This window comes from Streptomyces sp. NBC_00464 (assembly GCF_036013915.1).
Lineage (GTDB): Bacteria > Actinomycetota > Actinomycetes > Streptomycetales > Streptomycetaceae > Streptomyces.
In genome coordinates, this window is sequence record NZ_CP107899.1 from 3,258,659 (window position 1) to 3,367,372 (window position 108,714).

Annotated in this window: 114 protein-coding genes, 1 tRNA gene and 1 pseudogene; 49 read left to right on the plus strand and 67 right to left on the minus strand. The window is 71.1% G+C overall.

The genetic code is table 11. From position 1 onward, the window contains the following. Positions 1 to 103: 103 nt before the first annotated feature. Together OG912_RS14435 and OG912_RS14440 are read left to right on the plus strand one after the other, a co-directional pair. Positions 104 to 1,045: a 1-phosphofructokinase family hexose kinase gene (locus OG912_RS14435; protein WP_327709682.1), complete on the plus strand. Its 942-nt coding sequence runs from the start codon at positions 104 to 106 to the stop codon at positions 1,043 to 1,045. A 56-nt stretch (positions 1,046 to 1,101) separates the two neighbouring features. Continuing rightward, entirely contained in the window at positions 1,102 to 1,953 is an 852-nt protein-coding gene (locus OG912_RS14440; RefSeq protein ID WP_327709683.1) for a class II fructose-bisphosphate aldolase, read from the plus strand. Between the two features lie 74 nt (positions 1,954 to 2,027). On the opposite strand, the gene OG912_RS14445 is transcribed toward OG912_RS14440, so the two are convergent. Beyond that, positions 2,028 to 3,017 (minus strand): carbohydrate-binding protein, encoded by a 990-nt coding sequence (locus tag OG912_RS14445; RefSeq protein ID WP_327709685.1) that lies wholly within the window; start codon positions 3,015 to 3,017, stop codon positions 2,028 to 2,030. Between the two features lie 164 nt (positions 3,018 to 3,181). Further along, entirely contained in the window at positions 3,182 to 4,831 is a 1,650-nt protein-coding gene (cdgB, locus tag OG912_RS14450) for a diguanylate cyclase CdgB (RefSeq protein WP_327709686.1), read from the minus strand. Positions 4,832 to 5,201: 370 nt separating this feature from the next. Between cdgB and OG912_RS14455 the strand changes: the two genes are divergently transcribed. Continuing rightward, on the plus strand, positions 5,202 to 5,708 hold the full coding sequence (locus OG912_RS14455; protein WP_326737766.1) for a flavin reductase family protein: 507 nt from the start codon (positions 5,202 to 5,204) through the stop codon (positions 5,706 to 5,708). Positions 5,709 to 5,807: 99 nt separating this feature from the next. Here OG912_RS14455 and arfB read toward each other — a convergent pair whose 3' ends face one another. Continuing rightward, entirely contained in the window at positions 5,808 to 6,233 is a 426-nt protein-coding gene (gene arfB / locus OG912_RS14460; protein ID WP_326737765.1) for an alternative ribosome rescue aminoacyl-tRNA hydrolase ArfB, read from the minus strand. Positions 6,234 to 6,434: 201 nt separating this feature from the next. On the opposite strand from arfB, the gene OG912_RS14465 reads away from it, so the two are divergent. Both OG912_RS14465 and OG912_RS14470 read left to right on the plus strand, forming a co-directional pair. After that, positions 6,435 to 7,010, plus strand: a complete 576-nt coding sequence (locus OG912_RS14465; protein ID WP_207318258.1) for a TerD family protein — start codon at positions 6,435 to 6,437, stop codon at positions 7,008 to 7,010. A gap of 320 nt (positions 7,011 to 7,330) precedes the next feature. Beyond that, the gene (locus OG912_RS14470) at positions 7,331 to 8,914 is read left to right on the plus strand and encodes a M4 family metallopeptidase (RefSeq protein ID WP_327709687.1); all 1,584 of its coding nucleotides are present in this window, start codon (positions 7,331 to 7,333) and stop codon (positions 8,912 to 8,914) included. A gap of 113 nt (positions 8,915 to 9,027) precedes the next feature. Here the strand turns inward: OG912_RS14470 and OG912_RS14475 are convergent, their stop codons facing one another. The 4 genes from OG912_RS14475 to OG912_RS14490 all read right to left on the minus strand — a co-directional run bounded on the left by OG912_RS14475 (position 9,028) and on the right by OG912_RS14490 (position 12,934). Then, positions 9,028 to 10,401 carry a M1 family metallopeptidase gene (locus OG912_RS14475; RefSeq protein ID WP_327713436.1) on the minus strand — a complete coding sequence of 458 codons (1,374 nt, stop codon included), beginning with the start codon at positions 10,399 to 10,401 and terminating at the stop codon, positions 9,028 to 9,030. A gap of 174 nt (positions 10,402 to 10,575) precedes the next feature. Continuing rightward, entirely contained in the window at positions 10,576 to 11,706 is a 1,131-nt protein-coding gene (locus tag OG912_RS14480) for a YncE family protein (RefSeq protein ID WP_327709688.1), read from the minus strand. After that, a complete protein-coding gene (locus OG912_RS14485; protein WP_327709689.1) occupies positions 11,703 to 12,344 on the minus strand; it encodes an ankyrin repeat domain-containing protein in 642 nt (213 codons plus the stop codon). Before OG912_RS14485 ends, OG912_RS14480 begins: the two co-directional genes overlap by 4 nt. Positions 12,345 to 12,376: 32 nt before the next feature. Continuing rightward, positions 12,377 to 12,934, minus strand: coding sequence for a GlcG/HbpS family heme-binding protein (locus OG912_RS14490; protein WP_327709690.1), 558 nt, complete (start codon positions 12,932 to 12,934; stop codon positions 12,377 to 12,379). 201 nt (positions 12,935 to 13,135) lie between these two features. Here OG912_RS14490 and OG912_RS14495 point away from each other — a divergent pair, with 201 nt between their 5' ends. The 3 genes from OG912_RS14495 (at position 13,136) to OG912_RS14505 (ending at position 15,617) form a co-directional block, all read left to right on the plus strand. Beyond that, a complete protein-coding gene (locus tag OG912_RS14495) occupies positions 13,136 to 14,422 on the plus strand; it encodes a sensor histidine kinase (RefSeq protein WP_443061091.1) in 1,287 nt (428 codons plus the stop codon). Beyond that, a complete protein-coding gene (locus tag OG912_RS14500) occupies positions 14,419 to 15,057 on the plus strand; it encodes a response regulator transcription factor (RefSeq protein WP_327709693.1) in 639 nt (212 codons plus the stop codon). The genes OG912_RS14495 and OG912_RS14500 overlap by 4 nt, the downstream gene beginning before the upstream one ends. Before the next feature lie 62 nt (positions 15,058 to 15,119). Next, positions 15,120 to 15,617, plus strand: a complete 498-nt coding sequence (locus OG912_RS14505) for a hypothetical protein (protein ID WP_327709694.1) — start codon at positions 15,120 to 15,122, stop codon at positions 15,615 to 15,617. A gap of 27 nt (positions 15,618 to 15,644) precedes the next feature. Here the strand turns inward: OG912_RS14505 and OG912_RS14510 are convergent, their stop codons facing one another. Continuing rightward, entirely contained in the window at positions 15,645 to 16,346 is a 702-nt protein-coding gene (locus OG912_RS14510; RefSeq protein WP_327709695.1) for a pentapeptide repeat-containing protein, read from the minus strand. A gap of 139 nt (positions 16,347 to 16,485) precedes the next feature. Here OG912_RS14510 and OG912_RS14515 point away from each other — a divergent pair, with 139 nt between their 5' ends. Then, positions 16,486 to 17,487 (plus strand): zinc-binding dehydrogenase, encoded by a 1,002-nt coding sequence (locus tag OG912_RS14515; RefSeq protein WP_327709696.1) that lies wholly within the window; start codon positions 16,486 to 16,488, stop codon positions 17,485 to 17,487. A gap of 47 nt (positions 17,488 to 17,534) precedes the next feature. Here the strand turns inward: OG912_RS14515 and OG912_RS14520 are convergent, their stop codons facing one another. Both OG912_RS14520 and OG912_RS14525 read right to left on the minus strand, forming a co-directional pair. Further along, complete coding sequence (locus OG912_RS14520) at positions 17,535 to 18,008, minus strand: GNAT family N-acetyltransferase (protein ID WP_327709697.1); 474 nt, start codon at positions 18,006 to 18,008, stop codon at positions 17,535 to 17,537. 31 nt (positions 18,009 to 18,039) lie between these two features. Then, positions 18,040 to 18,960 (minus strand): aminoglycoside phosphotransferase family protein, encoded by a 921-nt coding sequence (locus tag OG912_RS14525; protein WP_327709698.1) that lies wholly within the window; start codon positions 18,958 to 18,960, stop codon positions 18,040 to 18,042. 33 nt (positions 18,961 to 18,993) lie between these two features. On the opposite strand from OG912_RS14525, the gene OG912_RS14530 reads away from it, so the two are divergent. From OG912_RS14530 to OG912_RS14540, 3 genes are all read left to right on the plus strand, one after another. Continuing rightward, entirely contained in the window at positions 18,994 to 19,668 is a 675-nt protein-coding gene (locus OG912_RS14530) for a rhomboid-like protein (RefSeq protein WP_327713437.1), read from the plus strand. 55 nt (positions 19,669 to 19,723) lie between these two features. Next, positions 19,724 to 21,124, plus strand: coding sequence for an NAD(P)/FAD-dependent oxidoreductase (locus OG912_RS14535; protein WP_327709699.1), 1,401 nt, complete (start codon positions 19,724 to 19,726; stop codon positions 21,122 to 21,124). Between the two features lie 257 nt (positions 21,125 to 21,381). Further along, positions 21,382 to 21,975: an isochorismatase family protein gene (locus OG912_RS14540; protein WP_327709700.1), complete on the plus strand. Its 594-nt coding sequence runs from the start codon at positions 21,382 to 21,384 to the stop codon at positions 21,973 to 21,975. A 6-nt stretch (positions 21,976 to 21,981) separates the two neighbouring features. Here OG912_RS14540 and OG912_RS14545 read toward each other — a convergent pair whose 3' ends face one another. From OG912_RS14545 to OG912_RS14555, 3 genes and pseudogenes are all read right to left on the minus strand, one after another. After that, the gene (locus tag OG912_RS14545) at positions 21,982 to 22,125 is read right to left on the minus strand and encodes a hypothetical protein (protein WP_327713657.1); all 144 of its coding nucleotides are present in this window, start codon (positions 22,123 to 22,125) and stop codon (positions 21,982 to 21,984) included. Positions 22,126 to 22,412: 287 nt separating this feature from the next. Beyond that, a pseudogene (locus OG912_RS14550) lies at positions 22,413 to 22,484 on the minus strand (helix-turn-helix domain-containing protein); the annotation flags it as partial. 140 nt (positions 22,485 to 22,624) lie between these two features. After that, positions 22,625 to 22,698, minus strand: a tRNA-Thr gene (locus tag OG912_RS14555). A gap of 161 nt (positions 22,699 to 22,859) precedes the next feature. On the opposite strand from OG912_RS14555, the gene OG912_RS14560 reads away from it, so the two are divergent. The 4 genes from OG912_RS14560 (at position 22,860) to OG912_RS14575 (ending at position 27,144) form a co-directional block, all read left to right on the plus strand. Then, positions 22,860 to 24,173 carry an RNA-guided endonuclease InsQ/TnpB family protein gene (locus OG912_RS14560; protein ID WP_327709701.1) on the plus strand — a complete coding sequence of 438 codons (1,314 nt, stop codon included), beginning with the start codon at positions 22,860 to 22,862 and terminating at the stop codon, positions 24,171 to 24,173. 468 nt (positions 24,174 to 24,641) lie between these two features. After that, positions 24,642 to 25,778, plus strand: a complete 1,137-nt coding sequence (locus tag OG912_RS14565) for an ABC transporter ATP-binding protein (protein WP_327709702.1) — start codon at positions 24,642 to 24,644, stop codon at positions 25,776 to 25,778. Between the two features lie 207 nt (positions 25,779 to 25,985). Next, positions 25,986 to 26,399 (plus strand): hypothetical protein, encoded by a 414-nt coding sequence (locus tag OG912_RS14570; RefSeq protein ID WP_326737749.1) that lies wholly within the window; start codon positions 25,986 to 25,988, stop codon positions 26,397 to 26,399. Positions 26,400 to 26,433: 34 nt separating this feature from the next. Then, the gene (locus tag OG912_RS14575) at positions 26,434 to 27,144 is read left to right on the plus strand and encodes a nucleotidyltransferase family protein (protein ID WP_327709703.1); all 711 of its coding nucleotides are present in this window, start codon (positions 26,434 to 26,436) and stop codon (positions 27,142 to 27,144) included. 102 nt (positions 27,145 to 27,246) lie between these two features. Here OG912_RS14575 and OG912_RS14580 read toward each other — a convergent pair whose 3' ends face one another. The 11 genes from OG912_RS14580 to OG912_RS14630 all read right to left on the minus strand — a co-directional run bounded on the left by OG912_RS14580 (position 27,247) and on the right by OG912_RS14630 (position 39,563). Continuing rightward, positions 27,247 to 28,932, minus strand: coding sequence for a DoxX family membrane protein (locus OG912_RS14580; protein ID WP_327709704.1), 1,686 nt, complete (start codon positions 28,930 to 28,932; stop codon positions 27,247 to 27,249). A 198-nt stretch (positions 28,933 to 29,130) separates the two neighbouring features. After that, positions 29,131 to 30,087, minus strand: coding sequence for a 23S rRNA (guanosine(2251)-2'-O)-methyltransferase RlmB (gene rlmB / locus OG912_RS14585; protein WP_326737746.1), 957 nt, complete (start codon positions 30,085 to 30,087; stop codon positions 29,131 to 29,133). A gap of 82 nt (positions 30,088 to 30,169) precedes the next feature. Beyond that, positions 30,170 to 31,573, minus strand: a complete 1,404-nt coding sequence (gene cysS, locus OG912_RS14590) for a cysteine--tRNA ligase (RefSeq protein ID WP_326737745.1) — start codon at positions 31,571 to 31,573, stop codon at positions 30,170 to 30,172. Between the two features lie 113 nt (positions 31,574 to 31,686). Beyond that, positions 31,687 to 32,091, minus strand: coding sequence for a PPOX class F420-dependent oxidoreductase (locus OG912_RS14595; RefSeq protein WP_327709705.1), 405 nt, complete (start codon positions 32,089 to 32,091; stop codon positions 31,687 to 31,689). Continuing rightward, positions 32,088 to 33,353 carry an MFS transporter gene (locus OG912_RS14600; protein WP_327709706.1) on the minus strand — a complete coding sequence of 422 codons (1,266 nt, stop codon included), beginning with the start codon at positions 33,351 to 33,353 and terminating at the stop codon, positions 32,088 to 32,090. The genes OG912_RS14595 and OG912_RS14600 overlap by 4 nt, the downstream gene beginning before the upstream one ends. Further along, positions 33,350 to 35,074 carry an ABC transporter permease subunit gene (locus OG912_RS14605; RefSeq protein WP_327709707.1) on the minus strand — a complete coding sequence of 575 codons (1,725 nt, stop codon included), beginning with the start codon at positions 35,072 to 35,074 and terminating at the stop codon, positions 33,350 to 33,352. The genes OG912_RS14600 and OG912_RS14605 overlap by 4 nt, the downstream gene beginning before the upstream one ends. Next, positions 35,071 to 36,591, minus strand: coding sequence for an ABC transporter substrate-binding protein (locus OG912_RS14610; RefSeq protein ID WP_327709708.1), 1,521 nt, complete (start codon positions 36,589 to 36,591; stop codon positions 35,071 to 35,073). The genes OG912_RS14605 and OG912_RS14610 overlap by 4 nt, the downstream gene beginning before the upstream one ends. A gap of 27 nt (positions 36,592 to 36,618) precedes the next feature. After that, on the minus strand, positions 36,619 to 37,212 hold the full coding sequence (locus tag OG912_RS14615; protein WP_327709709.1) for a GNAT family N-acetyltransferase: 594 nt from the start codon (positions 37,210 to 37,212) through the stop codon (positions 36,619 to 36,621). Positions 37,213 to 37,337: 125 nt separating this feature from the next. Then, positions 37,338 to 37,850, minus strand: a complete 513-nt coding sequence (gene ispF, locus OG912_RS14620; RefSeq protein ID WP_327709710.1) for a 2-C-methyl-D-erythritol 2,4-cyclodiphosphate synthase — start codon at positions 37,848 to 37,850, stop codon at positions 37,338 to 37,340. Further along, a complete protein-coding gene (gene ispD, locus OG912_RS14625; protein WP_327709711.1) occupies positions 37,840 to 38,586 on the minus strand; it encodes a 2-C-methyl-D-erythritol 4-phosphate cytidylyltransferase in 747 nt (248 codons plus the stop codon). Before ispD ends, ispF begins: the two co-directional genes overlap by 11 nt. Before the next feature lie 494 nt (positions 38,587 to 39,080). Then, a complete protein-coding gene (locus OG912_RS14630) occupies positions 39,081 to 39,563 on the minus strand; it encodes a CarD family transcriptional regulator (protein ID WP_006380568.1) in 483 nt (160 codons plus the stop codon). 622 nt (positions 39,564 to 40,185) lie between these two features. Between OG912_RS14630 and OG912_RS14635 the strand changes: the two genes are divergently transcribed. After that, the gene (locus OG912_RS14635) at positions 40,186 to 40,866 is read left to right on the plus strand and encodes a DUF461 domain-containing protein (protein WP_327709712.1); all 681 of its coding nucleotides are present in this window, start codon (positions 40,186 to 40,188) and stop codon (positions 40,864 to 40,866) included. Between the two features lie 109 nt (positions 40,867 to 40,975). Here OG912_RS14635 and OG912_RS14640 read toward each other — a convergent pair whose 3' ends face one another. Next, positions 40,976 to 41,656 carry a response regulator transcription factor gene (locus OG912_RS14640; RefSeq protein WP_327709713.1) on the minus strand — a complete coding sequence of 227 codons (681 nt, stop codon included), beginning with the start codon at positions 41,654 to 41,656 and terminating at the stop codon, positions 40,976 to 40,978. Continuing rightward, positions 41,653 to 42,927, minus strand: coding sequence for a sensor histidine kinase (locus OG912_RS14645; protein ID WP_326737735.1), 1,275 nt, complete (start codon positions 42,925 to 42,927; stop codon positions 41,653 to 41,655). The genes OG912_RS14640 and OG912_RS14645 overlap by 4 nt, the downstream gene beginning before the upstream one ends. Positions 42,928 to 43,124: 197 nt before the next feature. On the opposite strand from OG912_RS14645, the gene phoU reads away from it, so the two are divergent. After that, the gene (gene phoU, locus OG912_RS14650) at positions 43,125 to 43,802 is read left to right on the plus strand and encodes a phosphate signaling complex protein PhoU (protein WP_326737734.1); all 678 of its coding nucleotides are present in this window, start codon (positions 43,125 to 43,127) and stop codon (positions 43,800 to 43,802) included. Between the two features lie 447 nt (positions 43,803 to 44,249). On the opposite strand, the gene OG912_RS14655 is transcribed toward phoU, so the two are convergent. Continuing rightward, positions 44,250 to 45,563: an MDR family MFS transporter gene (locus OG912_RS14655; protein ID WP_327709714.1), complete on the minus strand. Its 1,314-nt coding sequence runs from the start codon at positions 45,561 to 45,563 to the stop codon at positions 44,250 to 44,252. Between the two features lie 207 nt (positions 45,564 to 45,770). On the opposite strand from OG912_RS14655, the gene OG912_RS14660 reads away from it, so the two are divergent. From OG912_RS14660 to OG912_RS14670, 3 genes are all read left to right on the plus strand, one after another. Next, positions 45,771 to 46,532 (plus strand): phosphoglyceromutase, encoded by a 762-nt coding sequence (locus OG912_RS14660; RefSeq protein ID WP_326737732.1) that lies wholly within the window; start codon positions 45,771 to 45,773, stop codon positions 46,530 to 46,532. Positions 46,533 to 46,673: 141 nt separating this feature from the next. After that, on the plus strand, positions 46,674 to 46,922 hold the full coding sequence (locus OG912_RS14665; protein WP_326737713.1) for a hypothetical protein: 249 nt from the start codon (positions 46,674 to 46,676) through the stop codon (positions 46,920 to 46,922). Then, positions 46,919 to 47,161, plus strand: coding sequence for a hypothetical protein (locus OG912_RS14670; protein ID WP_327709716.1), 243 nt, complete (start codon positions 46,919 to 46,921; stop codon positions 47,159 to 47,161). Before OG912_RS14665 ends, OG912_RS14670 begins: the two co-directional genes overlap by 4 nt. Before the next feature lie 7 nt (positions 47,162 to 47,168). Here OG912_RS14670 and OG912_RS14675 read toward each other — a convergent pair whose 3' ends face one another. Beyond that, positions 47,169 to 47,957 carry a hypothetical protein gene (locus tag OG912_RS14675; protein ID WP_327709717.1) on the minus strand — a complete coding sequence of 263 codons (789 nt, stop codon included), beginning with the start codon at positions 47,955 to 47,957 and terminating at the stop codon, positions 47,169 to 47,171. A gap of 244 nt (positions 47,958 to 48,201) precedes the next feature. On the opposite strand from OG912_RS14675, the gene OG912_RS14680 reads away from it, so the two are divergent. Together OG912_RS14680 and OG912_RS14685 are read left to right on the plus strand one after the other, a co-directional pair. Next, positions 48,202 to 49,212 carry a phosphotransferase family protein gene (locus OG912_RS14680; protein WP_327709718.1) on the plus strand — a complete coding sequence of 337 codons (1,011 nt, stop codon included), beginning with the start codon at positions 48,202 to 48,204 and terminating at the stop codon, positions 49,210 to 49,212. An 81-nt stretch (positions 49,213 to 49,293) separates the two neighbouring features. After that, positions 49,294 to 50,061 (plus strand): class I SAM-dependent methyltransferase, encoded by a 768-nt coding sequence (locus OG912_RS14685; RefSeq protein ID WP_327709719.1) that lies wholly within the window; start codon positions 49,294 to 49,296, stop codon positions 50,059 to 50,061. Positions 50,062 to 50,094: 33 nt separating this feature from the next. Here the strand turns inward: OG912_RS14685 and OG912_RS14690 are convergent, their stop codons facing one another. From OG912_RS14690 to mshA, 3 genes are all read right to left on the minus strand, one after another. Continuing rightward, the gene (locus OG912_RS14690; RefSeq protein ID WP_327709720.1) at positions 50,095 to 51,798 is read right to left on the minus strand and encodes a glycosyl hydrolase family 28-related protein; all 1,704 of its coding nucleotides are present in this window, start codon (positions 51,796 to 51,798) and stop codon (positions 50,095 to 50,097) included. A 153-nt stretch (positions 51,799 to 51,951) separates the two neighbouring features. Then, positions 51,952 to 52,479, minus strand: coding sequence for a YbjN domain-containing protein (locus tag OG912_RS14695; protein ID WP_327709721.1), 528 nt, complete (start codon positions 52,477 to 52,479; stop codon positions 51,952 to 51,954). Positions 52,480 to 52,524: 45 nt separating this feature from the next. After that, the gene (gene mshA, locus OG912_RS14700; RefSeq protein WP_326737706.1) at positions 52,525 to 53,889 is read right to left on the minus strand and encodes a D-inositol-3-phosphate glycosyltransferase; all 1,365 of its coding nucleotides are present in this window, start codon (positions 53,887 to 53,889) and stop codon (positions 52,525 to 52,527) included. Positions 53,890 to 54,086: 197 nt separating this feature from the next. On the opposite strand from mshA, the gene OG912_RS14705 reads away from it, so the two are divergent. The 3 genes from OG912_RS14705 (at position 54,087) to OG912_RS14715 (ending at position 57,900) form a co-directional block, all read left to right on the plus strand. After that, on the plus strand, positions 54,087 to 54,863 hold the full coding sequence (locus tag OG912_RS14705) for a class I SAM-dependent methyltransferase (protein ID WP_327709722.1): 777 nt from the start codon (positions 54,087 to 54,089) through the stop codon (positions 54,861 to 54,863). A 254-nt stretch (positions 54,864 to 55,117) separates the two neighbouring features. Next, positions 55,118 to 56,176 (plus strand): C40 family peptidase, encoded by a 1,059-nt coding sequence (locus tag OG912_RS14710; RefSeq protein WP_327709723.1) that lies wholly within the window; start codon positions 55,118 to 55,120, stop codon positions 56,174 to 56,176. A 356-nt stretch (positions 56,177 to 56,532) separates the two neighbouring features. Continuing rightward, positions 56,533 to 57,900, plus strand: a complete 1,368-nt coding sequence (locus OG912_RS14715; RefSeq protein WP_326737703.1) for a PP2C family protein-serine/threonine phosphatase — start codon at positions 56,533 to 56,535, stop codon at positions 57,898 to 57,900. Here OG912_RS14715 and OG912_RS14720 read toward each other — a convergent pair. The 3 genes from OG912_RS14720 to OG912_RS14730 all read right to left on the minus strand — a co-directional run bounded on the left by OG912_RS14720 (position 57,882) and on the right by OG912_RS14730 (position 59,475). After that, positions 57,882 to 58,223 (minus strand): DUF2516 family protein, encoded by a 342-nt coding sequence (locus tag OG912_RS14720; RefSeq protein ID WP_326737702.1) that lies wholly within the window; start codon positions 58,221 to 58,223, stop codon positions 57,882 to 57,884. The genes OG912_RS14715 and OG912_RS14720 overlap by 19 nt on opposite strands. 118 nt (positions 58,224 to 58,341) lie before the next feature. Then, complete coding sequence (locus tag OG912_RS14725) at positions 58,342 to 58,968, minus strand: hypothetical protein (protein ID WP_326737701.1); 627 nt, start codon at positions 58,966 to 58,968, stop codon at positions 58,342 to 58,344. Positions 58,969 to 58,995: 27 nt separating this feature from the next. Continuing rightward, entirely contained in the window at positions 58,996 to 59,475 is a 480-nt protein-coding gene (locus OG912_RS14730) for a helix-turn-helix domain-containing protein (protein WP_327709724.1), read from the minus strand. 242 nt (positions 59,476 to 59,717) lie between these two features. Between OG912_RS14730 and OG912_RS14735 the strand changes: the two genes are divergently transcribed. Together OG912_RS14735 and OG912_RS14740 are read left to right on the plus strand one after the other, a co-directional pair. Beyond that, positions 59,718 to 60,335: an ArsR/SmtB family transcription factor gene (locus tag OG912_RS14735; protein ID WP_327709726.1), complete on the plus strand. Its 618-nt coding sequence runs from the start codon at positions 59,718 to 59,720 to the stop codon at positions 60,333 to 60,335. Further along, the gene (locus tag OG912_RS14740) at positions 60,332 to 61,567 is read left to right on the plus strand and encodes an MFS transporter (protein ID WP_327709727.1); all 1,236 of its coding nucleotides are present in this window, start codon (positions 60,332 to 60,334) and stop codon (positions 61,565 to 61,567) included. Before OG912_RS14735 ends, OG912_RS14740 begins: the two co-directional genes overlap by 4 nt. Before the next feature lie 129 nt (positions 61,568 to 61,696). Here the strand turns inward: OG912_RS14740 and OG912_RS14745 are convergent, their stop codons facing one another. Further along, entirely contained in the window at positions 61,697 to 61,975 is a 279-nt protein-coding gene (locus OG912_RS14745; protein ID WP_327709728.1) for a hypothetical protein, read from the minus strand. A gap of 180 nt (positions 61,976 to 62,155) precedes the next feature. Between OG912_RS14745 and OG912_RS14750 the strand changes: the two genes are divergently transcribed. Further along, on the plus strand, positions 62,156 to 62,677 hold the full coding sequence (locus tag OG912_RS14750; protein WP_327709729.1) for a hypothetical protein: 522 nt from the start codon (positions 62,156 to 62,158) through the stop codon (positions 62,675 to 62,677). A gap of 344 nt (positions 62,678 to 63,021) precedes the next feature. On the opposite strand, the gene OG912_RS14755 is transcribed toward OG912_RS14750, so the two are convergent. Further along, positions 63,022 to 63,858 (minus strand): class I SAM-dependent methyltransferase, encoded by an 837-nt coding sequence (locus OG912_RS14755; RefSeq protein ID WP_327709730.1) that lies wholly within the window; start codon positions 63,856 to 63,858, stop codon positions 63,022 to 63,024. Between the two features lie 255 nt (positions 63,859 to 64,113). Next, a complete protein-coding gene (locus OG912_RS14760; RefSeq protein ID WP_327709731.1) occupies positions 64,114 to 64,605 on the minus strand; it encodes a GNAT family N-acetyltransferase in 492 nt (163 codons plus the stop codon). A gap of 196 nt (positions 64,606 to 64,801) precedes the next feature. On the opposite strand from OG912_RS14760, the gene OG912_RS14765 reads away from it, so the two are divergent. After that, positions 64,802 to 66,781, plus strand: a complete 1,980-nt coding sequence (locus OG912_RS14765; protein WP_327709732.1) for a HEAT repeat domain-containing protein — start codon at positions 64,802 to 64,804, stop codon at positions 66,779 to 66,781. A gap of 17 nt (positions 66,782 to 66,798) precedes the next feature. Here OG912_RS14765 and OG912_RS14770 read toward each other — a convergent pair whose 3' ends face one another. After that, the gene (locus tag OG912_RS14770; RefSeq protein WP_327709733.1) at positions 66,799 to 67,647 is read right to left on the minus strand and encodes a LysR family transcriptional regulator; all 849 of its coding nucleotides are present in this window, start codon (positions 67,645 to 67,647) and stop codon (positions 66,799 to 66,801) included. 95 nt (positions 67,648 to 67,742) lie between these two features. On the opposite strand from OG912_RS14770, the gene OG912_RS14775 reads away from it, so the two are divergent. Further along, a complete protein-coding gene (locus OG912_RS14775) occupies positions 67,743 to 68,474 on the plus strand; it encodes an SDR family oxidoreductase (protein WP_327709734.1) in 732 nt (243 codons plus the stop codon). A 19-nt stretch (positions 68,475 to 68,493) separates the two neighbouring features. Here OG912_RS14775 and OG912_RS14780 read toward each other — a convergent pair whose 3' ends face one another. Further along, complete coding sequence (locus OG912_RS14780; RefSeq protein ID WP_327709735.1) at positions 68,494 to 69,258, minus strand: hypothetical protein; 765 nt, start codon at positions 69,256 to 69,258, stop codon at positions 68,494 to 68,496. A 165-nt stretch (positions 69,259 to 69,423) separates the two neighbouring features. Here OG912_RS14780 and OG912_RS14785 point away from each other — a divergent pair, with 165 nt between their 5' ends. Beyond that, positions 69,424 to 69,777, plus strand: coding sequence for a DUF4333 domain-containing protein (locus tag OG912_RS14785; protein WP_327709736.1), 354 nt, complete (start codon positions 69,424 to 69,426; stop codon positions 69,775 to 69,777). Positions 69,778 to 69,781: 4 nt separating this feature from the next. Here the strand turns inward: OG912_RS14785 and OG912_RS14790 are convergent, their stop codons facing one another. Next, entirely contained in the window at positions 69,782 to 70,945 is a 1,164-nt protein-coding gene (locus OG912_RS14790; RefSeq protein ID WP_327709737.1) for a serine hydrolase domain-containing protein, read from the minus strand. 210 nt (positions 70,946 to 71,155) lie between these two features. On the opposite strand from OG912_RS14790, the gene OG912_RS14795 reads away from it, so the two are divergent. Beyond that, entirely contained in the window at positions 71,156 to 71,833 is a 678-nt protein-coding gene (locus OG912_RS14795; RefSeq protein ID WP_326737685.1) for a TetR/AcrR family transcriptional regulator, read from the plus strand. Between the two features lie 52 nt (positions 71,834 to 71,885). On the opposite strand, the gene OG912_RS14800 is transcribed toward OG912_RS14795, so the two are convergent. After that, on the minus strand, positions 71,886 to 72,833 hold the full coding sequence (locus tag OG912_RS14800) for a helix-turn-helix domain-containing protein (RefSeq protein WP_327709738.1): 948 nt from the start codon (positions 72,831 to 72,833) through the stop codon (positions 71,886 to 71,888). Between the two features lie 114 nt (positions 72,834 to 72,947). On the opposite strand from OG912_RS14800, the gene OG912_RS14805 reads away from it, so the two are divergent. Further along, positions 72,948 to 73,979, plus strand: coding sequence for a saccharopine dehydrogenase family protein (locus tag OG912_RS14805; RefSeq protein ID WP_327709739.1), 1,032 nt, complete (start codon positions 72,948 to 72,950; stop codon positions 73,977 to 73,979). 188 nt (positions 73,980 to 74,167) lie between these two features. Then, positions 74,168 to 74,992 carry a phosphotransferase family protein gene (locus OG912_RS14810; RefSeq protein ID WP_327709740.1) on the plus strand — a complete coding sequence of 275 codons (825 nt, stop codon included), beginning with the start codon at positions 74,168 to 74,170 and terminating at the stop codon, positions 74,990 to 74,992. Positions 74,993 to 75,020: 28 nt separating this feature from the next. Here the strand turns inward: OG912_RS14810 and OG912_RS14815 are convergent, their stop codons facing one another. Next, complete coding sequence (locus OG912_RS14815; protein ID WP_327709741.1) at positions 75,021 to 75,848, minus strand: alpha/beta fold hydrolase; 828 nt, start codon at positions 75,846 to 75,848, stop codon at positions 75,021 to 75,023. 77 nt (positions 75,849 to 75,925) lie between these two features. On the opposite strand from OG912_RS14815, the gene OG912_RS14820 reads away from it, so the two are divergent. Beyond that, positions 75,926 to 76,570: a sigma-70 family RNA polymerase sigma factor gene (locus tag OG912_RS14820; RefSeq protein WP_327709742.1), complete on the plus strand. Its 645-nt coding sequence runs from the start codon at positions 75,926 to 75,928 to the stop codon at positions 76,568 to 76,570. Between the two features lie 3 nt (positions 76,571 to 76,573). On the opposite strand, the gene OG912_RS14825 is transcribed toward OG912_RS14820, so the two are convergent. Further along, positions 76,574 to 77,971: an MFS transporter gene (locus OG912_RS14825; protein ID WP_327713438.1), complete on the minus strand. Its 1,398-nt coding sequence runs from the start codon at positions 77,969 to 77,971 to the stop codon at positions 76,574 to 76,576. 272 nt (positions 77,972 to 78,243) lie between these two features. Here OG912_RS14825 and OG912_RS14830 point away from each other — a divergent pair, with 272 nt between their 5' ends. The 4 genes from OG912_RS14830 (at position 78,244) to OG912_RS14845 (ending at position 81,532) form a co-directional block, all read left to right on the plus strand. Beyond that, positions 78,244 to 78,732 carry a MarR family winged helix-turn-helix transcriptional regulator gene (locus tag OG912_RS14830; protein ID WP_327709743.1) on the plus strand — a complete coding sequence of 163 codons (489 nt, stop codon included), beginning with the start codon at positions 78,244 to 78,246 and terminating at the stop codon, positions 78,730 to 78,732. Positions 78,733 to 78,894: 162 nt separating this feature from the next. Beyond that, positions 78,895 to 80,367, plus strand: a complete 1,473-nt coding sequence (locus OG912_RS14835) for a DHA2 family efflux MFS transporter permease subunit (RefSeq protein WP_327709744.1) — start codon at positions 78,895 to 78,897, stop codon at positions 80,365 to 80,367. A gap of 33 nt (positions 80,368 to 80,400) precedes the next feature. After that, positions 80,401 to 80,949: a pyridoxamine 5'-phosphate oxidase family protein gene (locus OG912_RS14840; RefSeq protein ID WP_327709745.1), complete on the plus strand. Its 549-nt coding sequence runs from the start codon at positions 80,401 to 80,403 to the stop codon at positions 80,947 to 80,949. 124 nt (positions 80,950 to 81,073) lie between these two features. Beyond that, a complete protein-coding gene (locus OG912_RS14845; protein WP_327713439.1) occupies positions 81,074 to 81,532 on the plus strand; it encodes a DUF2199 domain-containing protein in 459 nt (152 codons plus the stop codon). Between the two features lie 9 nt (positions 81,533 to 81,541). Here the strand turns inward: OG912_RS14845 and OG912_RS14850 are convergent, their stop codons facing one another. The 5 genes from OG912_RS14850 to OG912_RS14870 all read right to left on the minus strand — a co-directional run bounded on the left by OG912_RS14850 (position 81,542) and on the right by OG912_RS14870 (position 86,348). Further along, complete coding sequence (locus OG912_RS14850) at positions 81,542 to 82,240, minus strand: TetR family transcriptional regulator (protein WP_327709746.1); 699 nt, start codon at positions 82,238 to 82,240, stop codon at positions 81,542 to 81,544. A 35-nt stretch (positions 82,241 to 82,275) separates the two neighbouring features. Beyond that, the gene (locus OG912_RS14855) at positions 82,276 to 83,091 is read right to left on the minus strand and encodes a TetR/AcrR family transcriptional regulator (protein WP_327709747.1); all 816 of its coding nucleotides are present in this window, start codon (positions 83,089 to 83,091) and stop codon (positions 82,276 to 82,278) included. A gap of 153 nt (positions 83,092 to 83,244) precedes the next feature. Then, positions 83,245 to 84,372, minus strand: a complete 1,128-nt coding sequence (locus tag OG912_RS14860) for a phosphotransferase (protein WP_327709748.1) — start codon at positions 84,370 to 84,372, stop codon at positions 83,245 to 83,247. A gap of 144 nt (positions 84,373 to 84,516) precedes the next feature. Further along, positions 84,517 to 85,338, minus strand: coding sequence for an HAD family hydrolase (locus tag OG912_RS14865; protein ID WP_327709749.1), 822 nt, complete (start codon positions 85,336 to 85,338; stop codon positions 84,517 to 84,519). Between the two features lie 11 nt (positions 85,339 to 85,349). After that, positions 85,350 to 86,348, minus strand: a complete 999-nt coding sequence (locus OG912_RS14870) for a GntR family transcriptional regulator (protein ID WP_327709750.1) — start codon at positions 86,346 to 86,348, stop codon at positions 85,350 to 85,352. Between the two features lie 205 nt (positions 86,349 to 86,553). Here OG912_RS14870 and OG912_RS14875 point away from each other — a divergent pair, with 205 nt between their 5' ends. Beyond that, positions 86,554 to 86,721 (plus strand): hypothetical protein, encoded by a 168-nt coding sequence (locus OG912_RS14875; RefSeq protein WP_327709751.1) that lies wholly within the window; start codon positions 86,554 to 86,556, stop codon positions 86,719 to 86,721. A gap of 24 nt (positions 86,722 to 86,745) precedes the next feature. Here OG912_RS14875 and OG912_RS14880 read toward each other — a convergent pair whose 3' ends face one another. Continuing rightward, positions 86,746 to 87,618 (minus strand): winged helix-turn-helix domain-containing protein, encoded by an 873-nt coding sequence (locus tag OG912_RS14880; protein WP_327709752.1) that lies wholly within the window; start codon positions 87,616 to 87,618, stop codon positions 86,746 to 86,748. A 228-nt stretch (positions 87,619 to 87,846) separates the two neighbouring features. On the opposite strand from OG912_RS14880, the gene OG912_RS14885 reads away from it, so the two are divergent. Beyond that, entirely contained in the window at positions 87,847 to 88,017 is a 171-nt protein-coding gene (locus OG912_RS14885; protein WP_327709753.1) for a hypothetical protein, read from the plus strand. Between the two features lie 23 nt (positions 88,018 to 88,040). Here OG912_RS14885 and OG912_RS14890 read toward each other — a convergent pair whose 3' ends face one another. From OG912_RS14890 to OG912_RS14900, 3 genes are all read right to left on the minus strand, one after another. Beyond that, entirely contained in the window at positions 88,041 to 89,294 is a 1,254-nt protein-coding gene (locus tag OG912_RS14890) for a GNAT family N-acetyltransferase (protein ID WP_327709754.1), read from the minus strand. Positions 89,295 to 89,389: 95 nt separating this feature from the next. Then, a complete protein-coding gene (locus tag OG912_RS14895; protein ID WP_327709755.1) occupies positions 89,390 to 90,382 on the minus strand; it encodes an asparaginase in 993 nt (330 codons plus the stop codon). A 45-nt stretch (positions 90,383 to 90,427) separates the two neighbouring features. Continuing rightward, positions 90,428 to 91,054 (minus strand): RsiG family protein, encoded by a 627-nt coding sequence (locus OG912_RS14900; protein WP_326737669.1) that lies wholly within the window; start codon positions 91,052 to 91,054, stop codon positions 90,428 to 90,430. Between the two features lie 116 nt (positions 91,055 to 91,170). Between OG912_RS14900 and dtd the strand changes: the two genes are divergently transcribed. After that, positions 91,171 to 91,620 carry a D-aminoacyl-tRNA deacylase gene (dtd, locus tag OG912_RS14905; protein WP_327709756.1) on the plus strand — a complete coding sequence of 150 codons (450 nt, stop codon included), beginning with the start codon at positions 91,171 to 91,173 and terminating at the stop codon, positions 91,618 to 91,620. A 24-nt stretch (positions 91,621 to 91,644) separates the two neighbouring features. Here the strand turns inward: dtd and ygfZ are convergent, their stop codons facing one another. The 6 genes from ygfZ to OG912_RS14935 all read right to left on the minus strand — a co-directional run bounded on the left by ygfZ (position 91,645) and on the right by OG912_RS14935 (position 96,648). Further along, positions 91,645 to 92,610, minus strand: a complete 966-nt coding sequence (ygfZ, locus tag OG912_RS14910; protein WP_326737667.1) for a CAF17-like 4Fe-4S cluster assembly/insertion protein YgfZ — start codon at positions 92,608 to 92,610, stop codon at positions 91,645 to 91,647. Positions 92,611 to 92,637: 27 nt separating this feature from the next. Next, on the minus strand, positions 92,638 to 93,102 hold the full coding sequence (locus OG912_RS14915; RefSeq protein ID WP_327709757.1) for a Fur family transcriptional regulator: 465 nt from the start codon (positions 93,100 to 93,102) through the stop codon (positions 92,638 to 92,640). A 75-nt stretch (positions 93,103 to 93,177) separates the two neighbouring features. Next, positions 93,178 to 93,750: an FABP family protein gene (locus OG912_RS14920; protein WP_327709758.1), complete on the minus strand. Its 573-nt coding sequence runs from the start codon at positions 93,748 to 93,750 to the stop codon at positions 93,178 to 93,180. A 260-nt stretch (positions 93,751 to 94,010) separates the two neighbouring features. Further along, entirely contained in the window at positions 94,011 to 94,886 is an 876-nt protein-coding gene (locus tag OG912_RS14925; protein WP_327709759.1) for a hypothetical protein, read from the minus strand. Beyond that, positions 94,883 to 95,719: a hypothetical protein gene (locus OG912_RS14930; protein ID WP_327709760.1), complete on the minus strand. Its 837-nt coding sequence runs from the start codon at positions 95,717 to 95,719 to the stop codon at positions 94,883 to 94,885. Before OG912_RS14930 ends, OG912_RS14925 begins: the two co-directional genes overlap by 4 nt. Then, positions 95,716 to 96,648 carry a hypothetical protein gene (locus tag OG912_RS14935; RefSeq protein WP_327709761.1) on the minus strand — a complete coding sequence of 311 codons (933 nt, stop codon included), beginning with the start codon at positions 96,646 to 96,648 and terminating at the stop codon, positions 95,716 to 95,718. Before OG912_RS14935 ends, OG912_RS14930 begins: the two co-directional genes overlap by 4 nt. A gap of 106 nt (positions 96,649 to 96,754) precedes the next feature. Between OG912_RS14935 and OG912_RS14940 the strand changes: the two genes are divergently transcribed. After that, a complete protein-coding gene (locus OG912_RS14940; protein WP_326659397.1) occupies positions 96,755 to 97,117 on the plus strand; it encodes a DsrE family protein in 363 nt (120 codons plus the stop codon). Positions 97,118 to 97,145: 28 nt separating this feature from the next. On the opposite strand, the gene OG912_RS14945 is transcribed toward OG912_RS14940, so the two are convergent. The 8 genes from OG912_RS14945 to OG912_RS14975 all read right to left on the minus strand — a co-directional run bounded on the left by OG912_RS14945 (position 97,146) and on the right by OG912_RS14975 (position 102,770). Then, positions 97,146 to 97,508 (minus strand): DUF3099 domain-containing protein, encoded by a 363-nt coding sequence (locus OG912_RS14945; RefSeq protein ID WP_327709762.1) that lies wholly within the window; start codon positions 97,506 to 97,508, stop codon positions 97,146 to 97,148. 159 nt (positions 97,509 to 97,667) lie between these two features. Further along, entirely contained in the window at positions 97,668 to 97,955 is a 288-nt protein-coding gene (locus tag OG912_RS14950) for a DUF1416 domain-containing protein (RefSeq protein WP_018490348.1), read from the minus strand. A 49-nt stretch (positions 97,956 to 98,004) separates the two neighbouring features. Next, a complete protein-coding gene (locus OG912_RS14955) occupies positions 98,005 to 98,850 on the minus strand; it encodes a sulfurtransferase (protein ID WP_326737660.1) in 846 nt (281 codons plus the stop codon). Positions 98,851 to 99,006: 156 nt separating this feature from the next. Beyond that, positions 99,007 to 99,114 carry a putative leader peptide gene (locus tag OG912_RS40055; RefSeq protein ID WP_351392369.1) on the minus strand — a complete coding sequence of 36 codons (108 nt, stop codon included), beginning with the start codon at positions 99,112 to 99,114 and terminating at the stop codon, positions 99,007 to 99,009. 246 nt (positions 99,115 to 99,360) lie between these two features. Further along, positions 99,361 to 100,050, minus strand: coding sequence for an LmeA family phospholipid-binding protein (locus OG912_RS14960; protein ID WP_327709763.1), 690 nt, complete (start codon positions 100,048 to 100,050; stop codon positions 99,361 to 99,363). Positions 100,051 to 100,199: 149 nt separating this feature from the next. Further along, complete coding sequence (locus OG912_RS14965; protein ID WP_327709764.1) at positions 100,200 to 101,576, minus strand: hypothetical protein; 1,377 nt, start codon at positions 101,574 to 101,576, stop codon at positions 100,200 to 100,202. A 10-nt stretch (positions 101,577 to 101,586) separates the two neighbouring features. After that, positions 101,587 to 101,841, minus strand: a complete 255-nt coding sequence (locus OG912_RS14970; protein WP_219567644.1) for a MoaD/ThiS family protein — start codon at positions 101,839 to 101,841, stop codon at positions 101,587 to 101,589. A 53-nt stretch (positions 101,842 to 101,894) separates the two neighbouring features. Beyond that, positions 101,895 to 102,770, minus strand: coding sequence for an alpha/beta hydrolase (locus tag OG912_RS14975; protein ID WP_327709765.1), 876 nt, complete (start codon positions 102,768 to 102,770; stop codon positions 101,895 to 101,897). A gap of 301 nt (positions 102,771 to 103,071) precedes the next feature. Between OG912_RS14975 and OG912_RS14980 the strand changes: the two genes are divergently transcribed. Then, on the plus strand, positions 103,072 to 103,875 hold the full coding sequence (locus OG912_RS14980) for a response regulator transcription factor (protein WP_326737656.1): 804 nt from the start codon (positions 103,072 to 103,074) through the stop codon (positions 103,873 to 103,875). A gap of 24 nt (positions 103,876 to 103,899) precedes the next feature. Then, positions 103,900 to 104,946 carry a LacI family DNA-binding transcriptional regulator gene (locus OG912_RS14985; RefSeq protein WP_326737655.1) on the plus strand — a complete coding sequence of 349 codons (1,047 nt, stop codon included), beginning with the start codon at positions 103,900 to 103,902 and terminating at the stop codon, positions 104,944 to 104,946. A gap of 61 nt (positions 104,947 to 105,007) precedes the next feature. Here OG912_RS14985 and OG912_RS14990 read toward each other — a convergent pair whose 3' ends face one another. Beyond that, positions 105,008 to 106,084, minus strand: a complete 1,077-nt coding sequence (locus tag OG912_RS14990; RefSeq protein WP_327709766.1) for a GlxA family transcriptional regulator — start codon at positions 106,082 to 106,084, stop codon at positions 105,008 to 105,010. Positions 106,085 to 106,154: 70 nt separating this feature from the next. Here OG912_RS14990 and OG912_RS14995 point away from each other — a divergent pair, with 70 nt between their 5' ends. The 3 genes from OG912_RS14995 to OG912_RS15005 all read left to right on the plus strand — a co-directional run bounded on the left by OG912_RS14995 (position 106,155) and on the right by OG912_RS15005 (position 108,679). Beyond that, the gene (locus OG912_RS14995) at positions 106,155 to 107,180 is read left to right on the plus strand and encodes an NADP-dependent oxidoreductase (RefSeq protein ID WP_443060977.1); all 1,026 of its coding nucleotides are present in this window, start codon (positions 106,155 to 106,157) and stop codon (positions 107,178 to 107,180) included. A 136-nt stretch (positions 107,181 to 107,316) separates the two neighbouring features. Further along, positions 107,317 to 108,474 (plus strand): S1C family serine protease, encoded by a 1,158-nt coding sequence (locus OG912_RS15000; protein WP_327709767.1) that lies wholly within the window; start codon positions 107,317 to 107,319, stop codon positions 108,472 to 108,474. Between the two features lie 10 nt (positions 108,475 to 108,484). Next, the gene (locus OG912_RS15005; protein WP_327709768.1) at positions 108,485 to 108,679 is read left to right on the plus strand and encodes a hypothetical protein; all 195 of its coding nucleotides are present in this window, start codon (positions 108,485 to 108,487) and stop codon (positions 108,677 to 108,679) included. Positions 108,680 to 108,714: the final 35 nt, after the last annotated feature.

Here is a 108,714-nt window from a genome sequence, read left to right on the forward strand (position 1 = left end):
GGGCCGACCGCCCTTCTCTTTGACATGATCGCGTAGGAATCAGACAGGGAAAGCGCGTTCCGGCAGGGATCCGCGCTCCACACGGATCGAGGGGGCGGCCGAAGTGATCCTCACGGTCACGCTGAACACGGCACTCGACCTGACGTACGGCGTACCGGCACTCGTACCGCACTCCAGCCACCGCGTCACCGACCTCTCCGAGCGCCCCGGTGGCAAGGGACTCAACGTCGCCCGCGTGCTCGCCGCACTCGGCCACGAGAGCGTCGTCACCGGCTTCGCCGGAGGCACCACCGGAGCCGTGCTGCGCGAGCTGCTCGCCGCCCTTCCCACCGGCCCCGGCACCGTCACCGACGCACTGGTGCCCGTGGCCGGCAACACCCGCCGCACCCTGGCCGTCGCCGACCGCGCCACCGGGGACACCACCCAGTTCAACGAACCCGGACCGCACGTCACCGCCGACGAGTGGACCGCCTTCCTCGACTCGTACGGTGAACTGCTCGCCGCGGCCGACGCCGTCGCCCTGTGCGGCAGCCTGCCGCCCGGCATCCACGTCGGCGCCTACGCCGAACTGGTCCGCCTCGCCCGCACCGCCGGCGTCCCCGTCCTCCTGGACACCAGCGGCGAACCGCTGCGCCGCGGCATCGCCGCCCGCCCCGACCTGATCAAGCCGAACGCCGACGAGCTCGCCCAGCTCACCGGCGACCGCGAACCCCTGCGCGGCTCCCGCGACGCGCGCCGCCGGGGCGCGCACGGCGTGATCGCCTCGCTGGGACCCGACGGCATGCTGGCGGTCACCCCCGACGGCAACTGGCAGGCATCCCCGCCCGAGCCCGTGAAGGGCAATCCGACCGGGGCCGGCGACTCCGCGGTGGCCGGACTGCTGTCCGGACTCGTGGAGGGCCTGGACTGGCCGGACCGGCTGCGCCGGGCGGTGGCACTGTCGACGGCGACCGTGCTCTCCCCCACGGCCGGTGACTTCGACCGCGCGGCGTACGAGGAGCTGCTGCCGCGCGTCGGTATCGAGGAACACGCACCTGCGGCCTGAGCGCCGCGTCCCCACCGGGCCCCCGCGACGGGCCCGGGGAAACAACAGAGGTCAGCATGCCGCTCGTCAGCACCGGTGAACTCGTCTCCGCCGCCCAGGCACAGGGACGCGGAATCGCCGCCTTCAACGTCATCACCCTGGAGCACGCCGAGGCGATCGCCGCCGGTGCCGAGCGCGCCGGCGCCCCCGCCATCCTCCAGATCTCCGAGAACGCCGTGAAGTTCCACGGCGGCCGGCTCGCCCCCATCGCCGCCGCCGCAGCGGCCGTCGCCCGCACCTGCGGCGTACCGCTCGCCCTCCACCTCGACCACGTCGAGTCCGTGGAGCTGCTGCACCAGGCACACGAGACGGGCTTCGGCTCGGTGATGTTCGACGCCTCCAAGCTGAGCTACGAGGAGAACGTACGGGCCACCGCCGAAGCGGTCTCCTGGGGCCACGAGCGCGGCATCTGGATCGAGGCCGAACTCGGCAAGGTCGGCGGCAAGGAGGGCGAGGCACCGCTCGACGCCCACGCCCCCGGGGTGCGCACCGACCCGGCCGAGGCAGCCGCGTACGTCGCCGCCACCGGCGTCGACGCCCTGGCCGTCGCCGTCGGCTCCTCGCACGCCATGACCGAGCGCACCGCCGCCCTGGACCACGAGCTGATCGGCCGGCTGCGCGACGCCGTCCCCGTCCCGCTGGTGCTGCACGGCTCCAGCGGCGTCCCGGACGAGGAGATCCGCCAGGCCGTCGCCGCCTCCGGCATGGTCAAGATCAACGTGGGTACGGCGCTGAACACCGCGTTCACCGGAGCCGTACGCGCCCACCTCGCCGAGAACACCACGGGCGTCGACCCCCGCAAGTACATCGCCCCGGGCCGCGAGGCGATGACCGCGACGGTGGCCGGCTTCCTGGCCCTGATGGGCTGATCCCACTTCACGGGAAAACGGACCGGCCCCCTCGCACAGGGCGAGGGGGCCGGAACGCGTTCGGGCGGGACGGATCAGCGCGTCTGGTGACCGGCCTTCAGCGACAGCTGGTCCAGGTTGGCATCGCACTGGTCGCCCTCGTTGCAGGAGATCATCAGGGTGTTCGGGCCCTTGGTGAGGTTGACGTAGGCGTACGTCGTCGTCCACCCCTTCTCCAGATCGCCCTCGGGGGCGTGGGCGAAGTTCGTCATGTTGATGGAACGCGGGGCCTCGGCGTTCACCGTCAGGGACGTCTTGGCGTCCTTGCCCGGCACGCCGTACGTCACGAACAGCGTGTACTCGCCGGCCTCCGGCACCTCGACGGACCAGGTCGCGGAGCGGCCGACCGCGTTGAGGTTGATGTACTGCCCGTTGCTGCTCTTGGCACCCTTGACGGTGTTGTCGAGCCCCGCGTCGCCGCCGAGCTTCAGCGACGCCGCGTCCTGCTTCGGGAGCTCGACGGGCGGCTCGGAACTCTTGGACTGATCCGGAGTCGGCGACTGCTCGACCTCACCGGCCGGGCCGGAGGAGGTCGAGGCCTCGTCCTTCTTCTGGTCCTTGTCGTCGTCGTCCGTCATCAGCGCGACGCCGATACCGATGAGCACGACCGCGACCACCGCGAGCGCACCGATCAGCAGGCCCTTGGTGTTCGGACCGCCCCTGCCGGGGCCGCCGCCACTGCCGCGGCCGCCCTGGTGCGGCACCTGCGCGGTGGCGGCACCACCGGGGTACGTCTCCGGGGCCGCGTACTGCGCGTTCGGCTGGCCGTACTGCCCGTTCGGCTGGCCGTAGGGCGCCTGGGGCTGCCCGTACGCCTGCTGCGGCGGCACCTGCCCGTACTGGCGCTCGCCGACGGTCCGCACCTGGTTGTACGAGGTCCGGGGCACGCCCGGCTGCGCGGCGGGACCCGGGTAGCCGTAGCCGCCCTGTCCCGGCGGCTGCGCGCCGGCTGCCTGCCCGTCCTCGTAGAGGTAGCCGAACGGATCGTCGTCCTCGGGTGTGCTCGCGCCGTTGTTCCCGGCCATCCCTGGGTCACTCCTCACCATGTCGCCAGCCGTCGCCGAATATCGCCAGCCGTCGCCGACCGGCCGAGCCTACCCCGAACGGACCACACCAAGAATTGCCGGAGGTGCGGCGGGAACCGGGGTGGGGTACGCGACGCACCCGCGGAACCACGGGCCCGCGAACGTCATCCGGCTCGGCGGTGAACCTTCGAACGCGACCGCTTCTCGACGTACATCCGCTGGTCGGCGGAGCGCAGCACCTCTTCGGCCGTCATGCCGCACGCCGCCCAGCCGATACCGAAACTCGCCCCGACCCGCACCGCCCGGCCGTCGACCCGAATGGGCGGAATGATGGCGTTACGCAGGCGTACGGCCAGGTCCGCGGCGTCTGCGGCCCCCAGCCCGTCCGCGAGAACGACGAATTCGTCACCCCCGAGCCGGGCGACGGTGTCCCCGTCGCGGACACACGTGGTGAGCCGGCGGGCGACCTCGATGAGAACCGCGTCACCCGTGTGATGGCCGAAGCGGTCGTTGATCGACTTGAAGCCGTCCAGGTCGCAGAAGAGGACCGCGAGCCCCTTCGCCCCGTCGTCCTTCGCCGTGTCCGGTGCGACGGAATGCACATGGTGGTCGTACGGGCCGACCCCACGGCCGGTGTCGAACCCGTCGGCCGGGAAGCCGGACGCCCGCGCCTCGTCGACGTCGCCGTACGCCGCGTCCAGTGCCTCCACATCGGTGGTCACCACCGCGTGCGGACGCTCGCACAGCCGGGCGCTGAGCCGGGCCCGCAGCTCCGCACTGTTGGGCAGCCCGGTCAGGGCGTCGTGCGAGGCGCGGTGCGCGAGGTTCAGCTCATGGCGCTTGCGCTCCTCTATGTCCTCGACGTGTGTGAGGAGGAAGCGCGGCCCGTCCGCGGTGTCCGCGACGACGGAGTTGCGCAGCGAGACCCAGAGATAGGTGCCGTCCCGGCGGCCCAGCCGCAGTTCGGCGCGACCGCCCTCGGCGGAGGTACGGAGCAGGGTGCCGATGTCCTCGGGGTGGACCAGATCGGCGAAGGAGTAGCGGCGCAGCACCGATGCGGGACGGCCCAGGAGCCGGCACAGGGCGTCGTTGGTGCGCAGCAGCCTGCCGTGCTGGTCGCCGCCCATCTCCGCGATGGCCATGCCGCTGGGGGCGTACTCGAAGGCCTGGCGGAAGGATTCCTCGCTGGCCCGCAGCGCCTGCTGCTCACGTTCCAGGCGGACCAGGGCGCGCTGCATGTTTGCCCGGAGCCTGGCGTTACTGATCGCGATGGCCGACTGGGAGGCGTACATCTGGAGTGCCTCGCGGCCCCAGGCGCCGGGCCGGCGGCCGTTGCGGGGGCGGTCGACGGATATGACGCCGAGGAGGTCCAGACCACCGCCGGAGGCGTACATCGGGGCGTAGAGCCGGTCCTGCGGGTGCCACTCGTCCTCGAAGCGGGGCTCGGGGCCCTCGGTGTGCCACTGGGGGACGTCGTCGTCGAGGAGGACCCAGCCGTCGGTATGGGGTATGAAGCGGAGCTCGTCCCATGTCTCGCCCATGGCCAGCCGGCGCTCCCAGGAGATGCGGGAGCCGACGCGGCCGGTGATCAGGGCCTCGGCGGCGTTGTTGCCCGCGAAGGCGGCGACGACGAGATCACCGTCGGGGCGGACGAGGTTGACGCAGGCCAGCTCGTAGCCGAGACCGGCGACGATTCCGTCGGCGACGGTCTGCAGCGTGTCGGCCAGGCTCCGCGCCGTGTTGAGATCGGCCACGGCCTGGTGCAGCTGCCGCATCGTCGCAAGACGGACGTACGGCTCCGACTCGGCCTCCATCGCTCGCTCTCCCCGAGACCTCGACAGCACTCCAGATTTCATATCGACGCACTAGACGTACTTACTGCAGTGTCACGGCCACTGAATCACAGTGAGCTGTGCACCCGGTACACAGGGTCAACAAATATTGCTCTCTGTGACTCAAGTCACAACAGATGGTGAAGGGTCCCAAGTGTCGCCGATCAGTGGTCCGTCCTCTTGCTGTAAGCAAAACGCGCATCCCTCCACCGCGGCCCCGGGCGGCAGGTCCTAGGACCTGGCTGGTCCCCTGGCCCGATGCGGGGGCCCACCGTACGCGGCTAGCGTTCCCGGTGTGTTGCAGACGAAGCCTCCCGCCCCGCGTACCGAAGCCGTCCCCCATGCTGAGGGGGTGAGCAACGACGAGTTCCGCGGCGCCCTCGCCCGGCTGGCAGCCGGAGTGGTCCTGATCACCGCCCAGGAGCCCCCGCTCGACGAGCACGGGCGCGGCGAGGACGTGGGAATGACCGCGACCGCCTTCATGTCGGTGTCGCTCGACCCGCCCCTGGTCATGGTGAGCCTGCGCAACGACTCCCGGATGGACGACCTGCTGGCGGAACAGCCGCTGTGGGCCGTCTCCGTACTGGCGGAGAGCCAGCGGCACATCGCGGGACGGTTCGCCATGAAGGGCCGGATCAGCGACCGGCTGCTCTTCGAGGACATCCCCTATGTACGGGGAGAGGTCACGAGCGCACCTCTGGTCGGGGGCGCACTCGCGACTCTGGAGTGCCGCACCGAGCAGCGGATCACGGCAGGTGACCACACGCTGGTGATCGGCCGGGTGCTCGGGGCGCAGCTGCCGAGCGGGGACGGCAGCCCGCTGACGTACTTCCGCGGGCGCTACCGGCAGCTGGGCTGACGCCCCTCCGGGAGTCGGCGGGGGCGGCTGGGCTGCCGGGTTGCCGGCGGCCGGGTTGCCGGATTGCCGGGTTGCCGGGTTGCCGGGTTGCAGCCGTGCCTACCAGTCGCGGCCGGAGCGGCCCCGCTTGGTGTCGCCGCGCTGCTTCTTCTCGCGCAGCCGGCGTTCGTTGATCCCGCGCGGGATCTTGCGCTTCACGCGCGGCTTGGGCGGCGGCGCCGTGGCCTCGGCCAGCAGGGCCGTGAGCCGCACGGCGGCGGTCTCGCGGTTGCGCCACTGCGAGCGGTGCTCCGAGGAGCGGACCGACACGACGCCGTTGACCAGCCTGCTCGCCAGCCGTTCCAGCGCGCGCTCCTTCCAGACCTCGGGCAGCGACTCGGTCGCCGCGAGGTCGAAGCGCAGCTCCACCTGGGAGTCGCTGGTGTTGACGTGCTGCCCGCCTGGCCCGGAGGACCGCGAGAAACGCCACATGAGCTCGGCCTCCGGCAGGGAGACCGCACCGCGGATGACATAGGGCCCGGACATGACACCCATGTTCCCTGCCCCACGGGGGGTTCGTCACCTCTTTTTGACGGACGCCGTCCGCCGTCTGCCGCACCCCGTCATCAGTTCGGTAAAGAAAGTAAAGGCGGAAGGAACCTCACGGTCCCCTGCCTGCGTTATGAACTGTGACGGTAGCTTCGTGATGGCACGAAGCCCGCACATGACAGATGAAAGGGACTTCCCATGGCAGTAAGCCTGTCCAAGGGCGGCAACGTCTCCCTCACCAAGGAGGCCCCCGGCCTCACCGCCGTCACGGTCGGCCTCGGCTGGGACGTCCGTACCACCACCGGCACCGACTTCGACCTCGACGCCTCGGCGATCGCGGTCAACACCGCGGGGAAGGTCTTCTCCGACGGGCACTTCGTCTTCTTCAACAACAAGGCGACGCCGGACCAGACCATCGTGCACACCGGTGACAACGTCACGGGCGAGGGCGAGGGCGACGACGAGCAGATCAACGTCAACCTGGCGGGCCTGCCGGCCGACATCGACAAGATCGTCTTCCCGGTCTCGATCTACGACGCCGAGACCCGCAGCCAGAACTTCGGCCAGGTGCGGAACGCCTACATCCGCATCCTCAACCAGGCCGGCGGCGCCGAGATCGCGCGCTACGACCTGAGCGAGGACGCCGCCACCGAGACCGCCATGGTCTTCGGCGAGCTGTACCGCAACGGCGCCGAGTGGAAGTTCCGCGCCGTGGGCCAGGGCTACGCCTCGGGCCTGCGCGGCATCGCGCAGGACTTCGGCGTCACCCTCTGACGCTCCGTACATCCGCTTCACCGAAGCCCCCGGCCGAACGTCCTGCGGCCGGGGGCTTCGGCGTGCGACGGGGCAGGGACTTCGAGTGCGGCAGGGGGCTTCGGCGTGCGCGCATACCACTGATCGCGCCCAACAGGGCTAACGCCACGCAGTGTTGTCCAATCGAAGGAAGTCCGCCGGATAGCGGACACAGTCGCATCCCAGTCGGACAAGAACTGGTCAAAGAATTGTGAGGTAATTGTTGGTACACCGTCAAAGGCGGTCATTCGGTGGCACGCTCTCCGCTCGTAACCCCCCACGGAACGAGCAACGGAGAGCACATGACCCCCCACATGAACACCCGTCGCGCCGCAGCCCTGGCCGCCGTGGCCGCGATGGTCGTCGTCGGAGTGCAGACGGGTGCGGCGAACGCCAACCCGAACACCCCCGGTGACGGTCCCTCCGCTTCTCCCCGCACCACCTCGCCCGCCTTCAGCAGCGCCTCCGCGCGAACGTCCGCCATCAAGTCGGCCCAGACCGAAGCCTCTTCGGCCGCCTCCTCGCTGGGGCTCGGCAGCCAGGAGAAACTGATCGTCCGTGATGTGATCAAGGACGCCAACGGCACGGTCCACACCCGCTACGAGCGCACCTACGCCGGGCTGCCCGTCCTCGGCGGTGACCTCGTCACCCACACCGCCAGCAACGGCAAGCTCAAGAGCGTCACCAAGGCGACCAAGTCGAAGATATCCGTGCCGTCCACGACGGCGAAGATCAAGACCGCGGCGAGCGCCCGCAAGGTGATCTGGGCGGGCGGCTCCAAGCCCGTCCTCGCCCTTGAGTCCGTGAAGACCGGCGTGCAGAAGGACGGCACCCCGAGCCGCAAGCGCATCATCACCGACGCCACCACCGGCAAGGTCCTGCACAGCTACGAGGAGATCGAGACCGCCGGCGTCGGCAACAGCCAGTACAGCGGCAAGGTCGACCTGACCACCACCGCGTCCGGCTCCGGCTTCGAACTGACCGACGGCGACCGCGGCGGCCACAAGACGTACGACCTGAACCAGGGCGAGAGCGGCACCGGCGACCTGGTCACCGACGACGACGACACGTGGGGCGACGGCACCGGCAACGACCGCCAGACCGCCGCGGTCGACGCCCACTACGGCGCCGCGCAGACCTGGGACTTCTACAAGTCGGCGCTCGGCCGCGACGGCATCGCCGGTGACGGCAAGGCCGCCTACTCCCGGGTCCACTACGGCGACGCGTACGTCAACGCGTTCTGGGACGACAGCTGCTTCTGCATGACGTACGGCGACGGCGCCGACAACAAGAGCGCCCTCACCGGCCTCGACGTCGCCGGCCACGAGATGAGCCACGGCCTGACCGCCTCCACCGCCAACCTCGACTACGTCGGCGAGTCCGGCGGTCTCAACGAGGCCACCAGCGACATCTTCGGCACCTCGGTGGAGTTCTTCGCCGACAACGCCACGGACGTCGGCGACTACCTCATCGGCGAGAAGATCGACATCAACGGCGACGGCACCCCGCTGCGCTACATGGACGAGCCCAGCAAGGACGGCGGCTCGGCCGACTACTGGGACAGCAGCGTCGGTGACCTGGACGTGCACTACTCGTCCGGTGTCGCCAACCACTTCTTCTACCTGCTGTCCGAGGGCAGCGGCGCGAAGACCATCAACGGCGTCGACTACGACTCCCCGACCTCCGACGGCTCCACCGTCACCGGCATCGGCCGGGACAAGGCCGTCCAGATCTGGTACAAGGCCCTCTCCGAGTACATGACGTCCACCACCGACTACGCGGCCGCCCGCGAGGCGACCGAGAAGGCGGCGACCGACCTGTACGGGGCGGACAGCGCCGAGCTCGCCTCGGTCAGCGCCGCCTGGGCCGGCGTCAACGTGAGCTAGTTCCCGCCGCGTTGCTCCGGGAGCCGGTCAGCCGTCCGCGGCGGGCCGGCTCCTGTGCCCCGGGAGCCGGTCAGCCGTCCGCGGCGAGCCGGCTCCTGTGCCCCGGGAGCCGGTCAGCCGTCCGCGGCGGGCCGGCTCCTGCCGTACAGCCAGTCCTGCCACAGGTCCGACAGATCCTGCCCGGTCGCCTTCTCCACGTACGCGTTGAAGTCCTTCGTCGAGGCGTTGCCGTGCCGGTGCGCCTTCGTCCAGCCGGCGAGCAGCGCGAAGAACTCCTCGTCGTCGTCGACCGCCTCACGGATCTTGTGGATCACCATGGCCCCGCGCCCGTACACCGGCTGCTCCGAGATGTCCGCGGCACTCGGCGGATCGGCGGGCGGAAAAGCCCAGTTGGCATCGTCGTCATAGGCCTCGTCGAACGACTCCTGGGCCGGGGTGTCCTCCTTCTCCTCCTCCCACAGCCACTCCGCGTACGTCGCCAGGCCCTCGTTGAGCCACATGTCGCGCCAGGACTCGGGCGTGACGGAGTCACCGAACCACTGGTGCGCCATCTCGTGGACGAGCAGCCCGATGCTCGGCGGGCCGGGGAAGAACGGCCGGTTCTGCGTCTCCAGCGCGTAGCCGGAGTCCCCCTTGCGGTCGACGATCGCGCCCGTCGAGGAGAACGGGTACGGGCCGAAGTGCTCCGCCTCCCACGCCACCACCTCGGGGACCCGGGCCAGCGTCGCCGCACTCGCACCGGCCGACTCCGGGTCCACCGCGGTGAACACCGTGATGCCTCCCGGCATCGTCGACGTCTTCGTCGTGAAGCGGCCGACGGCCAGGGTCGCCAGGTAGCTCGCCATCGGTTCGGCGGTGCGCCAGCGGTACGTGGTGCGGTCGCCCTTCGTCGTCGGCGGACCGGCCGGCACCCCGTTGGAGACCGCCGTCAGCCCCTTGGGAACGGTGACCGTCAGGTCGTACGAGGCCTTGTCGCTCGGGTGGTGATTGCCCGGGAACCAGGCCATCGAGCCCGTCGGCTCCCCGAGGGCGAGCGCGCCGTCGTCGGTCGGCAGCCAGCCCTCCTCGGAGTCGTCCGCGTCGGTGATGGTCTGCGGGGAACCGGAGTAGTGGACGACGGCACGGAACGTCTCGCCCTTGTGGAGCCGGTCCTCGACCGTCGCGTCCGTACGCAGCGTCAGCTCGTTGCCCGCCCGGTTGACGGCGGCCGGACGCCCCTCCACCGTCGCCGAGTCCACGGTCAGACCGGCGAGGTCGAGGTTGAACGAGCTCAGGTCCTGGGTGGCCCGCGCGGTGATCTCGGCGGTCCCGCGCAGCGTCTGCCCGTCCGGGTCGACGTCGAGCGTGAGGTCGTAGTGCGTGACGTCGTAGCCGCCGTTGCCGAGCTTGGGGAAGTACGGGTCGCGCAGACCGGAGGCGCCGGGCTTGCCCTCCACCCCGCCCGTACCGGCTGAGCAGGCCGAGGCGAGGACGGCGAGGGTGAGCAGCAGGGCGGCTGCCCCGGCCGCCCTGCGGGGTGTGCGCGCCGTGCCGCTTGCCGTGCTGTGTGCCGTGCCGCTTGCCCGGGGTCGGTGATCCACACCGGTGATCCTATGTGCGGAATGTCAGGGTACGGGGGCTGCCCGGCCCGCCCCGGCCCGCTCCCGTACCCCTCGCAGCCGTCAGAGCACCGCGATGCCCAGGGGCCGCTCACCCGCCGCCAGCCGGACCGGGGCCGTTCCCCCGGCAAGGTCCACGACCGTGATGCCGTTCCAGTAACCGTCCCGGGTGAAGCCGCCGGTGACGTACGCCGTGCGGCCGTCCCCGGACACCGCCACATCCTCGTGCGGGCCGTCCAGTTCCACCACGCGCTCGGTGCCGTCCGGCTTGCGGACGGTCAGCGACGCGTCCTCGTCGTCGGAGGCGATCGGGCCGGTGCCGACGACGAGCAGGGTGCCGTCGGGGGTCATCGCCGCGCCGTGCTGGTGGGTGTCGGCCGTCATCCGCTCAACGGCCACCTTGCCGGTACGCGGATCGAGCACCGCCAGCCGCTCGCCCTCGAACGGCAGCAGCAGCTTTCCGTCCCCGGGCCGGACGACCGCGTAATGCGGCTTCAGCCAGGAGCCGAGACCGCCCTCGGTGCCGTACGGAGCCACCTCCATGCGCCGGGTGCGGAGCGTGTCCGTACGGACGGACGTCACGTCGAAGGAGTCATGGCCGGTGGCGTACACCTCGTCACCTCCGGGCGAGACGTCCACGTCGAAGGGGCGGCGGCCGACCGGAGCGGTGCCGGTGACCTCGCGGGTCCCGGTGTCGATCACCTCCAGGACCCCTTCGGCATCCGGGACGTTGACGCCGACATAGACGTGCCGGCCGTCGGGGGCCAGCGCGATCCCCATGCCGCCGCCGCGGTACTCGCCGGTGATGACGGGGCCGGTCTCCGTCTCGTACGGAATACGGGCCTGCCGGGTGCGGGACTTCGTGTCGACGACCGCGACGCCCTCGGCGGTGGCCACCCAGGCCCGGCCGTCGGCTCCGACGACCAGACCGTAGGGGGCGGTGCCGACCTCGACCCGGTCGAACGCACCGCGCTCCGGATCGACGAACGTCACCGTGTCACCGCCGAAGTCCGCGACGAGCAGCGTGCCGTCGGGGGTGTTCCCGGCCGGGGCCGACGCCGAAGGGGTGCCCTGCACGGCCGGGGTCTTCGCGGCCGGGGTGCCCGTGGCGTCCGTGGACTCCGTGGCATCCGTGGCACAGCCGGCAAGCGCGGCTGCGGCGACCAGCAGAAGCACCGCCCGCCGGGCGTTCACCGGGTGTCCCCGGTGGCCCCGGCGTCCCTGGTGTCCCTGGTGTCCCCGGTGGCCCGCAACAGCCCCGCGATCTCCGCGAAGCCGCGGCGTTCCGCGTGCGCCAAGGCCGTCACACCGTCGCCGTCCGGCAGACCGGGCGTCGCCCCGGCGGCCAGCAGCAGTTCGACGATCTCCTGGTGCGCCCGGCCGCCGTCGCCGAGGATCACCGCCTCCAGCAGGGCCGTCCAGCCCAGCCGGTTGACGTGGTCGACGTCGATGTCGGTGACCCGGAGCAGTTCCCGTACGTACGCGACGTGGCCCCGCTCGCTCGCCGGGATCAGCGCGATGCCGCCGAAACGGTTGCGGAGCTTCAGGTCCGGCCCGGCGGGCAGCAGGACGTGGAGCATCTCGACGCTGCCCGTGACACCCGTGGCCAGCCAGGGGCTCTCCTCGCGGCTGTCCTGCGCGTCCGGGTCGGCGCCCGCCTCGACGAGCAGCCGCGCGACCTCCGCATGGCCGCCGTGGACGGCCAGGAGCAGCGGGGTGCGCAGCTCCTGGTCACGGGCGTCCACCCGGGCGCCGCCCGCGACCGCGGACCGCACGGAATCGGTGTCGCCGGTGCGTGCGGCGTCGAGCAGCTGCTGATCGAGGGCGTTCATGTCCGTCTCCCGTGGGTGGTTACGACTGTCGGCTACTTCGCGAGGGCGGCGACGCCGGCCTGGGCGAACTTCTCGTCGAGGTCGCCGCTGGGCGCGCCGGCCACGCCGATACCCGCCACCGGAGCGCCCTTGACCTGTACCGGGGCGCCGCCCGCGAGGAACAGGGTGCCAGGGATGTCCTTCAGGTTCGGGGCCTGGGCGAGGCGCTTGGCCAGCTCGGAGGTGGGGGCGTTCCAGGACACGGCGGTGTACGCCTTCTTCTCGGCCGACTCGTACGCCTGGGGGCCCGCACCGTCGCCGCGCAGGGTCACGATGGTGTTGCCGTTGCGGTCGACGACGGAGACGGCGACGCGCTGGTTCTCCTTCTCGGCCGCGTCGAGGGCGGCCTGCGCGGCCTTCGACGCGGCGTCCACGGTCAGGTGCGTGGACTGCTGGAGGTTCCGGTTCGCGGTGTCGGCCTTGACGGTGGTGGCGGGCGCGGCGGCCGGGGTGGAGGCGTTCGCGGACATGGCGCCGAAGGTGCCGGCCCCGAGAGCGGCGGCGGCGACGGCACCGGTCAGGACACGGGTGCGCAGCGAGATCTTCTTCATGGTGGGCTCCTCAGCGGGGTGGTGCGTGGCTTCTTCGTTCTGTCTTCCATCCTTGGGCCGGTTCCGGGGCCGAACGGTCGTCGTACCGGCTCGACGCCGCGCGCGGAACGGCTGACGGCTCCATCGGCCGATCGGTTGATGCGGGGACGCCCGTTCGGGGTGACGATGAAGGTCCGCGCAGGTCAGGAGCAGGGGTACGAGGTGGAGCAGGGGTACGAGGTGAAGCGGCGGGGCTCGTCGCCGCGCGGCACCGGGCAGGTCGGCGACCCCGGCACCCGCGCGCTGGCGCTGCTCATGCACGCCGCGTTCTTCCTGCTGCTCGGCGCCTCGCTGACCCGGTTCCTGCTGCGGCACCCGGGCGAGACGCGCACCCCGTGGATCATCGGCCTGTCCGTCGCCCTGGCCGTCCTCTACGTGCTCGGCCCGGTCCTCGGCTCCCGGCCGACACCGCGCAGCCTGCTCTGGCTCGGGGCGCTGGTCGCCGTGTGGATGGTGCTCGTCGTCCTCGCGCCGAGCTTCGCCTGGTGCGCGGTGCCGCTCTTCTACACCGGGCTACGCATCCTGCCGCCGCGTGCCGCGCTCGCACTGGTCGCGCTGCTGACGCTGTTCGTCGTCGCCGCGCAACTGCGGCTGGCCGACGGCTTCGACCCGAACCTGGTCCTCGCCCCGCCCGCCGTCGCCGCCGTCGCCACCGCCGTCTTCGTCCACATGCAGCGCCAGGCCGCCACGCAGGCGGAGCTCATCGACGACCTGCTCCGCACCCGCCGCGAGCTGGCCGCCACCGAACGGCGCGAAGGCACCCTCGCCGAACGCCAGCGGCTCTCCATGGAGATCCACGACACCCTGGCCCAGGGCCTGTCCAGCCAGCAGATGCTGCTCCAGGCCGCCGACCGCACCTGGGACGCCGACCCGGCGACGGCCCGCCGCCATGTCCGTACCGCCACCGGCATCGCGGAACGCAACCTCGCCGAGGCCCGCCGCTTCGTCCACGACCTGGCCCCCGCCGACCTCGCCGAGGGCGGCGGTCTGGAGGCGGCGCTGCACGCCCTCGCCACCCGCGAGACCGCACAGGCCGAGGGCCGGCTCACCGTCCGCTGCCATGTCGAGGGCACACCGCACACCGCCCTGCCCGACCGGGTGCAGTCCGCGCTGCTGCGGATCGCCCAGGGCGCCCTCGCCAACGTCACCGAGCACGCGGGCGCCACCGAGGCCGCCCTCACCCTCACCCACCTCGACGACCGGACCGTCCTCGACATCGCCGACAACGGCCACGGCTTCACCCCCGCCACCGGCACCGGACCGCCGGACGGGGTCCGCGGACACGGACTGCCCGCGATGCGCGCCCGGCTCCGGCAGCTCGGCGGGACCCTGACCATCGAGTCCGCACCCGGCGAGGGCACCGTGGTGACCGCCGCCGTGCCCCTCACCGACCCGGCCGGCCACCCCGGCACACCCCCCGGCCCCCTCACCCCACAGGACCCCGCATGACCGCCGCGCACCCGACCGTCCGCATCCTGCTCTGCGACGACCACGCGGTCGTACGCGCCGGACTCCTCGCCCTCCTCGGCAGCGAACCCGACATCGAGGTCGTCGGCGAGGCAGGCAGCGGCGAGGAAGCCGTCGCCCTCGCCGCCAGGCTCACCCCCGACGTCGTCCTGATGGACCTCCAGCTGGGCGCGGGCATCGACGGCGTGGAGGCGACCCGCCGCATCGTGGCCGGCACCGACGGCGCCCACGTCCTCGTCCTCACCACGTACGACACCGACGCCGACATCACCCGCGCCATCGAAGCGGGCGCCACCGGCTACCTGCTGAAGGCCGAACGCCCCGAGGAACTCTTCACCGCGATCCGCTCCGCCGCCGAGGGCCGCACCACCCTGTCCCCGCCCGTCGCCAGCCGCGTCATGGCCCGCATGCGCACCCCGCAGCCCACCCTCACCGACCGCGAACGCGACATCCTGGGCCAGCTCTCCCAGGGCCTGGGCAACCGCGACATCGCCCGCGCCCTGTTCATCAGCGAAGCCACCGTCAAGACCCACCTGGGCCGCATCTACGACAAACTCGGCGTCGACACCCGCGCCGGCGCGGTCGCCGTGGCCAAGGAACAGCGGCTGCTGCCCTGAGCGGTCCCGCCCCCGCCTCCACTGATGCGGGACCGACACGCCGGGCATGACACCATCGAAGCGTGCTCGACATCGGCTACTCCCTCTCCCGACGCTTCCCCGATCCCCCGCAGACCGACTACCGCCGAGCGGACGTCCACGCCCTGCGCCACGATCTGTTCTCCGGGGACGTCTACCTCGCGGACACCAAGGAGGACCGCGAAGTATCCACAGCCTGGGGATGGGTACCGGTACTCGACTTCGCCTGGGCGCTCTGCGACATCGTCGAACAGATCGACCAGGACCCCCGCGGCAACCGCTCGCACCGCCGCCAGTTCGCCGAACTCGACTTCACCGAGTCCTCCGACCGCATGCTCTTCGAGCGCCGCTTCGGCTGGGTCGACGTCGAGGCCGACTGGATGCCCGCCGAGGAAGCACCGCTCACCTTCAGCCACTCCCTGCTGCGCCGCGAGGCCCGCGACTTCCTGCACGACCTGATCGCCGACCTCGCCGACATGCACGAAGGCCTCGCCGACAACCCCACGATCTGGGACCTCCAGGCCCGCTTCCCCCGCCTCTGACCCGGAGCCTTCGGCCCAGCCGCCCCGTCACGCCTCGACCCGCACCCCGATCTGCGCCGCGAACGCCGGAGCCAGCTCCATCAGCTGCGACGGGCTGATCACCGCACCGGCCAGCCGCTCCACGCCCCGCGCGATGTCCAGCTCCGCGACCGTCCGCAGATCCACCGACTCCATCCGCACCGCACTGAAATCGGCCCGCTTCAGCACACAGTCCCGGAACTCCACCCGGGTCAGCTGCGCACCCCCGAAATCCGGCTCCGACAGCACGCACCCCTCGAACACCACGTCCTTCAGCCGGGCCTTCCGCAGATTCAGGTAATCGATCTTCCCGCCCTTGATCAGGACCCGCTCCAGCACCGCCCCGTGCATCTGCACCCCGCCCAGACGCGCGTCCACGATCTCCACATCCCGCAGCGACACCCCCGCGAGATCGGTGCCCACGCCCCGCACCCCCGTCAGCACCGAATCGATGAACCGGGCCCTCACCAGCTCCGTACGGTCCAGGGCGCAGCCGTCGAGAGCGCAGTCCATGAACCGCGCACCCGGACCGGACTCGTCCGCCAGGTCCACCGAGTCGAATCGCACACTGTCGTAATCCCCGTCCGGCTCCAGCCCGCCGCCCTCGTACGCCACCAGCGACGGCAGCCGCACCTGAGGCCGCCGCGCCCCGGCGACACCGCCTTTGCCGGCCCTGCCCGTACCGCCACCACTACCGCTGCTGCGCACCATGCCCCCATCGTGACGCACCCCACTGACAACGCCCCGCCGCCAGGCACCCCGGCCCGTCCACCACCACCCCCCTTGACCTCAAGCGCACTTGAGGAAGAAGAGTGACGGGGTCACCGAGACCCACCCCGGGGAGCCCGCCATGCACGCCGTCCGCCTCCATACCTTCGGCCCCGCCGAGAACCTCACCTACGAACACACCGACGACCCCGTACCCGGCCCCGGCCAGGTCCGCATCGCCGTACGCGCCGCCGGCGTCCACCTCCTGGACACCGCCCTGCGCGAAGGCATGACCGGTCCGTACCCCGCCCCCACCCCGCTGCCGACCATCCCCGGCCGCGAGATCGCCGGCACCGTCGAATCACTCGGCGAGGGCACCGACCCCACCTGGCTCGGCCGCCACGTCGTCGCCCACATCGGCTACGCCCCCGGCGGCTACGCCGAACTCACCGTCACCGAGGCCGACAAGCTCCACCCCGTACCCGAAGGACTCGACGACGCCGAAGCCGTCGCCATGATCGGCACCGGCCGCACCACCCTCGGCATCCTCGGATTCACCCCGCTCGGCCCGGACTCCGTCGTCCTCGTCACCGCGGCCGCCGGCGGCATCGGCACGCTGCTCGTGCAGTACGCCAAGAACGCCGGAGCCACCGTCATCGGCCTCGCCGGCGGCCCCGCCAAAGTCGCCCTCGTCCGGGCCAACGGCGCCGACCTCGCCGTCGACTACACCCTCCCCGACTGGCCGCGCCACGTCCGCATCCACCTCGACAGCATCGGCCGACGCGCCACCGTCGTCTACGACTCCGTCGGCTCCACCACCGCCCGCGCCGCCGTCGACCTCCTCGGCAAGGGCGGGCAGCACGTCGTCTACGGCTGGTCCGGCAGCGGACTCCACGACGGCGGCCCGCTCACCTTCACCGCCGACGAACTCGCCGCACGCGCCATCACGTCCGAAAGCGTCCTCGGCCCTGCCATGATCCAGCGGGGCGGCAGCCTGCGCGCCCTCGAAACCCGCGCCCTCGCCGAGGCCGCGGCCGGACGACTGCGCCCCGCCGTCCAGCGCTACCCGCTCGCCGAAGCGGCCGCCGCCCACCGCGCCCTGGAAACCCGCGGCACCACCGGCAAGGTGGTCCTCATCCCCTGACCACCGAAGGTCCCCCTGACCACCGAAGGCCCCCTGACCGCCGAGGATCAGCCCCCGAGCTCCGCCAACGCCCCGTCCGTCAGCCGGTACACCGTCCACTCCTCCTGCGGCCGCGCACCCAGCGCCTCGTAGAACGCGATGGACGGGGCGTTCCAGTTCAGCACCGACCACTCCAGGCGCTCGTAACCCCGCTCCACACAGATCCGAGCCAGCTCCGTCAGCAGCGCCTTCCCGTGCCCGCCGCCGCGCCGCTCGGGACGCACGTACAGATCCTCCAGATAGATGCCGTGCACCCCGCGCCACGTAGAGAAGTTCAGGAACCACAAAGCGAAACCGACCACCTCACCGTCCTCGTCCGACACGGCGATGTGCGCGTACGCGGCAGGACGCTCACCGAACAGCGCCTCGTGCAACTGCTCCTCGGTGGCCCGCGCCTCGTGCAGCGCCTTCTCGTAATCGGCCAGCTCACGGACCATCGCGTGGATAGCGGGAACGTCGGCAGCGGTAGCGGTACGAATCATGAGGGCAGCGTAAACAGCACCCGCCCGCCCCCTACCCCCGCCCCAGCAACCGCCGCGCGACCTCGGCCTGCTCCGGCACCAGCCGCCGCTCACCGCTCTCCGCACCCCAGCACGCGTTCTGCAACACCCGCCCCAGCGTCCACGCCCGCGCACGCGCCCGGTCCAGCCCCAGCACCTCCGTCAACAGATCGAACCGCCAGCCCACCTCCGCCGCATCGAACCGGTCGACCAGCGCCGGAAACAGCTCGAACCCCGCATCACCCACCAACGGCTTCGGATCGATCGCCACCCAACGGCCGCTCCGCCCACCGCCCCCGCCCAGCCCCGCCAGCACGTTCCCGAAATGCAGATCCCAGTGCAGCAACCGGTCCCCCGGCTCCCCCGCGACCTCCCGCACCGCCGCCGCACAGTCCCCCACCAGCCGCCGCTCCCCCTCGTCCACCAGCAGCCCCGCCACCGCCGGCGCCGCCCCCACCAACCGCGCCGCCACGTCCCCCAGCCCCCGCAGCCCCGCGCCCGCCGGAACCCGCACCGCCGTCAGCCCCGCCAGCAGCTCCGCGACCACCCGCACCGCCTCCCGCGCATCCGCCACCCCCGACAGCGCACGAGCCCCGTCCAACCGCTCCAGCAACATCGTCCCCGTCGCCGCATCGTGCTCCAGCAGCCCCACCGCACCCGCCGACGCCTCACCCCACAACCGCAGCGCGACCGGCTCCCCCACCGTCTCCTCGTCCACCGGCTGCAACTTCAACGCCGCCCGGCGCCCGTCCGCCACCCGCACCACCGGAAGGACCAGCGCGCACACCCCGTACAACGAACCACCGTCCGGCCGCAGCCCCCACCGCTCCAGGAAATCCGCCGCCATCCCCGGCAGCGCGGCGACGAACGCCCGCCCCGCCTCACCGTTGTACGTGGACTGTGTGGCGATCAGCGCATCCGGAATGTCAATCACGCCGCCGATCCTAGGAGCGTGCGTCAATCGGCTATGACCCCGAGCCACCCCGCCCCGCCCACACGGCCCCGCCGCGCACCCGCCCTGTGGATCCGCGGCGCAGGCTCATGGATCCGCAGCGCCCCCGGCACCTACATCTGGCTGACCGCCCTCTTCGCCACCACGGTCATCGTCCACCAGATGTCACCCGCCTTCGAGGAGGACTTCCTCCGCCAGCGATCCACCAACATCCACGAACTCTCCCAGAACCCCGTCCGCGTCCTCATCAGCAGCGCCTTCTGGATCGACAGCGGCCGATGGCTCCCCTACGCCGTCCTCTACACCGTCTTCCACGCCCCCGCCGAACGCCGCCTCGGCACCCTGCGCTGGCTCACCGTCGCCGCCACCGCGCACGTCCTCGCCACCCTCGTCAGCGAAGGCGTCCTCGCCTGGGCCATCCGGCACGGGCACGCCCCCGAGTCCGCCGTCAACACCCTCGACGTCGGCGTCAGTTACGCACTCGCCGGAGTCGTCGCCGTCCTCACGTACTACGTCGTGCGCCCCTGGCGGTACGTCTACCTCTTCGCCGTCCTCGTCATCTACGGCGTCCCCCTCCTCACCGGCGCCACCTTCACCGACGTCGGCCACTTCACCGCCGCCCTCATCGGCCTCGCCTGCTACCCGCTGACCCGCACCCGCCACGAGACGAAACCCACCCCCGCCCAGTAACGTCCCGCCACAACAGCCACACCGTCACACCGTCACCCGGACAAGCAGGGACCACATGAACACCGTCAACGGCGGCATATCCTTCTGGTACGCGGACCAGGGCACCCCCACCCCCCGCGAACCCCTGCCCGGCGACAGCACCGCCGACGTCTGCATCGTCGGCGGCGGCTACACCGGCCTCTGGACGGCGTACTACCTCAAGAAGGCCGTCCCCTTCCTCAACATCACCGTCCTGGAAGCCAAGTTCTGCGGCTACGGCGCCTCCGGACGCAACGGCGGCTGGCTCTACAACGGCATCGCCGGCCGCGACCGCTACGCGAAACTGCACGGCCACGACGCCGCGGTCCGCCTCCAGCAGGCCATGAACGACACCGTCACCGAAGTGATCAACGTCGCCGCCGAAGAGAAGATCGACGCCGACATCCACCGCGGCGGAGTCCTCGAAGTCGCGTACACCCCCGCCCAGCTCGCCCGCCTCAAGGACTTCCACTCCGTCGAGATCGCCTTCGGCGAGAGGGACCGCACCCTGCACGGCGCCCGCGAAACCGCCGAACGCGTCCGCGTCACCGGCGCCGTCGGCTCCACCTGGACCCCCCACGGCGCCCGCCTCCACCCCGCCAAACTCGTCAAGGGCCTCGCCGACACCGTCGAAGCGCTCGGCGTCACGATCCACGAGTCGACGCCCGTCACCGAGATCAAGCCCAAACACGCCATCACCCCGTACGGCACCGTCCGCGCCCCCTACGTCCTGCGCTGCACCGAGGGCTTCACCGCCGGCCTCAAGGGCCAGAAGCGCACCTGGCTCCCGATGAACTCCTCGATGATCGTCACCGATCCCCTCCCCGCCTCCGTCTGGGACACCATCGGCTGGAACGGCCGCGAAACCCTCGGCGACATGGCCCACGCCTACCTGTACGCGCAGCGCACCGCCGACGACCGCATCGCCCTCGGCGGCAGAGGCGTCCCCTACCGCTACGGCTCAGCCGCCGCCAACGTCAACGGAACAGCCCGCACCCAGCCCGCCACCATCGAGGCCCTGCGCGAACTCCTGATCCGCCTCTTCCCCACCACCGCCGGCACCCGCATCGCCCAGGCCTGGTCCGGCGTCCTCGGCGTCCCCCGCGACTGGTGCGCCACCGTCACCCTCGACCGCTCCACCGGCCTCGGCTGGGCCGGCGGCTACGTCGGCTCCGGCGTCGCCACCACCAACCTCGCCGCCCGCACCCTGCGCGACCTCATCCAGCAGGACTCCGGCCAGTCCGGCCCCACCGAACTCACCGCCCTCCCCTGGGTCAACCACCGCGTCCGCCGCTGGGAACCCGAACCCTTCCGCTGGCTCGGCGTCCACGGCATGTACGCCGCCTACCGCGCAGCCGACCGCCGCGAACTCACCTCGCCACGCCCCGGCACGGACCCGATCGCGAAGTTCGCGGACCGGTTGTCGGGGCGGCACTGACCGCCCGCCACCGGGCCGCGCGAATGAATGTCGAGGTCCGTGCGGGTGAGTGAGCACTGCCGGGCACCCGGCAGGGACAGGACGGCCGGTACAACGCGGGGGTGATCAAGACGCGCCGGCGGGACCTGCGAGGACGGCATCGCCTCCCGCACCCCGCCCGGCAGTCGATCCCCGTCCCGGAGTGCCGGCGCCCGACGGCCCGGCACTCCGGAACGGACGCCGTTCCTGTCCGTCCGTACCGCTGAAGGGTGTTCGTGATGAGCCGAGGTCTGATCGTCGTGGATGTGCAGAACGACTTCTGTGAGGGAGGCAGCGTCCCCGTCGCGGGCGGCGCACAGATCGCCACCGCGATCGCGGATCTGGTGGAGCGGACCGCGGGTGGCGACTACCAGCACATCGTCGCGACCCGGGACCACCACGTCGACCCCGGAAGCCACTTCTCCGAGAACCCCGACTTCAAGAACAGCTTCCCCGTCCACTGCGTGGCAGGAAACGAGGGCGGCGAGTTCCACCCGCACTTCGCCCCCACCGCCACCGGCGGCAAGGTGGACGCCGTCTTCTTCAAGGGCGCCCACAGCGCCTCCAAGAGCGGCTTCGAGGGCGCCGACGACCAGGGCACACCCCTGGCGGACTGGCTGCGCGCCCGCGGGGTGGAGGACGTCGACGTGGTGGGCATCGCCACGGACCACTGCGTGCGCGCGACCGCGCTGGACGCCGTCAAGGCCGGGTTCCGCGCCCGTGTACTCCTGGACTACTCGGTCGGCGTCGCCCCTGACACCACGGCGTCGACCCTGAACGACTTCCAGGAGGCAGGCGTCGCCGTGTCCGGCGAGGTACCCGTACTGCGATAACGGCGCTCACCGCCGCCAGAGGGCGCCCGAGGGCGGTCCGCTCACAAGGTGCGCGTCACGGAGGTCGTCGCCCGCCTGTACGGCGATCTGTCGGCCGTAGGTGAGCGCCGCGTAGGCGAGGTCCCGGGAGCCCCAGACGTTCGCGGCCATCGCGGCGGTCTGGAAGACCTCGGCCAGAACACCGGCGGCTCGGTGTACCTACCCGCGCAGTAGGCGGCGTCGGCATCTCGGAGAACGGCCCGCAGCTCGTCGCCCGTCCCCGGTTCGGCCTCGGCCGGGATACCGAGGGCGGCGTCGTGGGTGGCTCCGGGCAGGAACCGCAGGGCCACTCGCTCGTCGCGGTCCATGGAGCGGCAAGGCGCCTGCTGTCCGAAGAGCACAGCGATGTCGGTGCCGAGGGCGGAAGCGATAGAGAGCAGTGAAGGAAGAGAGGTGGTGCCGCCGCGTTCCAGCTTCCTTACGACGCCGACCGACACCTCGGCGGCCTCAGCCAACTGCTCCTGCGTCATGCCGTTGCGGAGCGCCTTGAGTCTCTCGGCGGCGGTGTACTCCGACCATTGCCGAAGTTCGCGAACCGGCTGTCGGGGCGGGGGTGAGCGGGTTCGGGCACAAAAAATCCCAGGCCAGCAGGGAGCTGACCTGGGGTTTGAGCCGCCTGTCGGATTCGAACCGACGACCTATTGATTACAAATCAATTGCTCTAGCCAACTGAGCTAAGGCGGCATCGCGCGCCATTGAAGCAAGCACGCGCGCGAGTCCTCACTCTACACAGCGCCCCACCCGCCGATCCAGGAAGTTCCACCCAGCCCGTAACTGTCCGAGCACTCGTGCGTTAAAAACACCGACGTGCTGATCCGGATATCGGACAGTGTGGGGAGAGGGTCATGACACACGCCGCAGACCAGCCAACACGGGTGAGCGGCGACGAGGTCAAGCGCATCAAGCGCGAGGCTCTGGACATCGCCGACCGCAAGAAGCACCACGGTCGGGCGGCGACCGCCATGAAGAGCCGGACCAAGGAGCTCGGTACGCAGCAGCGGGTGTACCAGTACCGCGTCTATCCGACTCCGTCGCAGGCCGAGCAGTTGGAAAAGACCTTCGGGGCCTGCCGCTGGGTCTACAACGAGGGGCTGGCGCTCCGAGTGGGTGCCTGGGAGCGGCATCGGGTCTCGGTGGGGTTCGCTGAAACCTGCCGGGCGTTGACGGGGTGGCGGCAGGCTTCGGAGACGTCGTGGCTGCGCGAGGTGTCCTCGACGGTGTTGCAGCAGTCGTTGCGGCATCTGGACAGTGCGTTCACGCGGTTCTTCAAGCAGTCGGCGAAGTACCCGCAGCGGAAGAGGAAGCACCAGTCGCGGGATTCGGCGACGTACGTACGGACCGGTTTCCGTTGGGCGGAGGATCCGGATCGGCCCGGTACGGGGCTGGTGACCCTGGCGAAGCAGACAGTGCCGTTGGACGTCCGGTGGTCCCGGCCGTTGCCGGCCGGGGTGACGCCGGTGAAATTGTCGGTGACGCGGGACCGGGCGGGCCGGTATTTCGTGGCCTTGCTGGTCGAGGAGCGGATCAATCCCCTGCCCGCGGCCTTCGTGCCGGGCGGGCGCGCACCGAAAGCCGTGGGGATCGATCTGGGGCTGGCTGCGCTGGTGACTCTCGATGACGGCACGAAGGTGGATCACCCGCGACTGCTGAAGAAGTACGAAGGGGAGCCGGCTCGGCGGCAGCGGGGGCTGCATCGCAAGACGAAGGGATCCAAAAACAGGGAGAAGGCCCGAGCGCGCATCGCCCGGCTGTACGCGCTGATCAGCGACGTGCGCAGAGACATGCTGGACCAGCTGACCACCCGCCTCGTGCGCGAGAACCAAGTGCTCGTGGTGGAAGACCTGGCCATCATGAATCTGCTGCGTCCGGCGGTCGGAAAGGGGCGTCGGAGCAAGGCCCGGCTGAGCCGCTCGATCATCGATGCGGCCTGGGGCGAGCTGCTCCGGCAGCTGCGCTACAAGTGCGCCTGGTACGGGCGGACGCTGGTCATCGTGGACCGCTTCTTCCCGTCGACGCGTCGTTGTTCCGGCTGCCACGCCAAGGGGCCGTCGCTCGATGTGTCCGTACGGGAGTGGACATGCGCGGAGTGCGGTGCGGTGCACGACCGGGATGTGAACGCGGCACGGAACCTCCGGGATGAAGGCATGCGGCTGTACTGACTGGTGGCCTCCGCGCTCCCGCCGGGGCGGACACCGCCGTCAGTGATCAAGGCATCGGAGCCGGCGGACGTACTGCTGGCTGCATGAAGAAGTGAAGGACTGCGGTACGGACCGACGGGCCGTCGGCCGTCATGCCTGTGGAGCCCCTGTAAGACCGGTCGAGGATGCCCTTCAGGGGCCGTGTTCAGCCGGCAGGGGTGTTGAAGCAGGAAGTGCTGAAGGTAGCCACGACACCAAGAACTCGGTGCTCTGCCACCACACGCACGGGGTCAAAAGTGCGTCGCTCTGCCCCAGAGCCCAAGCGCTGTCCACGCTCCCGCCCAGCTGGGAGATATTCCTCCCCAGAGAACTACTGACAGATCCCAAATCGCCAGGTAGCGTCGCTGGAAGTTCACCCAGGTGGACCAGACCACTCCCTTTACAACGGATCGTCCGGCACGTTCCTGCCGGTTGAGGAGAAGATTCAGCATGGCCAGTGTCACGTTCGACAAGGCGTCCCGCGTCTACCCCGGCTCCACCAAGCCGGCCGTGGACCAGCTCGAGATCGACATCGCGGACGGTGAGTTCCTCGTCCTCGTCGGTCCCTCCGGTTGTGGCAAGTCGACCTCCCTGCGCATGCTCGCGGGTCTCGAGGACGTCAACGGCGGCGCCATCCGCATCGGTGACCGCGACGTCACGCACCTGCCGCCGAAGGACCGGGACATCGCCATGGTGTTCCAGAACTACGCGCTCTACCCGCACATGTCCGTCGCGGACAACATGGGCTTCGCGCTGAAGATCGCCGGTATCAACAAGACCGAGATCCGCGCGAAGGTCGAAGAGGCCGCCAAGATGCTGGACCTCACCGACTACCTGGACCGCAAGCCCAAGGCGCTCTCCGGTGGTCAGCGTCAGCGTGTGGCGATGGGCCGCGCGATCGTGCGTGAGCCGCAGGTCTTCCTCATGGACGAGCCGCTGTCGAACCTCGACGCCAAGCTCCGTGTCTCCACCCGTACGCAGATCGCCTCCCTCCAGCGCCGTCTGGGCATCACGACCGTGTACGTCACGCACGACCAGGTCGAGGCCCTCACCATGGGTGACCGTGTCGCGGTCCTCAAGGACGGTCTGCTTCAGCAGGTCGACTCGCCGCGCAACATGTACGACCGCCCGGCGAACCTCTTCGTGGCCGGCTTCATCGGCTCCCCGGCGATGAACCTGATCGAGGTCCCGATCACCGACGGTGGCGTGAAGTTCGGCAACAGCGTCGTCCCGGTCTCCCGCGAGGCGCTCACCGCCGCCGCGGACCGCGGTGACCGCACCGTCACGGTCGGCATCCGCCCCGAGCACTTCGACATCGTCGAGCACGGCGGCGCCGCGGCGACCGGCCTGTCCAAGGCGTCCTCCGACGCCCCGGCCGGCCTGGCCGTCTCGGTCAACGTCGTCGAGGAGCTCGGCGCCGACGGCTTCGTCTACGGCGCTGCCGAGGTCGGTGGCGAGCACAAGGACCTGGTCGTCCGCGTCGGCGGCCGTGCCGTCCCGGAGAAGGGCACCAAGCTCCACGTCGTGCCGCGCCCGGACGAGCTGCACGTCTTCGCGACGTCGACGGGTGAGCGTCTCACCGACTGATCCCGCACCCGCTGTACGGTGGCCCCGCACGTTCTCCGTGCGGGGCCACCGCGCGTTGGGGGGTTTGGGCCGGCCAGGTCAAATTCCCCGGCACAACGGTCATTTCACTCCGGGGCGTCAACACGGGATTCGAAAAGCACAGTCGAACCGTCCCCCGCGAGGGTGACGCAATGTCGTCAAATCAGCACTGACCGCTACGCTCGCTGCGTGACCCACTCCGCGCGCCGTATCGGCCGAACTCTCGCTTTCGTACTGCCTGTCGTCTTGGTCCTGTCCGGGACCCTCGCGGTCACCGCCGTGCCGTGGGCAGCCAGCAACTCCGACTCGACGATGCTCACCGCGTCGGCCCAGACCGTCTCCAAGCGCGCCAAGGCGCGTGCGCCGCAGGACATCCTGCGCGACAAGCTTCTGCTGGAGCTCCAGGAGAAGGACCCCGGTGTCGCGTTGACGGATCTCCAGCGTGCCGTGGAGGGGCGTCCCTCGCTCGCGCGGCACTGCATGTCGATCGCGAAGGCGCTGGGCAAGGCCGCGGTCGCGCAGTACGGTCCGACGCGCGCGCACCGCTTCTCGCGTCCGGTCTGTGACACGTCGTTCGCCTCGGGTGTCGCGCAGTTCAGCTGACCGCTCCCGGCGGGCACGGCATATCGTGCCTGGCATGCATACGTTTCCGACGCAGGCCGTGATCCTGGCGGGTGGCCAGGGGTCGCGGCTGCGCCCGTACACCGATGACCGCCCCAAGCCGATGGTCGAGATCCCGGGTACCGGGACGCCGATCATCGGCCATCAGCTTTCCTGGCTGGCCGCCGAGGGCGTGACCGATGCCGTGGTGTCGTGCGGGCATCTCGCCGAGGTGCTGCAGGAGTGGCTGGACGCGGCGGTGCTGCCGCTGCGGGTGACGACGGTGGTGGAGTCCGAGCCGCTGGGCCGCGGTGGCGGGCTGAAGCACGCGGCGGCCCGGCTGCCCGATCCGGAGCAGCCCTGGTACGCGACCAACGGCGATATCTGGACCCGTTTCTCGTTGCGTGAGATGGCGGCGTTCCATGCGGAGCGTGATGCGACCGCGACGCTGGCGCTGGCGCGGCCGCGCATTCCGTGGGGTGCGGTGGAGACGGACGCGTTCGGGCACATCACGGACTTCATCGAGTCTCCGCCGTCCCCGTATCTGATCAATGCGGGGGTGTACGTGTTCTCTCCCGCGTTCACGGGGATGCTGCCGGACCGGGGCGACCATGAGCGGACGACGTTCCCGAGGCTGGCGCGCGAGCGCAGTCTGGCCGGGTATCCGTTGCCGCACGGGGCGTACTGGCGGGCCATCGACACGGCGAAGGATCTGACGGAGGCGGCGAAGGAGCTGGACGGGCAGTAGGTTTCCTCCTCGCTCGTCGGCGTCACCACGCCACGCGGAAGGGGCGGGCATCGGATTCGTTTCCGGTGCCCGCCCCTTCCGCATGCCGTGGTGCGGTGGGTGTCAGCCGAGGAGGCCGCCGATGGGGTTGCGACCGCCGCCGCCGTCGCCGCCGTTGCCTCCGCCGGTGGTGGAGGTGCCGCCCGTGGATCCGGTGCCGGGGTCCGTGCCGCCGGTGGTGGAGCCGCCGGTGGGGCCGGAGGAGCTGGGGCCGGAGGAGCTGGAGGGGGGCGGTTGGGGGGTGGTCTGCTGCGGGGTGGTCCGGCCGGTGCCCTGGGTCTGGCTGGGCTGTCCGGCGCCTGCCGCCTGGCCGGACTCGCGGACGCTGTCCGCGGTGGGGGTGGAAGCCCGGTCGGAGGGGGTGCTGGGTGCGGTGCTGCGGGAGGGGGTGGGGCTCTGTCCGGTGGGCGTGTGGGAGGCCTTGCCGCTGCGGGACTTGTCGGGGAGCGGGGAGCCGGGGAGCTGGTTGGTCGGGACGCCGTTCGGGCCGGGGACGGTGACGACGCCGGAGGAGCGGACGGCGCCACCGAGCATGGAGCCGATGAGGAGGGTGAGGCCGACGACGACGGTGGCGACGGCGGCGCCGCGGCGCAGGACGCGGCGGCGGAGGTCCCAGATCTCGGAGCGGGGGCCGAGCTTGCGCCAGGCTTCGCCGGCGAGGCGTCCGTCGATGGAGTAGACGGGGGCGCCCGCGATGACGAGGGGGCTCCAGGCGGCGAGGTAGATGATGTCGGGCGCGTCGTAGGCGGCGACGGTGCGCCAGCTGACGGTGACCAGGAGGGCGGCGGACAGGAGGGCGCCGATGGAGGCGGCGACGCGCTGCCAGAGGCCGAGGACGGTGAGGACGCCGACGACGACCTGGAGGAAGGCGATGGTGAGTCCGGCGCCGACGGGGTGGGAGAGCGCGAAGTCGCGCAGCGGTTCGGCGAGTGCCCAGGGGTGGAGCGAGGTCAGCCACTTGACCATGGAGCCGCGGTCGCCGCCGTCGAAGTAGACGGGGTCGCAGAGTTTGCCCATGCCGGCGTAGATGGAGATGAAGCCGAGGAAGACGCGCATGGGGAGCAGGACGACGCCGAGGTTCATGCGGCGGCCGGGGTAGTACGCGTGCCGGACGTTGTCGGCGGCGGTGCGTCGGTCGCGGGTGTCCGTGACGTCGTCGGCGCCGTCGTCGTAGGCGTCCCGGTGGTATCCGTCCCGGTCGTGTCCGTCCCGGTCGTGTCCGTCCGTGTCGTACGGGCCGGGCTCGACGGGGTCGTAGGCGCCGACGGCCTGGCGCATGGGGGGCAGCAGCGGGCCGCCGGGGCGGCGGGGCCGGTGCGGCGCGGTGATGACGGGGTTGGGCTGGGTCTCTTCGAGGCGCGGGATGACCTGGGTGCCGGAGCCGCCGCGTCCGCTGTCGAACTCGTAGGCGGGGTACGGCTCGTAGGGGTCGTAGGCGGTGTCGGGCCGGCCCGCGGTGGAGTTCCGTACGGCCTGGAGGAGTCCGCTGGCACCGGGGTCGCCGGGGGCGGACCTGCCGCTCCACACGACGGGGGCGCGTCGGCCGCGTCCGGCTCCGGTGCCGCTCATGGCGGGGATCCTGGGCGCTCCGGCGGGGGCCACGCCGCGGAGCCGTGCGCGCTGGCCGGGGGCGAGCTGCACGCGGAAGCTGGCGTGGTTGACGATGACCTGCGCAGGGTCGCAGTCCACCTTGGTCATGCTCAGGGCGGGTTGTTCGTCGAACCGAGGCGTTCTGGTGTCCACACTCATCTAACCGAGTGATGTGTGTTTAGGACACTGCCTTGACGGTGTCGAAGTGTCCGAGGCCCGTCAACAGGTGGTGGCGGGGTGCGCCGGGGCGCGCGCGTGTGCGGATGCGCCCCCGGTGTCACCTCTGCGGCCCCGGTCGGCCGCCGCCCGTGCGGGTGGTCCTGCGGGACGGGCCGGGTGGCCCGTCCCGGCGGTGGATCAGGCGCGGCGGCGGGCGACCTCGTACATCACGATGCCGGCGGCGACGCCGGCGTTGAGGGATTCGGCGCCGCCCGGCATGGAGATGCGGACGCGGTAGTCGCAGGTCTCGCCGACGAGGCGGCCGAGGCCCTTGCCCTCGCTGCCGATGACGATGACGACGGGGCCGCCGAGGGCCTGGAGGTCCTCGACGGTGTGCTCGCCGTCGGCGGCCAGGCCGACGATGGCCAGGCCTTCCTTCTTGTACGCCTCCAGGGCCCGGGTCAGGTTGGTGACGCGGGAGACGGGGGTGCGGGCGGCGGTGCCGGCGGAGGACTTCCAGGCTCCGGCGGTCATGCCGGCGGCGCGGCGCTCGGGCACGACGACGCCGTGGCCGCCGAAGGCGGAGACGGAGCGGACGATGGCGCCGAGGTTGCGGGGGTCGGTGACGCCGTCGAGGGCGACGATGAGGGGGTCCTCGCCGTTGTCGTAGGCGGCGGCGGTGAGGTCCTGCGGGTCCGCGTACTGGTACGGCGGGACCTGGAGGACGAGGCCCTGGTGGTTCAGGCCATTCGTCATCCGGTCGAGCTCGGGGCGCGGGGCTTCCATCAGGTTGATGTTGCCGCGTGCGCCGGCGAGCTGGAGGGCCTCGCGGACGCGCTCGTCGTTGTCGATGTACTGCTGGACGTACAGCGTGGTGGCGGGCACGCCGTCGCGGAGGGCCTCGAAGACCGGGTTGCGGCCGACGACCATCTCGGAGGTGCCCTTGACGCCGCCGCGCCGGGGGGCGGGGCGGCGGTTGGCGGCCTGCTTGGCCTTGGCGGTCGCGATGCGGTTCTTCTTGTGCTTCTTGCGGTCCTCGGCGGGCGGCGTCGGTCCCCTGCCTTCGAGAGCACGGCGTCGGTTACCGCCGCTGCCGACCTGCATGCCCTTCTTGTTGGACGTGCGGCGGTTCCTGCGCTGGCTGTTCCCGGCCATGACCTACCTGTTTCGTTGCTTCAGACGTGCATGCGTATAAGTGAAAGTGTGCCGCCCGGCGGGCCGGGCGGCACATGGAGGACTACTGGCGCGGGCCGAGTGTCCACCGTGGTCCGGTCGGGCTGTCCTCGATGACGAGGCCGGACTGGTTGAGCTGGTCGCGGATGGCGTCGGCCGAGGCCCAGTCCTTGCGCTCGCGTGCCGACTGGCGCTGGTCGAGGACGAGGCGTACGAGGGTGTCGACGACGCCGTGGAGGTCGTCGCCGCGGTCGCTCTCGCCGGCCCAGTGGTCGTCGAGCGGGTCGAGTCCGAGGACACCGAGCATGGCACGGACCTCGGCGAGGCGTGCGACGGCGGCTTCCTTGTCGTCGGCGGCGAGGGCGGAGTTGCCCTGGCGGACCGTGGTGTGGACGATCGCGAGGGCCTGCGGGACGCCCAGGTCGTCGTCCATCGCCTCGGCGAAGGCGGGCGGCACCTCGGCGGCGGGGGCGACGGTCTCGCCGGCCTTCTCGGTGACGCGCTGGACGAAGCCTTCGATGCGGGCGAACGCGGACTCGGCTTCGCGCAGGGCCTCCTCGCTGTACTCGATCATCGACCGGTAGTGCGGGGTGCCGAGGTAGTAGCGCAGCACGATGGGGCGCCAGGCCTTGACCATCTCGCTGACGAGGACGGAGTTGCCGAGCGACTTCGACATCTTCTCGCCGGACATGGTGACCCAGCCGTTGTGCACCCAGTACTTCGCGAACTCGTCGCCGAAGGCCTTGGCCTGGGCGATCTCGTTCTCGTGGTGCGGGAAGATCAGGTCGATGCCGCCGCCGTGGATGTCGAAGGCGGTGCCGAGGTACTTGTGGGCCATGGCGGAGCATTCGAGGTGCCAGCCGGGGCGGCCGCGGCCCCAGGGGGTCTCCCAGCTGGGCTCGCCGGGCTTGGACGCCTTCCACATGGCGAAGTCGCGCTTGTCCCGCTTGCCGGTCTCGTTGTCGCCGGAGGGCTGGCGCAGGTCGTCGAGGTCCTGGTTGGAGAGCTCCAGGTAGCCGGGGAACGAGCGGACGTCGAAGTAGACGTTGCCGTCGGCCGCGTAGGCGTGGCCGCGCTCGATGAGGCCGCGCATCATCTCGATCATCTCGGTGATGTGGCCGGTGGCGCGGGGTTCGTAGGTGGGCGGCAGGCAGCCGAGCGCGGCGTAGCCGTCGTTGAACGCGCGCTCGTTCTCGTAGCCGATGGCCCACCACGGGCGGCCCTGTTCGGCCGACTTGTTGATGATCTTGTCGTCGATGTCGGTGACGTTCCGGACGAACGTCACGTCGTAGCCGCGGTAGGCGAACCAGCGGCGCATGATGTCGAAGTTCAGTCCGGACCTGATGTGCCCGATGTGCGGGGCGGCCTGGACAGTAGCGCCACAGAGGTAGATCGAGACGCAGCCCGCTGTGAGCGGGACGAAGTCACGGATCTGCCGGGCGCTGGTGTCGTACAGGCGAATAGTCACGCCTCAAGGGTAGTGGGCGCGCACCAGTGCCCAGCGACCCCTTGGGCGATTGCGTGGACAGTTGTTACGGCTCCGGGCGGGCCGGAGCCGTAACGGGTGATCGTCCGGGGCGTTCAGACGCCTCCGACGACCTTCCGGGGCGTGATCCGGACGACGACACGGGGGTCGTCGTCGGCGGATGCGGGGTTGAAGTCGGCGTACTTCTTGCCGGTGTACTTCTGTGACAGCTCGTCGATGAGTTCCTGTCCGCCTTCGGTGGTGAGGCTGGCGGTGCCGCGGATCTCGGCGTAGGTGTACGGGGCGTCGAAGGGCTGGACGACGACGGAGACGCGGGGGTCGCGGGCGAGGTTCTGTTCCTTGCGGCGGCCGGTGGTGGTGGAGATGAGGACGTCGTCGCCGTCCCGCTTCACCCAGACCGGGGACACCTGGGGGCTGCCGTCGGGCTGGACGGTGGCCACGGTGACAAAGACCGGGGTGTCGAGCAGTGCCTTGAGTTCGGGGGAGAGTGCGGCGGTCATGGCGTACGTCCTCCTGAGCGGGTCGGTGATGCCTTCAGGCCTACCCCAACCTCTCGCCCTCCGCCCCGCTTCCCGTCGACGCCCCTCGGAAGGGTCAGTGCCAGGGCGGCGCCCGTGAGGGGAATGGCGGCGAGGACGGCCCAGCGGGCGGGTGCGGGGGCGTCGAGGAGGGCGCCGGTGGCGGCGCTGCCTCCGAGGACGGCGAGGCCGGAGACGGAGGAGAGCGCTCCGGTGGCCAGGCCCAGGTGCCGGTCGTCGACGAGGTCGGGTACGAGGCCGCGGGCGGCGGGCACGAGGAGCATCTGGCCGAGGGTGAGGAGGACGACGAGGGCGGCCGGGGGCAGCAGTCCGGCGGGGCCGGCCGGGGTCAGGGGTACGGCGGCGAATCCGGCGGCGACGGTGGCGAGGCCGGCGACGAGGGCGGTGCGCGGGGCGAGCCGTTGGGCGGACCAGTGGGTCAGGGGCAGCTGGGCGAGGACGACGAGGAGGGAGGAGAGGGCGAAGAACCAGCCGAGGGCGGCCTGCGATCCGGTGGTGCGCTGCACCTCGGCGGGCAGCGAGAGGTAGAGCTGGTTGTACGCGACGAGGTAGCTGCTGTACGCGAGGCAGAGCAGCAGGAACGGGCGGCGGGCGAAGACGTGGCGCAGCGCGCCGCGGTGTGCGGCCGTCCGGGTGACGGGGGCGCGGTGCGGCATGTGCCGGGCGTGTCCGGCGAGGACGGCGACGAAGACGAGGACGCCGGCGAGGCAGGCGGCCCGGAAGCCGGCGTCGAGCAGGACCAGGAGGGAGCCGAGGAGGGGGCCGAGGAAGGCGCCGGCCTGTCCGGCGGCGGAGAACCGGGCGAGTACGTGGGCGCGAGGGGTGCCGGTGCGCTGTTCGTGCCGGACGGCTTCGCGGGCGGTTTCGGATTCGACGGCGGGTGAGAAGAGTGCGGCGGCGAATCCGGTGAGCAGGACGGCGCCGATGACGGTGGCGGTGGAGTCGGCGAAGGCCAGCCAGCCGAAGCCCGCGATGCGCAGGGCGCAGCCGGTGAGGACGACGGGGCGGGGGCCGTAGCGGTCGGTGAGGGCGCCGCCGATGACGAAGAGGCCCTGCTGGCTGAAGGTGCGGAGGCCGAGGACGAGGCCGATGAGCCAGCCGGCCATGCCGAGGCCGGTTCCGAGGTGGGTGGCGAGGTAGGGCAGGACGGCGTAGAAGCCGGTGTTGAACGCGAACTGGGTGGTGGTGAGGAGGCGGAGGTAGGGGGTGGTGGTGGAGCTCATGCGGGGCGTTTCCGGGTTCCACGGCCTCGTACCGCTGCTGCGGTGAGGGCGGCCAGGGCGCCGAGGACGGCGAGTGCGGCGGCGGGGGCGAGGACGGACCAGGGGGCGCGTTCGGCGTAGGGGAGGTTTTCGGAGAGCATGCGCCCCCATTCGGGTGAGGGGGGTGCGGTGCCGAGGCCGAGGAAGCCGAGGGAGGCGAGGGCCAGGGCGATGGCGGGGATGCGCAGGACGGCGTGGCGGGCGACGGGGGGCAGGACGCCGGGCAGGAGGTGGCGGCGCAGCAGGTGGAGTCGTCCGGCGCCGAGTGCGCGGGCGGCGGTGAGGTGGGGGGCGGCGCGTTCCTGGGCGTACAGGGCGGCGGTGTGGGCGGCGAGGGGTGCCCAGGCGACGGCGGTGACGGCGGCTGCGGCGCTCCAGGGGCCGGGGCCCGCGATGCCGGCGACGACGAGTCCGGTGAGGATCGCGGGCAGGGCGTTGGCGGTCTCGGTGAGGGCTCCGGCGCGTACGGCTCCGAGGGCGAGGCCGATGAGCAGGGTGGCGGCGGAGACGGCGACGGCGGTCAGGACGGTGCGGGCGGCGCCGTGGCCGAGGCGGGCGAGGACGTCGCGGCCGAGGGAGTCCGTGCCGAGGGGGTGGGCGGCGGAGGGGCCGGCGAGGCGGGCGGCGGCGTCGATGTGGAGCGGGTCGCGCAGGAGTCCGGCGAGGGTGACGGCGGCGAAGAGTGCGGCGAGGAGGAGTGCGCCGGTGATCAGGGACCGGCGTGCGCGGGCGGCGGGCGGGACGAGTGCGGGCAGGGCGCCGGCGGTCAGGGCGGGGCCGAGCAGGGCGCGGGAGGTGAGGCGGGCGGCCAGTCCGGCGGCCGTGCCGAGGAGCAGGAGGAGCAGGACGCAGGCCTGGAGGACGGGGAGGTCCTGGGCGAGGGCGGCGGACAGTGCGGTGGAGCCGAGCCCGGGAATGGCGTAGAGGGTTTCGACGGCGACGGCTCCGCCGGTGAGGCCGACGACGACCATGCCGAGCTGGGGCAGCAGTCCGGGCAGGGTGCGACGCAGGGCGTGGCGGGCGGTGCGGTGTCCGGGCAGGCCGGCCGCGGTGGCGGCGCGGGCCCAGGGTTCGGCGAACGCGGCGGGCAGTGCGTCGTCCAGGAGCCGGCCGAGGAGGGCGCCGGCGGGGATGCCCATGGCGAGGGCGGGCAGCACGGTCTGTGCGGGGGTGCCCCAGCCGAGTGCGGGGAGCCAGTCCAGCCGGACGGCGACGACTGCGGCGAGGACGGCGGCGATGAGGAATTCGGGGAGTGCGGCGAGGACGGCGGCGCCGGTGCCCGCTCCGGCGGTGACGATGCGGTGCTGCGTTCCGCGGCGCAGGGTGCGGGCGGCGAGGGCGGCGGCCGTCAGGAGGGCGACGGCGAGGGAGACGCCCATGAGGGTCAGGGAGACCCCGAGGGCGGATATCGCGTCGGGGGCGACGGGCTGTCCGGAGACCCAGGAGGTGCCGAGGTCGCCGTGGAGGAGTCCGGCCAGCCAGTTGCCGAGGACGTGGAGGGGCCCGCCGTCGAGGCCGGTCTCGGCGCGGATGGCGTCGAGGGTCTCGGCGGTGGGCGGCCGGTCGGCGTACCGGGCGTGCAGGATCGTCAGGGCGGGGTCGGTGCGGGTGAGCCGGGGCAGCAGTCCGATGACGGCGACGACCGCGAGGAGTGCGGTGAGCCGGCCGGCGAGGCGCTTCACCCGACGTGGGTGTCTGCGGTGATGAGGGTGCGTTCCATGGGGTCGAGGGAGACGCCCCGAACGCGGCTGTCGTCGTAGCCCTGGACGAAGCGTTCGTGGAGCAGCGGTACGAGGGCGTCGGTGCCGAGGACGTCGGCCTCGGCTGCCGCGGCGGCGGTGTGGCGGGCGTCGGTGCCAGCGGTGCCCGCGGCCTTGTTCACGTCGGTGTCGACGCGCTTGTCGCAGAGCTGGGAGATGTTGAAGCTGCCGTCGCAGGTGAAGTCGGAGGCGAGGTAGGAGACCGGGTCGGCGGTGTCCAGGAGGGTGTTGCGGGCCTGGATGAAGGCGTCGTACTTCCCGGCGAGGGCGTCGGCCTCCAGCTGGGCGTAGTCGCGGACGACCTGCTTGACGGTGAAGCCGCGCTTGCTGAGCTGCTGCTGGACGACGGTGGCGACCTCGGGGAGTTCGGGCCGGTTGGTGTAGGTGGCGAGGACGATCTCCTTCGTCTTCGCGACCTGCGCCTTGTCCGCGGCCTTCGCCCGGTCGACGGGGGCGGTGCGGGCGTCGGCGGCCCAGGGGATGCCGGGGCCGAGGAGGCCCTGCGCGGTGTCGGCGCGGCCCTCGTAGACGGCCTTGACGAGGGCCTTGGAGTCGATGGCCTCGCGGGCGGCGGCGCGCATTGCGGGGTCGGCGAAGACGCCGTGCTCGGTGTTGAGGGAGAGGCCGTTGGTGCGGGCGGAGGGGAACTCGTGGACGAGCCCGTCGCCGAGGAGGGAGGCCTGGGAGATGGGTACGTACTCGGCGACGTCGACGGCTTCGGTGCGCAGGGCGTTGGCGCGGGCGGTGCCGTCGGCGACGAAGGTGACGTCGACGCCGGGGGCCTTGGCCTTGCCGCCCCAGTAGGCGTCGTTGCGTTCCAGGGTGGCGCTGACGGCGCCCTTGACGGCGGCGAGGGTGAAGGGGCCGGTGGCGTGTCCGGCCGGGTTCACCTTGCCGTCGGCGTAGGCGGCGGCGGACAGGATCGTGAGCGAGGGGTTGGCGAGGCGCTGGGGCAGCAGCGGGTCGGCCTCGTCGGTGACGATCCGTACGGTTCCGGCGCCCGGGGCGCTCGCGGTGAGGCCGGTGTCGGACAGGACGCGGGGCTTCGGCGATGCCTTCTCTGCGGCGTTCAGCGACCGTACGACGGCGGCCGCGTCGACCTTCGTGCCGTCCTGGAAGGTCGCCTTGCGCAGGGTGAAGGTCCATTCCTTCGCGCTGTCGCGCTTCCAGGAGGCGGCGAGTGCGGGCTTGGCCGCGCCGTCGCGGTCGAGGGTGGTGAGGCCCTCGATGACCGCGAGGCGGCTGAGGGTGACGGCGTCGTCGCCGTAGAGGGACATCGCCTGGGCGGGCGGGAAGGCCATGACGACCCGGAGGCGTTGCCCGCCGTCCGCGGCGTCGTCGGACGCGGCGCCTGAGCAGGCGGTGGCGAGCGGGACGAGGAGGGCGGTCGCGGACAGGGTCAGCGGCAGCACGGAGCGACGGCGTCGGGGCGTGGGCATGGCAATAACCTTATATGAAAATGATTGTCATGTGGAACGGAGGGGCTGCGGCGCTTTCGGGGGCAGCGGCAGTTCGAAGTGGACGATGCCCTGGCCGCCGCCCGGCAGCGCGCGCTCGTCGCACACCTCGCGCGCCAGCGACCGCCAGAACGGTTCGGCGCCCGGCACCGCGGGGTCGGTGTGCAGATAGACCGCTTCGTAGCCGCCGGCCCGCGTCACGAAGTCGCAGAGCTCGCGCACCATCCGGCGAGCGAGCCCGTGCCTGCGGTGCTCGGGGGTGACGTAGATGCGGCAGAGCTGGGCGGTGGTGCCGGACGGGAAGCGGTCCGCGACCCACTGCGGATTGGGCGGCGCCTGGGGGCCCCGGTCCCGCACGGCGCCCGTCGCGACGATCTCGCCGTCCCGCTCGGCCACCAGCAGGGTGCAGCGCGCGGGCCGCAGATAGGCGGCCTCGGGGTCGATGATGTCGGCGTGCCAGCGCGGCACGTAACCGGAGCGCAGGTCGCGGTAGACGGTGTCGAGCATGACGGCGCGCGCGCCGCCGATGTCCGCGGGCCCGGCGGTGCGCAGGAGGTACCCGTCGGCATCGGCCCGTACCGGAGCGATCGTCGTCGTGCTCATCCCGGAGCTTCACCGTCCCTTGCGCGCCACGTCATTGCCGTACCAGCGTACGTGCAAGCGATGTGCAACAAGGTCGCGGGCTCCGGGGACCACCAGGTCAGGCCCCCGGAGCGGCGTCGGGCGACTCAGCCGGTGCGGTAGACCAAGGCCGTCGCAATGCCGGCGATGCCCTCGCCCCGGCCGGTGAAGCCGAGCCCGTCGGAGGTGGCGGCGGAGAGCGAGACGGGTGCGCCCACGGCCGCGGAGAGGACCTTCTGCGCCTCGTCGCGCCGCTTGCCGATCTTCGGTCGTACGCCGACGACCTGGACGGCCACGTTGCCGATCTCGAAGCCCTCGGACCGGACGATCCTGGCCGCCTCGGTCAGCAGCGTGACGCCCGCGGCGCCGGACCACTCGGGGCGTCCGGTGCCGAAGTGCTGCCCGAGGTCGCCGAGACCGGCGGCCGAGAAGAGCGCGTTGCACGCGGCGTGGGCCACGACGTCGGCGTCGGAGTGGCCGGCCAGGCCGGGGCCCTCGCCCTCCCAGAGCAGGCCCGCGCACCACAGCTCGCGGCCCTCCTCGAAGGCGTGGATGTCGGTGCCGATCCCGACGAGCGGGATCACGGGTGCGCTGCGCCCGTCGGATACCTCAGAAGCCATCGTTCGCCCTCCTGCGTGCGAGAACCGCCTCGGCCAGGACCAGGTCCAGCGGCCGGGTCACCTTGAACGCCTCTTCGTGCCCGGGTACGACCACGACGGGCGCCCCGAGCTGCTCGACCATGCCCGCGTCGTCGGTCGCGCCCTCGCCACTGACGGCGACCTCCTCATGGGCGCGCACCAGGGTGTCGCGGTCGAAGCCCTGCGGGGTCTGCACCGCGCGCAGCCGGGCCCGCACCGGAGTGGAGAGAACCGGTTCGGGCTCCCCCGGCGCACCCGGCTCGACCTCCTTGACGGTGTCGGCGAGCGGCAGCGCGGGGACGACGGCGGGCGCCCCGTCCCGTACGGCCTCGATCACCGCGTCCACCGTGTCGACGGGCACGAGCGGGCGGGCCGCGTCGTGGACGAGGACGGCGCGGACATCGGCGGGCAGCGCGTCGAGTCCGAGCTTCACCGACTGCTGCCGGGTCCCGCCGCCGGGCACGACGACGAATTCGGTGCGCTCGGGCAGGGCGTGCTCGTCGAGCAGGTTCCGCACCTCGGGCGCGCCGTCCGGCGGTGCGACGACCACGACCAGGGACACATGGCGGGAGGCCGCCATCGCCCGTACGGCGTGGATGAGCATGGGCGTCCCGCCCAGCGCGCGGAGCGCCTTGGGGGCGCCAGGGCCGAGCCGTACGCCGCGGCCGGCCGCTGGAATCACGGCGGCGGTGCGGTAAGGACGCGATTGATCAGACATCGGTTGCACTCCGAAGCATCGGCATGTTTGTCTCCCCGGCCGACGTGGGTATGGCCAGAATCGAGCCGGGCGCTACGCCATGACTCGACCGGGACCCTTTCCGTGACCCCGGGCGAGACAGGTACCACCCCGGCCGCTCGGGATCGGCCTTCACACGTCGACTTCACAAGATCGCGAGCAAAGTACCGGGGGATCGTCGATGAGGCCAACGCATCGACGCATCGGGGAGAACATCCGGGTCCGGCGGGCCGCACCGCCCACAGGCGTCCGCAGACCGGGCCCCCTGTCCGGATTTCGCCGCCCGGATTCCGCGTACCGACGCACCTCGGTCGGGCACGCACCAGGGGGACGTGTCACACCGGACGTGTCACTACCGGACGCGCCGCAGTCACGACGTAGGGCAGCCGGACATGCCGCAGCGCCCGACGACACACCGTTCAAACGGCTGGTCAGCGGGCACCGCGGCACATTATTTAGGACCGGTGCGATCCGGTTCAGGACGCGAGGACCTCGTCGAGGAGAGCCTCGGCCTTGTCCTCGTTCGTGTTCTCCGCGAGGGCGAGCTCGCTCACCAGGATCTGGCGCGCCTTGGCGAGCATGCGCTTCTCACCTGCGGAGAGTCCGCGCTCGCGCTCACGACGCCACAGGTCACGAACTACTTCCGCGACCTTGATGACATCACCGGATGCGAGCTTCTCGAGATTTGCCTTGTAGCGTCGGGACCAGTTCGTCGGCTCCTCGGCATACGGTGCGCGCAGCACCTCGAAGACCCGGTCCAGCCCTTCCTGCCCGACCACGTCGCGCACACCCACGAACTCCGCATTGTCCGCTGGTACACGCACCGTCAAGTCGCCCTGAGCGACCTTGAGCACCAAGTAGGTCTTGTCCACGCCTTTGATCTGGCGAGTTTCGATAGCCTCGATCAGCGCGGCCCCGTGATGGGGATAGACCACGGTGTCGCCAACCTTGAACGTCATGTGACAGGTACCCCTTCCGTGGCTATCAAGAGTAACACGAGAACTGCTTCTCCTGAATGGCGTTTTCGCAGGTCAGGGCATATCTCGGGGCTTGACAACTGCAACAGGGACGTGCTGCGGAAGGCTTGCGGAGGACGGTATTCGCAGGTCGGAGCGGCTGCGCGGGCGAGCAGAAACGCGGACGTTACACCTGCCGGAACCCGCTCGGAAGTGACGAGACGTCCCGGTTTGCCGGGTTCCGGATGATGAACATTCCGTACTCCGTTCAGAGATCGATCACTCGTACGGCGGTAAGTACTGGTGGCCAATGAAATTGATCAACGCCGGGCACCGTGAGGATTATGTGCATTGAATGCGCCACGGCCGCTTGAACAGCGGCGCGAAGCACGAGGGGAACGCGGGGCGAACGCGCGGCGGAATTGATCAAGCGTGTTATGTGAACGGGGCACGAATGATCTCGCGTACGACGGTCCGCGATCCCCGGGGCCGTCAGGGGCGGGTCGGGTGCAGGGCGGGGACGGCGGCTCGGTAACCTGGCCGCTGACACACCCTTAGGGCGGCTTTACACCGCGTCGCCCGACCCCTGTCCGTAAGTCCGCTCGTTCAAGGAGTTGCCGCCGCCGTGAGCCGCAGCCTTCGACACGGCGCCCTCGCCGCCACTGCCATCGTGTTCTCGATCGCCGCGCTCTCCGCATGCGGAGCCGGCAAGAACGCGCAGACGCTCGAAGTCAGGCCTGACAACGCCGCCACGTCGTCCGGCGACATCAAGATCCAGAACGTGAACGTCGTCACCCAGCCGGTGCGCGGTGCCAACGGCCCGGCCGTGGTCACCGCCACGCTGTTCAACAACGGCTCCACGGCGGAGACCCTCGACGCCATCACCCTGACGGGCAGCAGCGGCTCCGTGGAGCTGCACGCCGCCAAGGGCACGGGGCCGGTCGTCGTACCGGCCGGCGGCCGGGTCGTCCTCGGCGGCGCGGACAACGCGTCCGCCGTGATCGAGAACGGCAACGAGGCCACGCAGAACGGCAACGTGCAGCCGCTGGTCTTCAAGTTCAGCCGGACCGGTGCCATCTCGCTGGGCGCGTCCGTCGTGCCCTCCGACAGCTACTTCAGGGGCTTCGGCCCCAGCTCGCTGCCGAAGCTGCCGAAGCTCCCCGAGCAGCAGGAGTCGCCCGAGGCGACGCCGACCGGTTCCGCGTCCGAGACCCCGGGCGCGTCCGGCAGCCCCTCCGCCCCGGCCTCGGAGAGCGACACCACCACCCCGAGCGACGCGGCGTCCGACTCGCAGCAGCCGGGCTGACCACACCCCGCACAACGACAGCAGGTGTGGCTGAGGCGCCTCCCGGGTCCGGGAGGCGCCTCAGCCACACCTGCTGTCGTATCGCCCCGGTCCAGGGCGGTGGGCCGGTTTACGGCTCGAACTTGTACCCGAGACCCCGCACCGTCACGAGGAACCGCGGGGCGCCCGGGTCCGGCTCGATCTTGGCGCGCAGACGCTTCACGTGGACGTCGAGCGTCTTGGTGTCGCCCACGTAGTCCGCGCCCCAGACCCGGTCGATCAGCTGCATCCGGGTCAGCACCCGGCCGGCGTTGCGCAGCAGCATCTCCAGCAGGTCGAACTCCTTCAGCGGCAGGTCGACCTTGGCACCGGAGACGGTGACGACGTGACGGTCCACGTCCATCCGCACCGGGCCCGCCTCCAGAGCGGCCGGGCTGACCTCCTCCGGCTCCCCGCGGCGGCGCAGCACCGCACGGATGCGGGCGACGAGCTCGCGCGAGGAGAACGGCTTGGTCACATAGTCGTCGGCCCCTATTTCCAGGCCGACGACCTTGTCGATCTCGCTGTCCTTGGCGGTGACCATGATCACGGGGACGTTGGACTTGCTGCGCAGCTGCCGGCAGACCTCCGTGCCGGGCAGGCCGGGCAGCATCAGGTCGAGGAGCACGAGGTCGGCGCCGTTGCGCTCGAACTCGTCGAGGCCGTCGGGTCCGGTGGCCGCGATGGCCACCTCGAAGCCTTCCTTGCGGAGCATGTAGGACAGGACGTCGCTGAAGGATTCCTCATCCTCGACGACAAGCACTCGGGTCACGGAAGAGCCTCCGGGGCAGGGAATGAATCAAAAGTGTCGGGTGCGGCGTCCGGGCAGGACGCCTCGTCGCCGTTGACGATGAGCGGGCCGCCCGATGTGCGGTCCCGGTCCCGTACGGAGCCCGCTTCGGGCAGCCGCAGGGTGAAGGTGGAGCCCTGGCCCTCCGAGCTCCACACGGTGACCTCCCCGCCGTGCGAGGCGGCCACGTGCTTGACGATGGCGAGGCCGAGGCCGGTGCCACCGGTGGCGCGCGAGCGGGCCGGGTCGACGCGGTAGAAGCGTTCGAAGACCCGTTCCCGGTCCTTCTCCGAGATGCCGAAGCCCTGGTCGGTCACGGCGATCTCGATCTCGTCCCCGCCGGGTACGACCACCCGGCGGACGGCGATGCCGACGCGGGTGCGGGCGGGGCTGTAGTTGACGGCGTTCTCGACGAGGTTGCCGAGTGCGGCGGCGAGCTGGCCGCGGTTGCCCCATATGCGGAGCTCGGCGGTGCCGCCCGCGGCCATGGTGATCTGCTTGGAGCCGGCCTGCTGCCGGCAGCGGTCGATGGCCTCGGCGACGAGCTCGTCGACCCGGACCGGCTCGGCGTCCTCCAGCGGGTCGTCGTTCTGCACCCGGGAGAGGTCGATGAGCTCCTGTACGAGGTTGGTGAGCCGGGTCGCTTCTATCTGCATCCGGCCCGCGAACCGTTCCACCGCCTCCGGGTCGTCGGAGGCGTCCATGACGGCCTCCGAGAGCAGGGACAGCGCACCGGTCGGGGTCTTGAGCTCATGGCTGACGTTGGCGACGAAGTCGCGCCGGACCGCCTCGATGCGGCGGGCCTCCGTGAGGTCCTCGACCAGCAGCAGCACCAGCCGGGAGCCCAGCGGGGCGACCCGGGCGGAGACCGCGAGGGCCTCGCCCCGGCCGGTACCGCGCCGCGGGAGATCCAGCTCGACCTGTCGTATCTCGCCGTCGCGACGGGTGTCCCTGGCCATGTTCAGCATCGGCTCGACGGCGAGGCGCCCTCCCCTGACCAGTCCCAGCGCATACGCGGCGGAGCTGGCCTTGACGACGCTGTCGCTCTCGTCGAGCACGACCGCGGAGGAGCTGAGCACGGACAGGACCGTGTCGACCCCGGGGGGCAGTGGGGCACCGCTGTCGGGCCGCAGGGACGTACGCGTGGGTTTCTTCTGGTCGCGTTCGCTCCAGCGGAACGCCAGCATGGCGATCACACCGGTACACACCCCGGCGATCGCTGCAGCTGCGGCGACCGCCGCGTTCACGTCCATGCCTCCAGGTTATGCGGCCCGACGGACACTCTCCCAGCCGTACGAGTGCCTGTCCGAACACTCGTCGCCCAGAGTTCACCGAGGGGCAAGCGTTGGTTCACTTGGCAGGTCGGAACCCGACGCGTACGCCCGTCACGGTGGCAGCGTGGGGTTCAGAGACGGCCCCGGACTCGGTTCAGGACTGGAGAGGGACATCCATGCGTGACGCGTACCACGAGGAACTCGACTCGATCGGCGAGGGACTGGTCGAGATGGCCCGGCTCGTCGGATCGGCGATCGGCCGGGCGACGACATCCATGCTCGACGCCGATCTCAAGCTCGCGGAGACCGTGATCGCCGCGGACCAGAAGGTCGACGACCTCCAGCACGACCTGGAGGCCAGGGCCATCGCGCTGCTGGCACGCCAGCAGCCGGTGGCGACCGATCTGCGGATCGTGGTCACCTCGCTGCGGATGAGCGCGGACCTGGAGCGCTCGGGCGACCTCGCCCAGCACGTGGCCAAGCTGACCCGGCTGCGCTTCCCGCAGTCGGCGGTCCCGCACGACCTGCACGCCACCATCCTGGAGATGGGGCAGCTCGCCCAGCGCCTGATGGCCAAGGCGGCCGAGGTGATCATCACCAAGGACGTCGATCTGGCGCTCCAGCTGGAGCAGGACGACGACGAGATGGACCTGCTGCACCGCACGCTGTTCCAGCACCTGATGGACGACCGCTGGAAGCACGGCATCGAGACGGCCGTCGACGTGACGCTGCTCGGCCGCTACTACGAGCGGTTCGCGGACCACGCCGTCTCGGTGGCCAAGCGCGTCGTCTACCTGGTGACGGGCGAGCACGCGGACGAGCTCCAGCAGCAGACACCGGTGGACGGCGCGTAGCCCTCCGTACGGGACGCCGGGATACGCACACGTGTTCCTGCGCGTGTGCGCCGTTGATGCGCCCGCCCGGCTGGGCATGCAATGGGGTGGGGCGGCACGACTTGTCCGTACGCCCCGGCCGTGGGCCCCGTGCGGGCATGCGGCCCTGTCGTACACCTTGAGGAGGAACCATGGCCGATTCCCCCACGACCGAACCCCAGCAGGAGACACCCGCCGATGTGGCGCACCGAGGCGTCTTCGGTGCCTGCGGATGTGGATCGGGCTGCGGGTGCGGCTGCCAGTCCGGAGCCCCGTGCCAGTGCGGCGGCTGCTCCGGCTGACGGGCGCGCGCAACGGCAACGGGCGCCCCGCGCGGAACGGTCCGCGCGGGGCGCCCCCGGGCCCCGGCCGGCCCGCCCGCTCCACGACGGGCCCGGGTCAGCCCGCCCGCTCCACGACCGGCTCGGGTCAGCCCGCCCGCTCCACGACCGGCTCGGGGCCCTCCACGACGCGGGCCGGTCCGCTCTCCGCCACGGCGGCGGGGGCCTCTGCCGCACCGTCCTGCGGCAGGCTCCGCATCAGCAGCCAGTACCCGAACGCCGCCGCGGTGCCCAGGACCGCGCAGGTCCCCCACAGCCAGCCGGCCCCGAAGCGGTCGATCACCACACCGGACATCAGCGGGGCGACGAGCGCCGCCGCCGACCAGGACAGGGTGTACATGCCCTGGTAGCGGCCCCGGCCGTGGGCCGGTGCGAGCTGGACGACCAGGCCGTTCTGCACGGGCGCGTTGACGATCTCGGCGATGGTCCAGACGCAGATGGTCAGCGCGTACACCGCGACCGATCCGGCGAAGGCCGTCAGCCCGAAGCCGTACCCGGCGAGCAGCGACGACACGACGAGCAGCCGGCGCGGGTCGCGGCTCTGGATGAACCGGGTGACCGGGATCTGCAGCACCACGATGAGGACGCCGTTGACGGCGACCGCCGTACCGAAGTCGGAGCTGCTGAACCCGTCCGCCCCCATGGCCACCGGCAGCCCCACGTACCCCTGCTGGAAGATCAGGGCGATCACGAACGACAGGCCGACGACACCCATGAACCGCCCGTCGCGCAGCACCGTGCCGAGACGCACGTCGTCGGAGGAGACGGCTGCTGCGGCGTCGTTCGGAACCGCGGACACGGCCTTCTCCGGCCGGGACTCCGGCACCTTCATGAAGACGACGACCGCGCAGACGAGCGTCATCACCGCCTCGCCGACGAAGCCCGCGAGATAGCTGTACTCGGCGATGAACCCGGCCCCGGCGGACGAGACCGCGAACCCCAGGTTGATCGCCCAGTAGTTGAGCGAGAAGGCCCGCACCCGGTCCTTGGCGGGGACGATGTCGGCGATCATCGCCTGGACCGCGGGCCGTGAGGCGTTGCTGGCCATGCCGACGACGAAGGCCACGGCGGCGATCGCCACCGGATGGACCATGAAGCCGAGCACCGCCACCGACACCGCGGTCGAGAGCTGCGCGATCAGCATCGTGGGCCGCCGGCCGAACCGGTCCGTCATCACCCCGGCCCCGAGCGAGGAGACGACCCCGCCGAGCCCGTGCAGCGCGGCGACCAGACCGGCGTACGAGGCGGAGTAGCCCCGGTCCAGCGTCAGGTACAGGGCCATGAAGGTGGCGACGAACGCCCCGAGGCGGTTGACCAGGGTGCTGGTCCACAGCCACCAGAACTCCCTGGGGAGCCCGGAGACCGTTTCACGGGTGGCCCGTCTGAGACCGGCGACAGACATACGGGTTCCCCCCGGGACGTACGGAATCGAATACGGGCGGTAAGAGGTCCGCCAGCGGTCCGAACATTACAAATCCGGGATTCGGCCCTGCCACTCAATTGACGGCAGCCGTCAATCGGAACCGCCCCGCCCTTGGCGCGCCCACCGCCCTGTCCGCCCTGTGACCGGGCGCGCGCGGCCCGTACGGGTTCGATTACGCTCGGACCCATGGCCGACGCACCGTACAAGTTGATCCTCCTCCGCCACGGCGAGAGCGAATGGAACGCGAAGAACCTGTTCACCGGATGGGTGGACGTCAACCTCACCGAGAAGGGCGAGAAGGAGGCGGTCCGCGGCGGTGAGCTGCTCAAGGACGCCGGCCTGCTCCCCGATGTACTGCACACCTCGCTCCAGAAGCGCGCCATCCGCACCGCCCAGCTCGCGCTGGAGTCCGCGGACCGCCACTGGATCCCCGTCCACCGCTCCTGGCGGCTGAACGAGCGCCATTACGGCGCCCTGCAGGGCAAGGACAAGGCGCAGACGCTCGCCGAGTTCGGCGAGGAGCAGTTCATGCTCTGGCGCCGCTCGTACGACACCCCGCCGCCCGCCCTGGAGGACGGTACCGAGTTCTCCCAGAGCGACGACGCGCGCTACGCGACGATCCCGCCGGAGCTGCGCCCGCGCACGGAGTGCCTCAAGGACGTCGTCGACCGCATGCTGCCGTACTGGTACGACGGCATCGTCCCGGACCTGCTCGACGGCAAGACGGTCCTGGTCGCCGCGCACGGCAACAGCCTCCGGGCCCTGGTCAAGCACCTCGACGGTGTCTCGGACGCCGACATCGCGGGCCTGAACATCCCGACGGGCATCCCGCTCGCGTACGAACTGGACGAGAACTTCCGCCCGTTGAAGCCGGGCGGCACCTACCTCGACCCGGACGCGGCGAAGGCGGCCATCGAGGCCGTGAAGAACCAGGGCAAGAAGAAGTAGCCCCAGCGATCAAGCCCCTGACCCGCGCCTACGGTGCGGGTCAGGGGCTTTTTCCGTTCTGGCCCCGGCGCGGCCGGAAGTGACGTGCCTCACGGCGCGTCGTACCCTGTGGCGCATGCGGGGAGAGCGGGGAGAACAACCATGAGTGAGCCCCTGAAGACCTTTGTCGGTGGCGCCGAGGTCGAGGTGCCCAACAGCATCCCGACCATCCGCGACGCCCTGCCCGAGGCGAGACGCGAGGAGTTCGACCGCGCCATCAACGAGGCCGGGGTGCACGAGATCCAGGCCGTGATGCGGCACTGGATGCTGGAGGCCGTACCCGATCCGGAGGCCGAGCGGATCCTGGACCGGCTGGCGCGGGACGAGGCCGAGAGGCGGAGCGTCGCTTGAGCTTCCGGATCTCCTACGCGCCGCCCGCCGACGACACCCTGGCCAAGATGCGGGACGGCGACACCTTCCGGGACGAGATGGCGCGCACGCTGGGGCGTGAGCCCTACGGGCACGGCTCGTCCGCCGTCAAGGGCGAGCACGATCGCCGCGAGGCGACCGTTGCCGGGGCGATCGTGCTCTACTACGTCTCCGGATCGGTCCTGACCGTCACCGTGGTGCGGCTCGTCCCGCTTCCCTGACCGGCCCTCAGGCGAGCTTGGCGGCCTGGGCGTCGATCACGGCGGTCGGCATGTCGAAGTCGCCGCCCGCACCGGAGGCGCCCAGGTTGAGCGAGCTCAGCGAGGCGAGCGTGGTGCCCTTGCGGATCTGAATGAGCTTCATCGCGGTCTTCTCGCCGTCCGCCTCGACCGTCACCGTCCACGCGACGGCTTCCTCGCCGCCCTTGACCGGCACCTCGGCGATCTTGGAGATCTTCTGCTTCGAGCCGGCCGCGGTGAGGGTGAAGCCGGAGGCGCAGTCGGTCGCGGCGGTCCGCAGACCTGCCAGCGTCTCCTCGGCGCCCTTGCCGTCGTACGAGGCGAGCGTGGCGAGCGTCGTCGTGATGTCGAAGGCCGCCTTGAACGCCTCCGCCGGGTCGTCGCTCTCCTTGTCGCCGCCCGTCTGCGGCTCGCTGATGACCTTGCGCTGCGTGGACGCGGCCGGCTGGCCGGCCTTGGCGCCCATCAGGGCGTCGCCGAACACGTCACAGGCGGCCTTGTCGGCGGTGACGTCGGCGGCGGCGACGGCGTCCGCCGGACCGGCCTTGGTGATCTTGTGACCCTTGACGTCACCCTGGGCCAGCGAGGCCTTCTCCAGCTCGGCCGCGGTCTGCGCCTTGGCACCGGAGGTGTCCGCGGGCTTGGCGGAGGCGGAGCCCGCCTTGCCGTCGTCCTTGCCCGCGGCGTCGTCGGCGTCCGACCCGCAGGCCGCGGTGAGCAGGGCCAGGGACATCACGGTGGCAGCAACGGCGGTACGGCGTATGGCAGTGGGTCGCATGGCCCGTCCTTCTGTCTCAAGGTGTTTCGCCCGCACGAGAGCGGCCGGCACCGGGTTCGGCGCGGCGGTGAGGAATCGTGGGGGTTTGCCAACTCTATGAGCAGGCTGTGGTTTGGCAATCCGGCATAGCGGGAATCGCACGTGATCGTGACGACGTCGTGATCACCCCACGAGAGCTCTGAACTGGGCATTTGGCACAGACAGCAGCAACACGTCCCGGGTGACCGCTCGAAGGGGCTCGCTGATGCCGATGGATTCCGTGCTGTCCGCCGCGCTCGGTTCCGCAGGGGTGGCCCCGGAACTGGTCGCCTCCTGCGTCCCACTGGCCGGGGGCACGTACAACGCCGTCACCCGCGTCGGTCTCACCGACGGCCGCCGGTGGGTGGTGAAGACGCCGCCGCCGGCCCTCGCGAGCTGTCTCGCGTACGAGCGCGATCTGCTGGTCAACGAGGTCGCGTTCTACACCGCGGCGGCCGGACTCGCCGGGGAGACCGCCGTCCCCGCCGTCGTCCACAGCGGACTCGACCCGGCCACCCCCGGGGGCGCATACGTGATCATGACGGAGCGCCCGGGGCAGCCCTGGCACGAGGTCGCCGAGGCCCTGGCCGACGGTGAGGCGCAGCGGCTGCGCACGGAGCTCGGGCGGATCGTCGGCCGGCTGCACACCGTGCCGGGGCCGGGCGGTTTCGGCTACCCGTCCGCGGCGCTCGGCCCGTTGGCCCCCACGTGGCGGGGTGCGTTCACGGCGATGACCGGTGCGGTGCTGGACGACGCGGAGACGTACGGGGCAAGGCTGCCGCGTACGGCCGCGGACATCCGCCGCCGGCTCGACGCCGCTTCGTACGTACTGGACGACGTGACGCGCCCCGCCCTGGTCCACTTCGACCTGTGGCAGGGCAACATCCTGGTCGCCGGGGAGCCGGGGGCGCGGCGGATCGGGGGGATCATCGACGGGGAGCGGATGTTCTGGGGCGACCCGGCCGCCGACTTCGTGTCGCTCGCCCTGTTCGGGGACATGGAGGAGGACAAGGACTTCCTCGCCGGTTACGGGGAGTCGGCGCCGGGTGGGCCCGTGGAGTTCGACGCCTCGTTGCGGCTGCGGCTGGCGCTGTACCGCGCGTATCTCTACCTGATCATGCTGGTGGAGACGGTGCCCAGGGAGGCGGACGCGGAGCAGCTCGCGTGGACGTGGAACGAGGTGGCGCCGCGGCTCGAAGTGGCCCTCGACGAAGTGGAGTCGGCGCTGCGGGGCTGATGGGCACTGCCGTCGGGGGCGCTCGCGCCGATCACGGGATGAGCGGTGCCTCCGGGGGATCAGGCACGCTAGCCTCGGGCGATGCCCGAGACATCAGTGGCGCACTTCTATGACGAACTGGCCGACGACTACCACCTGATCTACTCCGACTGGGATGCGAGCATCCGTCGGCAGGGCGGCGCCCTGGACGCCCTGATCGGCCAGGATCGCGCGGCGGTGCTCGACTGTTCCTGCGGTATCGGCACGCAGGCCATCGGCCTGGCGCTGCACGGGCACCGGGTCACCGGGACCGACCTCAGCCCCCGCGCCGCCGCCCGCGCCGCCCGAGAGGCCGCCGGCAGAAGGCTGAGCCTGCGCACGGCCGCCGCCGACATGCGACGTCTCCCGTTTCCCGATGCCCGGTTCGACACGGTCGTCTGCGCCGACAACTCGCTGCCTCACCTGCTGACCGAGCAGGATGTGCTCGCCGCCCTGGCCGAGATGCGCCGCGTGCTGCGTCCCGACGGCCTGCTGCTGGTCAGCACGCGCCCCTACGACGACCTGCTGCGCGACTGCCCGGCTTCGACTTCTCCACAGGTTCACCGGACCACCGACGACGGGGAACGAACCGTCACCTTCCAGCTCTGGCACTGGCACGACGACGGCGAGCACTACGACCTGGAGCACTTCCAACTCCTTCCGACAGAAGGCGAATGGCGCGTCCAGGTCCGCCGTACTGCTTACTGGGCGATCGGTCAGGACCGGCTGGCCGGCCTCGCAGCCGAGGCCGGGTTCGCCGGCCCCGAGTGGCGGATGCCGCAGGAGACGGGCTTCTTCCAGCCGCTGCTCATGGCCCGCGCCGGCCGGTAGCCGACTCCGCCTTTCGGCCTGGGAGGCAAGGGGTCAGCGCCCCAGCGCCCGTTGGGCGTCGTGCAGGTTGGCCGGGCGGACGGCCTCCGGGGTGCCGTAGGCCTCCAGGCGGGTGTGCAGGTCGCCGGTGAAGTCGGGGACGTCGATCTGGTCGAACTCCGTCACCTCGCTCACCCCGACGGTCGCGCTGTACGGGGCGAGGCCGTCGATCCGCATGAGGCCGGCCCGGCCGTTGGTGACGCGGATGTTCCAGTGCGTGAAGCGGGCGCCGAACAGCGGTCCGGCGCTTGCGTCGCCGCCGTGGCGCCCGTTGTTGTTGACGGTGATGTCGGTGCGGACGTTGGCGAACGGCATCCCGCGGTGCGAGTCGAAGGTGCCCATCTCCATCACGCCGCGCGACCACACGTTGTAGCTCGACAGGCCCTCGACGTTGATGCCGTGCAGCTGCGTCCCGGCCGGCGCGGGGACGGTGCGCTGCTCGATGGTGAAGTCCTCGATCAGGTTGTCGTGGCTGCCCTCGCGGCAGTAGTACGGGTGGTGCGCGCCCCGGCCCGCGACCTTGGTGCGGCGCAGGGTGCAGGCGGAGGCACCGATGAGGCCGAAGCCGTTGTCGACGTGGCGGACGGTGATGTCGTCGGCCCAGCAGTCGTACGCGCACTGGAACGCGACGCCGTTGTAGCCCTTGTCGAGCAGGTGCGGCGACTGCGGGGTCTCCACCGCTTCGAGGGTGAGCCCCTCGACGCCGGAGCCGGTGAGCGGAGTGGCGAGGGTGGTGAGGCGGGGGTCCCACTCGGGGCGGACGTCGAGCGGGAGGGGGCGCTCCAGGGTGACCTTGCGGCCGTGCACGGCGGTGATGCGGACCGGCCACTCGTAGGGGACGTACGAGGTCAGCTTCGTCTTGTCGTCCCAGTAGTACGCCTCGGGACCCGCGCCGCCGCCCGCCATGTGCTCCAGGAGGGTGTGCGCGGAGTCGTCGGCCAGGCGGAGGAGGACGAGTGCGCCGCGCTTCAGCTTGCGGGCGTCGTCGACGGTGATCGTACGGTCGCCGAGGCGGGCGGGGGCGACGGTGGTCAGGGTCTCCCACTCGTCGCGCTTGTTGCCGGTCCAGCCCTCGAAGGGCCAGGCCTTCGCCTTGATGGCGTCGGTGAGCGAGGTCCAACGGGCCTCGGGGCAGAGCCAGACGATGCCGCCCGCCCAGGACCAGCTGGACTTGTCGCCGCCGTAGCGGCTGCCGTACACGCCGATGAGCTCGGTGAGGTTCTTCGTCGCGTGCAGCGTGGTGCGGCCACTGCCCGCGCCGCGCAGCACGACGTCGCTGTGGCCGATGCGGATGATGTCGTCGATGCGGTACGTGCCCTCGGGGACGATCACCGTGCCGCCGCCGTGCTCTCCGGCGGCGGCGATGGCGCGGTTGATCGCGGGGGCGGAGTCGGCGGAGCCGTCCGGCTGCGCGCCGTGGTCCAGGACGTTGACGGTGAAGCCGTGGCCGGTGCGGTGACGCGGCAGGTCGGAGCCGCTGCGGTAGCCGGCCCGGCCGATGAACGGAATCTGCGGGTGCGTGAAGGGCGCTGCGGTGAACTCCCGCCAGAGCGGGGTGGGCCGCGGCCGGCGGCCGGTCGCGGGGGTGGCCGCGGCGAGGGCTGTCCCGCCGCCGAGCGTTCCGGTGGCCGCGGCCGCGGCGACGGCCACCGCACTGCCGAGAAGTCCCCGCCTGCTGATGTTCCCGTTGATCGCCATGAGCCCGATCCGCCTCTCGTATATTCACGGATGTGAACGACGTTCATATCTGCGTCGGCGGTGAGCATGCCACGAGCCCCGGGCATGGCGAAAGGCTCGTGCACAGGGGAATACTCAGGGCGGGACGGCCAGGGAACCGTCAGGCAGCAGGCGTCAGTTGGCGGGGCGCTCGGTCAGGTGAGTGAACGCTTCCAGGTTCCTCGTGGACTCGCCGCGCGACACCCGCCACGCGTACTCCTTGCGGATCGCGCTCGCGAAACCGAGTTCGAGCAGCGGGTTGAAGGCGCCGTCGGCGGCCTCCAGGACCGCGCCGAACAGCCGGTCCAACTCCCCCGGCGTCACCACGGAGAGCGGCAGCTTGCCGACGAGGTAGATGTCCCCGAGCGAGTCGATCGCGTAACTCACCCCGAAGAGGCGGAGGTTGTGCTCCAGCAGCCAGCGGTGCACCGCCGCGTCGTTCTCGTCGGGGTGCCGGATGACGAAGGCGTTGAGGGACAGCGCGTGCGTGCCGACGATGAGCGAGCAGGTGGTGGCGAGCTTGCGGGTGCCGGGCAGCTGCACGACGTAGTTGCCGGGCGCGGGGCTCTCCCAGTCGAGTCCGGCATCCTTCAGGGTCGCCTCGATGACCTGTGCGACCTGCGTGACCTGCGGCGTCGCCGCTTCCTCGGGTACGTCAGCCATGAAGCGAGCGTACGCCCGTCCGGCAGCGGGCTTCGTACCGCGGCCTCACCCGTGGTGCGCGCGCACCCGGCGGCGGTGGTCCTGCATGGCCTCGGTGTACACGTCCGCGGTCGCCGCCGCCGCCGTGTCCCAGCCGAAGCGCTGCGCGTGCGCGGCCGCCGCGCCGCCCATCCGCTCGACCAGCTCCGGCGCGAGGGCGAAGCGGTGGAGCGCCTGGGCGTACGCCTCCGGGTCGTGCCCGGGGATCAGGAAGCCGCTGACCTCGTCCCGTACCGCCACCGGCAGACCGCCCACGGCCGCCGCGACGACCGGGGTGCCGGCCGCCTGGGCCTCTATGGCGACCAGGCCGAAGGACTCGCTGTACGAGGGCATGACCAGCACGGACGCGGCCCGGAACCAGTCGGCGAGCTGGTCCTGCCCGACCGGCGGGTGGAACCGTACGACGTCCGCGATGCCGAGCCGGGCGGCGAGCTTCTGCAGTCCCTCCGGCTTGGCGAGCCCGCTGCCGCTGGGTCCGCCGACGACCGGCACGACGATGCGGGAGCGCAGCGAGGGGTCCCGGTCCAGCAGGGCGGCGACGGCGCGCAGCAGCACGTCCGGGGCCTTCAGCGGCTGGATGCGGCCCGCGAAGAGCGGGATCAGGGCGTCCTGCGGCAGCCCGAGGCGCGCGCGGGCCGCGGCGCGTCCGTCGGCGGGGCGGAAGCGGTCCAGGTTGACGCCGGGATGGACGACGGCGACGGCGCCCGGATCGGCGTCGTAGAAGCGGACGAGCTCGTCCGCCTCCTCGGCGGTGTTGGCGATCAGCCGGTCGGAGGCGTGCACGATCTGGGTCTCGCCGATGACACGGGCGGCGGGCTCCGGGGTGTCGCCCGCGGCGAGCGCCGCGTTCTTGACCTTCGCCATGGTGTGCATGGCGTGGACGAGCGGGACGCCCCAGCGCTGTGCGGCCAGCCAGCCGACCTGGCCGGAGAGCCAGTAGTGGGAGTGGACCAGGTCGTAGTAGCCGGGGCGCTGGCCGGCCCACGCCTGCATCACGCCGTGCGTGAAGGCGCAGAGCTGGGCGGGCAGCTCCTCCTTGGCCAGACCCTCGTACGGCCCCGCGTCGACATGCCGGACCAGAACGCCGGGCGACATCTCGACGGCCGGCGGCAGCGCGCCGGTGGTGGCGCGGGTGAAGATCTCGACTTCGATGTTGATCGCGGCCAGCCGCTTGGCGAGCTCCACGATGTATACGTTCATGCCGCCCGCGTCGCCCGTCCCCGGCTGGTGCAGCGGGGAGGTGTGCACGGAGAGCATCGCGATCCGGCGCGGCTTGCGATGGCCGCCGGGGAAGGAGCCGGTGAAGCCTGCGGGGAACCTGAGACGTGGTGCGACACGGCTACTGCCGAGCCGGGAGACGTACTGGCTCACGTCGTCCGGTCCTCCTCACTCAGGGCACTGGTACCGACCCGCTCACGGGCATGGCACCGAAGGGGCACAGGGTCCCTTCGAAGGGCTGGAACAGTGGAACCCCTCCTTTCATTTCCGCTTTGCCAAATCATTACGGTGTGGATCCGGCGCGCCGCCGGGACCGCGCGCACACGGGTGAGGTCGTTACGCTCTGTGTCATGCGTCCGATCGGCACCGCGACCCGCGGGACCACCAACCCGAACCGGCTGCGCCGCATGGACCGCTGGATCGCCGCCGCACACGGCCCCGCCCTGCGCCGCGCCGACGCCCCCGTGGCGGTCGACCTCGGGTACGGCGCCGCCCCCTGGACCGCCGTCGAGCTGCTGCAGCGCCTGCGCACCGCCGAACCGCGCACCAGCGTGGTCGGTATCGAGATCTCCCCGGAGCGCGTCGAGGCGGCGCTTCCGTACGAGCGCGAGGGGCTCACCTTCCGGCACGGCGGCTTCGAGATCCCGCTGCCCGTGCGGCCCGCGCTGATCCGGGCGGCGAACGTGCTGCGCCAGTACGACGAGGGCGAGGTGGCCGCCGTCTGGCAGCGGCTGTGTGGCCGGCTCGCCCCGGGCGGGCTGCTGGTGGAGGGCACCTGCGACGAGATCGGGCGCCGCCATGTGTGGGTGGCGCTGGGCCCGGAGGGGCCGCGCACGGTGACCTTCGCGACCCGGCTCGGCTCCCTGGACCGGCCGTCCGACCTCGCGGAGCGGCTGCCCAAGGCGTTGATCCACCGCAATGTGCCGGGCGAGCCCGTCCATGCGTTCCTGCGCGACTTCGACCGGGCCTGGGCGGCGGCAGCGCCGTACGCCTCACTGGGCGCCCGGCAGCGCTGGATCACGGCCGTGCGCGCCCTGTCGGGCGACTGGCCGCTGACGGACGGCGTACGGCGGTGGCGCCAGGGCGAAGTGACGGTGAAATGGTCGGCGCTGCGACCCGAGCGGTAGCCCAACACGCGGCAAACAAGGTGAATTCCCCCGGCGCCGGGAACGTCGGCGCGGCATCGTTCGTCCCAGAAGAGGGGGCGAAGAAGGGGGCCGGATCGACGAAGCCGATCCGGAAGTGAGACGGGGACCCCACGAGCCTGCACAGATGTGTCTGCCTCTGTTGCTTTTCGGTAGGGCATGGCACGATCTCGACGGCACCATAAGTTACTGACGGTAAATCAGATCCGTGGGGATCCGCTCGGAGGGGGAGCTTCGTGTACCGACGCCACTGTGCCGCTGCCGCGATCACTCTGGTCTGCGCGATGGCCGTACTGGCCTCGCCTGTTCAGGCCTTCGCGGCGCCCGCACCCCCTTCACCCGCCCCGGCCCCGTCGGGGAAGAAGACTCTCGAAGAGGTGCGCCAGGAGATCGACGGCCTCTACCGGGCCGCCGGGTCGGCCACGGACGCGTACAACCTCGCCGAGGAGAAGGCCAAGAAGCAGTCGGGCGAGATCGTCAAGCTGGCCCAGGCCATAGTCGAGGGCCAGGCGAAGATCGCCGAGCTCAAGGACAGGGCGGGCGCCCAGGCGCGCGACGAGTACCGCAACGCCGGACTGCCGCCGGGCGCCCGGCTCATGCTCAGCGGCGACCCGCAGCTCTTCCTGGACGGGATCAGCCGGACCCGCCAGGGTCAGAAGGCCACCAAGGGCCTCCTGGGGGAAATGAACAGGACCCAGGAGGACTTGGAGACGTACACGCAGGACGCGAGCACCAACTGGACGAAGCTCGAAGCCAATCGCGTCAAGCAGGCCAAGGCCAAGAAGAAGATCAACGCGCAGATCGCGGCGGCGAAGAAGCTGGAGTCCCAGCTGGAGAAGAAGGAGCGCGCCCGGCTCCTCCAGCTTGAGCAGGAGGCGGAGTACAAGTCACAGACCGCCTGGCTGAGCTCCGGCGCGCTGAAGGAGATCAACCGCGAGGCGAGCGCGCGCGGCAAGAAGGCCGTGGCCTTCGCGACCGCCAAGATCGGCCTGCCGTACGTGTGGGGGGCCGAGGGCCCCAAGTCGTACGACTGCTCCGGGCTGACCTCGCAGGCCTGGGCGGCGGCCGGACGGCCCATCCCGCGCACCTCGCAGGAGCAGTGGCGGCAGCTGCCGCACATCGCGATCAAGGACATGCGGCCCGGGGACCTGATCATCTACCACAGCGACGCCAGCCATGTCGGGATGTACATCGGCGACGGCGCGATCGTGCACGCCCCGCGCCCCGGCCGCAACGTCACGCTCGCCGGGGCGGGCTCGATGGAGATCCTCGGAGTGGTCCGCCCGGACAAGTAACGGAACGAGTGACGGGCCGAGCAACCGGACGACCAATCGGACCGGCGACACGGCCCCTCCCCCGCCCGGCGATCCCGCGACGCGCACCCCGGACACTCCCCGCGGGCACCGGCGTGAGCGGCGCCACTTCGCCCAGGACTGCGGGCGTGACCTTTGTCATGCCGCCCCAGGGGCCTCGGGGCGGGCGCATCGCGCCTGATCCGTGACCTGACGCGGCATATGGCGGTGCATATGCCGGAGGCCGGGTGCAGTGCGGCATTCCGTTCCCGTAGCCCGTACCGCTATGGTCCCCGTCTGGCGGGTCGTCGATCGTCGTCCCGCCGCGCCCTCGGGGGGAGGGAAGGAAACCCGAACCGATGCCCGTACCCGTACCGCAGCAACGTGCCGTTCCCGCTGCGGAGGCCAGCAGTGGCACCGACCTCACCCTTCTGGTGATCGAGGACGACCCGGCGGGCACCTTCAGCGTCCCGGAGCTCTCCGCCGCCGCCGGCGCCCGGGTCCGTATCCGCTCCGCCCGCAATCTGACCGAGGCGGGCCGGCTCCTCACCGACGACGTGGACTGCATCCTGCTGGACCTGGCGCTGCCGTCCGGCACCGAGACGCGCGGCGACCGGGACGCGGAGGCCGACGGGCTCGCCACGCTCAAGCATGTCCTGCAGATCGCGCCCCGGCACGCCGTGCTCGCCCTCACGGCGGAGGACGACGCCGAGCTGGCCGCCGAGGCGGTACGGGTGGGGGCGCAGGACTACCTCTTCCGCGGCGAGCTGGACGGCCGGCTGCTCAGCCGCGCCATCCGCTACGCCGTCGAGCGCAAACGCGCCGACGTCACCCAGCACAAGCTCACCGAGTCCCGGCTGCGCGCCCAGGAGAACGCCCGCCTGGAACGCGGCCTGCTGCCCACCCCGCTGCTCGACGGATCCGATCTGCACTTCGCGGCCCGCTACCGCCCCGGCCGCAGCCGTGCGCTGCTCGGCGGCGACTTCTACGACACGGTCCGCACGCCCGACGGCACGGTGCACGTGATGATCGGCGACGTCTGCGGCCACGGACCGGACGAGGCGGCCCTCGGCGTCGAACTTCGCATCGCCTGGCGGGCATTGACACTGGCCGGACTCTGCGGCGACGAACTGCTCTCCACCCTCCAGCAGGTCCTGGAGCACGAACGGGAGAGCGAGGAGATCTTCGCGACGCTCTGCACCGTCGACATCGCCCCCGACGGCCGCCGCGCGGGCCTGTGCCTGGCAGGCCATCCCGCGCCGCTGATCGCCCGCCAGGGCCGGGCCGCGCATCTGCTTCCGTACGAGGACGGCGGCCCGGCGCTCGGCCTGCTGCCACGCGCCCGCTGGCCGCGCCGGCAGGTGGAACTGGGCGGCTCCTGGAGCCTGATGATGTACACGGACGGGCTGATCGAGGGCCGCGTCGGCAACGGCACACAGCGCCTCGGCCAGGACGGCATGGTCGCGATGATCAACCGCCAGCTGTCCGAGGGCCTGACCGGCGAGGACCTCCTGGAGGCGGCGGTCGCGCACGTCCGCGAACTGAACGGCGGCGAACTCACCGACGACGTCGCGGTCCTGCTGCTCGACCGCGACCAGGACACGGCGCGCGACACAGCCCGCGACGCCACACGCCACCGCGCGCAGAACGGCGACCGGGGCCGGAGCATCCCGCGCCCCCGCCCCGGACAGATCTCACCCGCAGGCGCTCAACGCCCGCCGTTGTAGGGCCCGTACGGCCCGTCGCTGCTGGAGCCACCGCGACGGCCACGGCCGCCACCGCCCGAGACGGCCTTGAGCGCGGGCCGTACGTCCACGAAGAACACGATGGACGCGACCAGCCCGGCAAGCTGCACGAACAGCATGGGAACCCAGAGGTTCACCACCACCGCAATGCCGAGGATGATCACCCAGAAGGACTTCTTCTGCTTGTCCGCGGCACGGTAGGCGTCCTCGCGGGCGATCGCGGCCATGATCAGGGCGACCACGGCGAGGACGAGCATGGCCGTGTAGATCAGCCCGAGGAGTGAGTTGAAGCCTTCGAGCAACATGATGTGCACCGCCTAATGAGTGAGTGAGCGCCTCGCGGCCAAGGTACCGGGACAACGACCGGGGCACCTCGAAAGGTGCCCACCCGCCACCCCGGCACACCGGCCGGGCATCGCGCCGCTACTTGGCGGTGGGCGGCGTGGTCTTCTTCGCGGCGGGCTTGCGCGCGGGCGCCTTCTTGGCGGGCGCGGGCGACGGCTTGGCCTCCGCCCTGACGGTCTTGGGCGCGGGCTTGGCCGGCGCCGGCTTGGCGGCAGGCTTCGGGGCCGCCGCCGTCTCCGGCTTCGACTCCTTGCGCGGCTCGACGACGACGGCGATCTCGACGATCTCCTCGGCGGTCTCGCCCCGCCACGTCCGCACGGTCTGCTCGCCGCGCTCGGCGACCTTCTCGTACGTCTCCCGGGCCCTGACCGCGTACTCCGCGGCCACGCCGACACTGCGCAGCGCCAGGTCCTGCGCGCTCTCGCCGAGCTTCTTCAGGTCGGTGTCGAACGCCCCGATCACCTCGGTGACCTTGGCGGAGATGGTGGCCTGCGCCTCCTTGGCCTGCCCGGCCACCTTCTCCTGCACGGCCTTGGGGTCGGTGTTGCGCACTGCCTCGATGCGCTCCGGCGCCTCGGCGCGCAGCTGCTCGATCAGGGCCGGAACCTTCCGGGCCTGCTGCACGGCGAGATCGGCCGTGCCGGCGGCGAAGTAGAGGGGGGTCGGGTCGGTGAGGGTCTTACGCAGGTCATCGGTGATGGCCATGACTGTGGTCCTCCCGGATCATCAGACTCAGTGTGAGGGTTTTGAAGGCTTTGAACCTGTATCGGCAGCACTGCCACCGGCACTGAAGGGCGCATCCGCACCGGACGCACGCCCCTCGTCGTCCGCGGAGTCGTCCGCGGGGTCACCCACGGGCTCGTCCTCGAACCCGTTCTCCTTGCGGAAGGAGGCGTAGATCTGCAGCAGCACGCTCTTCTGCCGCTCGTTGATCGACGGATCGGCCAGAATCACCGCGCGCGTCTCCAGCTCCTCCCGCTCCCGCTCATCCAGGATCCCGGCCCGTACGTACAGGGTCTCGGCGGAGATCCGCAGCGCCTTGGCGACCTGCTGGAGGACCTCGGCACTGGGCTTGCGCAGCCCGCGCTCGATCTGGCTGAGATAGGGATTGGACACCCCGGCGGCATCGGCGAGCTGCCGCAGCGACAGCTGCGCGGTACGGCGCTGCTCGCGCAGGTACTCGCCGAGATTGCCGACGTTGAGTGAGGCCATGTACCGATACTGGACCCGCGTTGCTAACTTTTGCAAGCAGACGCTTGCAAAAGTGTTCCGTACCACTCGGACGGGGCACTGTGACTCGTCACGCGGACTGTCGTGTCGGCACGCCAACTGTCACCCATCGCCCCACCCCGCCACGAAGGCGTCGCGGAGGCACCCCCGGGCGACTGCCATCGGCAGACGTAGTTCACAACATCTCTTTTGAAACAACTGTTGTAGGTCTAGTCTCTGCGCCTATGACCTCTTCGTCCGCGCCACCCGACGAGCCCGCCACGGAACGGGACATCCAGCTCGACACAGCCAGGTTGCGCGTGCTCGCCCACCCGTTGCGCCTGAACGTGCTGGCCCTGCTGCGCCGGCGTGGTCCGTCCACGGCGACTCGGATCGCCGATGAGCTCGGTATCAACCCTGGTTCGGCGAGCTACCACCTGCGTCGCCTCGCGGCGGGCGGGCTCATCGTGGAAGTGCCGGACCGCGGCACGGGACGCGACAGATGGTGGAAGTCCGCACACCGCCAATCGATCCACGATCCGGCCGCCGAGCCCATGGAACAACGCGAAGCCGGACGCGCCTACGCGCATGCCGTCGTCCTCGCATCCATCGATCGTCTGCAGAAGGCCGCCCACGAGGTGCCGCTGCTTCCGGCAGAGTGGTACGAGGCCAGTGTGTACGGCGACTTCGCCCTGTGGCTGACTCCGGAGGACGTCGACCGGATGCGGGCCGAGATCTTCGACGTGATCTCCCGCTATCGGCACAGTGAGGCCGAAGCGCCGCAAGGGGCCTCCCCGGTATCGCTGCAGGTACAGGCGTTTCCGGTGCCCGGCACCGTGGATCTTGACGCGGGTGGCGTATGACCTCGTACGACATAGCGGCGCCCGGACTGCCCGCGTACCGGGATATCAACGTCCTACGCTGGCTTGCCGCCTACACCGCCTCCGTCACCGGCGACGTGGTGTACTTCCTCGCCCTCTCCTGGTCCGCCACTCGTGCTGCGGGGCCGTCGCAGGTTGGTCTGGTGATCGCAGCCGGGGCGTTACCCCGGGCGGTGCTCATGATCGGCGGAGGCGTAGTGGCAGATCGGTTCGGGCCGCGCCGGGTTGCCGTCGCCAGCGACGCGACCCGCTGCGTCGTGATTCTCGCCGCCGCAGCGGCCGTGCTGCTGGTCTCGCCCCACCTATGGCTACTCATTCCGGTGGCCTTGGTGTTCGGTGTGGTCGACGCGGTGTTCATGCCGGCAGTGGGCGCACTTCCACCGCGCATCACAGCCCCGGAACAACTCACCCGCGTCCAGGGGATGCGCGGCCTTTCGATCCGGCTGAGCAATGCCGCGGGCCCTCTCCTGGCAGGAGTGGTGCTCGCGGTGGGAGGCGCCGCAGGCGCGTTCGCAGCCGCCGGTGCGCTGTTCGCCATCTCGCTGGCCCTCCTGCTCACCGTGCGAGTGTCGCCTTTGCCGTCGGCACGCCAACGCACCTCTGCTCGAAGCGAGTTGAGCGATGGGCTGCGCTACATCCGCCGACATCAGATGCTCGCACCGCTGGTCACGGTGATCGGTCTGAGCGAGATGTGCTTCAGCGGCCCGGTGGCCGCCGGCCTGGTGCTCCTGGCAGACGAACGCGGATGGGGTGCCGCGGGCATGGGGTGGATCGCGAGCGCATTCAGCATCGGAGCCGCAGCCGCCGCGCTGCTGCTCACGGTGTGGGCTCGCATCCCGCGCGCTGGGCCGGCGATGTCCGGCGCGTTGTTCATCACGGCCGTGGGAGCCGTCGCCTTGGGGCACGCACGATCTCTGCCTCTCGCCGTCGCCTTCGGTGCGTTGATCGGGCTGACCAACGGGGTCACCGCGACGGTGACCGGTGCCCTGATCCAGACGGAGACCGACCCCCGGTATCTGGGCCGGGTCACTGCGGTCACCACTCTGTGTGCGCTGGGCCTCGCCCCGGTGCTCTTCCCCCTCGTCGGCGTCACGGTGGCCGTATGGGGCGCCGCCATGTTCTTCACCGTGTGCGGTGGAATCTGCTTGATCGCCGCTGTGTTCGGTATCTCTGTCCCAGTGTTGCGCCGTGCCGAGCTGAGCTCCCTGAAGTGACACCCGGGCTCTGCGACCAGGGGCGTCAGCGGCGATCGATGCTGCGGCCTGCGGCCGAGCCGTCAACCGTTGTCGGCGTTGGTCGTCGTGGTGCGCCCTCGCGCGGCCCAGGGGCGACCCGCTGGGGGACTACAGGCCGCGCAGCGCCTCATGCAGGTCGCCGTAGATGCTCCAGCAGATGACGCTGCCGTCATCGTTCAGGCTGCCCATGTACCAGTAGTCGTCATCGGAGACCTTCACGATGCAGAGAACGCCGAATCCAAGGATGAGCGTGGGGTGAAGAGCCTCGTCGTCGGCGTCGTAGTACACGACGGCTCGATCCGGGCTGAGCACCTCGGCTCGGGCATCCCCGGAGACGTCACGAATCTGTTGGAGCGTCCATCCGTCCGGCGGCTGGTGGTCTTCCATGAGGCGGCCAGCGTAGTGCCCGCGCCGCGCGCGGCAAACGGTCAAGGTTCAGTGGCACCGGACAGTCGGCAGCGAGACTTGACGGCTGATGCCGAAGCCTCGCCCTGTCCACGATCGCGATGATGGACGGAGCCCGTAACTCCCCAGGTCCTGGCTGTGTGAGCCACTAGGTTGGTGCGTGTGGAGACACGGGGGCAGAGGTATCGGTATGTGGGTCCGGCTGAGCTGAGGAAGCTCGTCCGGGCGAGTGGTGGGGGTCGGAGCATCCGCTCTGCGGCGGACCTCCGCGAGTGGCTCTCGGCGCTGACCCCGGATGAGTTGGCGGAGCCGTTCACGTTCGTCGTCGATGGCGGCGGGGTGCTGCGACTGGCTCCGCGCCGCAGTGAGCACGTGGTGTGCGCCGGCGGCGGAGAGGTGCTGAGCGCCGGCGAGATGAGCTTCCGCGAGGAATCCGGGCGATGGGTGGTCGAGGAGATCAGCAACCAGTCGACCGGCTACTGCCCGGACATCAGATCATGGCCGGCCGTGGCCGAGGCTCTGGATGGGATCGGGATCCGTCGACCGTCCGGATTCACGCATGAGGTGGTCTTTCGCCGATGCCGCTCCTGCCGGGAACTCAATATCGTGCGGGAGAAGGACTTCGTATGCGTTTTCTGCGGCGAGGATCTGCCGCAGGAGTGGAACGTCGGGGAGCCCTGGTGACTGGTCGATCCGCGAAGATCGCAGCGCCTTGCGAGTGCGGCAGCATGGCGGTGCGGCAGGTGAACCAGTTCATCCTTCACGACGAGCTGTGGTGGGATTCGGAGTTCTCCTGCGGGTCCTGTGGCACCTACCTGTGCGAGCACGCTGGTCCGGGACCAGCACCTGATGATGTTCGCTTGGGCTGTGGCGTTCGGCCCTGGGCCGGCGGGCCTTCGACCCGGCCGACGTCAGCGTGGTCTTCCTGCCGGAGGACGAGGAGATCCCTGCCGAGGACGAGGGGTACCAGGCTCTCGCGGCCACCGGTACAGGGCGCAGGCGCGGGCGGTGCACCACGCCGCGGAAGGCTACGCAGTGCCCGCTCGGGGTGACCTCGCCCGGAGCGAGTAGAGGATCGGGAGGTAGGTGTCACCGAACGGGAACCGCCAGGCGCCGTCGGGTCCTTGAGGCAGGATGCGACGTCCCGGGATTTCGGCCTCGGTGTGCTCGACGAGCCGGTCGACGATCAGTCCCGATCCGGCGGCCGCTGTCACGATCTCGCCCACCGAGTGCGGGTACTGGACCACCTCCTGTGCGGTCATCGGCAGATCCGGGTCCGCATATGTGTCCTTTACGACCTCGCGTTGGGGCTCTCCTCCGCCGTAGGGCCAGTCCGCCACGAGCGGCTCGTAGGTCGCCAGGGTCTGGTAGGCGGGATGCAGGTCGACCAGCACCAGCCTTCCACCCGGCCGCAGTGCCATCGCCGCACCACGCATCCACGCGTCGAGGTCCCCGATCCAGCACAGCACCCCGTAGGTGGCGATCACCAGATCGAACCTGCCCGCCAGGCCGGACGGCAGGTTCTGCGTGTCCGCCTCGACGAAATCGGCGCTCAGCCCGGCGAGCTCGGCCAGCTCGCGTGCCCGTGCGATCGCCGTCGGCGAGAAGTCGACACCGGTGACCCTGGCACCCAGACGAGCCCAGTTGAGTGTGTCCATGCCGAAGTGGCACTGCAGATGCAGCACATCCTGTCCGGTCACCTCACCGGCCAGTTCCAGCTCGATCCCATAGAGCGTCTGCCGGCCCGCCAGGAACGAATCGACGTCGTAGAGCTTGTCGTTGGGTGTCGTGCCATGCGTCCGGGCACGGGCGTCCCAAAGGGCCCGGTTCATGCGGAGCCCGTCGTCGGGAGAGTTTCCGTTCATGCCCGCAGTGTGGCAGGCCGATTCGAGCGAGCGCCGACACCTGGTGGGTGTTGAGCGGGCACCCGGCTCTACCGGCTCACCGGCTCGGGCCCGGGGCCGGGTCGGTGGGCGCCGCGGAAGCTCACCAAGGCCCCGGCCTTACTCGCCCAACGGCTGTACGACGAGCGGGAGAAGACCGTCCAGCAGATCGGCGACATATTCGGGTTCTGGCTCAACTTCTGTGAAAAGTGCACGGTGAGTGATGAATGAAAGGGGTCAGCCGAGGCGTCCCTCGGGAAACCTGAACTCCATGAGGAGGTCCTCGGCCTCGCTTGACACCTGCTGGAAGCCGGCCTTCTCCCAGGCGCGTACGGCCCGCTGGTTCCCTCTCACGGGATCGACTGTCACACGCCGCCACCCGAGGTTCCCGCCCAAGTGCCCAAGGAGCACGCGCGCGGCATCCGGCCCCAAGCCCCGTCCCCTTGCTTCCGGTCCCAACACCATGTCGATGCCGCCTTCAGCCGCTCCGGCCCGCCAGTACTGTGCGTAGCCCACCGGCGTGCTCCTTGCCAGTACGAGGAAGGACTCCACACGCGGCCGGCGCCTCCCCACGTACTTCTCAGCCACCTCGGCACGCGAAATCGGTACGCCGCCCCAGTGCTCGACGAAGTCGGGGGAGGCGAACCACTGGGCCAGCAGGTCCAGATCACCCTCGGTCGTCGGGACAAGACGGGTCAGCTCTCCGTCGAGAACGACTCCACCGGCCATCAGTCACTCTCCCGTTCGGCTTGGAAGCGCACGCATGGCGGAAAGTTACGGCATCACAGAAGTTGTGCCAGAGCCCAAATTCGGAAATGACTGCGCGCGACATCGACACTGCACAGAGCTGGTCGGCATGCCGCAGCCACGGACGTACATGCTTTTCGGACTCGCCCGACGACCCGGCGCCGGTAGGGTCGCGCGCATGTGGGTGGGAATGGACGCGGTCGACTGGGCCGGGCTACAACACAACTACGGCTCCGCGGAGGGCATACCCGGCCTGCTCCGCCGATGCGGAGGGCTGGATCCGGAGGATGCGGAGGACGCCTCGTCCGAGCTGCTCAACCTGCTCTTCCACCAAGGTGGCTGGATCTGCTCCGCCGCCTCGGCCGCGCTGCCGTTCATCATGCGCCTGGCCGCGGCACCGCAGGTGCCGAGCCGCTGCGCGCTGCTGGAGCTGGTCGCGGTGCTGGCGTCGGAAGCCGGTCGCGTCGAAGCCCGGTTCCTGGATTCCGGCTGGGTACCCGCGTGGGAACAGGCCCTGCCCGAGTTGCTGGGCCTGCTGGATGACCCCGAGCCGGAGATCCGGCGGGCCGCAGCCGATGTGCTCGGTGGGTGCGACAGCCCCGGTGAGGCGGTTCTGCCTGCGGTGCTGCGGTGCTGGGAGGCGGAGGAGGATCTGGCCACCCGCCTTGAGCTCGTCCTCTGCCTGGGCCAGGCGGCCCTGCGCGCACCGGTCGGCGGGCACGGCGCCGCGGCCCTCGATGTGCTCCATGGCCTGCTCGACGCTCCACACGCGCAGATACGTCTCGCAGCGGTGCACGCACTCACTCCGAACGACCCGGGCCTGCCTGCCCGACGGCTGGACCTGATACTCGAAGCGGTCCGGGACCCCACCGTCGAGCTGTGGCGGCACACCAGCTCCCTACAGACCGGGGTACTGGGTGTCCACTACTGGACCGCGGGGCTGTTCACCGGGCCCGCCCCCACGTTCACGCTCGGTCTGCTGGCAGACCATCACGACGACGAACAGCGGATCGGCGCTCTGGCCCAGGCGGGCACGCTGCTGTCCCAGTGGCACTCACCGACCGACGCCCTCCTGCCACGTCTCGTCGCGCGGCTGGACGACCCCCACACCGAAGTCCGCTTCCGGGCGGCCGAGCTGCTGGCCTGTCTCGGCCCGGCGGCCACCGCCCACGCCGACGAGGTCGCCGCACTCCTCTCCGACACCGCTGCCCGCACGAGACACACACGGCAAACCGTCGGCGAGGCTGCTCTGTGGGCCCTGGCCCGGATGAACGATCCGCGCTGCCTGCCGGGGCTGATCGAGCTGATCGCCGGTGCACGCTCCGGCTTCGCATCGGCTTCCGCCCATTACCCCGCCACAGACCTGCACCATGTCACCCTCCCCGCGCTCCACGAGGTGCTGGGCCACCTCCCGGACCACGCCGAGCCGCTCCTCCCGTCGATCTGCGGCCGGCTCGACACCGCCACGGATGACCGCCTGCTCAACCGGCTCTGCGACGTACTCGCCGACTGGGGGCCCGTGGCAGAGGCAGCGGTTCCGCAGCTGACCGGCCTGCTGGAGGACGACCGGACCTGGATGGCGGGGGCAACGGCTCTGGCGGGCATCGGCTCGGCGGGGAACGAGGCACGGGAGTTGCTCCTGTCCCGGTCCCGTGACGCCGGACCGCACGCGGAACTCGCGGCTTGGGCGTACTGGAGAGTCGGCGGCGAACCCGGCCCGGCCCTGGAAGCACTCGGACACAGCATCGAGGAACGAAGCTTCTTCCGTCCCGCCCTGCGCAAGCTCGCCGGCCTGGGCCCGCATGCCGCCCCCTACGCGGACCGGCTCAGGGCGCTGACAGCCGACACCGACCCCTGGACCCGCGTCGAGGCGGCCCACGCCCTGTGGGCCGCAACCGGCGACACCGAGACCGCTGCCCCGGCGCTGACGACGGCCGTGACGGATCTGGCCGAGGGCGCCTACCTGCCTGTCATGCTTCCCGCACTGGACCACCTGGCCAAGCTCGGGCACGCGGCCCGGCCCGCCGCCCACCTCCTGCGCGAGGTACCCGCCCGTGAACAACGGCTGCGTACCAGCGGCGGGTGGAGAGGATTCGTCCAGGACGAGGACATCCGCACTGCCGTCAGAGAGCTGCTCAGCCCCGGTCCATCCACATGAGGTTCACCTGCGGGCCCTCAGAGACGTATCGCAGTCCGGACAAGGTCGGCGATGGCTCTGGACCGGCTGTGCGGTGGCCAGGCGATCACAGTGGTGACTGCCGGCGCGTCCAGCACGGGCACGGCCGCGAGGTCGCCGTGCAGTTGGGCTCGGCACGACTCCGGTGAGACCGCGCACGCACGGCCGAGCGCGACGAGCTGCATCAACTGCGCGTGGTCGCGGACCTGCGGGCCGGGGCCGGGCGGGTAGGTGCCGTCGGGGTCGGGCCAGCGCGGCAGGGGCAGGCCCGGCAGCCCGGTGATATCGGCCATGCGCACATGGGCCCGGGCGGTGAGCGGATGTCCGGACGGCAGGACCACGACCTGGCCCTCCGTGCCGAGTTCTTCCGCGTCGAACCCGGCCGTCGAGTCGAACGGCCGGTGCAGCAGCGCCACGTCGGCCCGGCCCTCGCTCAGGAGTCGTTGCTGTTCGGCCGGACCGCACAGGATGACGTCGACGGGGACCGCGCCGGGTTCGGCGGCATACGCGTCGAGCAGTCTCGCCAGCAGTTCGCTGGACGCGCTGGCCTTCGTGACCAGGGTCAGGCCGGGGCCGCCGGTCACGGAAAGGGCGGCGCGGCGGGTCCGGCGCTCGGCGGCGTCGACCGCGTCGAGGGCCGCCCGGCCCTCGGCCAACAGCACCGCGCCGGCCTCGGTCAGCGTGACCGTGCGGCTGGTCCGGTCCAGCAGTACTGCCCCGAGCCGGCGTTCGAGCTGCTGGATCGCCCGCGACAAAGGCGGCTGGGCGATCCTGAGCCGCTCCGCGGCGCGCCCGAAGTGCAGCTCTTCGGCGACAGCGACGAAGTAGCGCAGTTCCCGGGTCTCCATAGCGCCACGGTAACCCGGATCAATACCCTGGCGGTATCGATGCCCACCCTGTCGGTCTTGGACCCCCACCGGGCCCCGAGGGCAGCATGGTCCCCATGAGCGAACAGACAACTGCGCTGGTCACCGGCGCGAACAAGGGAATCGGCTACGAGATCGCCGCGGGCCTCGGCGCCCTCGGCTGGAGTGTCGGCGTCGGCGCCCGGGACGATCGGCGCCGCGAGGCGGCGGTGGAGAAGCTGCGCGCGGCCGGCGTCGACGCGTTCGGCGTGCCACTGGACGTGACCGACGAGGCGAGCGTGACCGCCGCCGCGCGGCTGATCGAGGAACGGGCCGGGCACCTCGACGTCCTCGTCAACAACGCCGGCATCACCGGCGGGATGCCGCAGGAACCCACCCAGGTCGATCCCGCCACCATCCGGACGGTCGTGGAGACCAACGTGATCGGCGTCATCCGCGTCACCAACGCGATGTTGCCGCTGCTGCGCCGCTCCGCCTCACCACGGATCGTGAACATGTCCAGCAGTGTCGGCTCCCTGACCCGGCAGTCGGGAACCGCTGCTGAGCAGACGACGGGTCCGGTGGCCGTGGCCTACGCGCCGTCGAAGACGTTCCTGAATGCCGTCACCCTGCAGTACGCCCGGGAGTTGAGCGACACGAACATCCTGATCAACGCCGGCTGCCCCGGCTACGTCGCGACCGACCTCAACGGCTTCCGTGGCGTGCGTACCCCTGAACAGGGCGCGGCGATCGCCGTCAGGCTGGCGACCCTGCCCGACGGCGGCCCGACCGGCACGTTCTTCGAGGACGCCGGCGTAGTGCCCTGGTGAAAGGTCCGACCACCGTCCGTCAGCCGCCGTACGTGGTCGTCCAGTCGGCACTGATACGAGCGGCCACGGAGAAGTCCTCCGCGCAGTCCGGGCAAGTCGCATCGCCGAAGATGTGGGTCAGCGTCCTGGCGACCTCTTGTCGGCCATCGGCGCGCGCGACATCGTGGAGACGGCGGCCGATGCCGGTCAGGGCGGCGGGCTCGGCGGGACGCAGCGGCTTCGTCTTCACATGGTCGTCGGACGTCGTCGCGTAATCGCCCACGGCCGAGAAGCACCCGTGCTCGCCCACGACGATGAACACGGCCGCCGCGTCATCGGGTCCGGGGCAGGACACCTCGTATTCCTCGTTCGTCAGCCCCCACGCCAGCTCTTCGCTCCAGCCGAAGACACCTTCGAAGCTCAGTACGGCTTCCAGGAGGTAGGCGTACTCGCTGCGGTCGGCTGCCGTCCGCAGACGCTCGTTCGCGAGCGACAGCAAGGCCGCCACCTCGGCCGCGTACGTCATGCGGACATCGCCCGCCCCATGGGACTGGCCGGCACCCGCCATGATCGCGCCCGCGAGGGTCAGCGCGCTGACCGCCTGTTCCCGGTCGTCCGTGCCTGCCACGCCGGCCAGCCAGAACAGCGCCGCGAAGCTGGCCGAGTACACGCTGCCCTGGTGGCACCGCGCCGACCAGAGGTCGTTCCCGTGCTCGGAGGCCGGATCCGATGCGATCCGGTCCAGCAGGGCAGGTATGTCCTCCGCCGAGCCGTACGCGTGGCTGAGCCGCGACCAGTCCGTCATGCGGGCATCCCACCAGGTTGATCACAACGGACGGCCACCGGCGCCCTGTCGATCAGCCTGGTTGCCCGCTGCCCCGGACCGGGCCGTGCGCGTGCGCATGTGCATGACGTACGGGCAGTAGGCTTCCGGCCACTTCCCGTATCACCGTCCCCAAGGGAGCACACCGTGGCCATAGCCCGTTCGTCCGCAGCAATCTGGAGCTTCTCGGCCGTAGCCGCCGGTGTGCTGCTCGTCGGTTGTTCGGGCTCCGTCAGCGTCGGGAACTCGGAGCCGAAGCTGTCCAAGGACAAGCTGGGCACCACCGTCGCCAAGAAGCTCGCCGCCACGACGGGGCAGCCGACGCCGGACGTCACCTGCCCCGAGGACCTCGTCGGGAAGGTCGGCACCACCACCCGGTGCACGCTCACGGCAGGCGACGGCAGCACCCTGGGTGTGTCGGTGACCGTCACCTCTGTCGTCGACAAGCAGATCAACTTCGACATCAAGGCCGACGACACCGCGACGCCCGCTGTGAAATGACGGGTCAGCCGTACATCGCCAGCCGGTAGAAGGCCGCAAGCGCACCGTCGATGGGGTGCGGCTGCGGCCGGCCGGCGGAGTCGAGCCCGTTCCACCTCTGCATGTTCACCGCGACCGCCATCTGCCGCTCGCCGTCGGCACGGGTCATGGCCAGCGCGCCACCGCCCCAGACCGTGCCGCCGTGTCCCCAGAAGGTGCCCTGACCGGAGGTACCCGGCGCGGAGGTGTCCCGCCCCGCGGTGCCCTGACCGGGGCCTTCCATCGGGTGCAGGCCGAGGCCGTACTCGATCACCCTTCCCTCCTGGGAGACGACCGGGACCGTGCGCCGCATCTCCTCCAGCGACGACGGGCCGACGATCTTCCCGGCGAGCAGCGCGGCGTAGAACCGGTTGAGGTCCGCGACGGTCGATATCAGTGAGGCCGACGGGCCCACCCACGACATGTCGTAGACGCTGTAGTCGCGCGGCGGATCGATCATGCCGAACCATGACTCGTAGAGCCGCGAGTGCGGTTCGTCGATGTGCGTTCCGGTGGGGAGTTCGGTGTCCCGGAGCCCGGCGCGCTCGATGACGTCGCGGGTGATGCAGTGCTCGGCCGTGGTGCCGGTCGCCTGTTCCAGGAGCTGGACGAGGAGCAGGTAGTTGGTGTTGGAGTACAGCCCGGGTGTGCCGCCCGGGGCGCCGGCGGCGGGGGCGGTCACCCCCATCTCGATCAGTTCGACGGGGTCGAACCGCGTGAACCGGTGGTCGTCCAGGCTCTGGGGGCTGGTTTCCGCGAGGACGGGGAACGCCTTGAGGGACGGGTAGGCGTACGGAAGATACTCGGCGAGTCCGCTGGTGTGGTTGAGCAGCATCCGGACCGTGATCGCGGCACCGCGCTCTCCGGGAACCAGCTCCGGGAGGTACCGGCCGACCGGTGCGTCGAGACCGATCCGGCCGCTCTCGACCTGTTGCAGGACCGCGGCAGCGGTGAACGTCTTGGTGATGCTGCCGACGCGGTGCCGCATGTCGGCGGTGACGGGACGGCCGGTGGAGACATCGGCGACCCCGGCGGCGCCGCGCCAGACCTGGTCGCCGTCACGCACCTCGGCGAACAGGCCCGGCATCCCGGCGCGGTGGACGTGTTCGATGGCCGCGTTCAGGGCGGCGGGATCCAGTGGGTTCTTCACGTCATGCGTCCTTCCGTATTCCCCGGGGTGAGCTCCGCTTCGCGGAGGCCCGACCCGGGGCAACAGGGCACGAGTGGCATGCCGTTCCGACTGTCCGCAGCCGTCCGGCACGCCCATGTCCTCATTATGCACGCGGTGCGTGCAACACCAAGTGCATACGTTAGGCTGAGATCCGGAAGAGGAACGGGAAAGAGGAACGGGAGGAGCTGAATGGCAGGCCGAAGGCGTTGGTCGACCGAAGAGATCCTGGACGCGGCGGCAGAGTTGCTGCGCACGAGCGACGCGGACTCGTTCAGCGTGCGCAAGCTGGCCGCGGCCCTGGGGACCGATTCCTCCAGCCTCTACCGCCACTTCCGCAGCAAGACCGAACTGCTGCGCGCGGTCGCCGACCGGATCCTCCTGGCCGCGATGGACGGCTACCGCGCCGAGGGCGACTGGAAGCAGCGCATCACGGCCCTGGCCCTGCGCCTGCGTGAGGCCTTCGGCCGGCAGCCGCAACTCGCCGCGGTCTGGGGACGTTACGCGTCGAGCGGCACCGGTTCCCGGATGGTCATGGAGGAGGTGCTGCAGGCGCTGCGCGCGTCGGGGCTGCCCGACGCGGAGATCCCCGTGCGCTACCACCGGATCGCGGTCCTCATCGCCGCGTTGATCGCATCCGAGGCCGGGGGCAGCACGGTCGGCCCGGAGGAGCATGAGCAGGGCATGGAGCTGTTCCGCGTGGCGGTGCTGGGCGCCGACCCCGAACGCTTCCCCGCCCTGGCCCACTTCGCCCGCGACGTCCGCCCCCTCGGCGTGGACCGCCGCGCCGCGTTCGAGGAGCTTCTCGGTGCCCAACTCGACCAGATCGAGGGCGTAGTCGCCGCGGACCGGTCAGCGTCGTCGGCTTGACCGAAGCCCGGACCGGTCAGACGGGCCTGGCGCTGCGAATTGCGCGGACCGGTCAGACGGGCCTGGCGCCGCGGAACGCGCGCCGGTAGCTGTCCGGCGGGACGCCGACGATCTTCTTGAACTGGCGCCGCAGCGTCGTGGCGGTCCCCATGCCGACGGCCCGGGCCACCGCCTCGACGCTCTCGTCGGTGGCCTCCAGCAGCTCCTGGGCGCGGCGCACGCGCTGGATCAGGAGCCACTGGATCGGTGTCTGCCCGATCACCGACCGGAACTGCCGTCCGAGGTGACGCGGGCTCGTGTTCGCCTTCCGCGCCATGTCGGTCACGGACAGCGGCTGGTCCAGCCGCTGCTGGACCCAGGCGAGCAGCTGGGCGAGCGCGTGGTCGCCCGAGACCTGCACCGGAGTGGACACGAACTGGGCCTGGCCGCCCGGCCGGTGGGGCTGCATGACGAGGCGGCGGGCGACCGAGTTGGCGACGGCCGCCCCGTGGTCGAGGTGGATCAGGTGCAGGCAGAGGTCCACGGCGGCGGCCTTGCCCGCGGACGTGAGCACGCTGCCGTTGTCGGTGTACAGGACGTCCGGGTCGACCTCGGCCTGCGGATGGCGGGCGCTCAGCTCGGCGGCGTGGGCCCAGTGGGTGGTGGCCCGCCGGCCGTCCAGCAGGCCCGCCGCACCGAGCACGAACGCCCCGGTGCACAGCGAGGCGACCCGCGCGCCCGCCTCGTGCGCCGCGCGCACCGCCTCGACCAGGTCCGCCGGCGGCGGTACGTCGATGTCGACGCACGCCGGAACGATCACGGTGTCGGCGGCCGCCACCCGGTCCAGCCCGTGATCGGGCTCGACCTTGAACGGACCGACCTGCACCGGACCCGGACCGCAGAGCTGTACGTCGTACCAGCCCTCCGTCGCCTCGCGCGGCGGGTTGCCGAAGATCTCGTACGCCACCGCCAGTTCGAAGTGCAGCAGCTCACCGGCGGCCAGCAGAGCGACAGTTGGCATGTCCGAAAGTGTACGCATGCTGTCGGTCCGGACCCTCACGACCGGACACCGCCCGCACCGAGACTGAACACATCGGCACAACGGGTCGAGTCACCAGGTCGGGAGCGGGGAACCATGAGTACAGCGGCTGCGGTAGTGGTCTACGGGGCGACCGGGCACACCGGTCGATTCATCGTCGCCGAGCTGCGCCGGCGCGGCTTCGCCCCGGTCGTCTCCGGCCGGAACACCGCCCGCCTGGAGGCGCTGGCGGCCGAGTGGGGCGATGTGGAGGTGCGGCCGGCCGGCGTCGACGACGCGGGTGCGCTGGACCGGGCCCTCGCCGGGGCGGCTGCCGTCATCAACTGCGCCGGCCCCTTCGCGGTGACCGGCGGCCCGGTCGTCGAGGCGGCCCTGCGGGCGGGGATTCCGTACGTCGACGTCGCGGCGGAGATCGAGGCGAACGTCGCGATGTTCGCCGACCACGCGGAGGCGGCCCGGAGGTCGGGCGTCCCGGTGGTGCCGGCGATGGCCTTCTACGGCGGTCTCGGCGATCTGCTGGTCACCGCGGCGATGGGCGAGTGGACGGCCGCGGACTCGGTGGATGTGGCGTACGGACTGAGCAGTTGGCGTCCGACAGCGGGCACCAGGGAGGCCGGACAGGTCTCCCACGAGCGCCGCGCCGGCCGCCGGGTGCGGTTCGCGGACGGCGCGCTGCGCTACCACGACGACAAGGTGTCGCAGGCGGAGTGGCTCTTCCCCGAACCGCTGGGGCGGCGCACGGTGGTCTCGGAGTTCACCATGGCCGACGTCGTCACCGTCCCCAGCCATGTGAAGGTGCCCGAGGTCCGTACCCACATGTCCGTGGAGGCGGCGGGCGACCTGGCCGGGAAGGACACTCCGGCGCCGGAGGCGGTCGACGCGCTGGGCCGCTCGGACCAGACGTTCGTCGTCGACGTCCTGGTCCGCGCGGGCGGCGTCGAGCGCCGCGCCACGGCGCGTGGCCAGGACATCTACGCGGTCACCGCGCCCCTGGCGGTGGAGGCCGTCGGGCGCATCCTGGCCGGCCGCACGCGGACCACGGGGGTGGCATCGGCCGGTGCGATGTTCGACGCGGCGGACTTCCTCCGCGCGCTGACCCCGTACGTGACGGTCGAGCTTCCGGCCTGACCTCGCGGGCATGGCCCTCCCGGCTGCCCGCCCGGCGTGCCCGCGCGGCAGGAGAGCCTTGGCTGAGGCCGGGCAGGTGGACCTTGGCTGCCGCCCGGCGGGAGAGCCTTGACTGCCGCCCGGCAGGAGAGCCTTGGCTGCCGCCCGGCAGGGGGACCTTGGCTGCCCGCCTGGCAGGATCGCCTCCCATGACTGCCGCCTCCTGGAGCACACACGCCCTCGACCTCGGCCCCGAGACGGTGACCAAGAGGTTCCGTCCCGGCTCCCGCGAGCAGAGCGCGCGCGAATGGCGGGCGCTCACGCTCCTGGACGCCCATGCGCCCGGACTCGCCCCCGCACCCCGGCAGGCGGATCTCGCCGCCGACGAGCCGACCGTGGTGATGTCCCGGCTGCCGGGCGGGCCGCTCCGGGGCCGGCGGCTCGGCGACCGGCAGCTCGACGCCCTGGCGACGGCGGTGAGCGAGGTGTACGGGGCGGTGCCCGCTCACGTACTGGACGAGGTGCCCGTCAGGCCGGGGCACCGGCAGTACCTGACCGGCCGGATCCGGGCCTGGGCACCGCGGGCCCGCCCCCGGGTGGGTCCGGAGGTGGGCTGGGCCATGGACGGCGGGCTGGAATGGCTGGCGGGCACGGGGCTGGAGAGATCCGGGCTCGGGCCGCCGGATGTCCGCCCGGTGTTCGGCCCCGGGGACGGCAATCTCGCCAACTACCTCTGGGACGGCTCCCGGGTACGGATCGTGGACTTCGAGGAGTCCGGCCGCAGCGACCGTCCGCTCGAACTGGCGGAGATCACCGAGCACGTGGCCGCCTGGGTCGACGAGCCCCTGGATGCCGAGGCGTTCCTCGGCCGGTTCGACCTGGACGCCGGCGAGCGGTCCCTCCTGCTCGAAACCCGTCGGCTGTTGGCGCTCGTGTGGCTGTTCCTGCTCGCCTTCGACGACCCCGACCATCCGCGCAACCCTCCGGGGACCGCCGAACGGCAGGCCGCGCGGTTGTCCCGGCTGCTGGCCTGAAACGGCTCGCCGGGGCCCGCCCCGCCATTCACCCGAGAAAGGCCGCCACGGCCTCCACGAACCGGCCCGCGTCGTCGACCCACGGACAGTGCCCCGCCCCCTCCTGCACGACGAGCGCCGCGTCGGGGAACAGCCCGGCGAAGGCGGCCGTCGAGCGGGGCGGGCTGTTCAGGTCGAACTCCCCTGCCAGCAGCAGGACGGGCGCCCCGAAGCCGGCCAGCGCCGCACGGGTGGCCGCCGGGTCGAAGGCGCCCTCGGCTCCGAAGAGGGCGACGGCCTCCGGGTTGTCCGGCCGGCTCGCCGCATGGTGCTCGCGTGCCGCCGCATCCCACCGGCCGTAGAAGAACGGGTCGACAGCCGCCCAGTCCCTGCCCGTCCCCCGGGTGATCGCCTCCAGCGCGGCGAACGCCCCCGGGAACCACGGCTCGCCGCTCCGCAGCCGTGCGAGCGCGCGGCGCTCCTCTCCCGTGATGTCGATGCCGACGGCCCGGGCGCCCGGGGCGATCAGGGCGAGCCGGCCGACGCGCGACGGGTGGCGGGCCGCGTACTGCACCGCGATGTTCGCGCCCGCCGAATGACCGAGCAGGTCCGTACGGGCAAGGCCGAGGTGGCGGCGGAGCGCCTCCACGTCGTCGACGAGGCGGTCGCAGCGGTAGGTGGAGACGTCCTCGGGAACCGCCGACCGGCCGGTGCCGCGCAGGTCCGAAACGATCAGCCGGCGGTGGACGGACAGGCCGCCGAGGTCGCCCAGGTAGCGGGAGTCCGCGGGGCCTCCGGGGATGCAGACGACGGGTTCGCCCTCTCCGTACGTGCGATAGGCGAGACGGGTTCCGTCGGATGCGCTGAAGGTGGCCATACGACCGACCTTGCCACTCATAACCAGGTTGTACAACCTGGTTATGAGTGGCGGCTCGGTCGCGGTATAACTGAGATGTGGCAGCCGGAAAGAGCACCGAGAACACCGAGAAGACCCAGCAGCCCGCGGGGACACAGCCCCCCGCGGCGCTCACCGAGGAGCAGGCCGGGCGGATGCTCGCCGGTATGAACGACGTCATCCGGGCCGGCGAGGAGATGCGGAAGCTCCGCGCCGAGATGATCAAGGTGTTCATCGGCTTCGGCTGGACCCAGGACCGCATCGCCCGGCTCACCGAGATGAGTCAGCCGGCCGTGTCCAAGCAGGTCACGAAGTACCGGGAAGCCGATCCCGCTCCGCCGATGGACCTCTCCCTCGACCAGCACGACGCGCCGTGGCTCGAAGGGCGCCTGTGGGGCCTGGCCGAGGACCTCTCGGAGACGTACGCCGACACCGCCCGCTGCACCCGCTGCGTCGGCGCGCTCGCCCGGGGGAAGAAACGCTTCACTCCCGAGAACGTCGACGAACTGCGCCGGCTCGTCGAGGAGGACCTGCGGCTGCATGCCGCGGAACTGCCCGACGGCCACCGGAGGGCGTACGACGAGATCAGCCGCGGTCTCGACGTACGGTCCGGGACGTCCGCCGCCCCGGCCGGCCCGGCATCCGTACGACGCACCCTCGCCCACCGGATCCAGCGCGACCGGCTGAGGGGCGGGACGCCCTGAGGCTCAGGTGCTGCGGGCGCGGACGGCGAGGCTCGCCGCCAGGACGCTGGGCACGAGCAGCAGGCCGAAGGCGGCGGCGTACCCCGGCAGTTCGGCGGAGCCGAAGCCCAGGAAGAGGTTGAACACGGCGGAGGCCACACCCATCACCGCCATCTGGCCCAGGTTCTGACTGGTCTGCATCGCACTGCTCGCGTACCCCTGCCTGCCCGGCGGGCTGTGCGTGAGCGAGAGCAGGGTGAGCGACGGGGCGGCCATGCCCATGCCGACGGCCGCGAGGACCATGGCCCCGGCGGCGGTCAGGGCGGGCAGCGCGGGCAGCGTCCCCACCGCGGCGACCGCCACCGCCGCCCCCATCACCAGGGCACCGGCCGTGACCAGCCCGTGGCGGGAGACACGCCCCTGGAGGCGGCCCTGCAGCCAGGAGGAACCCGCCCAGGCGATCGCGGCTCCCGTGAAGGCCAGTCCGGTCTGCACGGGCGGCACGCGCCGGGCAGTGGTCAGCAGCAGGGGCACGAAGGCCTCCAGGGTGAAGTACGCCCCCGACGTCAGCCCGCGCAGCAGCACGGCGGCGGGCAGTCCGCGCGCGGCCCGCCAGGTGCCGGGCGGCAGCAGCCTCGGTACGCACACCACCAGCAGGGCGAGCCCCGCCGCCCCGCACAGCAGATGGCGCAGGTCCCAGCCCGAGACGGCGTACTGCCCCAGCGCCGCACCCACGCTCACCGCCGCCGCGACCATCAGCGCGGGCCGCGGTGTCCGGTTCTCCACCGCGTCGGAGGCCGGCTTCGAGGGAGCCTGCCAGGAGGGGCTGCGCAGCATGACGACCACGACCAGCGACGGGATCACGGTCAGGGCGGCCAGGCCGAAGAACACGACGCGCCAGGACCACCAGGCGGCCACGAGACCCGCCAGCGGCGGTCCGGTCAGCGACGGGATGATCCAGCAGGTGCTCATCAGCGCCAGGGCCTTCGCCCGCAGCCGGTCCGGATAGGCGTGCGCGATGGCCGTGTTGATGGCCACCGCGATCATCCCGGCCGCCACCCCGTCCAGGAAGCGGCCGACCGCCAGCTGCCAGATGGAGGTGCTGGTGGCCGACACGACCAGGGTGACCACGGCGAGCACCACACCCGCCGCCAGCGGGCGTCCCGCCCCGGCGCGGTCCGCCCAGTCACCGCCCAGCACCCCGCCGAACAGGCTCGCGGCGACGAAACAGCCCGCCACCAGCGGGTAGAGCGGTACCCCGTCCAGGTCGCGGGCGGCCACCGGCAGCATGGGCACGACGGCGAGCGCGGCGAACCCCGTCAGGAACATGACCGCGGCGAAGCTGAACGTGGCGGCGGCGTACCTCCGCGAGAACAGCCGCTCCTCGGCGGGCGCCGGCCGCGTCGTCGCCCGGCCGGTCATCGCCGCCCGCCCGCCGTCGGCCCGCCGCACCCGTTACTGCCGTTGCCGCCACGGACACGGGCGCACTCGCAGACGCTGCGGACGTCGTGGACGTCGTGGACGTCATGGACGAACACTTCCGGATCATGGGTCACGGGCGTCCAAGCTAGGCGGGCCGCAGGACGGCCCGCCACTGGATTTCGCACCGGCCGCCGCCCGTGGCGGAGCCCGCGAGGACAGACAAGTCTACTTACGGACGATCCGCCACAGACCGAATTGTTACGCTGGCGGACATGACCGCCATGGCACCCACCCGCACCACACCGGACCTCTCGTACCTCCTGGACCACACCAGCCACGTCCTGCGGACCCAGATGTCGGCAGCGCTCGCCGAGATCGGGCTCACCGCCCGCATGCACTGCGTGCTGGTCCACGCCCTGGAGGAGGAGCGCACCCAGATCCAGCTCGCCGAGATCGGCGACATGGACAAGACCACGATGGTGGTGACGGTGGACGCCCTGGAGAGCGCGGGCCTCGCCGAGCGCCGCCCCTCCAGCCGGGACCGGCGGGCGCGGATCATCGCGGTCACCGAGAAGGGCGCCGCACTCGCCGCGCAGAGCCAGGAGATCGTCGACCGGGTGCACAAGGAGGCGCTGAGCAGCCTCCCCCGCACGGACCGGGAGACCCTCCTGCACGCCCTGAACCAGCTGGCCGGCGAGCACCTGGCCACCCCGGCCGAGAACCCGCGTCCGGTACGCAGGGCCCGGCAGAGCCAGAAGTAGGCACCACGGCACCCACCACCGCCCCGCGGCACCCCACCACCACTCCACGGCACACCCGCCACCGGACCGCGGGATCCGCAGAAAATAGAACCGAAAGAAATAGTCCACAACAAAACCATCTGCTACGTTCTCTCTTGTCGAACCCACCGACAGGAGAGCCCGATGTCTGCCACCGCACCCACCGCACCCAAAGCTCCCGCCCCCGCACCCGCACCCCCCACCACCCGCTCACGCCGCCTCGCCCTCGGCGTGATCGCCACCGGTCTGCTGATGACCGTGCTCGACGGCTCGATCGTGACGGTGGCGATGCCCGCCATCCAGAACGACCTCGGGTTCACACCCGGCGGCCTCAGCTGGGTCGTCAACGCCTACCTGATCGCCTTCGGCGGCCTGCTGCTGCTCTCGGGCCGGCTCGGCGACCTCATCGGCCGCAGGCGGATGTTCCTGGCCGGCACCGCGGTCTTCACCGCCGCCTCCGTACTGGCCGGGGCGGCCGGCTCCCCCGCCCTCCTCATCACCGCGCGCTTCCTCCAGGGCGCCGGCAGCGCCATGGCCTCCGCGGTCGGCCTCGGCATCCTCGTCACCCTCTTCACCGAGCGCCGCGAACGGGCCCGCGCCATCGCCGTGTTCAGCTTCACCGGCGCCGCAGGGGCCTCGATCGGCCAGGTGCTGGGCGGGATCCTGACCGACGCCTTCGGCTGGCACTGGATCTTCTTCATCAACCTGCCGATCGGTCTCGCGGTCCTCCTCGTCGCGCTGCGTGTGCTGCCCGCCGACCGCGGGCCCGGTCTCGCGGCCGGCGCCGACGCCGTCGGCGCGTTCCTGGTCACCGCCGGGGTGATGCTGGGCATCTACTCCGTCGTCGAGGTCGAGTCGTACGGATGGCTGTCGTTGCACACGATCGGCCTCGGCGCCCTCGCACTGGCCCTGCTCGCCCTGTTCGTCGCCCGCCAGGCCACGGCCCCGGCCCCGCTCCTTCCCCTGCGGATCCTCGCGTCCCGGAGCGTCGCGGGCGCCAACCTGGTCCAGATCCTCATGGTGGCCGCGCTGTTCTCGTTCCAGATCCTGGTCGCGCTGTATCTGCAACGGGTCCTCGGCTACGGGGCCACCGCCACCGGGCTCGCCATGCTGCCGGCGGCCGCGGTCATCGGTGCGGTGTCGCTCGGGGTGTCGGCCCGCCTCAGCGCACGGTTCGGCGACCGCAACGTCCTGCTTCTGGGGCTGGCCCTGCTGATCGGGGTGCTCGGGCTCCTCACCCGGCTCCCCGTCCACGCGCACTACGCCGCCGATCTGCTCCCGGTGATGTTCCTCGCCGCCGGATTCGGCCTCGCCCTCCCCGCGTTGACCACGCTCGGCATGTCGGGGGCAGGTGAGGCGGACGCCGGGCTCGCCTCCGGGTTGTTCAACACCACCCAGCAGCTCGGCATGGCCATGGGCGTCGCCGTCCTGTCCACGCTGGCGGCCTCCCGTACGGACACCCTGCTCGCCGACGGCAGCAGCCGCGCCGAGGCGCTGACCGGCGGCTACCACCTGGCGTTCGCCGTCGGCACCGGCCTGCTCGCCACCGCCTTCCTCGTCGCACTCGCGGTACTCAGGCGGCCGGACCGCGCGACCGCAGCCGCCCCGTCCGCCTGACCGCACCCCATCCAGCAACCGAAGGACACCACCATGACCACGCACCCCACCACCGACACCGCTCCCACCATCACCACCGACACCGCTCCCACCATCACCACCGACACCGACACCGGTCCCGGCAACGGCCCCGCCCCGCGCACACTCACCGAAGCGGAACTCTCCCAACTCCTCGGCGAGCAGCAGTTCGGCGTCCTCGCGAGCGTGCGGCGCACCGGGCACCCCCACCTGACGACGGTGCTCTACTCCTGGGACGCGAAGGAGCGCGTGGTGCGCGTGTCCAGCACCGCCGACCGCCTCAAGCCGCGTCAGCTGCGTACCGATCCGCATGCGGCACTGCACGTCAACGGCCCGGACGTGTTCTCGTTCGCGGTGGCCGAGGGCGAGGCCGAGGTGTCCGCTCCGGCCGCCGTGCCCGGTGACGCGGTCAGCCGCGAACTCCTGTCCCTGACGCCCGGTTTCGAGGACCCGGCCGAGGAGGCGGCCTTCCTGGCCCAGGTGGTCGCGGACCGGCGCGTGGTGATCCGGATCCGGGTCTCCCGCCTGTACGGAACGGCGCTGGACATCCCCGCCGCGGACTGACCCCAGGCGGCGGGGTCGCACCGGGCCCATGTGCGCGACAAGCGGAGGCTCTAGGATCCCGCCCATGGCTACCGACCCCGGCTACACCTGCTCCCGCTGCGGCGAACACCACACGGAACTCCCGATGGGGTACTCGACCATGGCGCCCGACGTCTGGGACGCGAGCCTGGAGAGCGACCCCGACAGCATGCTCTCGACGGACCAGTGCATCGTCAGACACGAGCACTACTTCATCAAGGGCCTGATCGAGATACCCGTGGCCGGCAGCCGGGAGCCGTTCTCCTGGGGCGTCTGGGTGTCCCTGAGCCGGGAGAACTTCGGCCGTGCCCTCGATGTGTGGGAGACCCCGGGCCGGGAGTCCGAGAAGCCGTACTTCGGCTGGCTCACCACCGAGTTGGGGCTCTACTCCCCCCGTACGACCAACCTCAAGACCAATGCGCACACCCGCCCGATCGGCCGGCGCCCGCTCATCGAACTGGAGCCGACCGATCACCCGCTGGCCGTGGAGCAGCGCACCGGCATCACGCTCGACCGGGTCCGGGAGATCGCCGAGGCGGTGCAGCACGCCGAGGACGGCCGATAGGGCCGGGAGTCAGTCCTCCAGCCCCGACCGCAGCTGTACGAAGCCCTGCTCGGCGGCCTCGACGGCGTCCGCGTACACCTGGTCCGCGGTCCGGCCCTCGCTGATCCGCTGCCAGTTCTCCATGGCCAGGATGCGCAGGACCGCGACGATCTGCCCCGCGGCCAGCCGGTCCGCCACCCTCTCGCCCAGGGCCCGGGCGAGAGCGGCCTCCGAGCGGCCCTGGTAGGCGTAGAGCCGGGCCACCAGGGACGGCGTCCCGTACAGCAGCCGGTGGAACGCCAGCACCTGCGGTACGTCGCACAGCCCCGTGACCGGGTCGCGCGCCTCCAGCCCGTCCAGGAAGTGACGCCGCAGCGCGTCCAGCGGGGACTCCCCCTCCGCGCGGCCGGCGACCACCCGTGCGGACTCGTCCTCGTGGTCGGCGAACCGGTGGAGGGCCAGGTCCTCCTTGGCGGGGAAGTACCGGAACAGCGTCGGCTTGGAGATGTCGGCGGCGGCGGCGATCTCCGCGACCGAGACCTTGTCGAAGCCGCGCTCCAGGAACAACGAGATCGCGGCGTCGGAGACGGCCTGATACGTCAGCTGCTTCTTCCGCTCCCGCAGACTCATGGGCGTACGGGGGGTCGGCGCTGCCGCGTCCCCACCCGCCGTCGCGTCCGTCGCGTCGGCTGCCGTACGGGGGCCGGGCTTCTCTCCGCTCATGACCATGAAGCGTACGCCCTTGACCTCAACCGAACTTGACGTCAGCCGCCGCCCGGCCCCGTACCGGAAGGCTCCGCTCCGCCCTCCTGTGCGCGGGAGCGGATCAGCACGTCGACCCCGTCCAGCACCCGTTCGAGACCGAACCTGAACTCGTGATCGAACTCGTCCGGCACCCGCATCCCCCCGGCCGCCATCAACCGGGCGAGCGCGGGATGACGCACGGGGTCCACCAGTCGGTTCACCGTACGGACGTACCCCTCCACGACCTCCTCCACCGGCACGCCGCGGGACTCGACCGCGGCGCGGAGATCGCCCATCAGCAGCGCCTCGTTCCGCACGAAACCACTGACCAGAAGGATGACGGACATCTCCTCACCCGCGTCCAACCCGGTGCCTGCGAGCGCCTGGAGACCCTGCTCCCACCAGGCGACGGAGTTCGGACTGGCGGGCGGTCCGGCGACAGGGATGCGGAGCATCCACAGATTGCGGTGGAAGACCCGGCGCTGCGCCCGGGCCCACTGCGAGAGCGCCTCCCGCCAGCCGGCGCTCTCCTCCTGGACGGGGAGCGGGGGCGGCGGACCCATGGCCGCCTCCTGCATGAGTACGTAGAGCTCGTCCTTGGCGGCGACGTACCGGTACAGCGACATCGTGGAGGCGCCGAGGTCCTTGGCGACCCGGCCCATCGACACCGCCCCGATCCCCTCGGACGCCGCCACCGCGACCGCGGCGTCCACGATCCGCTCCAGACTCAGCCCCGGCTTCGGCCCCTTCACCGGACGCGCCCGCAGCCCCCAGGCAGCCTCGATACTGGCCGGCAGGCCCGTACCGCCCGGCGAACCGTTCCCTTGCTGCGTCACGTGAACCCCGCCTTCCCTTGGCGGCCATCCTAGTTATGCGTACTCCTCACGCAGCAACGCGTATGACACACACAAGGGGAAGCTCCATGCGTTGCGCCGGACGTGTCGCCGCGAGCACGGCCCGCAACCTGGCCCCCACCACAGGGCCGCTGCTCAGGGGGCGGACGCGGTGGCGCCTGGCGGCCGGCAGCAGAGCCACCGCCGGTAGGCGGCAACCACCTCTCGGACGGTCGGCACCCGCCCCAGGCCCAGCGGGGCCTGGGCTGCCGCAACCGTCTCCTGGATCCGCCGGGACGCCGGGGACAGCTGCCGATCGGACCCTGGCCCCTCGCTCAGCGACAGAGCCGTACGGATCACATCGGTGTAGACGGACTGCGCCCGTTTGTATCCGAGCAGTACCGGCAGATCGTGTTCCCACCCCTCGGAACTACCGGGCCTGGCACGCTCGACCTCGGACAGCCAGATCCCGGTGATCCGTTCACGCTCGTCGCTGGGATAGCGCATCAGATGGAGATGGGTGGCCAAGTCGTAGAGCGGGTCACCGATCATGGCAAGCTCCCAGTCGATGGTCCACAGGTCGCCACGCCGGTCGACGATGAAGTTCTCCCTGTGCAGGTCGCCATGGACCAGTACGTAGGGCCTGGGAGTGAGTTGGCGTGCCTGTTTCCGCAGACGCTCCAGGCTGTCCCCACGTATGCCGAGGCCTGAGAAGAGGGCCCCGTAGCCCGGGAGATGGCGCCGATAGACGTGACGCTCGGTGAAGTCGATCAACCGGGCGAGAAAGGCGGCGGAGTCGTCCCTTCGTCCGTCCGGCCGGCCCGGTCCGCATCCTTCCTCGATCTCGTCGATGCCCACCGATGCCAGCTCACGGAAAAGCACACCGATCTGGTGCTCGTGATGCCACGACAGGGGGCGCCCGGGAGGGGACAGTTCACCCAGTGTCCGCCCCTCGATGAAGGTGTAGAGAGAGACCGACTCGCGGTCGACGACAGCGGGGATACGGGTGATGCGCCCCGCAAGAGCGCGCACGAGCTCCTTCTCCGAAGAGAACCAGCGCAGATCGAACCAGAACAGCCCTGCCCGCGGATCCCGGCACTTCCACCAGCTCTGGACACCGGATCCGCCGGTCGCCGGAAGCGGAAAGGCATATGTCTCGTGGTGATATCCCTTGAGGGGACCCACCAGCAGACGCTCGTCCGGGACGAGAGCGGCTGCGCGTTCCCGTGCACCCGGCACCGCACCGGCCGAGATCCCGGCAGCGCCGGAAACCGGGAATGCCATCACCCACGGCCCCGGTCCGGGACGGCCGAGACGCACCCCGGGTCCCTCATCGGCCGACGGAAGGCTCCGCGGCCCGGCTCACTTCCCCGTTGGCGCCCCATACAGTGAAGGTACAACTACCATCGGGGCCTGCGCACTTGTGGCTCAGAGCACCGCCGCCGCGTCGGCCAGCACCTGCATGGTCGCGATGACGGGCGACGGAGCCTCGTCCGCCCCTGGGGCACTGAGCATCTGCCGCTTCTCGGGCTTGCGGTGATAGCCGAGGAACGGCATCCCGGCACGCCGCGCCGTCACCCGGTCCGAGACCGAGTCGCCGATCATCAGATGCGCGGATGCCTCGGCGCCCGACGCCCTCATGACCTCGTGGAGAATCCAGGGGTTCGGCTTCATGCGCGCCGCCTCGGCCTCGCACCGACCGAGCACCGGACCGGTGAAGTACCGCCACAGCGACTCACGTTCGAGATAGCGCCGGATCGCCTCGTAGTGGTTGTTGGATGCCACAGCCAGACAGTGGCCGGCCACGGACGCACCCGCCCCCCGGCGCAGGCCCAACTCGCTCCAGGCGCGAATGAAGTCAACGGCTCCCGGCGTCGGCTCCGCGTGTTCCGCAGACTTGAGCTCCCAAGCGGTCAGCGCGCTCTGCATCTCACCAACCACGGCGAGCCACGCCTCGCAGTTCCCTCGGTCGGCTGCGGCTCGTACGTACGCGCTGAAGATCTCGTGAGGATCCCGGCACCCCCACACGGCCGCCAGGTCGAGGCCGTGGCACTTCGCAATGTCCAGCAGGTCCTCCGCGATACGGCCCGCCACACTCTCCTGGCTCGGGCCTCCGGCGAACAGTCGGGCGACGGGGCCGTCGAAGTCGAGCACCACGCACCGTGTCCGGGCGAGCATGTCCCGCACGGCTCGCACGGAAAGGTCTCCTGCCACCCGCGCACCCTCCGCGGCGGCCTCGGGTGTAGTCATGAACGACACGATCAGAAGCCCGCCCTCTGGGCGATGTCCCAGTTCGAATCGAAGAACCGCTGAAGCGTGCTGACCACGTCGGGCTGGCCCTCGGGGGCATCGGCGGAGGCCCGGAAGGGGAAGAGAGTGGCTCCGGTGCCGTAGGCGTCGTAGATCGCGACCCTGTCCCAGTCCGGGGGAAGCGAGACAGTACCCTCCCTCGTCTCGTAGTACCCCTGCAGCGCCAGCCGACGGTTCAGGATGTAGACCTTCATCTGGGGTGAGAACGGCACCAGGCGCACCTCGACCTCGACTTCGGGCACCAGGCCCCGGTCCCGCAGCTCGTACAGGGCCCCCCTGAGCATCATCGCGTGACTGTGCAGGATCTCCTTGAGCCGCAGGCGCACGCGGGGGTCGTCCGAGCCGTCCATGGGGCGGGGAATCGCCAGGTTCGGGGAATCGCAGTCGGGCAGCATCAGCCGGGCGTTGATACTGCGCGGCGGCTTGATCCGGCCGGTCAGGATGCGGTCCTTCTGGTCGGACACCCGAGCCGCCAGCGACTCCGTCGTCATCGAGAAGACGTCGAGTCTCACCTCGGTGGCCTCGAACGCCTCTTCCAGATAGGGCTTGAGCAGCACCGGCGGGACACGCTCGGACACGACGGCCCACACCTCGCCGTCGTCGTCGGCACTCACCGTCTCGACGCCGGGGCGGGACCCGGTCCTGTCCGCCGTCGCCTCCCGGACGAAAGTCCCGCTGCCGCGCTTGGTGACAATGAGCCCTTCCTCGCGGAGCAGCTTCAGCGCTTCGTTGACCGTATCGCCGGAGACGCTGAACCGATCTCGCAGCTGTTCCCGCGTGGGCAGACGGCCACCGGCCTTCCAGACCTCGCCGTTGATCTCTTTCCGCAGGCTGTCAGCGATGTGTTGGTACTGATGCTTACCTTCAGCTGCTTCGGACTCACGAGTTGTCACCTGCCAACCATATAACTTTTCCTCCGCCACCAGCAGCCAGGTCAGCCAGCCGGACATCCAACCGGCCGACCAACCAGCAAGCCATCCAACCCAACCAATGAACCAGACAAGTTTACGACTACTCACTCGTAGGGAAACATGACCACAAGCCAACCAGTCAAATTATAGGCATTGATTGGTAGCCAGCAGCCATTGGAAGCGTCCGAGCGGCACAACGGAGTGCGCGCGTCAACGCCCCTTCACTACCGGAGGAGTGATCGTCATGCCATTCATCACGCTGGGCCTGGAGCAGGTAGTGCAGTGGAAGTACGGGTTCATGGGGGCAGTGGGCTTCACCCTCCTGACCTTCGGGCTCAAGGCAGGCAATCACAACTGCGCCTGCGCAGGTGCCCTCGTCCTGGCCCTGCTCCTCGTCCCGACCGACGACTAGCAGGCGTCCAGATCCGCACGCCTGCTAGGCGTCCAGATCCACCGGCGTCGCAATGGTGTTCCACAGGCTCTCGAACCATTCGGCGGACTGCGCCACGAACAGCTGATCCCGCACACCGGCGGAGCTTTCGAAGCGGAAGAGCGTCGATCGGCTGCCCAGGACATCGAAGAGCTGGGTGGAGACGCCCTCGATCAGCTCCTCGCGCTCCTCCACCGTGTAGTACGCGAACAGAGCCTCCGAGGCGTTCAGCACATACAGCTTCACGGGGGGCGTGAACGGCAGCGCCCTCATGATCACTTCGATGCCCAGCTCGCTGGTACTACGCAGCGATTCGAGATTCTGCCGCAGCACCCGGCCCTGGAGGTTGCGCAGCCTCAGCCAGCGCTGATGCACCGACTCGTCCCCCTCCAGCGGTTCGGCGCGCCTGGGAAAGGCCAGCACGATGTCGCGGGCGGGCAGCAGCACCCGCACCTTCACCGAACGCGGCAACAGTTCCCCCGCTCTGATGCGCGTCAGGGACTCGGCCAGAGCTGGGACGAAGGACTCCGCCGTCAGACAGAGCGCGTCGATGCGCACGTCGTCGCTCTCGAACGCACGCAGCACCCTGCGCCCAAGCACGGCTGCCGTCTGCTGGGGCATCTGAGTGTCCGGCGAGCTCGCGACTCTGGGCGGCGCCCCCCGGGTGATCGCAGCCAGCAGGCCGTCCCCCTGGAGACGCTGCAGCGCCAGCCGGACGACGCCACGGTCCACGCCGAACTCGTCGGCCAGCACGGCCTGGGTGGGCAGGGGGTCGCCGGGCTTCAGCTCTCCGGTGCGGATGCGCGCCCGCAGCGCCTCCGCCACGTCTTCCGGTGAGGGCTTGGGGCTTCCGTTCATCGCTGTGCGCTCAGGAGTCACAACAGAACGCTACAACTTCACGCCATCAAGCGGGAGTTGTTGAAGAGTTGTTTATGAGATGGCGCCAACTGGGAACAACTTGGTTAGTTCATCGCAATCTTGTGTGAGTAAGTCCCAACCAAACACCCCGCACTTCCCGTTGACCCGCCCATCGGCGCACGGGGGTCGCGCACGCATCGGCTGATTCCCTGAGCCTCCCCGCTCGCCGCCTTCCCGGAAGGGGCCGCCATGCCCTTGATCCCCCTCGTCATCGAACAGCTCGCCCAATGGAAGTTAGGTCTCCTGGGAGGAGTGAGCGCGTCCCTCCTGGTGACCGGCTGCAAGCTGGGCAACACGACCTGCGTGGTCATCGGCTCCGTGTCACTCGCGCTGCTCCTCAACTCCAGCGGTCAGCACTGAGAACCGTCGCCCCCGCCGGCCCCTCAGAACACATCCGGGCACCAAGCCCGCCGCCCCGCCCGCAGCACCCCGTCCGCACGCGCCGCCGCCCCCGGGGTCAGCTCCTCGACGCGGCCCAGGGCCGCCAGCCGCAGGGTCGACTCGTCGCCGAGGTACAGCGTGCCCAACTCGCGTACGTCCATGGCCAGGTCGGCCGACCGCGTCGTCGGGGTGCACGTCGCGCCGTCCGGTGTGGCGTCCAGGTGGAAGCGGCCTGCGGTGAGGCCCGTCGTGTCGTGGATGTCCAGGACGAGGGAGCCGGGCACCGCGTAGGTGCGGGCCTCCAGTGCGCGGACGATGTCCAGGACGCGCACCCACATGAAGTCCGCGTGCGTCACCACGCGGGCCGCGCGCGGGTCCGGGAGGTGGAGCGGGAGCAGGTCGTCCGGGGCGCGGTGGCCGGTGCGGATCGTGGCGATCCAGTCGATCGAGCAGAGGAAGTGCCACAGCGCCCGCTCCGCCGCCGGCGTCACCGCGATCAGGCTGCGCACCGTCGCCCGGTTCAGCGGCTGCTTGGCATCGCCCCAGTGGTCGTCGGCGCGGTAGACGAGCAGGCCGTCGACGCTGCCGTCGGGCCCGCGGTAGACGGCGTAGAACGGCTCGGTCCAGGTGTCGTGCGGGAAGAGCACCTCACCGGTGACGAGGTCCCACCAGCGTTCGCCGCGGCTCACCACCCCGTGCTGCCGGGCCCGCAGCCGGTCGTGCAGGACCTGACCCAGCTTGCGCACCTCCGCGCCGTCCACCAGGTCGATCCGGCCGCCGTCCTCCGCGGAGGGGACCCGGCGGTGCGGGTCGAGGCCCGTGCGGGGGACGTCGACCTCCCACTCCGTGGTCCAGGTCGCCGGGCCGAAGCCGTACCGGCCGTAGATCGGGTACTCGGCGGCGATCAGCGTGGCGGCCACATCGCCGCGCTCCTTCGCCGCCGCCAGGTCCGTGGCCATCATCCGCGAGAGCAGCCCGCGGCGCCGATGGGTGGGTGACACCGTGACGTTGGTGACCGCGTCCGTCGGCACCGTCGCGCCGCCGACCACCGTCAGCTCCTGCGCGAACGAGCGGAACGTCGCCACGCACCGCCCCTCGTCGAACACCCCCTGCGTGCGCGTCAGGTCCAGGTACGGCAACCGCCCGGCCACCTCCTCGTCCGACGGTGTCGGCGCGCGCAGGAAGCCGGTGTTCAGGGCGCGCAGCCAGTCATGGAGCTCGGATTCGGTGATGGGGCGGATGTCGAGGGTGCTCATCCGCCCCACGCTAGACACGGCGGCAAGCGATGTCGCCTCCTTTTCGACGGCCCTCGGAACACGGACCTCGGAACACGGCCCTCAGAGCACGGACCTCAGAACGCCGCCCGGATCTCCCCGACCTCCGCGCTGCCGCCCAGCAGCGGCGCCCGGCCGATCCGCGACACCACCGGGGCGTCGACGCCGAGCAGGCCCAGCGCGCGGGCCAGCACCGGGCCCAGTGCCCGGGTCGAGCCGTCGTCGATCTTGAAGGCCAGCGCCCGGCCGTCCGCCAGGGCCACCGCCTGGACCGCCTCGGCGCCCATCTTGGACAGCGTGCCCGGCACCTCCTTCATCAGCCAGGTGTCGGGCCGCCGGGTACCGGCCACGTACTCGGGATGGGCGCGCATCGCGTCCGCCACCCGGCGCTCGGCCGTGCCCTGCTCCGCCGTGACGAACGTACGGAACGCCCGCGCGAGACCCACCAGCGAGAGCGCCATCAGCGGCGCCCCGCAGCCGTCCGTGCCGACCGCTGCGACCGGTTCGCCCGCCGCCTCCTCGACGACCTGGTGGACCAGCTGCTGGAGCGGGTGCGCCGGGTCGAGGTAGGTGGCCGTGTCCCAGCCGTTGTGCAGGCACACCGCGAGCATCGCCGCGTGCTTGCCGGAACAGTTCATCGTGATCCGCTCCCGGACCTGCCCGGCGGCGAGATACGTCTCCGCCTCCACCGGGTCCAGCGGCAGATCGGGCGGGGTCTGCAGATCGTCGGGCGACAGCCCGTGCTCGGTGAGCATCTTGCGTACGAGATCGAGGTGGAAGCCCTCGCCCGAATGGCTGGCGGCGGCCAGCGCCAGCCGCTCCCCGGACAGCTCCAGACCGGCCCGCAGCACCGCAGCGGCCTGCATCGGCTTGTTGGAGGAGCGCGGGAAGACCGGCGCCGTCGGATCACCCAGCGACAGCTCCACGCTGCCGTCGGCGGCCAGGACGACCAGGGAGCCCCGGTGGTGGCCCTCGACGAAACCGGACCGGACGACCTCGGCCAGTACGGGCAGAAGGGGGGCCCGGCCGGATATGCCGGACGGGGACGACGGGGCTGCGCTGGAGGTCATGGTGGCCTTCCGGGGACGGGCGGGACCCGCCCCGGAAGGGTCGCTTCAGGCGAGCAGGTCGTCTACTTGTGCTTCCCCGTCACGGTACCTGCGGGCGATCTCCGCACTGCAATCGTCCGCGGTGCGCTGGAGCCGGTACCGGCGCCGGGAGACCTGCTGCTCGTAGCGGACCAGGCGTCCCATGGCGGTGTGCAGCTCTTCGTCCGTCCGGGCGTCGAGGTCGGAGAGTTCGACCTCGGCGAGCGTCTCCGCCGCCAGCTGCCGGTACTCGTCGGTGCGCGGCGTGCTGAGCGTGACGTGCCGTGCGGAGGAGCGGTGCAGCGACGGGGTGTCCGTGAGGATCTCCGAGAGCCGGTCCACCACCGGCGACTCGGGGTCGCGCCGCCGCGCCAGCTCGGCCCGCAGGATGTCGATCCGCCCCTGGACGAGCCGCCGCACATAGCTGAGATCGGCCTCGTCACGCTGGGAGTCCCGCCGCAGCCCGCGCAGCTCGGGCAACCGCAGAGCGCCCAGATCGGCCGGGGCCGCTCCCGCGGTCCCGTCCTCGGAGCCGTGTCCGGTCCGCTGCACGGGTGGGCGCATCGTGCTCGTACTCGTACCGGGCTTGCTGTCGACACCGGGGCGCGCGACCGGCACTGCGCCCGGGGACTGCCCGGTTCCATGCATGCTCATGCTTGTGTCCATCCCCTCGACCGGTGCGTCGGCACACCGCCTCTGTGCATGGTGCCACTCCGAGGGGCCCTGTGGAGTTGCTCTGTACCCGTTCAGCCCAAGATAGGTTGGTCTGTATGCGTGCAGTGGTACAGAGGGTGGACGGTGCGAGCGTCACGGTGGCCGACGCCGGGGGCGAGGGCGGCGGTCCGGCGGTCGTCGGCGAAATCGTGGGCGAGGGGCTGTGTGTGCTGGTGGGAGTCACCCACGGCGACACCGCGGAGAAGGCGGCCCAGCTCGCCCGCAAGCTCTGGTCGGTCCGCATCCTGGAGGGCGAGAAGTCCTGCTCCGATGTGAATGCACCGCTTCTGGTGATTTCGCAGTTCACTCTCTACGGGGACGCCCGGAAGGGCCGCCGGCCCACCTGGAACGCCGCGGCGCCCGGCGAGATCGCAGAGCCGCTGGTCGACGAGGTCGTGGCGCAGCTGCGGGCACTGGGCGCACAGGTGGAGACGGGCCGGTTCGGGGCGGACATGCGGGTCTCGCTCACCAACCACGGCCCGTTCACCGTCATCGTCGAGGTCTGAGCCGGCGGGTACGGGAAACGCCCCCTACGGTTCGACGACCGTCTCCTGGGCCGCCGCCGTGTCCCCGGCCAGCAGCTCCGCGTCGACCGCCACGTTCCGCTTCACCAGGGCCAGGGCGATCGGCCCCAGCTCGTGGTGGCGGGCGGAACTGGTGATGAAGCCGAGCTGACGGCCCTCCGCCCCGTCCGCGGCGAGCCGCACCGGGGTGCCGTGCCCGGGCAGCAGCACCTCGCTGCCGTCCAGGTGCAGGAAGACCAGCCGTCGGGGCGGCTTGCCGAGGTTCTGCACCCGGGCCACGGTCTCCTGGCCCCGGTAGCAGCCCTTCTGGAGGTGGACGGCGGTGCCGATCCAGCCCAGCTCGTGCGGGATGGTGCGGTGGTCGGTCTCGAAGCCGAGCCGCGGGCGGTGGCCCTCGACGCGCAGCGCCTCGTAGGCCAGCACCCCTGCGGCCGGGCCGTGCGCCGCCGCGTACGCCTCCAGGCTCTCGCGGGGCAGGAACAGATCGCGGCCGTACGACGTCTCGCGTACGGCGGCGCCCTCCGGCACCTCGGCGATCGAACCGGCCGGCAGGTACACGACCGCGAAGTCCTCGGTACGGTCGGCGACCTCGACCCGGTAGAAGAATTTCATCGACTCCAGATAGGCGATCAGCTCGCCCTGGGTGCCCGGCTCGACGTGCATCCACACGGTCTCGCCGTCGTCGACGAGATAGAGCGCGTGCTCGATGTGCCCGTTCGCCGTGAGGACGAGGGCCTCGGTGGCCTGGTTCGGGGCGAGTTCGCTGACGTGCTGGGTGATCAGGAGGTGCAGCCACGCCAGCCGGTCGCTCCCGGTGACGGCCACGACCCCGCGGTGCGAGAGGTCGACGAGACCGGAGCCGTCGGCGAGGGCGCGCTGCTCTCGGAACAGGTCGCCGTAGTGCGCGGCGACGCCTTCGTCGCGGCCCTCGGCGGGGACGGCGCCGGGCAGGGACAGCAGGGGGCTCTTCATGCGACCAGCGTACGACCCGGCCCGGGGCTACGGACCGGGCGCCGGCTCCTGAAGCGCATCGGCCGCTCCGGCCGCCTTCGCCGCGCAGTCCGCGCAGCGGCCGAAGATCGCGAAGTGCTTCATGTCCGTCTCGAAGCCGAACGTGCCGCGCAGCTTCTCGGTGAACTCGGCGACGACGTCGACATCGGCCTCGATGACGTTCGTACAGTCCCGGCAGACCAGATGGATGTGGTGGTGGCGGTCCGCCAGGTGGTACGTCGGAGCCCCGTGGCCCAGATGGGCGTGGCTGACCAGATCCAGCTCCTCCAGGAGCTCCAGGGTCCGGTACACGGTGGAGATGTTCACGCCGGACGCGGTCCGGCGCACCTCGGACAGGATCTCGTCGGGCGTCGCGTGTTCCAGCGTGTCCACGGCTTCGAGGACAAGCTGCCGCTGCGGCGTCAGCCGGTACCCACGCTGCCGAAGATCGGTCTTCCAGTCGGTGCTCACCACAGGCTCCAGTGTAGGTCCGGGTGAAGGCGTGGCCACGGCTGTCCGCCGGAACCCGCGTCGCAACAGGCCTTGTGGCTACTTGAAGAAGGCGATTCCGTCGTCCGGGAGGTCACCGAGGCTCTTCGCCATCGCCGCGACGTCCTCCGGGGTGACGACCTTCTTCAGGTGCGCCGACATGTACGGCCGCAGCTCGACCTCCGGCGTGGACTTCTCGCCCACCCACATGAGGTCGCTCTTCACATAGCCGTAGAGCCGCTTGCCGCCGTTGTACGGGCCGGAGGCCGCGGTCCGGGCCACCGCGTCGGTGACCAGGTCGATCTGCGGCTTCTGGTGGCCGAGCTCGCCGTACCAGATCTCGATGACGCCCTGGTCGCGGACCATGACGACCTCGACCTTGCGGTCCTTGTCGATGCGCCAGTACCCGGACTCGGACTCCAGCGGCCTGACCTTCTCGCCCTCGGCGTCGAGCACCCAGGAGTGCGAGGTGTACTCCAGGAAGTCCCGGCCGTCATGGCTGAAGGAGACCTCCTGGCCGAAGTTGCACTTCTCGGCACCGGGGAAGTCGGACACGCCCGCGCCCGCCCAGTTGCCCAGGAGGAAGGCCAGCGGGACGAGGTCCGGGTGAAGGTCGGACGGGATCTCGATCATGAGCGGCTCAGACGATCTGTGAGGCGGGAGGCGGGGACGCCGGGAACGGGAACGGGATTAGCGCTGACCCTGGTACAGCTTCTTCACGGTCAAGCCGGCGAAGGCGAGAACGCCGACACAGACCAGGACCAGCAGGGCGGAGAAGAATGCCTCAAGCACGGGAGCTCCTTGAACGAGCGGTATGGCGGCAGTACAGGGCCGGGCCCCAGCCTAATGGGTGGGGTCCCGGCCCGCCGGTTCGGGGCGTGCCGCGGGGCGGCTCAGCCCAGCAGCTGGTTCTGCAGGATCAGCGTCTGGTGGAAGGGGATGCGCGGCGTTCCCCCGCCCCCCTTGCGGGACTGGACGACCACGGCGACCGTGTCACCCGAGACCAGATAGCCCTGCCGCGCCTGGGCGGCGCCGAAGGGCTTCTGCTCGCTGAACACGTACGACGACGTGTTCACCACCTTTCCCCCGCCCGCCCACGACTCGTCGAGAGCCATCTCGGCCGCACCGGCCGGCGGGTCCCCGGCCGAGGATCCGATGAAGCGCTCGTCGCGGTACGCGTCGGCGTCGGCCGTCGAGCTGAACTGGAGCAGATAGACCCGGCTCGACGTGCCGTCCGGCATGGTCCACCCGCGCGCCGCGATGTGGCGCAGCGTCCCGTCGCGCAGGGTGTCGGTGATACCGGCGCGGGAGGACTTCTCGTACTCGGAGACGAACTGCCGCGTGCTCACCCAGCCACCCGTCAGCTTCTTGTCCGCCGTGGCTCCGGCCGGGGCCGGGAGCAGCAGCTTGCGCAGGTCGGCGTGGTGGACCTCGGCCGTGTTGCCGTCGTTGAAGGGGCGGGGCACGCCCACCGGCAGCGCGGGCAGGCTCAGCCGGGGGTACTCCCAGCGGCCGTCGCTCTCGGTCGCGAGCCCCGGCACATCGGTGCGCTCCATCGAGGTGATCTCGTACGCCGTACCGGCACCGACCCCGCCGAGCACCAGCAGGGCGACGGTCCACCGCGCCACGGCCCGCAGCACCCGGCGCGGCGGCCGGGGGGCGGCGGGCGGCGGGGGCGGCAGCAGCGGCATGGGCGGAAGCTGCTGCGGCGAGGGGAAGGCGGCCGGCGCGGGCTCGATGGCGGCCGGCGCGGGCGTCTGCTCGGTCATACGTACTCCCCCGGGGACGTGATGTGGTTGAGCTGGTCCTTCACCAGTTCCACCACGGCCGACTTGTCGAAGGGCTTCGTCCCGGACGCCGTGAAGGTGAACATCGCCTCGCCCTCGTACGCCACACAGAACATGCCGTCGACCTTCTGCTTGCTGTTCTTCGGGTTCAGGAAGCAGGTGGCGTTCTTCTTGTGGCCGCTGACCGCCGGCCCGTCGCGGAAGATGCCGACACTGTCGAAGAGGCCTGTCTGGAATCTGTAGGAGTCCCGGACGGCCTTCTTGTCCTTCATCCGCACCAACTGGGTTTCGACGACCAGGTCGTTGGCGTCCGAGGCGTACGTACGGATGCCGACCCCCTGCACATGCAGCTTGTCGATCCGCTTCTCGTACTCCCGGCGCTGCTTGCCCGACAGACCGCGGCCGGAGTCCTTCATCCGTGCGGTGGCCGCGCGTCCGCTGAGCTCGGCGTCGTTCCCGTACGTCCCGGAGTCCGGGCCGAGCCGGAAACCGGCGGGAACGGGCAGCAGCAGCTTGCTCATCCCGGTGGAGACCCGCCCCCGGCCGATGTCACCGGCCGGGTCCTTGCCCGGTCCGTGCGCGGGCTTCTGCCAGAGAGCCGTGCTGACCGTACGGTCAGCGCCGTCGACGGTCACCTTCGTGTACGCGGCTGCGCCGGCGACTGCGGCGAGCACCAGCACGACGGGGACCGTCGCGAGGATCACCCGGCGGGCCCTGCCCTTCCGGACGGGCGCGGGCTCGGGTGCGGGCTCGGCGGGGTGCAGCGACTCGGGCTCGGGTGCGGAGGGAGCCGGCAGGGTCACGTCGTCGCTCACAGGCGCTCCAGCTGTCGCTCGGCCATCGTCCGGATGTCCTTCTTGCTGATCGACGCGCTGTCGAAGATGTGGATGTCGACCATGACGTCGCCCCGGTGGAAGATCGCCCTGGCGTGGTACAGCGGCAGGTAGCCGGCTTCGCGTTCGGCCGGGAAGACGTAGTAGCGGCCCGTGCCGCTGCCCTTGAGCGCAGAGCCTTCGTTGCCCGCGCCGTTTTTGGAGTCGGGCATGTACGAGCGCTGGTCCTCCGCGTGTGCGGCCGCCGCGGCGCCCGAGTGGAACTGCACCAGATAGACCGCCGCCGTGCGGTAGTCACCCTTCTTCCATGCCTTGGCCGCGACCCGGCGGACGTCCGCGTCCAGAAGGTCGCTGAACATGTAGTCCTCGTTCTCGAATTCGAGTGCGTAGTCCTCCACCCCCAGCCACCCGTCCTTGTCGAACATGTCCAGGCTCTTGTCGTCCTGCCATCCGGCCGGCCGGGGAGCGACCAGCTTGCGCAGATCGCCGTCCGTGTGGACCCGGCGGTCCTGTGACGCCGGCAGCGGGTCCGGCGCCTGACCGGCGGGCAGCGCCTTCGCCGGGTACGCGAGATCCGGCTGCGAGAGCGCGGTCAGCGGCGTCGGGGCGCGCTCGGCCTGGACGCCGTAACCGACAGCGGTGCCACCGGCGATCCCGAGCAGCGCGGCGGCGGCGACGATCAGCGTCGTACGACCGCGCGGGCGCCGCTTCACCGGGACGGCCTGCGGACCGGGCGGCTCCTCGACAGAGGCTCCGGGAAACGGCGGTACGGGCGCGGGCGCCTCGGGAAACGGCGTCACGGGCGCGGGCGGCACTTCCGGAGCGCATACGTCCGGATCCGCCTGATCCGCCACCTCGACCTGTACGGGCGGCTCGGCCGGCCCGTCAGGAACAGTGTCTTTCGGGTTCAAAATGGGTCCCCCCACGAGACCTGAGGCGCAGATTCCGTTACCTGCACACACCACTGACCCGCCGGCCCCCAACGAGGTTGTGCGGCAGAGGATTACAGTTCGGCATATGCCGAAGAAGCTCGTGATCAAGGTGACCGCAGGTGCCGACTCCGCCGAGCGCTGTTCGCAGGCGTTCACCGTGGCGGCGGTCGCCGTCGCCAGCGGCGTGGAGGTCTCGCTCTGGCTGACCGGGGAGTCCGCCTGGTTCGCGCTGCCGGGACGCGCCGCCGAGTTCGAACTGCCGCATGCGGCGCCGCTGCCGGATCTGATCGAGTCGATTCAGGCGGGCGGACAGATCACTCTCTGCACCCAGTGCGCGGCCCGCCGCGACATCACCGAGCAGGACGTCCTGGAGGGCGTACGGATCGCGGGTGCGCAGGTCTTCGTCAGCGAGATCATGGCCGACGGCGTCCAGGCCCTCGTCTACTGACCCGGACCGAGCAGATCAAGCAGGTCCCTCACTGACGGCGCTTCTTCCTGCCGTCGAGCTCGTCCCACCACGCGTCGGACTCCGGATCGCCGGTGGGGCCTGTCGGGCCCGTGGGGCCCGTGGTTCCTGTGGGGCCGGCCTTGCCGGGCGGTCCGGGTGGCTTGGGCGGGGTCCCGGGCCTGGAGCCCGGGGCGGGCTCGTCCCACCAGCGGTCCTCGGGGCCCTTCCGGTTGGCGACCATCGCCGCGACGGGCGGGATGACCATCGCGACCACGCACATCGCGATGGCGGCGGGCATCGACCAGAGCCTCACAAAGGCCCAGGCCGAGACGAAGAGGACGAGGCATCCGCCCATCATCAGGAAGTAGGCGCGCCGGCGACGGCGGTACATGAATCCAGCGTAGGCCCGATCCGCCCGCCCGGCCGGTCCTGGACCCTGCCGGGTTTCCGCCCGGACGGCACGAAGGGCCGTACCCCGTTCACAGGAAGCGTCCAACCCCCTGGGGTACGGCCCTTCGGCCGGTCATCGGCAGAGCCGTGACAGCTGCCGTCAGACGGCGATGGCCACCTCGGAGAGGCCGCCCGTCTGCGCCACGACCGTGCGGTCGGCGCTGCCGCCCGGGACCAGGGCGCGCAGCGTCCAGGTGCCCTCGGCCGCGTAGAAGCGGAACTGTCCGGTCGCCGAGGTCGGGACCTCGGCGGTGAACTCGCCGGTCGAGTCCAGCAGGCGGACGTAGCCGGTGACGGGCTCGCCGTCGCGGGTCACGCTGCCCTGGATGGTGGTCTCACCGGGCTTGATCGTCGAAGCGTCGGGGCCGCCGGCCTTTGCTCCACACATGGTGTTCTGTCCTTCTGGTCGGAGGTCGTACTGGTCCAGGTGGTACGGATTACTTGTTGGCGCCGAGCTCGATCGGCACGCCCACGAGGGAGCCGTACTCGGTCCACGAGCCGTCGTAGTTCTTGACGTTCTCCTGGCCGAGCAGCTGGTGCAGCACGAACCAGGTGAGCGCGGAGCGCTCACCGATGCGGCAGTAGGCGATGGTGTCCTTCGACAGGTCGACCTGCTCGTCCTCGTAGAGGGCCTTGAGCTGCTCGTCCGACTTGAAGGTGCCGTCGTCGTTGGCGTTCTTCGACCACGGGATGTTGCGGGCGCTCGGCACGTGGCCGGGGCGCTGCGACTGCTCCTGCGGGAGGTGGGCCGGGGCGAGCAGCTTGCCGCTGAACTCGTCGGGCGACCGCACGTCGACCAGGTTCTGGCTGCCGATGGCCTTCACGACGTCGTCGCGGTAGGCGCGGATCGACTCGTCCTGCGGCTGGGCCTTGTACTGGGCGGCCGGGCGGGACGGGATCTGGTCGCCGTCGACCAGGTCGCGGGAGTCGAGCTCCCACTTCTTGCGGCCGCCGTCGAGCAGGCGGACGTCCTGGTGGCCGTAGAGCTTGAAGTACCAGAACGCGTAGGACGCGAACCAGTTGTTGTTGCCGCCGTAGAGGACGACCGTGGTGTCGTTGCCGATGCCCTTGCCGGACAGCAGCTCCTCGAAACCGGCCTGGTCGATGAAGTCACGGCGGACCGGGTCCTGGAGGTCCTTGGTCCAGTCGATCCGGATCGCGTTCTTGATGTGGTTCTTCTCGTACGCGGAGGTGTCCTCGTCGACCTCGACGATGGCGACCTTCGGGTCGTCGATGTGGGCCTCGACCCAGTCAGCGTCTACCAGGACGTCACTGCGGCTCATTCTGTTCTCCTCCGGGGCAGTCTGCGGCGAGATGGTGCGAGATGGCGCGTGATGCGGATGTGCCGGGCGCGGGTTCGGCGCGTGCACAAGGGGCATCGGGATGGCCCCGACGAAACGGTCGGAGGGCCGGGAATGCGGGAAATCGACGTATCCCGCTCAGACAGTGCGACAGAGCATGGCGGCGACGCGGCACAGGTCCACTGCCCGCCGCTTCGTGAGATCCGCCTGTCCCCGCTGTCGGAGACCGCTAATAGAGCACTGCATGGGACCGATCGTAGGGACGTACGGGCAGACATGTCACCGTTGTGTCGCATATTGAGACACGATCGTCCGGAGTGTGAGATGCGAGAGGAGGTGCGAGCGCTGCGGGGCCGCCGCCGGGGGCGCGGGGCCGGTCGAGCATCTGCGGAACGGACTCCGCCGTCTCAATATGTGGGTGGCCCGAGCTCATACGGACGGGCGGGCGGGCGGCCATGGCGCCGCACCACGCTGCCTACCCGCCGCGGGGGGCTATCCGGCGAGGCGTACGTCCGTGCCCGTCACGGAGATCTCCAGTCCTGCGGCGGTCGGCTGGATCTTCTCCAGCTTCAGACCGTTCGGCAGCTTGCCGACCTCGCGCTCGAAGTCGGTCTTCTCGCGTACGAGCCCTTCGAGGCCGGGGATTCCCTCACCCGGCACCTTGTCCGCGTGCACGCGGACGGTGTGGCCGTCGACCAGGGTGACGGTGGACAGCACGCTGCGCGACATCGTCCGGCCGAGGATGTTGACCGCGCCGGTCACCTTCACCTTGCCGTTGCCGCCGTACTCGACGGCGACGCCGTCGGAGGCGGCCTTGGTCAGGTCCTCGTACGAGATGACGGCCGTACCGCTGGCACGGGTGGCCGTGGCGCCGGAGAAGCCGTCGGTCAGGCGCACCTGGCGCAGTTCCGCGTCCATCCTGCTGATCCGCAGTGCGTGGCCGCCTGCGGTCGCCTCGATTCCGGTGACCTTCACGTCGACCTCGTCGAGCTCGGATCCGGCGACCTGCGTCAGGAACGGAAAGCCCTTGATGGAGACCTCCGTCGACCCGGTCCGCGCCCCGGAGACCACCACCCGGTCCGCCGCTTCCGACTCGGCGAAATACACCGCCGCACGGTCCACGGCGATGAACACACCGGCCAGAACCACCACGACGATCAGCAGTATTCGCAGTGCACGCATGCCTGTCCTCCCCCGCGCCACGTCCATCCGGACCTCTGGCGTCCGTGAGCCTACTGCGGCCGCACGTCACGCCCCGGGTGATCGACGAGCGGAAGCCCCCCAACGGTTCCCCGTGGAGGGCTTCGGCATGCCGGGTGGCGCGATCCGGATTACGCGAGCGCACGCCCGATCAGATAGACGGCCGGGGCGGCCGCGGTGAGCGGCAGGGCCACTCCCGCCGTCATGTGCACGAAGCGTGACGGGTAGTCATAGCTCGCCACCCGCAGCCCGATCAGCGCGCAGACACCGGCCGCGAGGCCGAGCAGCGCGCCCTTGGCCCCCAGGTCGGTGACGGCGCCCGCCACCGCTCCGGCACCCGCGGCGACGACGAGCGCCGCCACGACCGAGGCCGGTCCGGGCAGCGGCAGCGCCCGGACGAGCACGGCGGCGGCGACGGCCACTCCGCCGACCGTCACGGCGTCCGGGACGGCCGCGAGGTGCCCGGCGGCGAGCACCGTGAGCGCTGCCGACGCGACCGTGGCCATCAGCCCCTGCATGCGCTCGTCGGCACCGGCCCGGCTGCGCAGTTGGAGCACGACGGTGAGCAGCACCCAGACACCGAGGGTGCCCAGGATCGCGGCCGGACCGTTCTCCCGGCCGGCCGCGAGCAGCGCCACATCGGCGACGAGACCTCCGGCGAAGGCGAGCGCGATGCCCTGGCGGGCCGGCCACATGCCGTTGAGCCGGAACCACCCGGCCGCGGTCACCGCCTGGAGCAGCACCAGCGGGACGACCAGGGCGTACGGCCCGACGGCCGCGCCGAGCGCGAGCAGCAGCCCGAGCCCCGCGGTGATCGCGGCCGGCTGCATCCCGGGCGCGATGATCGGCGACCGGCCCTCGGCGCGGGCGCGCTGGGCGTCGGTGATGCGGCTATTGCCCAGCGTGGTCGGCGCGCTGTAGCCGTCCTCGCCCTGCGCGGGGGCGGCGACGGGGGTGACCGGGGCGGGAGCGCTCGGGGCCTCGGGGGGCAGCGGGTACGAGCCGGACGCACCCAGCGGCGCCAGGTACGCGGTGTCTTCGGCGGCGGCCTGCACGGGGGGTGCGGGCTGGGCGGGGGGCGTGGACTGCGCAGGCTGGATGGTCGGCTGGTACTGGGTGTCCCAGGTCTGGCCCTCCCAGGTCTGGGCGACCCCCTGGTCACCGGCGGGCCAGCCGGCTCCGGGCTCGGGCTGAGGGGCCTGCGGGTACGGGGTGGCGGCCTGCTGGGGCGGGTGCGGGTCGTACGCGGCCTGCTGCGACCCGTAGGAGGCCGCATCGCCCCCGTAGGGCGCCTGCTGCCCGTAGGAGGGGTCCGCGTATCCCCGGTCCGCGTATCCCTGCCCGGGGTACGCCTGACCGCCGTACGACGGATCCCCGTACGGCTGCTGCTGTCCGTACGACTGCGGCTGGGGCTCCTGCCCGTACGCCTGCTGCTGCGGCTCCTGACCGTACGGATACTGCGGCTGTGGCTGCTGCGGGTACGGCTGCTGCTGATCGCTGCTGCTCATGTTCTGCGGTTCACCCTCCTGCGAACGGCGGGAGCACCTCGACCGTGCCGCCCTCGGCAAGGCGTACGGTCTCATGGCTCCGGGTCCCGACGGGGTCACCGTCGATGAGGAACGAACACCTTTGCAGTACGCGGCTCAGCTCACCGGGGTGCCGTTCGCGCACTCCGTCGAGCGCCTCTTTGAGCGTCGCAGCGGTGTACGGCTCCTCAGCGGTTCCGGCCGCGGCCTTGGCGGCTGCCCAGTAGCGGATCGTTCCCGCAGGCATGGCGGCGCTCCTCTCGTCTCGCGTCAGCTCACGCATCGGCTGTCCATCATGGTTCACCGGGTCATCGCCCAGTCCGCGATGCGGGTGAGCAAGGTCTCGTCCGCCGCGTTCTCCGCGTGGCCCATGCCGGGCTCCAGCCACAGGTCGGCGGCGCCGCCCGCCGCGTCGGCGAGCATCCGCGGGTGGTCGAGCGGGAAGTACGGGTCCTGGTCGCCGTGGACGATCAGCAGCGGGGCGGGGGTGATCAGCCGGGCGGCCTCGACCGGGGAGAGCGGGACCGGGTCCCAGTCGTTGCGGTCGATCCGGGTGCGGAAGCCGTACCGCCCGACCAGCCGGCCGGTGGGGCGGGTGACCATCCAGTGCAGGCGCCGCATCGGGGCCGTCCCCCGGTAGTACCAGCGCGCCGGAGCGCTCACGGACACCACCGCATCGGCGTGCGCCTCCCCGTGCGCTTCCGTGCGCCCCTCGGCCTCCCCCTCCGCACCGGGGGCCGTATACAGCGCCCCGTGCCGGAGCACCACGGAACCGCCCATCGAGAACCCGGCCGTAACAACCCGCGTGTGCCCGAGCGACCGCGCCCAGGCCACCGCCGCGGCCAGATCCAGCACCTCGCGGTCCCCCACCGTGGACCGTCCGCCGGAGCGCCCGTGCCCCCGGAACGAGAACGTGACCACCGCCGCACGCTGCGCGAACACCTCCACGGCCCGCCGCACCGCAGGGCGGTCCGCCGAACCGGTGAATCCGTGCGCGACGACGATCGCCGTACCGGCGGCGCCGCCCTCCGCACCGGCGGCGCCATCTCCCGTACACGGGTCGTACACCGCCTCGATCAGGACCCCGTCATCGGCCCGCAACGCGGCCCGCAACGGACCGCGCGTGATCAAGGGAACAGAGGAACTCCGAAATCGCCCCTCGGACACAGAACTCATGTGGGCTATTCTGCTGGGAAGAGGATCCGGGCAACGCAGCCCCCGGGTCCTTTTGTGCTTTCCGCGCGTTGTTACGACGACGTTTCGACAAGCTCAGCGGTCCTGGACGCGGGCCGCACTCGTAAAACCCGTATGACGAAACGTCGTACGGGCAAGAACGAATAAGCGTACGAAGCAGTGCCGCATACTCCCCCGGGTCCGACCCGGGAGTGCCCCTCTCGCAGGGAACGAGGAGGACCGACGTAATGGGCGAGCCAACCGTGCACGATCATCGACCGACGACCCAGGCAGGTGGGCGGCGATGAGTTCACTGCTGCTCCTGACGAATGCCCTCCAACCGTCGACGGAGGTGCTTCCCGCCCTCGGCCTCCTGCTGCACAGCGTGCGGGTGGCTCCCGCCGAAGGACCCGCTCTCGTCGACACCCCCGGTGCCGACGTCATCCTCATCGACGGACGACGCGACCTGCCACAGGTCCGCTCGCTCTGTCAGCTGCTGCGGTCCACCGGACCCGGCTGTCCACTGATCCTCGTCGTCACGGAGGGCGGCCTCGCGGCCGTCACCGCGGACTGGGGCATCGACGACGTGCTGCTGGACACGGCGGGCCCCGCCGAGGTCGAGGCACGCCTGCGGCTGGCCACCGGCCGGCAGCAGATCACCGCCGACGACTCCCCGATGGAGATCCGCAACGGTGATCTCTCGGTGGACGAGGCGACGTACAGCGCGAAGCTCAAGGGCCGGGTCCTGGACCTGACCTTCAAGGAATTCGAACTGCTCAAGTATCTGGCGCAGCACCCGGGCCGGGTCTTCACCCGTGCCCAGCTGCTCCAGGAGGTCTGGGGCTACGACTACTTCGGCGGCACGCGGACGGTCGACGTCCACGTACGGCGGCTGCGCGCCAAGCTCGGCCCCGAGCACGAGTCGCTCATCGGCACCGTGCGCAACGTGGGCTACCGCTTCGTCGCACCGGAGAAGGTGGAGCGGGCCGCAGCCGAGGAGGCCAAGACCGCCGCCGCGAAGGCGGCTGCCGAAACCCTCACCCGTTCGGAGCAGCCGGAGGTAGCGGAGGTCACGGAAGAAGCCCCGGTCCAGCCTGCCAAGAGGTAGGTCCATCCGCGTAGACTGCCGCGCGTGGCCAAGGTGACGCGGGACGATGTGGCGAGACTGGCGGGGACGTCGACCGCAGTGGTCAGTTACGTCATCAACAACGGACCCCGGCCGGTCGCCCCGGCCACGCGCGAGCGGGTGCTCGCCGCGATCAAGGAGCTGGGCTACCGGCCCGACCGGGTCGCCCAGGCGATGGCCTCGCGGCGGACCGACCTCATAGGAATGATCGTGCCGGACGCGCGGCAGCCGTTCTTCGCGGAGATGGCGCACGCGGTCGAACAGGCCGCCGCCGAGCGCGGGAAAATGGTGCTCGTCGGCAACTCCGACTACCGCGACGAGCGCGAGGTCCACTATCTGCGGGCCTTCCTCGGCATGCGGGTCTCCGGCCTGATCCTGGTCAGCCAGGGCCCCAGCGAGCGTGCGGCGGCGGAGATAGAGGCGTGGGACGCCCGGGTCGTGCTGCTGCACGAGCGGCCCGAGGCGATCGACGACGTCGCCGTCGTCACGGACGACGTCGGCGGCGCCCAGCTCGCCACCCGCCACCTGCTGGAGCACGGCAACGAGTACGTCGCGTGCCTCGGCGGCATGGAGTCGACCCCGGCGGTCGGCGACCCGGTCGCCGACCACGTCGAGGGCTGGCGCCGGGCGATGCACGAGTCGGGCCGTTCGACGGAGGGCCGGCTCTTCCAGGCTCCGTACAACCGTTACGACGCCTACCAGGTGGCGCTGGGGATCCTCTCGGGCCCCGACCGCCCGCCGGCGATCTTCTGCACGACGGACGACCAGGCCATCGGGGTGCTGCGGGCCGCGCGCGAGCTGCGGATCGATGTGCCGGGCGAGCTCGCGGTGGCGGGCTTCGACGACGTGAAGGAAGCCGGTCTGACCGATCCCCCGCTGACGACGGTCTTCTCGGACCGCCCGGCGATGGCGCGAGCGGCCGTGGATCTGGTGCTCGACGACTCGCTGCGGGTGTCGGGCTCGCGACGGGAGCGGCTGAAGCAGTTCCCCTCGGCGCTGGTGGTCCGGCGCTCGTGCGGCTGCGGGGAGCCGCCGGCCGCGCAGCGCGGCTGAGAGCCTGCCGTCGGGCACGGCCGGAAGCGCTGAGAAGGGCCGGGAGCGCGCAGCGAGCCCTTCAGCCCCAGGTCCTGGTGTTCCTGTCGTCGCCCGCGGCCGGGCCCGCGGCACGGAAAGTGCGCCGGTACGCGGACGGGGCGACCCCCGCCTCCGCCGCCAGGTGCCGCCGCAGCGACGTGGCGGTGGCGAAGCCGACCTCGTGGGCGACCCGTTCCACCGGCAGGTCGGTGGACTCCAGCAGGTGCCGTGCCCTCCGCAGCCGTTGCTGGGTCAGCCAGCGGCCGGGGCTCAGACCGGTCTCCTCCTGAAAGCGCCGGGCAAAGGTGCGGGTGCTCATCGCCGCCTGCGTAGCCAGTTCACCCAGCGACAGTGGCAGTTCGAGCCGCTGCAGCGCCCAGTCACGGGTCGGCCCGGTGCCGGTTCCGCTCGTCGGCGGCAGTGGCCGCTCGATGTACTGCGCCTGCCCGCCGTCCCGGTACGGCGGCACGACGCAGCAGCGGGCGACATGGTTGGCCACCTCGCTGCCGTGGTCCTGGCGCACCAGGTGCAGGCAGACATCGACACCGCTCGCCGCCCCCGCTGAGGTCAGCACGTCACCGTGGTCGACGAAGAGCACCCCGGCGTCGACCTCGACCCGGGGGAAGAGCTCCTGGAAGTAGTCGGTGAGCGCCCAGTGGGTGGTGGCCCGGCGCCCGTCGAGGAGACCGGCGGCGGCCAGCAGGAAGGCGCCGGTGCAGATGGACACCAGACGAGTGCCGGGGCGGACGCGGGAGAGGGCGGCGAGAGCCTTCGGGTCCGGGGCCGCAGCCGCGTCCGGCGAGATCGCGTACGGCGGGATGACCACGGTGTCCGCGTCGTCCAGCACCTCGGGACCGTGCCCAGGGGTGACGGTCAGGTCCGAGTCGGTACGCACGGACTGCCCGTCCACGCTCGCGGACACCACCTCGTAGCGGCCATCGGCGGAACCCAGGACCCGGTGCGGGATGCCGAGTTCGAAGGGGTAGACGCCGTCGAGGGCAAGAACGACAACCTTGTGGGCGCCGGACCGCAGGACCGGACGCAGTCGGCTGCCCCCTTCGGCCGCGCGGTCGGCGTGGTCGGTGTGGTCGCCGTTTTCTGCGTGGTCACGAGGCATGGCAGGAATGTATCGGAGGCTGACCTTCTTGCCATCGTCCGGGCCGGACCGTACGGGCCAGGATCGAGGCATGACTTCGACGGACACTCCTCAGAACCTCGTATCCCCGGACGCCGCGGCCGCCCCGGACTCCGCGAACCCCGCTGCTCCCGAGGGCGCCCCGGTGATGCTCGCCCTGCACCAGACGGCCCTCGGCGGTCCCGAAGTCCTGCGGCTGACCGAGCTTCCGCGGCCCGCGCCCGGCCCCGGGGAGATCCTCGTCGCCGTGCACGCGGCCGGCCTCAACCCCACGGACTTCAAGCACCGCGCCCTGAGTGTCTTCCTGCCGCCCCCGCCGCTGACCCTCGGCTGGGACGTCTCCGGCACCGTGGTGGAGACCGGCTTCGGCGTCACGCTGTTCCAGCCCGGTGACGAGGTGTTCGGCATGCTGCCCTACCCGTACGGGGCCGGCTCCCACGCCGAGTACGTGACCGGCCCCACCCGCGCCTTCGCCGCCAAGCCCGCCGGGATCGACCACGTCCAGGCGGCCGCTCTGCCGCTGGCCGCGCTCACCGCCTGGCAGGCCCTCGTCGAGACCGCGGGCCTCCGGGCCGGGCAGCGGGTGCTGATCCACGCCGCGGCCGGCGGTGTCGGCCATCTCGCCGTACAGATCGCCAAGGAACACGGTGCTCACGTCACCGGGACGGCGAGTGCACCCAAGCACGACTTCCTGCGCGAACTCGGCGCGGATGCCTGCATCGACTACCGCTCCGAGGACTTCACCGACACGGAGGAGCTCTACGACGTCGTCCTCGACACCCTCGGCGGGGAGACCGCCACCCGTTCCGTGGGCGTACTCCGCCCCGGCGGCGTTCTCGTCTCCCTGCTGCCGGGCGACAAGGACACCCGGGCCGCAGCGGAGAAGGCGCAGGTCCGCGCTGTCGTCCTGCTCGTCGAGCACGACCACGCCGGAATGCGCGCCGTCGCCGAACTCGTCGACCGGGGCAGGCTCCGCGCCCACGTCTCCGGCACCTTCCCGCTCGCCGAAGGAGCCCGGGCCCACGTCCAGGGGGAGACGGGCCGCACCACGGGCAAGCTGGTCATCACCGTGCGCTGAGGCGCAGCGGGGCCTCGGCGGAGGATCCTTGTGCGGGGCCTTCGCCGAGGATCCTTATATCGGGCATACGAGGTTCTGCCGGGCTTCTCAGCGGGGACTCAGGGTCCTCTCATGTTCGCTGGACACTCTCGTAGACATGACAGAGAGCCAGCGCCCGAGCGGCGAGTACCCGATGTACCCCTCGTACGGCAACGGCGACGCGGCCTACCCGCCGCCGCCGTCATACCAGCCGGTCCCGCCCGTCCAGCCCGTCCAGCCGGTCGCCATGGGCCCCGGCACCACCGTGTGGCCCGCCCCCGGCACGGCCGATGCGTACACCGGCGGCGGTGCGGGCCACGGCGGTGACGGCGGGTACGGGCTGCCGCAGCCTGCGCCCGGACCGTCCGCCCCCCGTCGCCGGGTCCGCCGGCCGGTCGCGCTCCTCGCGGCGGTGGCCATCGCGGCCGCGGTCGTCGGCGGCGGCACCGCCACCGTGATCGCGCAGCTCACCGACAACGGCACCGACGGCACGGCCGGCAGCGTCATCCCCGGCACCACCGTCTCGCAGAGCAGCAAGGGCACCGTCTCCGGCGTGGCCGCCGCCCTCTCACCGACGATCGTCGAGATCGGCGCGACCTCGACCGCCGGCCAGTCCACCGGATCCGGCGTGGTCATCACGTCGGACGGCGAGATCGTCACCAACAACCACGTCGTCGCAGGCGCCTCGTCCATCAAGGTCACCCTCAGCACCGGCAAGACGTACACCGCCGAGGTCGTCGGCACCGATCCCGACAAGGACCTCGCGCTGATCAAGCTCCAGGGCGCGAGCGGCCTGAAGACGGCCACGCTCGGCGACTCCTCCAAGGTCGCCGTCGGCGACCAGGTCGTCGCGATCGGTTCGCCCGAGGGCCTCACCGGCACGGTCACCAGCGGCATCGTGTCCGCGCTCGACCGCGATGTCACGGTCGCCAAGGACGACGACAGCAGCCAGGGCCAGAGCCAGGAGCAGCAGCAGGGCGGCGGACAGCAGTGGCCGTTCGAGTTCGGCGGACAGCAGTTCAACGGCGAAACCGGCGACTCCACCACCACGTACAAGGCCATCCAGACCGACGCCTCGCTCAACCCGGGGAACTCCGGTGGCGCGCTGATCAACATGGACGGCGAGATCATCGGCATCAACTCCGCGATGTACGCGGCCAGTTCGTCCAGCAGCTCCCAGAGCTCCGGCGCGGGAAGCGTCGGCCTCGGCTTCGCCATCCCGGTGAACACCCTCAAGGCCGACCTCGACACCCTGCGGTCCGGCAACAGCTCCTGAGGAGACAGCCATGCACCACCCGACCGACACCCCCACCGGCCCCGCCGACCTGGCCCTGCCGCTCGCGCTCCTCACGGTGCTCGCCGAGCGGACACCCACCTCGGGAACCAGTGACGAGCAGCCCCGCGCCGCGGAGCTCCGCACCGCCACCGGCAACCGCAGACGCCGTGCCGCGCGACGCCGCGCCACGGCCGTGCGAGGCTGAGAGGCCGGGCCGGGGGCGCAGCGCCCCCGCCCCGT

What these genes read in the sequence shown, in the direction of transcription:
- cdgB (WP_327709686.1), bottom strand. Translation starts at nt 4,831, where the DNA reads ATGGAGGCCGAGTCGGAGCCGTACGTCCGTCTTGCGACGATGCGGCAG.
- OG912_RS15000 (WP_327709767.1), top strand. Translation starts at nt 107,317, where the DNA reads ATGACAGAGAGCCAGCGCCCGAGCGGCGAGTACCCGATGTACCCCTCG.
- OG912_RS14665 (WP_326737713.1), top strand. Translation starts at nt 46,674, where the DNA reads ATGAGTGAGCCCCTGAAGACCTTTGTCGGTGGCGCCGAGGTCGAGGTG.
- OG912_RS15005 (WP_327709768.1), top strand. Translation starts at nt 108,485, where the DNA reads ATGCACCACCCGACCGACACCCCCACCGGCCCCGCCGACCTGGCCCTG.
- OG912_RS14680 (WP_327709718.1), top strand. Translation starts at nt 48,202, where the DNA reads ATGCCGATGGATTCCGTGCTGTCCGCCGCGCTCGGTTCCGCAGGGGTG.
- OG912_RS14565 (WP_327709702.1), top strand. Translation starts at nt 24,642, where the DNA reads ATGGCCAGTGTCACGTTCGACAAGGCGTCCCGCGTCTACCCCGGCTCC.
- OG912_RS14850 (WP_327709746.1), bottom strand. Translation starts at nt 82,240, where the DNA reads ATGGTCATGAGCGGAGAGAAGCCCGGCCCCCGTACGGCAGCCGACGCG.
- OG912_RS14830 (WP_327709743.1), top strand. Translation starts at nt 78,244, where the DNA reads ATGACCGCCATGGCACCCACCCGCACCACACCGGACCTCTCGTACCTC.
- OG912_RS14705 (WP_327709722.1), top strand. Translation starts at nt 54,087, where the DNA reads ATGCGTCCGATCGGCACCGCGACCCGCGGGACCACCAACCCGAACCGG.
- OG912_RS14545 (WP_327713657.1), bottom strand. Translation starts at nt 22,125, where the DNA reads ATGGCCGCGAACGTCTGGGGCTCCCGGGACCTCGCCTACGCGGCGCTC.
- OG912_RS14950 (WP_018490348.1), bottom strand. Translation starts at nt 97,955, where the DNA reads ATGTGTGGAGCAAAGGCCGGCGGCCCCGACGCTTCGACGATCAAGCCC.
- OG912_RS14745 (WP_327709728.1), bottom strand. Translation starts at nt 61,975, where the DNA reads ATGGAAGACCACCAGCCGCCGGACGGATGGACGCTCCAACAGATTCGT.
- OG912_RS14760 (WP_327709731.1), bottom strand. Translation starts at nt 64,605, where the DNA reads ATGGCCGGTGGAGTCGTTCTCGACGGAGAGCTGACCCGTCTTGTCCCG.
- OG912_RS14765 (WP_327709732.1), top strand. Translation starts at nt 64,802, where the DNA reads ATGTGGGTGGGAATGGACGCGGTCGACTGGGCCGGGCTACAACACAAC.
- OG912_RS14595 (WP_327709705.1), bottom strand. Translation starts at nt 32,091, where the DNA reads ATGACCGCCGCACTCTCCCCCGAACTCAAGGCACTGCTCGACACCCCG.
- OG912_RS14955 (WP_326737660.1), bottom strand. Translation starts at nt 98,850, where the DNA reads ATGAGCCGCAGTGACGTCCTGGTAGACGCTGACTGGGTCGAGGCCCAC.
- OG912_RS14845 (WP_327713439.1), top strand. Translation starts at nt 81,074, where the DNA reads ATGGGGTACTCGACCATGGCGCCCGACGTCTGGGACGCGAGCCTGGAG.
- OG912_RS14725 (WP_326737701.1), bottom strand. Translation starts at nt 58,968, where the DNA reads ATGGCCATCACCGATGACCTGCGTAAGACCCTCACCGACCCGACCCCC.
- OG912_RS40055 (WP_351392369.1), bottom strand. Translation starts at nt 99,114, where the DNA reads ATGCAGTGCTCTATTAGCGGTCTCCGACAGCGGGGACAGGCGGATCTC.
- OG912_RS14925 (WP_327709759.1), bottom strand. Translation starts at nt 94,886, where the DNA reads ATGACCGAGCAGACGCCCGCGCCGGCCGCCATCGAGCCCGCGCCGGCC.
- OG912_RS14840 (WP_327709745.1), top strand. Translation starts at nt 80,401, where the DNA reads ATGACCACGCACCCCACCACCGACACCGCTCCCACCATCACCACCGAC.
- OG912_RS14805 (WP_327709739.1), top strand. Translation starts at nt 72,948, where the DNA reads ATGAGTACAGCGGCTGCGGTAGTGGTCTACGGGGCGACCGGGCACACC.
- OG912_RS14490 (WP_327709690.1), bottom strand. Translation starts at nt 12,934, where the DNA reads ATGAAGAAGATCTCGCTGCGCACCCGTGTCCTGACCGGTGCCGTCGCC.
- OG912_RS14610 (WP_327709708.1), bottom strand. Translation starts at nt 36,591, where the DNA reads ATGCCCACGCCCCGACGCCGTCGCTCCGTGCTGCCGCTGACCCTGTCC.
- OG912_RS14515 (WP_327709696.1), top strand. Translation starts at nt 16,486, where the DNA reads ATGCACGCCGTCCGCCTCCATACCTTCGGCCCCGCCGAGAACCTCACC.
- OG912_RS14975 (WP_327709765.1), bottom strand. Translation starts at nt 102,770, where the DNA reads ATGAGTTCTGTGTCCGAGGGGCGATTTCGGAGTTCCTCTGTTCCCTTG.
- OG912_RS14660 (WP_326737732.1), top strand. Translation starts at nt 45,771, where the DNA reads ATGGCCGACGCACCGTACAAGTTGATCCTCCTCCGCCACGGCGAGAGC.
- OG912_RS14485 (WP_327709689.1), bottom strand. Translation starts at nt 12,344, where the DNA reads ATGAACGCCCTCGATCAGCAGCTGCTCGACGCCGCACGCACCGGCGAC.
- OG912_RS14575 (WP_327709703.1), top strand. Translation starts at nt 26,434, where the DNA reads ATGCATACGTTTCCGACGCAGGCCGTGATCCTGGCGGGTGGCCAGGGG.
- OG912_RS14795 (WP_326737685.1), top strand. Translation starts at nt 71,156, where the DNA reads ATGGCAGGCCGAAGGCGTTGGTCGACCGAAGAGATCCTGGACGCGGCG.
- OG912_RS14655 (WP_327709714.1), bottom strand. Translation starts at nt 45,563, where the DNA reads ATGTCTGTCGCCGGTCTCAGACGGGCCACCCGTGAAACGGTCTCCGGG.
- OG912_RS14780 (WP_327709735.1), bottom strand. Translation starts at nt 69,258, where the DNA reads ATGACGGACTGGTCGCGGCTCAGCCACGCGTACGGCTCGGCGGAGGAC.
- OG912_RS14720 (WP_326737702.1), bottom strand. Translation starts at nt 58,223, where the DNA reads ATGTTGCTCGAAGGCTTCAACTCACTCCTCGGGCTGATCTACACGGCC.
- OG912_RS14560 (WP_327709701.1), top strand. Translation starts at nt 22,860, where the DNA reads ATGACACACGCCGCAGACCAGCCAACACGGGTGAGCGGCGACGAGGTC.
- OG912_RS14535 (WP_327709699.1), top strand. Translation starts at nt 19,724, where the DNA reads ATGAACACCGTCAACGGCGGCATATCCTTCTGGTACGCGGACCAGGGC.
- OG912_RS14530 (WP_327713437.1), top strand. Translation starts at nt 18,994, where the DNA reads ATGACCCCGAGCCACCCCGCCCCGCCCACACGGCCCCGCCGCGCACCC.
- OG912_RS14440 (WP_327709683.1), top strand. Translation starts at nt 1,102, where the DNA reads ATGCCGCTCGTCAGCACCGGTGAACTCGTCTCCGCCGCCCAGGCACAG.
- OG912_RS14500 (WP_327709693.1), top strand. Translation starts at nt 14,419, where the DNA reads ATGACCGCCGCGCACCCGACCGTCCGCATCCTGCTCTGCGACGACCAC.
- OG912_RS14690 (WP_327709720.1), bottom strand. Translation starts at nt 51,798, where the DNA reads ATGGCGATCAACGGGAACATCAGCAGGCGGGGACTTCTCGGCAGTGCG.
- OG912_RS14510 (WP_327709695.1), bottom strand. Translation starts at nt 16,346, where the DNA reads ATGGTGCGCAGCAGCGGTAGTGGTGGCGGTACGGGCAGGGCCGGCAAA.
- OG912_RS14630 (WP_006380568.1), bottom strand. Translation starts at nt 39,563, where the DNA reads ATGACGTTCAAGGTTGGCGACACCGTGGTCTATCCCCATCACGGGGCC.
- dtd (WP_327709756.1), top strand. Translation starts at nt 91,171, where the DNA reads ATGCGTGCAGTGGTACAGAGGGTGGACGGTGCGAGCGTCACGGTGGCC.
- OG912_RS14995 (WP_443060977.1), top strand. Translation starts at nt 106,155, where the DNA reads ATGACTTCGACGGACACTCCTCAGAACCTCGTATCCCCGGACGCCGCG.
- OG912_RS14675 (WP_327709717.1), bottom strand. Translation starts at nt 47,957, where the DNA reads ATGCGACCCACTGCCATACGCCGTACCGCCGTTGCTGCCACCGTGATG.
- rlmB (WP_326737746.1), bottom strand. Translation starts at nt 30,087, where the DNA reads ATGGCCGGGAACAGCCAGCGCAGGAACCGCCGCACGTCCAACAAGAAG.
- OG912_RS14685 (WP_327709719.1), top strand. Translation starts at nt 49,294, where the DNA reads ATGCCCGAGACATCAGTGGCGCACTTCTATGACGAACTGGCCGACGAC.
- OG912_RS14825 (WP_327713438.1), bottom strand. Translation starts at nt 77,971, where the DNA reads ATGACCGGCCGGGCGACGACGCGGCCGGCGCCCGCCGAGGAGCGGCTG.
- OG912_RS14875 (WP_327709751.1), top strand. Translation starts at nt 86,554, where the DNA reads ATGCCATTCATCACGCTGGGCCTGGAGCAGGTAGTGCAGTGGAAGTAC.
- OG912_RS14615 (WP_327709709.1), bottom strand. Translation starts at nt 37,212, where the DNA reads ATGAGCACGACGACGATCGCTCCGGTACGGGCCGATGCCGACGGGTAC.
- OG912_RS14990 (WP_327709766.1), bottom strand. Translation starts at nt 106,084, where the DNA reads ATGCCTCGTGACCACGCAGAAAACGGCGACCACACCGACCACGCCGAC.
- OG912_RS14645 (WP_326737735.1), bottom strand. Translation starts at nt 42,927, where the DNA reads ATGGACGTGAACGCGGCGGTCGCCGCAGCTGCAGCGATCGCCGGGGTG.
- OG912_RS14920 (WP_327709758.1), bottom strand. Translation starts at nt 93,750, where the DNA reads ATGATCGAGATCCCGTCCGACCTTCACCCGGACCTCGTCCCGCTGGCC.
- OG912_RS14960 (WP_327709763.1), bottom strand. Translation starts at nt 100,050, where the DNA reads ATGCGTGCACTGCGAATACTGCTGATCGTCGTGGTGGTTCTGGCCGGT.
- phoU (WP_326737734.1), top strand. Translation starts at nt 43,125, where the DNA reads ATGCGTGACGCGTACCACGAGGAACTCGACTCGATCGGCGAGGGACTG.
- OG912_RS14865 (WP_327709749.1), bottom strand. Translation starts at nt 85,338, where the DNA reads ATGACTACACCCGAGGCCGCCGCGGAGGGTGCGCGGGTGGCAGGAGAC.
- OG912_RS14815 (WP_327709741.1), bottom strand. Translation starts at nt 75,848, where the DNA reads ATGGCCACCTTCAGCGCATCCGACGGAACCCGTCTCGCCTATCGCACG.
- OG912_RS14980 (WP_326737656.1), top strand. Translation starts at nt 103,072, where the DNA reads ATGAGTTCACTGCTGCTCCTGACGAATGCCCTCCAACCGTCGACGGAG.
- OG912_RS14470 (WP_327709687.1), top strand. Translation starts at nt 7,331, where the DNA reads ATGACCCCCCACATGAACACCCGTCGCGCCGCAGCCCTGGCCGCCGTG.
- OG912_RS14600 (WP_327709706.1), bottom strand. Translation starts at nt 33,353, where the DNA reads ATGAGCTCCACCACCACCCCCTACCTCCGCCTCCTCACCACCACCCAG.
- OG912_RS14895 (WP_327709755.1), bottom strand. Translation starts at nt 90,382, where the DNA reads ATGACCTCCAGCGCAGCCCCGTCGTCCCCGTCCGGCATATCCGGCCGG.
- OG912_RS14740 (WP_327709727.1), top strand. Translation starts at nt 60,332, where the DNA reads ATGACCTCGTACGACATAGCGGCGCCCGGACTGCCCGCGTACCGGGAT.
- OG912_RS14755 (WP_327709730.1), bottom strand. Translation starts at nt 63,858, where the DNA reads ATGAACGGAAACTCTCCCGACGACGGGCTCCGCATGAACCGGGCCCTT.
- OG912_RS14735 (WP_327709726.1), top strand. Translation starts at nt 59,718, where the DNA reads ATGACCTCTTCGTCCGCGCCACCCGACGAGCCCGCCACGGAACGGGAC.
- OG912_RS14890 (WP_327709754.1), bottom strand. Translation starts at nt 89,294, where the DNA reads ATGAGCACCCTCGACATCCGCCCCATCACCGAATCCGAGCTCCATGAC.
- OG912_RS14445 (WP_327709685.1), bottom strand. Translation starts at nt 3,017, where the DNA reads ATGGCCGGGAACAACGGCGCGAGCACACCCGAGGACGACGATCCGTTC.
- OG912_RS14695 (WP_327709721.1), bottom strand. Translation starts at nt 52,479, where the DNA reads ATGGCTGACGTACCCGAGGAAGCGGCGACGCCGCAGGTCACGCAGGTC.
- OG912_RS14860 (WP_327709748.1), bottom strand. Translation starts at nt 84,372, where the DNA reads ATGGCATTCCCGGTTTCCGGCGCTGCCGGGATCTCGGCCGGTGCGGTG.
- OG912_RS14775 (WP_327709734.1), top strand. Translation starts at nt 67,743, where the DNA reads ATGAGCGAACAGACAACTGCGCTGGTCACCGGCGCGAACAAGGGAATC.
- OG912_RS14770 (WP_327709733.1), bottom strand. Translation starts at nt 67,647, where the DNA reads ATGGAGACCCGGGAACTGCGCTACTTCGTCGCTGTCGCCGAAGAGCTG.
- ispD (WP_327709711.1), bottom strand. Translation starts at nt 38,586, where the DNA reads ATGTCTGATCAATCGCGTCCTTACCGCACCGCCGCCGTGATTCCAGCG.
- ispF (WP_327709710.1), bottom strand. Translation starts at nt 37,850, where the DNA reads ATGGCTTCTGAGGTATCCGACGGGCGCAGCGCACCCGTGATCCCGCTC.
- OG912_RS14945 (WP_327709762.1), bottom strand. Translation starts at nt 97,508, where the DNA reads ATGTACCGCCGTCGCCGGCGCGCCTACTTCCTGATGATGGGCGGATGC.
- OG912_RS14835 (WP_327709744.1), top strand. Translation starts at nt 78,895, where the DNA reads ATGTCTGCCACCGCACCCACCGCACCCAAAGCTCCCGCCCCCGCACCC.
- OG912_RS14885 (WP_327709753.1), top strand. Translation starts at nt 87,847, where the DNA reads ATGCCCTTGATCCCCCTCGTCATCGAACAGCTCGCCCAATGGAAGTTA.
- OG912_RS14580 (WP_327709704.1), bottom strand. Translation starts at nt 28,932, where the DNA reads ATGAGTGTGGACACCAGAACGCCTCGGTTCGACGAACAACCCGCCCTG.
- OG912_RS14800 (WP_327709738.1), bottom strand. Translation starts at nt 72,833, where the DNA reads ATGCCAACTGTCGCTCTGCTGGCCGCCGGTGAGCTGCTGCACTTCGAA.
- OG912_RS14465 (WP_207318258.1), top strand. Translation starts at nt 6,435, where the DNA reads ATGGCAGTAAGCCTGTCCAAGGGCGGCAACGTCTCCCTCACCAAGGAG.
- OG912_RS14940 (WP_326659397.1), top strand. Translation starts at nt 96,755, where the DNA reads ATGCCGAAGAAGCTCGTGATCAAGGTGACCGCAGGTGCCGACTCCGCC.
- OG912_RS14730 (WP_327709724.1), bottom strand. Translation starts at nt 59,475, where the DNA reads ATGGCCTCACTCAACGTCGGCAATCTCGGCGAGTACCTGCGCGAGCAG.
- OG912_RS14540 (WP_327709700.1), top strand. Translation starts at nt 21,382, where the DNA reads ATGAGCCGAGGTCTGATCGTCGTGGATGTGCAGAACGACTTCTGTGAG.
- arfB (WP_326737765.1), bottom strand. Translation starts at nt 6,233, where the DNA reads ATGTCCGGGCCCTATGTCATCCGCGGTGCGGTCTCCCTGCCGGAGGCC.
- OG912_RS14965 (WP_327709764.1), bottom strand. Translation starts at nt 101,576, where the DNA reads ATGAGCAGCAGCGATCAGCAGCAGCCGTACCCGCAGCAGCCACAGCCG.
- OG912_RS14870 (WP_327709750.1), bottom strand. Translation starts at nt 86,348, where the DNA reads ATGTCCGGCTGGCTGACCTGGCTGCTGGTGGCGGAGGAAAAGTTATAT.
- OG912_RS14520 (WP_327709697.1), bottom strand. Translation starts at nt 18,008, where the DNA reads ATGATTCGTACCGCTACCGCTGCCGACGTTCCCGCTATCCACGCGATG.
- OG912_RS14810 (WP_327709740.1), top strand. Translation starts at nt 74,168, where the DNA reads ATGACTGCCGCCTCCTGGAGCACACACGCCCTCGACCTCGGCCCCGAG.
- OG912_RS14715 (WP_326737703.1), top strand. Translation starts at nt 56,533, where the DNA reads ATGCCCGTACCCGTACCGCAGCAACGTGCCGTTCCCGCTGCGGAGGCC.
- ygfZ (WP_326737667.1), bottom strand. Translation starts at nt 92,610, where the DNA reads ATGAAGAGCCCCCTGCTGTCCCTGCCCGGCGCCGTCCCCGCCGAGGGC.
- OG912_RS14900 (WP_326737669.1), bottom strand. Translation starts at nt 91,054, where the DNA reads ATGAGCATGCATGGAACCGGGCAGTCCCCGGGCGCAGTGCCGGTCGCG.
- OG912_RS14970 (WP_219567644.1), bottom strand. Translation starts at nt 101,841, where the DNA reads ATGCCTGCGGGAACGATCCGCTACTGGGCAGCCGCCAAGGCCGCGGCC.